Annotated in this window: 112 protein-coding genes, 1 pseudogene and 1 riboswitch (2 of these 114 only partly in view); of the genes and pseudogenes, 70 read left to right on the top strand and 43 right to left on the bottom strand. The window is 61.2% G+C overall.

The genetic code is table 11. The annotated features are described in order from the left end of the window. The 5 genes in view from V2B23_RS15320 to V2B23_RS15300 are tightly spaced (at most 43 nt apart) and all read left to right on the top strand, a layout consistent with a single transcriptional unit that may run on beyond the window. A protein-coding gene (locus tag V2B23_RS15320) for a cysteine protease StiP family protein (RefSeq protein ID WP_430951115.1) crosses the window boundary here: on the top strand, positions 1 to 756 show its 3' portion. 354 nt of this gene lie to the left of the window's left edge; 756 of the gene's 1,110 nt are visible here — the last part of the coding sequence; its start codon lies beyond the left edge, outside the window; its stop codon occupies positions 754 to 756. After that, complete coding sequence (locus V2B23_RS15315; protein ID WP_430951114.1) at positions 753 to 1,640, top strand: HAD family hydrolase; 888 nt, start codon at positions 753 to 755, stop codon at positions 1,638 to 1,640. The genes V2B23_RS15320 and V2B23_RS15315 overlap by 4 nt, the downstream gene beginning before the upstream one ends. 28 nt (positions 1,641 to 1,668) lie before the next feature. Next, positions 1,669 to 3,018 carry a TerD family protein gene (locus V2B23_RS15310; protein WP_430951113.1) on the top strand — a complete coding sequence of 450 codons (1,350 nt, stop codon included), beginning with the start codon at positions 1,669 to 1,671 and terminating at the stop codon, positions 3,016 to 3,018. A 43-nt stretch (positions 3,019 to 3,061) separates the two neighbouring features. Continuing rightward, a complete protein-coding gene (locus tag V2B23_RS15305) occupies positions 3,062 to 3,964 on the top strand; it encodes an SGNH/GDSL hydrolase family protein (RefSeq protein WP_430951112.1) in 903 nt (300 codons plus the stop codon). Between the two features lie 9 nt (positions 3,965 to 3,973). Then, on the top strand, positions 3,974 to 5,554 hold the full coding sequence (locus tag V2B23_RS15300) for a TerD family protein (protein WP_430951111.1): 1,581 nt from the start codon (positions 3,974 to 3,976) through the stop codon (positions 5,552 to 5,554). A gap of 5 nt (positions 5,555 to 5,559) precedes the next feature. Here V2B23_RS15300 and V2B23_RS15295 read toward each other — a convergent pair whose 3' ends face one another. Beyond that, positions 5,560 to 5,823 carry a helix-turn-helix transcriptional regulator gene (locus V2B23_RS15295; protein WP_430951110.1) on the bottom strand — a complete coding sequence of 88 codons (264 nt, stop codon included), beginning with the start codon at positions 5,821 to 5,823 and terminating at the stop codon, positions 5,560 to 5,562. Between the two features lie 158 nt (positions 5,824 to 5,981). On the opposite strand from V2B23_RS15295, the gene V2B23_RS15290 reads away from it, so the two are divergent. Further along, entirely contained in the window at positions 5,982 to 6,437 is a 456-nt protein-coding gene (locus V2B23_RS15290) for a tellurite resistance TerB family protein (RefSeq protein WP_033236309.1), read from the top strand. Between the two features lie 87 nt (positions 6,438 to 6,524). Here V2B23_RS15290 and V2B23_RS15285 read toward each other — a convergent pair whose 3' ends face one another. Both V2B23_RS15285 and V2B23_RS15280 read right to left on the bottom strand, forming a co-directional pair. Further along, positions 6,525 to 7,046, bottom strand: a complete 522-nt coding sequence (locus tag V2B23_RS15285; RefSeq protein ID WP_430951109.1) for a 2-oxo-4-hydroxy-4-carboxy-5-ureidoimidazoline decarboxylase — start codon at positions 7,044 to 7,046, stop codon at positions 6,525 to 6,527. A gap of 150 nt (positions 7,047 to 7,196) precedes the next feature. Further along, a complete protein-coding gene (locus V2B23_RS15280; RefSeq protein WP_430951108.1) occupies positions 7,197 to 9,152 on the bottom strand; it encodes an amino acid transporter in 1,956 nt (651 codons plus the stop codon). Positions 9,153 to 9,350: 198 nt separating this feature from the next. Between V2B23_RS15280 and V2B23_RS15275 the strand changes: the two genes are divergently transcribed. Together V2B23_RS15275 and V2B23_RS15270 are read left to right on the top strand one after the other, a co-directional pair. After that, positions 9,351 to 9,557, top strand: a complete 207-nt coding sequence (locus V2B23_RS15275) for a hypothetical protein (RefSeq protein WP_430951107.1) — start codon at positions 9,351 to 9,353, stop codon at positions 9,555 to 9,557. A gap of 26 nt (positions 9,558 to 9,583) precedes the next feature. Further along, complete coding sequence (locus V2B23_RS15270; RefSeq protein WP_430951106.1) at positions 9,584 to 10,414, top strand: crotonase/enoyl-CoA hydratase family protein; 831 nt, start codon at positions 9,584 to 9,586, stop codon at positions 10,412 to 10,414. 58 nt (positions 10,415 to 10,472) lie between these two features. On the opposite strand, the gene V2B23_RS15265 is transcribed toward V2B23_RS15270, so the two are convergent. Then, complete coding sequence (locus V2B23_RS15265; protein WP_033236312.1) at positions 10,473 to 10,964, bottom strand: inorganic diphosphatase; 492 nt, start codon at positions 10,962 to 10,964, stop codon at positions 10,473 to 10,475. Positions 10,965 to 11,068: 104 nt separating this feature from the next. On the opposite strand from V2B23_RS15265, the gene dacB reads away from it, so the two are divergent. The 25 genes from dacB to V2B23_RS15140 all read left to right on the top strand — a co-directional run bounded on the left by dacB (position 11,069) and on the right by V2B23_RS15140 (position 39,010). After that, positions 11,069 to 12,478, top strand: a complete 1,410-nt coding sequence (gene dacB / locus V2B23_RS15260) for a D-alanyl-D-alanine carboxypeptidase/D-alanyl-D-alanine endopeptidase (protein WP_430951105.1) — start codon at positions 11,069 to 11,071, stop codon at positions 12,476 to 12,478. Continuing rightward, the gene (locus tag V2B23_RS15255; RefSeq protein ID WP_430951104.1) at positions 12,469 to 13,536 is read left to right on the top strand and encodes a zinc-dependent metalloprotease; all 1,068 of its coding nucleotides are present in this window, start codon (positions 12,469 to 12,471) and stop codon (positions 13,534 to 13,536) included. Before dacB ends, V2B23_RS15255 begins: the two co-directional genes overlap by 10 nt. A gap of 3 nt (positions 13,537 to 13,539) precedes the next feature. After that, complete coding sequence (gene tilS / locus V2B23_RS15250) at positions 13,540 to 14,514, top strand: tRNA lysidine(34) synthetase TilS (RefSeq protein WP_430951103.1); 975 nt, start codon at positions 13,540 to 13,542, stop codon at positions 14,512 to 14,514. Positions 14,515 to 14,517: 3 nt separating this feature from the next. After that, positions 14,518 to 15,072: a hypoxanthine phosphoribosyltransferase gene (gene hpt / locus V2B23_RS15245; protein ID WP_430951102.1), complete on the top strand. Its 555-nt coding sequence runs from the start codon at positions 14,518 to 14,520 to the stop codon at positions 15,070 to 15,072. A gap of 270 nt (positions 15,073 to 15,342) precedes the next feature. Beyond that, positions 15,343 to 17,910, top strand: a complete 2,568-nt coding sequence (locus tag V2B23_RS15240) for a Z1 domain-containing protein (RefSeq protein ID WP_430951101.1) — start codon at positions 15,343 to 15,345, stop codon at positions 17,908 to 17,910. After that, the gene (locus tag V2B23_RS15235) at positions 17,907 to 19,733 is read left to right on the top strand and encodes a hypothetical protein (protein WP_430951100.1); all 1,827 of its coding nucleotides are present in this window, start codon (positions 17,907 to 17,909) and stop codon (positions 19,731 to 19,733) included. The genes V2B23_RS15240 and V2B23_RS15235 overlap by 4 nt, the downstream gene beginning before the upstream one ends. Next, positions 19,733 to 20,626 (top strand): hypothetical protein, encoded by an 894-nt coding sequence (locus tag V2B23_RS15230; RefSeq protein ID WP_430951099.1) that lies wholly within the window; start codon positions 19,733 to 19,735, stop codon positions 20,624 to 20,626. Before V2B23_RS15235 ends, V2B23_RS15230 begins: the two co-directional genes overlap by 1 nt. After that, positions 20,623 to 21,369, top strand: coding sequence for a DUF6339 family protein (locus V2B23_RS15225; protein ID WP_430951098.1), 747 nt, complete (start codon positions 20,623 to 20,625; stop codon positions 21,367 to 21,369). The genes V2B23_RS15230 and V2B23_RS15225 overlap by 4 nt, the downstream gene beginning before the upstream one ends. A 667-nt stretch (positions 21,370 to 22,036) precedes the next feature. After that, positions 22,037 to 23,239: a DNA cytosine methyltransferase gene (locus V2B23_RS15220; RefSeq protein WP_430951097.1), complete on the top strand. Its 1,203-nt coding sequence runs from the start codon at positions 22,037 to 22,039 to the stop codon at positions 23,237 to 23,239. Between the two features lie 136 nt (positions 23,240 to 23,375). Then, positions 23,376 to 23,906 (top strand): hypothetical protein, encoded by a 531-nt coding sequence (locus V2B23_RS15215; protein WP_430951096.1) that lies wholly within the window; start codon positions 23,376 to 23,378, stop codon positions 23,904 to 23,906. Between the two features lie 123 nt (positions 23,907 to 24,029). Next, complete coding sequence (locus V2B23_RS15210; protein ID WP_430951095.1) at positions 24,030 to 25,907, top strand: ATP-dependent nuclease; 1,878 nt, start codon at positions 24,030 to 24,032, stop codon at positions 25,905 to 25,907. Positions 25,908 to 26,201: 294 nt separating this feature from the next. Next, positions 26,202 to 27,500 carry a hypothetical protein gene (locus V2B23_RS15205; protein WP_430951094.1) on the top strand — a complete coding sequence of 433 codons (1,299 nt, stop codon included), beginning with the start codon at positions 26,202 to 26,204 and terminating at the stop codon, positions 27,498 to 27,500. A gap of 287 nt (positions 27,501 to 27,787) precedes the next feature. Further along, positions 27,788 to 30,433, top strand: a complete 2,646-nt coding sequence (gene ftsH / locus V2B23_RS15200) for an ATP-dependent zinc metalloprotease FtsH (protein WP_430951093.1) — start codon at positions 27,788 to 27,790, stop codon at positions 30,431 to 30,433. Positions 30,434 to 30,491: 58 nt separating this feature from the next. Further along, positions 30,492 to 31,109: a GTP cyclohydrolase I FolE gene (gene folE / locus V2B23_RS15195; protein ID WP_033236318.1), complete on the top strand. Its 618-nt coding sequence runs from the start codon at positions 30,492 to 30,494 to the stop codon at positions 31,107 to 31,109. 53 nt (positions 31,110 to 31,162) lie between these two features. Continuing rightward, a complete protein-coding gene (gene folP, locus V2B23_RS15190; protein WP_430951164.1) occupies positions 31,163 to 31,975 on the top strand; it encodes a dihydropteroate synthase in 813 nt (270 codons plus the stop codon). 1 nt (position 31,976) lies between these two features. After that, positions 31,977 to 32,342, top strand: coding sequence for a dihydroneopterin aldolase (gene folB, locus V2B23_RS15185; protein WP_430951092.1), 366 nt, complete (start codon positions 31,977 to 31,979; stop codon positions 32,340 to 32,342). Beyond that, positions 32,339 to 32,842, top strand: coding sequence for a 2-amino-4-hydroxy-6-hydroxymethyldihydropteridine diphosphokinase (folK, locus tag V2B23_RS15180; RefSeq protein ID WP_033236320.1), 504 nt, complete (start codon positions 32,339 to 32,341; stop codon positions 32,840 to 32,842). The genes folB and folK overlap by 4 nt, the downstream gene beginning before the upstream one ends. Before the next feature lie 17 nt (positions 32,843 to 32,859). After that, positions 32,860 to 33,327: a DUF3180 domain-containing protein gene (locus V2B23_RS15175; RefSeq protein WP_033236378.1), complete on the top strand. Its 468-nt coding sequence runs from the start codon at positions 32,860 to 32,862 to the stop codon at positions 33,325 to 33,327. Between the two features lie 70 nt (positions 33,328 to 33,397). Further along, a complete protein-coding gene (locus V2B23_RS15170; RefSeq protein WP_430951091.1) occupies positions 33,398 to 34,516 on the top strand; it encodes a DUF6779 domain-containing protein in 1,119 nt (372 codons plus the stop codon). Between the two features lie 119 nt (positions 34,517 to 34,635). Continuing rightward, positions 34,636 to 35,577 (top strand): Rossmann-like and DUF2520 domain-containing protein, encoded by a 942-nt coding sequence (locus V2B23_RS15165; RefSeq protein WP_430951090.1) that lies wholly within the window; start codon positions 34,636 to 34,638, stop codon positions 35,575 to 35,577. Further along, the gene (gene panC, locus V2B23_RS15160) at positions 35,570 to 36,502 is read left to right on the top strand and encodes a pantoate--beta-alanine ligase (RefSeq protein ID WP_430951089.1); all 933 of its coding nucleotides are present in this window, start codon (positions 35,570 to 35,572) and stop codon (positions 36,500 to 36,502) included. The genes V2B23_RS15165 and panC overlap by 8 nt, the downstream gene beginning before the upstream one ends. Positions 36,503 to 36,530: 28 nt before the next feature. After that, positions 36,531 to 36,977: an aspartate 1-decarboxylase gene (panD, locus tag V2B23_RS15155; protein ID WP_430951088.1), complete on the top strand. Its 447-nt coding sequence runs from the start codon at positions 36,531 to 36,533 to the stop codon at positions 36,975 to 36,977. 2 nt (positions 36,978 to 36,979) lie between these two features. After that, positions 36,980 to 37,795 carry a type III pantothenate kinase gene (locus tag V2B23_RS15150; protein WP_430951087.1) on the top strand — a complete coding sequence of 272 codons (816 nt, stop codon included), beginning with the start codon at positions 36,980 to 36,982 and terminating at the stop codon, positions 37,793 to 37,795. 277 nt (positions 37,796 to 38,072) lie between these two features. Next, positions 38,073 to 38,585: a cysteine dioxygenase gene (locus V2B23_RS15145; protein ID WP_430951163.1), complete on the top strand. Its 513-nt coding sequence runs from the start codon at positions 38,073 to 38,075 to the stop codon at positions 38,583 to 38,585. A gap of 2 nt (positions 38,586 to 38,587) precedes the next feature. Next, positions 38,588 to 39,010, top strand: coding sequence for a rhodanese-like domain-containing protein (locus V2B23_RS15140; protein WP_138871678.1), 423 nt, complete (start codon positions 38,588 to 38,590; stop codon positions 39,008 to 39,010). On the opposite strand, the gene V2B23_RS15135 is transcribed toward V2B23_RS15140, so the two are convergent. Beyond that, on the bottom strand, positions 38,971 to 39,948 hold the full coding sequence (locus tag V2B23_RS15135) for an AraC family transcriptional regulator (protein WP_430951086.1): 978 nt from the start codon (positions 39,946 to 39,948) through the stop codon (positions 38,971 to 38,973). The two genes, V2B23_RS15140 and V2B23_RS15135, sit on opposite strands and share 40 nt — an antisense overlap. A gap of 80 nt (positions 39,949 to 40,028) precedes the next feature. On the opposite strand from V2B23_RS15135, the gene V2B23_RS15130 reads away from it, so the two are divergent. Genes V2B23_RS15130 through lysS form a run of 3 tightly spaced genes read left to right on the top strand, consistent with a single transcriptional unit; the run spans position 40,029 to position 42,885 of the window. After that, positions 40,029 to 40,862: an NAD(P)H-binding protein gene (locus tag V2B23_RS15130; protein ID WP_430951085.1), complete on the top strand. Its 834-nt coding sequence runs from the start codon at positions 40,029 to 40,031 to the stop codon at positions 40,860 to 40,862. Further along, complete coding sequence (locus V2B23_RS15125) at positions 40,859 to 41,362, top strand: DUF1772 domain-containing protein (RefSeq protein ID WP_430951084.1); 504 nt, start codon at positions 40,859 to 40,861, stop codon at positions 41,360 to 41,362. Before V2B23_RS15130 ends, V2B23_RS15125 begins: the two co-directional genes overlap by 4 nt. Positions 41,363 to 41,373: 11 nt before the next feature. Beyond that, complete coding sequence (gene lysS / locus V2B23_RS15120; protein ID WP_430951083.1) at positions 41,374 to 42,885, top strand: lysine--tRNA ligase; 1,512 nt, start codon at positions 41,374 to 41,376, stop codon at positions 42,883 to 42,885. A gap of 147 nt (positions 42,886 to 43,032) precedes the next feature. Here lysS and V2B23_RS15115 read toward each other — a convergent pair whose 3' ends face one another. Continuing rightward, on the bottom strand, positions 43,033 to 43,260 hold the full coding sequence (locus V2B23_RS15115; protein WP_430951082.1) for a hypothetical protein: 228 nt from the start codon (positions 43,258 to 43,260) through the stop codon (positions 43,033 to 43,035). A gap of 193 nt (positions 43,261 to 43,453) precedes the next feature. On the opposite strand from V2B23_RS15115, the gene V2B23_RS15110 reads away from it, so the two are divergent. The 4 genes from V2B23_RS15110 (at position 43,454) to V2B23_RS15095 (ending at position 48,740) form a co-directional block, all read left to right on the top strand. Continuing rightward, entirely contained in the window at positions 43,454 to 44,395 is a 942-nt protein-coding gene (locus V2B23_RS15110; protein WP_430951081.1) for an esterase/lipase family protein, read from the top strand. Between the two features lie 20 nt (positions 44,396 to 44,415). Continuing rightward, on the top strand, positions 44,416 to 45,324 hold the full coding sequence (locus tag V2B23_RS15105; RefSeq protein WP_430951080.1) for an esterase/lipase family protein: 909 nt from the start codon (positions 44,416 to 44,418) through the stop codon (positions 45,322 to 45,324). Positions 45,325 to 45,633: 309 nt separating this feature from the next. Next, positions 45,634 to 48,177 (top strand): ATP-dependent Clp protease ATP-binding subunit, encoded by a 2,544-nt coding sequence (locus V2B23_RS15100; RefSeq protein ID WP_430951079.1) that lies wholly within the window; start codon positions 45,634 to 45,636, stop codon positions 48,175 to 48,177. Between the two features lie 83 nt (positions 48,178 to 48,260). After that, complete coding sequence (locus tag V2B23_RS15095; RefSeq protein WP_430951078.1) at positions 48,261 to 48,740, top strand: nucleoside deaminase; 480 nt, start codon at positions 48,261 to 48,263, stop codon at positions 48,738 to 48,740. A gap of 54 nt (positions 48,741 to 48,794) precedes the next feature. Here V2B23_RS15095 and fadD5 read toward each other — a convergent pair whose 3' ends face one another. Continuing rightward, entirely contained in the window at positions 48,795 to 50,384 is a 1,590-nt protein-coding gene (gene fadD5 / locus V2B23_RS15090; RefSeq protein WP_430951077.1) for a fatty-acid--CoA ligase FadD5, read from the bottom strand. Positions 50,385 to 50,404: 20 nt separating this feature from the next. After that, a complete protein-coding gene (locus V2B23_RS15085; protein ID WP_430951162.1) occupies positions 50,405 to 51,181 on the bottom strand; it encodes an enoyl-CoA hydratase in 777 nt (258 codons plus the stop codon). 241 nt (positions 51,182 to 51,422) lie between these two features. Here V2B23_RS15085 and V2B23_RS15080 point away from each other — a divergent pair, with 241 nt between their 5' ends. After that, positions 51,423 to 52,634: a TetR/AcrR family transcriptional regulator gene (locus V2B23_RS15080; RefSeq protein ID WP_430951076.1), complete on the top strand. Its 1,212-nt coding sequence runs from the start codon at positions 51,423 to 51,425 to the stop codon at positions 52,632 to 52,634. 63 nt (positions 52,635 to 52,697) lie between these two features. Continuing rightward, positions 52,698 to 53,132: an OsmC family protein gene (locus V2B23_RS15075; RefSeq protein ID WP_430951075.1), complete on the top strand. Its 435-nt coding sequence runs from the start codon at positions 52,698 to 52,700 to the stop codon at positions 53,130 to 53,132. Here the strand turns inward: V2B23_RS15075 and V2B23_RS15070 are convergent. Together V2B23_RS15070 and V2B23_RS15065 are read right to left on the bottom strand one after the other, a co-directional pair. Further along, the gene (locus V2B23_RS15070; RefSeq protein ID WP_430951074.1) at positions 53,107 to 53,583 is read right to left on the bottom strand and encodes a hypothetical protein; all 477 of its coding nucleotides are present in this window, start codon (positions 53,581 to 53,583) and stop codon (positions 53,107 to 53,109) included. The two genes, V2B23_RS15075 and V2B23_RS15070, sit on opposite strands and share 26 nt — an antisense overlap. Beyond that, positions 53,580 to 54,095, bottom strand: a complete 516-nt coding sequence (locus tag V2B23_RS15065) for a DUF4352 domain-containing protein (protein ID WP_430951073.1) — start codon at positions 54,093 to 54,095, stop codon at positions 53,580 to 53,582. Before V2B23_RS15065 ends, V2B23_RS15070 begins: the two co-directional genes overlap by 4 nt. A 24-nt stretch (positions 54,096 to 54,119) precedes the next feature. On the opposite strand from V2B23_RS15065, the gene V2B23_RS15060 reads away from it, so the two are divergent. From V2B23_RS15060 to V2B23_RS15050, 3 genes are all read left to right on the top strand, one after another. Beyond that, positions 54,120 to 55,475 carry a sensor histidine kinase gene (locus V2B23_RS15060; RefSeq protein WP_430951072.1) on the top strand — a complete coding sequence of 452 codons (1,356 nt, stop codon included), beginning with the start codon at positions 54,120 to 54,122 and terminating at the stop codon, positions 55,473 to 55,475. A gap of 35 nt (positions 55,476 to 55,510) precedes the next feature. Then, entirely contained in the window at positions 55,511 to 56,164 is a 654-nt protein-coding gene (locus tag V2B23_RS15055) for a response regulator (RefSeq protein WP_430951071.1), read from the top strand. Positions 56,165 to 56,244: 80 nt separating this feature from the next. Further along, complete coding sequence (locus V2B23_RS15050; protein ID WP_230590351.1) at positions 56,245 to 56,889, top strand: DsbA family oxidoreductase; 645 nt, start codon at positions 56,245 to 56,247, stop codon at positions 56,887 to 56,889. A 65-nt stretch (positions 56,890 to 56,954) separates the two neighbouring features. On the opposite strand, the gene V2B23_RS15045 is transcribed toward V2B23_RS15050, so the two are convergent. Genes V2B23_RS15045 through V2B23_RS15030 form a run of 4 tightly spaced genes read right to left on the bottom strand, consistent with a single transcriptional unit; the run spans position 56,955 to position 61,499 of the window. Next, positions 56,955 to 58,121 (bottom strand): NADH:flavin oxidoreductase, encoded by a 1,167-nt coding sequence (locus tag V2B23_RS15045; RefSeq protein WP_430951070.1) that lies wholly within the window; start codon positions 58,119 to 58,121, stop codon positions 56,955 to 56,957. Beyond that, on the bottom strand, positions 58,118 to 59,416 hold the full coding sequence (locus V2B23_RS15040; RefSeq protein ID WP_430951069.1) for an alkyl sulfatase dimerization domain-containing protein: 1,299 nt from the start codon (positions 59,414 to 59,416) through the stop codon (positions 58,118 to 58,120). Before V2B23_RS15040 ends, V2B23_RS15045 begins: the two co-directional genes overlap by 4 nt. Then, positions 59,413 to 60,711 (bottom strand): sulfotransferase family protein, encoded by a 1,299-nt coding sequence (locus tag V2B23_RS15035; RefSeq protein ID WP_430951068.1) that lies wholly within the window; start codon positions 60,709 to 60,711, stop codon positions 59,413 to 59,415. The genes V2B23_RS15040 and V2B23_RS15035 overlap by 4 nt, the downstream gene beginning before the upstream one ends. Then, entirely contained in the window at positions 60,708 to 61,499 is a 792-nt protein-coding gene (locus V2B23_RS15030; RefSeq protein WP_430951067.1) for an SDR family NAD(P)-dependent oxidoreductase, read from the bottom strand. The genes V2B23_RS15035 and V2B23_RS15030 overlap by 4 nt, the downstream gene beginning before the upstream one ends. 78 nt (positions 61,500 to 61,577) lie before the next feature. On the opposite strand from V2B23_RS15030, the gene V2B23_RS15025 reads away from it, so the two are divergent. Both V2B23_RS15025 and V2B23_RS15020 read left to right on the top strand, forming a co-directional pair. After that, a complete protein-coding gene (locus tag V2B23_RS15025; RefSeq protein ID WP_430951066.1) occupies positions 61,578 to 62,189 on the top strand; it encodes a TetR/AcrR family transcriptional regulator in 612 nt (203 codons plus the stop codon). Positions 62,190 to 62,250: 61 nt separating this feature from the next. Continuing rightward, positions 62,251 to 62,613 carry a nuclear transport factor 2 family protein gene (locus tag V2B23_RS15020; protein ID WP_430951065.1) on the top strand — a complete coding sequence of 121 codons (363 nt, stop codon included), beginning with the start codon at positions 62,251 to 62,253 and terminating at the stop codon, positions 62,611 to 62,613. Here V2B23_RS15020 and V2B23_RS15015 read toward each other — a convergent pair. Then, positions 62,603 to 63,856 (bottom strand): GAF domain-containing protein, encoded by a 1,254-nt coding sequence (locus tag V2B23_RS15015; protein ID WP_430951161.1) that lies wholly within the window; start codon positions 63,854 to 63,856, stop codon positions 62,603 to 62,605. The two genes, V2B23_RS15020 and V2B23_RS15015, sit on opposite strands and share 11 nt — an antisense overlap. 37 nt (positions 63,857 to 63,893) lie before the next feature. Next, positions 63,894 to 64,673 carry an acetoin reductase gene (locus V2B23_RS15010; RefSeq protein ID WP_430951064.1) on the bottom strand — a complete coding sequence of 260 codons (780 nt, stop codon included), beginning with the start codon at positions 64,671 to 64,673 and terminating at the stop codon, positions 63,894 to 63,896. Between the two features lie 209 nt (positions 64,674 to 64,882). On the opposite strand from V2B23_RS15010, the gene V2B23_RS15005 reads away from it, so the two are divergent. Further along, on the top strand, positions 64,883 to 66,028 hold the full coding sequence (locus tag V2B23_RS15005; RefSeq protein ID WP_430951063.1) for a hypothetical protein: 1,146 nt from the start codon (positions 64,883 to 64,885) through the stop codon (positions 66,026 to 66,028). A 42-nt stretch (positions 66,029 to 66,070) separates the two neighbouring features. Here the strand turns inward: V2B23_RS15005 and V2B23_RS15000 are convergent. After that, positions 66,071 to 66,268 (bottom strand): annotated as a pseudogene (locus V2B23_RS15000) (MFS transporter); the annotation flags it as partial. 63 nt (positions 66,269 to 66,331) lie between these two features. Here V2B23_RS15000 and V2B23_RS14995 point away from each other — a divergent pair. Both V2B23_RS14995 and V2B23_RS14990 read left to right on the top strand, forming a co-directional pair. Beyond that, a complete protein-coding gene (locus V2B23_RS14995; protein ID WP_430951062.1) occupies positions 66,332 to 66,496 on the top strand; it encodes a hypothetical protein in 165 nt (54 codons plus the stop codon). 102 nt (positions 66,497 to 66,598) lie between these two features. Next, on the top strand, positions 66,599 to 68,446 hold the full coding sequence (locus V2B23_RS14990) for an NAD(P)-binding domain-containing protein (RefSeq protein ID WP_430951061.1): 1,848 nt from the start codon (positions 66,599 to 66,601) through the stop codon (positions 68,444 to 68,446). Positions 68,447 to 68,505: 59 nt separating this feature from the next. On the opposite strand, the gene V2B23_RS14985 is transcribed toward V2B23_RS14990, so the two are convergent. The 3 genes from V2B23_RS14985 to mhuD form a co-directional block, all read right to left on the bottom strand. Next, entirely contained in the window at positions 68,506 to 69,270 is a 765-nt protein-coding gene (locus tag V2B23_RS14985; protein ID WP_430951060.1) for a CbtA family protein, read from the bottom strand. After that, positions 69,261 to 69,455, bottom strand: a complete 195-nt coding sequence (locus V2B23_RS14980; RefSeq protein WP_430951059.1) for a CbtB domain-containing protein — start codon at positions 69,453 to 69,455, stop codon at positions 69,261 to 69,263. Before V2B23_RS14980 ends, V2B23_RS14985 begins: the two co-directional genes overlap by 10 nt. 26 nt (positions 69,456 to 69,481) lie before the next feature. Beyond that, positions 69,482 to 69,602, bottom strand: a riboswitch (cobalamin riboswitch). A 74-nt stretch (positions 69,603 to 69,676) separates the two neighbouring features. Next, entirely contained in the window at positions 69,677 to 69,985 is a 309-nt protein-coding gene (gene mhuD / locus V2B23_RS14975) for a mycobilin-forming heme oxygenase MhuD (RefSeq protein WP_138871712.1), read from the bottom strand. Between the two features lie 44 nt (positions 69,986 to 70,029). On the opposite strand from mhuD, the gene V2B23_RS14970 reads away from it, so the two are divergent. Next, the gene (locus V2B23_RS14970) at positions 70,030 to 70,767 is read left to right on the top strand and encodes an alpha/beta fold hydrolase (protein WP_430951058.1); all 738 of its coding nucleotides are present in this window, start codon (positions 70,030 to 70,032) and stop codon (positions 70,765 to 70,767) included. Here the strand turns inward: V2B23_RS14970 and V2B23_RS14965 are convergent. From V2B23_RS14965 to V2B23_RS14935, 7 genes are all read right to left on the bottom strand, one after another. Then, entirely contained in the window at positions 70,758 to 71,174 is a 417-nt protein-coding gene (locus V2B23_RS14965; RefSeq protein ID WP_430951057.1) for an HIT family protein, read from the bottom strand. The two genes, V2B23_RS14970 and V2B23_RS14965, sit on opposite strands and share 10 nt — an antisense overlap. 27 nt (positions 71,175 to 71,201) lie before the next feature. Continuing rightward, complete coding sequence (locus V2B23_RS14960; RefSeq protein ID WP_430951056.1) at positions 71,202 to 73,802, bottom strand: LuxR C-terminal-related transcriptional regulator; 2,601 nt, start codon at positions 73,800 to 73,802, stop codon at positions 71,202 to 71,204. A 284-nt stretch (positions 73,803 to 74,086) separates the two neighbouring features. Further along, complete coding sequence (locus V2B23_RS14955) at positions 74,087 to 74,968, bottom strand: A/G-specific adenine glycosylase (RefSeq protein ID WP_430951160.1); 882 nt, start codon at positions 74,966 to 74,968, stop codon at positions 74,087 to 74,089. A 151-nt stretch (positions 74,969 to 75,119) separates the two neighbouring features. Continuing rightward, a complete protein-coding gene (locus V2B23_RS14950; protein WP_430951055.1) occupies positions 75,120 to 76,478 on the bottom strand; it encodes an MFS transporter in 1,359 nt (452 codons plus the stop codon). A 25-nt stretch (positions 76,479 to 76,503) separates the two neighbouring features. Beyond that, positions 76,504 to 77,730, bottom strand: coding sequence for an acyl-CoA dehydrogenase family protein (locus V2B23_RS14945; protein WP_430951054.1), 1,227 nt, complete (start codon positions 77,728 to 77,730; stop codon positions 76,504 to 76,506). 38 nt (positions 77,731 to 77,768) lie between these two features. Then, positions 77,769 to 78,848, bottom strand: a complete 1,080-nt coding sequence (locus tag V2B23_RS14940) for a phosphotransferase family protein (RefSeq protein WP_430951053.1) — start codon at positions 78,846 to 78,848, stop codon at positions 77,769 to 77,771. A gap of 260 nt (positions 78,849 to 79,108) precedes the next feature. After that, positions 79,109 to 79,696 carry a TetR/AcrR family transcriptional regulator gene (locus V2B23_RS14935; protein ID WP_430951052.1) on the bottom strand — a complete coding sequence of 196 codons (588 nt, stop codon included), beginning with the start codon at positions 79,694 to 79,696 and terminating at the stop codon, positions 79,109 to 79,111. Between the two features lie 157 nt (positions 79,697 to 79,853). Here V2B23_RS14935 and V2B23_RS14930 point away from each other — a divergent pair, with 157 nt between their 5' ends. Beyond that, entirely contained in the window at positions 79,854 to 80,720 is an 867-nt protein-coding gene (locus V2B23_RS14930) for a crotonase/enoyl-CoA hydratase family protein (RefSeq protein ID WP_430951051.1), read from the top strand. A gap of 62 nt (positions 80,721 to 80,782) precedes the next feature. Here the strand turns inward: V2B23_RS14930 and V2B23_RS14925 are convergent, their stop codons facing one another. Then, positions 80,783 to 81,589, bottom strand: coding sequence for a crotonase/enoyl-CoA hydratase family protein (locus V2B23_RS14925; RefSeq protein ID WP_430951050.1), 807 nt, complete (start codon positions 81,587 to 81,589; stop codon positions 80,783 to 80,785). Between the two features lie 100 nt (positions 81,590 to 81,689). Between V2B23_RS14925 and V2B23_RS14920 the strand changes: the two genes are divergently transcribed. From V2B23_RS14920 to V2B23_RS14910, 3 genes are read left to right on the top strand one after another with little or no spacing between them, the layout of a single operon-like run. Then, positions 81,690 to 82,658, top strand: a complete 969-nt coding sequence (locus V2B23_RS14920) for an NADPH:quinone oxidoreductase family protein (RefSeq protein ID WP_430951049.1) — start codon at positions 81,690 to 81,692, stop codon at positions 82,656 to 82,658. 45 nt (positions 82,659 to 82,703) lie between these two features. Then, a complete protein-coding gene (locus V2B23_RS14915) occupies positions 82,704 to 84,251 on the top strand; it encodes an acyl-CoA synthetase (RefSeq protein ID WP_430951048.1) in 1,548 nt (515 codons plus the stop codon). Next, positions 84,248 to 85,342, top strand: coding sequence for a CaiB/BaiF CoA transferase family protein (locus V2B23_RS14910; protein ID WP_430951047.1), 1,095 nt, complete (start codon positions 84,248 to 84,250; stop codon positions 85,340 to 85,342). Before V2B23_RS14915 ends, V2B23_RS14910 begins: the two co-directional genes overlap by 4 nt. Positions 85,343 to 85,367: 25 nt before the next feature. Here V2B23_RS14910 and V2B23_RS14905 read toward each other — a convergent pair whose 3' ends face one another. Further along, a complete protein-coding gene (locus V2B23_RS14905) occupies positions 85,368 to 86,174 on the bottom strand; it encodes an enoyl-CoA hydratase/isomerase family protein (RefSeq protein WP_430951046.1) in 807 nt (268 codons plus the stop codon). Between the two features lie 128 nt (positions 86,175 to 86,302). Here V2B23_RS14905 and V2B23_RS14900 point away from each other — a divergent pair, with 128 nt between their 5' ends. The 3 genes from V2B23_RS14900 to V2B23_RS14890 all read left to right on the top strand — a co-directional run bounded on the left by V2B23_RS14900 (position 86,303) and on the right by V2B23_RS14890 (position 88,265). Next, positions 86,303 to 87,079 carry an enoyl-CoA hydratase gene (locus tag V2B23_RS14900; RefSeq protein ID WP_430951045.1) on the top strand — a complete coding sequence of 259 codons (777 nt, stop codon included), beginning with the start codon at positions 86,303 to 86,305 and terminating at the stop codon, positions 87,077 to 87,079. Between the two features lie 369 nt (positions 87,080 to 87,448). After that, complete coding sequence (locus V2B23_RS14895; RefSeq protein ID WP_430951044.1) at positions 87,449 to 87,988, top strand: HNH endonuclease; 540 nt, start codon at positions 87,449 to 87,451, stop codon at positions 87,986 to 87,988. A 25-nt stretch (positions 87,989 to 88,013) separates the two neighbouring features. Further along, complete coding sequence (locus V2B23_RS14890; RefSeq protein WP_430951043.1) at positions 88,014 to 88,265, top strand: WhiB family transcriptional regulator; 252 nt, start codon at positions 88,014 to 88,016, stop codon at positions 88,263 to 88,265. A gap of 63 nt (positions 88,266 to 88,328) precedes the next feature. Here the strand turns inward: V2B23_RS14890 and V2B23_RS14885 are convergent, their stop codons facing one another. The 4 genes from V2B23_RS14885 to V2B23_RS14870 all read right to left on the bottom strand — a co-directional run bounded on the left by V2B23_RS14885 (position 88,329) and on the right by V2B23_RS14870 (position 92,924). Continuing rightward, positions 88,329 to 89,480, bottom strand: a complete 1,152-nt coding sequence (locus V2B23_RS14885) for an acyl-CoA dehydrogenase family protein (RefSeq protein WP_430951042.1) — start codon at positions 89,478 to 89,480, stop codon at positions 88,329 to 88,331. A 15-nt stretch (positions 89,481 to 89,495) separates the two neighbouring features. Then, a complete protein-coding gene (locus V2B23_RS14880; RefSeq protein WP_033236365.1) occupies positions 89,496 to 90,479 on the bottom strand; it encodes an NAD(P)H-dependent flavin oxidoreductase in 984 nt (327 codons plus the stop codon). 36 nt (positions 90,480 to 90,515) lie between these two features. Further along, a complete protein-coding gene (locus V2B23_RS14875; RefSeq protein WP_430951041.1) occupies positions 90,516 to 91,922 on the bottom strand; it encodes a 4-hydroxyphenylacetate 3-hydroxylase N-terminal domain-containing protein in 1,407 nt (468 codons plus the stop codon). A 66-nt stretch (positions 91,923 to 91,988) separates the two neighbouring features. Then, positions 91,989 to 92,924, bottom strand: a complete 936-nt coding sequence (locus tag V2B23_RS14870) for an IclR family transcriptional regulator (protein ID WP_430951040.1) — start codon at positions 92,922 to 92,924, stop codon at positions 91,989 to 91,991. A gap of 101 nt (positions 92,925 to 93,025) precedes the next feature. Here V2B23_RS14870 and V2B23_RS14865 point away from each other — a divergent pair, with 101 nt between their 5' ends. The 3 genes from V2B23_RS14865 to V2B23_RS14855 all read left to right on the top strand — a co-directional run bounded on the left by V2B23_RS14865 (position 93,026) and on the right by V2B23_RS14855 (position 97,176). Continuing rightward, complete coding sequence (locus tag V2B23_RS14865) at positions 93,026 to 94,738, top strand: thiamine pyrophosphate-binding protein (protein ID WP_430951039.1); 1,713 nt, start codon at positions 93,026 to 93,028, stop codon at positions 94,736 to 94,738. Continuing rightward, positions 94,738 to 95,517: an SDR family NAD(P)-dependent oxidoreductase gene (locus V2B23_RS14860; protein WP_430951038.1), complete on the top strand. Its 780-nt coding sequence runs from the start codon at positions 94,738 to 94,740 to the stop codon at positions 95,515 to 95,517. Before V2B23_RS14865 ends, V2B23_RS14860 begins: the two co-directional genes overlap by 1 nt. Positions 95,518 to 95,637: 120 nt before the next feature. Beyond that, complete coding sequence (locus V2B23_RS14855; protein WP_430951037.1) at positions 95,638 to 97,176, top strand: long-chain-fatty-acid--CoA ligase; 1,539 nt, start codon at positions 95,638 to 95,640, stop codon at positions 97,174 to 97,176. Positions 97,177 to 97,196: 20 nt separating this feature from the next. On the opposite strand, the gene V2B23_RS14850 is transcribed toward V2B23_RS14855, so the two are convergent. Next, the gene (locus V2B23_RS14850) at positions 97,197 to 97,844 is read right to left on the bottom strand and encodes a TetR/AcrR family transcriptional regulator (RefSeq protein WP_430951036.1); all 648 of its coding nucleotides are present in this window, start codon (positions 97,842 to 97,844) and stop codon (positions 97,197 to 97,199) included. Between the two features lie 158 nt (positions 97,845 to 98,002). Here V2B23_RS14850 and V2B23_RS14845 point away from each other — a divergent pair, with 158 nt between their 5' ends. Together V2B23_RS14845 and V2B23_RS14840 are read left to right on the top strand one after the other, a co-directional pair. Next, the gene (locus V2B23_RS14845; protein ID WP_033232570.1) at positions 98,003 to 98,620 is read left to right on the top strand and encodes a carbonic anhydrase; all 618 of its coding nucleotides are present in this window, start codon (positions 98,003 to 98,005) and stop codon (positions 98,618 to 98,620) included. 93 nt (positions 98,621 to 98,713) lie between these two features. Further along, positions 98,714 to 99,445, top strand: coding sequence for a DUF4232 domain-containing protein (locus V2B23_RS14840; RefSeq protein ID WP_430951035.1), 732 nt, complete (start codon positions 98,714 to 98,716; stop codon positions 99,443 to 99,445). Here V2B23_RS14840 and disA read toward each other — a convergent pair. Further along, complete coding sequence (gene disA / locus V2B23_RS14835; RefSeq protein ID WP_033232701.1) at positions 99,442 to 100,527, bottom strand: DNA integrity scanning diadenylate cyclase DisA; 1,086 nt, start codon at positions 100,525 to 100,527, stop codon at positions 99,442 to 99,444. The genes V2B23_RS14840 and disA overlap by 4 nt on opposite strands. A gap of 97 nt (positions 100,528 to 100,624) precedes the next feature. On the opposite strand from disA, the gene V2B23_RS14830 reads away from it, so the two are divergent. Beyond that, positions 100,625 to 101,185, top strand: coding sequence for a PaaI family thioesterase (locus V2B23_RS14830; RefSeq protein WP_430951034.1), 561 nt, complete (start codon positions 100,625 to 100,627; stop codon positions 101,183 to 101,185). Between the two features lie 23 nt (positions 101,186 to 101,208). On the opposite strand, the gene radA is transcribed toward V2B23_RS14830, so the two are convergent. Then, a complete protein-coding gene (gene radA, locus V2B23_RS14825; RefSeq protein WP_430951033.1) occupies positions 101,209 to 102,642 on the bottom strand; it encodes a DNA repair protein RadA in 1,434 nt (477 codons plus the stop codon). A 97-nt stretch (positions 102,643 to 102,739) separates the two neighbouring features. Then, complete coding sequence (locus tag V2B23_RS14820) at positions 102,740 to 103,372, bottom strand: hypothetical protein (RefSeq protein ID WP_430951032.1); 633 nt, start codon at positions 103,370 to 103,372, stop codon at positions 102,740 to 102,742. 264 nt (positions 103,373 to 103,636) lie between these two features. Between V2B23_RS14820 and V2B23_RS14815 the strand changes: the two genes are divergently transcribed. From V2B23_RS14815 to rlmB, 5 genes are read left to right on the top strand one after another with little or no spacing between them, the layout of a single operon-like run. After that, entirely contained in the window at positions 103,637 to 104,125 is a 489-nt protein-coding gene (locus V2B23_RS14815; protein ID WP_033232561.1) for a CarD family transcriptional regulator, read from the top strand. Positions 104,126 to 104,149: 24 nt separating this feature from the next. Further along, entirely contained in the window at positions 104,150 to 104,818 is a 669-nt protein-coding gene (gene ispD, locus V2B23_RS14810; protein ID WP_430951031.1) for a 2-C-methyl-D-erythritol 4-phosphate cytidylyltransferase, read from the top strand. A 13-nt stretch (positions 104,819 to 104,831) separates the two neighbouring features. Beyond that, entirely contained in the window at positions 104,832 to 105,308 is a 477-nt protein-coding gene (ispF, locus tag V2B23_RS14805) for a 2-C-methyl-D-erythritol 2,4-cyclodiphosphate synthase (RefSeq protein WP_430951159.1), read from the top strand. 11 nt (positions 105,309 to 105,319) lie between these two features. Next, a complete protein-coding gene (gene cysS, locus V2B23_RS14800) occupies positions 105,320 to 106,714 on the top strand; it encodes a cysteine--tRNA ligase (RefSeq protein ID WP_430951030.1) in 1,395 nt (464 codons plus the stop codon). A 2-nt stretch (positions 106,715 to 106,716) separates the two neighbouring features. Continuing rightward, complete coding sequence (rlmB, locus tag V2B23_RS14795; protein WP_033232555.1) at positions 106,717 to 107,688, top strand: 23S rRNA (guanosine(2251)-2'-O)-methyltransferase RlmB; 972 nt, start codon at positions 106,717 to 106,719, stop codon at positions 107,686 to 107,688. Between the two features lie 59 nt (positions 107,689 to 107,747). Here the strand turns inward: rlmB and V2B23_RS14790 are convergent, their stop codons facing one another. The 6 genes from V2B23_RS14790 to V2B23_RS14765 all read right to left on the bottom strand — a co-directional run bounded on the left by V2B23_RS14790 (position 107,748) and on the right by V2B23_RS14765 (position 112,900). Then, the gene (locus tag V2B23_RS14790) at positions 107,748 to 108,419 is read right to left on the bottom strand and encodes an LpqN/LpqT family lipoprotein (protein ID WP_430951029.1); all 672 of its coding nucleotides are present in this window, start codon (positions 108,417 to 108,419) and stop codon (positions 107,748 to 107,750) included. A gap of 73 nt (positions 108,420 to 108,492) precedes the next feature. Then, the gene (locus V2B23_RS14785; RefSeq protein ID WP_430951028.1) at positions 108,493 to 109,353 is read right to left on the bottom strand and encodes a biotin-dependent carboxyltransferase family protein; all 861 of its coding nucleotides are present in this window, start codon (positions 109,351 to 109,353) and stop codon (positions 108,493 to 108,495) included. Between the two features lie 38 nt (positions 109,354 to 109,391). After that, positions 109,392 to 110,153: a LamB/YcsF family protein gene (locus V2B23_RS14780; RefSeq protein WP_430951027.1), complete on the bottom strand. Its 762-nt coding sequence runs from the start codon at positions 110,151 to 110,153 to the stop codon at positions 109,392 to 109,394. Beyond that, positions 110,150 to 111,031 carry a metal ABC transporter permease gene (locus V2B23_RS14775; protein ID WP_033232545.1) on the bottom strand — a complete coding sequence of 294 codons (882 nt, stop codon included), beginning with the start codon at positions 111,029 to 111,031 and terminating at the stop codon, positions 110,150 to 110,152. Before V2B23_RS14775 ends, V2B23_RS14780 begins: the two co-directional genes overlap by 4 nt. After that, the gene (locus V2B23_RS14770; protein ID WP_045068409.1) at positions 111,028 to 111,912 is read right to left on the bottom strand and encodes a metal ABC transporter ATP-binding protein; all 885 of its coding nucleotides are present in this window, start codon (positions 111,910 to 111,912) and stop codon (positions 111,028 to 111,030) included. Before V2B23_RS14770 ends, V2B23_RS14775 begins: the two co-directional genes overlap by 4 nt. 40 nt (positions 111,913 to 111,952) lie before the next feature. Beyond that, positions 111,953 to 112,900: a metal ABC transporter solute-binding protein, Zn/Mn family gene (locus V2B23_RS14765; protein ID WP_430951026.1), complete on the bottom strand. Its 948-nt coding sequence runs from the start codon at positions 112,898 to 112,900 to the stop codon at positions 111,953 to 111,955. Between the two features lie 138 nt (positions 112,901 to 113,038). On the opposite strand from V2B23_RS14765, the gene V2B23_RS14760 reads away from it, so the two are divergent. Beyond that, positions 113,039 to 113,181: the 5' portion of a LacI family DNA-binding transcriptional regulator gene (locus tag V2B23_RS14760; RefSeq protein WP_430951025.1), read on the top strand. The gene runs 946 nt beyond the window's last position; 143 of the gene's 1,089 nt are visible here — the first part of the coding sequence; the start codon lies at positions 113,039 to 113,041; the stop codon falls past the right edge of the window.

Raw genomic sequence — 113,181 nt, 5'->3', positions numbered from 1 at the left:
GTCCACGGACTGACGTTGCCGCACTATGCCGTGTCGATCGTGCGGGGTAAGGGCATCGATTCCGTTGCACTCGATTATCTTGCGCGCCATCATGATGCGTCGAAGATCGTCTTTGTCGACGGCTGGACGGGCAAGGGTGCTATCGCCCGGGAACTCGAGGCCGCTCTCGCCGAATATCATGCTGCGGGTGGCGCCGAATTCAATCCGGACCTGGCTGTTCTTGCGGATCCCGGCTACTGCGTTCGGACCTATGGCACCCGAGACGACTTCCTGATCGCGTCGGCATGCCTGAATTCGACTGTGTCCGGACTGGTCTCGCGGACGGTTCTCAACGACACCCTCATCGGCCCCGGAGACTTTCACGGCGCGAAGTTCTACGCCGATCTTGCCGATGTCGATGTCTCCAACCGTCTACTCGACGTTGTTTCGGCAGAATTCGGCAATGTGCGAGGCGATGTCGCGGATTCACTTGCCGCTGTGCGTGATTCGGATCGAACACCGACGTGGGCCGGGTGGGACTCGGTGGAGAAGGTGCAGGCGGCGTACGGGATTTCGACCGTGAACTTCGTGAAACCGGGCGTCGGTGAGACCACCCGCGTGCTGCTTCGTCGACTGCCCTGGAAGGTGCTTGTTCGCGAGAGCGGAGCACCCGAACATGCGCACATCCGCCTGCTGGCCGAAGCTCGCGGCGTCCCGGTCGAGGAAGTGCCCGATCTTGCGTACTCCTGCGTCGGATTGATCAAGGACATCACATGAGTGCGTCGCCGGTACTGATTGCGACCGATCTGGATCGCACGATGATCTATTCGAAGAACGCGATCGGTGGGGATCCCAGCGGCACCGATCTGACCTCGGCACAGCAATACGTGTGCGTCGAGTACTACAACGGCGGTCCACTATCCCACATGAGCACCGAGACCATCGATCAGCTTCGGACGCTCAGCGCGGCAACACCGGTGATTCCCACGACCACCCGGACAATCGCGCAGTTCCAGCGCATCGACCTGCCGGGCGCTCCGTGGAAATACGCGATCACCAGCAACGGCGGCAACATCCTGGTGGACGGAAAGCCCGACCTCGGCTGGCGCAGTGAGATCGAGCGATCGACCCGCAGCGCCGGTGTGGAATTGGCGCACGTTCACAGCGAACTGGAAACCCGCATCGACGTCAGCTGGGTCAGTTCCATGCGGGTGGCAGACGAACTGTTCCCGTACTTGGTAGTGGACTTGTCGACCATCCCGGCCGAGTTCGAAGCGGACTGGAGTGCCTGGTGCACCTCACGCGGATGGAACGTTTCGCGCCAGGGCCGGAAGATCTACACGATGCCGGACGCGGTCTCGAAATCTCGAGCCCTCGCCGAGGTGCGAGCCCGACTCGTCGACGCGGGCGAGCTCACGCCGGACGGCACGGTCCTGGCGGCCGGAGACGGTGCGCTCGATGCCGACATGCTCGAATATGCGGACTTCGCGATCCGGCCCCGGCACGGTGAGCTGGAAGAACTCAACTGGCAACGGCGGACCGTTACTGTGACAGAAGGATCCGGTATCGCGGCGAGTGCGGAGATAGTGCGTTGGTTCTCCGCCCACGTTGGAGCGATGACGGTCGGAACACCGCAAGAGTCCGAGCAGCTCTCTAAGTAATGCACGCTCTGAAATGAAGGAGATGTAGTTGTCTGTATCGCTTGCCAAAGGTCAGAACGGTCCGTTGGATGTGCCGGAGGTGATTGTCTCGGTGCAGTTGGCCGCCGCCGCTGACCTCTCCGCACTGCTCGTGGCCGGCAACGGCAAAGTGCGCTCCGACGCGGACTTCGTCTTCTTCAACCAGCCCACCGGGCCAGGCGTGCAGTTGGTTCCCAACCCGGGTGGCATCGCGTCGCTGAAGGTCTCGTTGGCCGGTGTGCCTGCCGACATCGAGCAGGTTCGTGCCGTGATCACTCTCGACGACACCTCCTCGAATTTCGGACGCACCGCGGCGCCCACGGCTCGGGTATCGGATGCCGCCGGAAACGTGCTGTACGAGTACGTGATCGACGGGCTGTCCAGCGAGTCCATCGTCATCGCACTCGAGGTGTACCGCCGTCAGGGCGCGTGGAAGGTCCGCGCCGTCGGGCAGGGCTACGCCGGTGGATTTGCAGCACTGGTGACGGATCACGGTGTCTCCGTCGACGACGCACCAGCACCCGCGGCCCAGGCCGCACCCCCGCAGCCGGCGTACAACCAGCCGCCGCAGCAGCCGGCCTACAACCAGCCGCCGCAGCAGCCGGCCTACAACCAGCCTCCCCAACAGCAGCCGGCCTACAACCAGCCTCCCCAACAGCAGCCGGCCTACAACCAGCCTCCCCAACAGCAGCCGTCGTACAACGCTCCGCCGGTCCCGCCCGCTCCGCCGGTGTACAACCAGCCGCCCGCGCAGCCGGCTGAGGTGAGCCTCGTGAAGGGTCGCCCCGTCAGCCTCACCAAGGGACAGAAGGTCACGCTCCGCAAGGAGGGCGGCGTTGCGCTCACTCTGATCCAGATGGGGCTCGGCTGGGACCCGATCAAGAAGAGCGGCATGTTCGGCAGTCGTACGGCCAACGTCGACCTCGACGCGTCGGCACTCCTGTACGCCGACGGCAATCTGGTCGACGTCTGCTACTACGGACAGCTCACGTCGAAGGACGGCTCGGTGCGTCACATGGGTGACAACCTGACCGGCGACGGTGATGGTGACGACGAAGTGATGACGGTGGATCTCCAGCGCGTGCCGGCACACGTCAATGCGGTGATCTTCACCGTCACGTCCTACCGCGGACACACTTTCGAGCAGGTACAGAATGCGTTCTGCCGTTTGGTCGACAGCACCACCAACTCCGAACTGGCTCGGTACACGATGCAAGGCGGTATGCCCTTCACCGGAATGGTGATGGCGAAGGTGTACCGGCAGAACGGTGAATGGAAGCTGCAGGCGATCGGCGAGGGAATCCAGGCAAAGCACGCTGGTGAAGCCGCACCACAACTGGGCCGTTTCCTGATGGCGTAGTGAGTGAAATTCAGTTGGGGTGTGAAAGGGCTTGGCACGGTAGATGATTAATCGTGGGATGCGGTTCGGCTCGGTTGCGGCCACTGTTGTGGGACTGGTTCTGACGTTGGCGGGTGCCGGCGCCGCACACGCGTCGGTTCCGGTGGACGCCGGGGACAACGCAGGCATCAAGTACACCGCTCTCGGTGACTCCCGGGCGTCGGGACCGCGCTTGGAACCGATGTACCCCGACGGGTGCTCACGGTCCTACGAGAACTTCGCGGGCAAGATATCGCGCGAACTCGCAACCTCGGAGTTCGCGGATGTGTCATGCAGTGCTGCTCGTAGCGAGAACATCATCTCCACACCCCAACTGATTCCGACGCAGTGGCCGGTCCAACTGGATGCAGTACACCCGGACACGAATCTGATCACGCTCTCGGTCGGTGGAAACGACTCGAACACCCTGATCGTGGGGGCGCTGTGCGCTGCTCCCGCACCGGGCGTCGATCGCGGATGCCGCAACGATCCGCTCACCGAGTCCCTCGCGCAGTCCGGCATCGATCAGGCTGCCGATTCGCTCGACAAGACTCTGGCTGCGCTGACGGAACGGGCCCCGCAGGCCCGGATCTACATGGTCGGAGCAGGCGGGATGATCGGTGCCAGGGCGTGCTGGCCCAACGTTCCGTTCTCGGACGGTGACGCGGCGTGGTTCATGAACTACTACGCGCGTTTCAACACACAATTTGCCGCGATCGCCGGCCGGTACGGTGTTCACGTCATCGACATCGCCACGGACGCCGTCGCGGGTGGACACGATGCCTGCGCTGCGCCGGAGCAGCGGTGGTTCGAGGGCATGTTCTCGGAGTCGACAGCGCAGCGACTGCACTTCACCGCCGGCGGAATGACCGAAGTTGCAAACCGAATAGTGGCAGATCTGCGAGCGAACCCCGTCGGCGTGGCATAGTTCTCGGCTGTGACTGTGGAGTTCGTTCCTGGACAGAATGCGCCGCTGCAAACATCCGTCGTGACGTTTCGTGCGTCCAGCCAGACACCGTTCGACGTGTCTGCGATGGTGACGGATACGCGCCTGCAAGCCCTTTCGTCCGATGCTTTTGTCTTCTACAACCAGCCGTCGACGGCAGGCGTGCAGCTGACGGGCGACGTCGTCCGGGTCGATCTCGATCGTCTTCACCCCGATGCGGCGGCAGTGCTGTGCATCGTGAGTGTCGATCCGAGTGCCGCCGCAGCCGGGGCCTTTCGGGTTGCCGGGTTGTCTGCGCGGCTGAGCGATGAATCCGGTTCGGTACTCGGCGAATTCGACATTCCCACCGCAGGTTCGGAGACCGCAGTCATCTGCTGGGAGCTGTACCGGCGAAACGGCGCGTGGAAGGTTCGAGCAGTCGGACAAGGCTATGCGGGTGGTCTGGCCGAACTCATCGGTGTTCACGGAGTCGAGGTCGACGATGCACCGGCAAAACAAGGAAGCCCGACTGCGCCCAAGGACGAAGATCACGTCGTGGAGCCCGTCGAAGAGGGCCGCGCACTCGAACGTATGTGGATGATCTTCGAAGACGCATCGAGGTCGGCGGCGTCGCTGATATCGAGTAGCGAATACGCGATGACGAGGTTGGACGAGGAACTGTCCGTAGCGGTAGCTGACGCGAGCACCCGCAACTCGCCGGCCGGTATTGCCGCCCGCGAAGCTGCGCAGAAGCGTCACGACGAACTGGTGGCGACAGCCCGCGAGAGCCATGCGCGAGATTCCGCGCAATTGGCCCATGAGCTGACCGTCGTGGATTCGGTGATACCGCGGGCGATGGCGTCCTGGGAATCACCGGTATGGGCGGCGGGTTCGGCCACGGAATCTCTGACAGCGAGTGATGGTGTGCGACTTGGCATGTTGTCCGCACCTGACCGAAGTTCGCTGAGCGTGCCCTACTGCATGCCCCTCCCGCTGCCACGGCCGATCTGGGTGGACAGCACATCCGGGGCAGCTGCGGTCGCTGTGGTCAGTGCGTTGACGCTCCGAATCATGGCTGCCGGACCCATGCCGTTGCTTGACGTCGTAGATCTGACCGGGTCGTACACGTTGCTGACGGACCGTTTGTCGGCGCAGTTGGCCGGCCCGGTGATTCGCACGCATCAGGAGATTTCAGCGCGGTTGACCGAATTGGCTCAGGCCGTGGATTTGGCGGGGCTGGCAAGAAACAGTGGCCAGGAATTCGCGATGTCTCACGACGCCGGTCCGAGCACTCCACGACTATTGATACTCGGCGACTTCCCGCACGGGTATTCGGCGCAGGACGCCGAGGCGATCATGTTTCTCGCCGAGCACGGACCGATGATCGGATTGTCGATTCTGCTTGTCGGAGATGACGAGTCGAGTTCGACCGAGGAGAGCATCGTGGCCTTGGCACACGGGTGCCGCCACGTTCCGGCGGCCGGTGAGATCGACGTGCACGATCCGTGGACGGGCTCGCATTGGGTCTTGGTTCCGGACACTCTCAACCCGGCCACGCAACCGCAACTCTTTGCCGCGTTCGACAAACACTGACTCGATCAGAGTTCGTCGAGCGTAATAATCCCGTCCTGCAATGCACGTGCCAGCAGGCTCATCTTGGTGGGGGCTCGCCGACCGACGGCCGCGTATTTCCCTCGAATTCGCATCAGATGTGTGTTGATTGTGCCGATCGAGATGAGCAGCTGCGTGGACACGACGGTTTTACTGTCGGATTTGAGCCAGTGCCGGAGCACTTCGATTTCGCGGCTGGAAAGACCGGGATCGCGTGGCGGCGCAGCGGGTTGTTCGGGCGACCCGGTCACGGATGTGCTCCTCGATCTTGACTACATGCAGGTCCGCAAGCATATAAGAACCTACCGGCAGGTTTTAATCGAGGGGTGGATGGCAAAATTCTGGGCTCCCAGGCAAAGTGGTTGGTACGACTACGCGCGGTGCGTGGCGGCTCTACCCGAGGAGACTCATGGCATTCTGGGATCAGCTGAAGGCTAAGGCTCAGGAAATGAACAGCCAGCTCAAGACCAAGACGAGCCAGTTCCAGAACAAGGAGTTCAAGAACGCAAGTATGGCGATGTGCGCGTTGATCGCGGCCGCAGACGGCTCGATCGACCCGGCGGAGCGTCAGAAGACGTCGGCATTGATCATGAGCAACGAGTCGCTGGCGGTCTTCCCGCCTGCCGAGTTGAGTCAGCAGTTCGATTGGTACTGCAGCAAGCTGACGTCGGACTTCGAGTTCGGAAAGCTCGAGGCAACCGCGGCGATTTCCAAGCTCAAGTCCAAGCAGGATCAGGCTCGCGCGGTCATTCAGATCGGCATCATCATCGGCGGCGCCGACGGCAACTTCGATCAGCATGAGCGCGCAGTAGTGCGGGACATGTGTTTTGCGGTGGGAATCGCTCCCTCGGAATTCGACCTCTGAGTATTTGATCGCCGAAGTTCTTTCGCAGAAAAGCGGGTGCGGTGCCAGTGGCACCGCACCCGCTTTTGTCTTTGTCGGAACTCCCGGTTAGAACTCCGGGTAACCGTCCTCGGGGCCGAGCATGCGCTCGATCCGGGTACATGTGATTTTTGCCAACTCGTCGACGCAGATCTTGCGTTCCACGGATGCCGGATTGGTCAGACGGACACGGATGTTCTCGAGGAGATCCTGGGCATCGTGCCCGTGCGAGCACCAGATGTAACGGAACCCGAAGGTCAACTCGTATTCCTCACCGGCTCGGCGAACGGTTGCCATCAGTGACTCGTCGGAATCCCAGATCGCGCATTGTTCGAGGTGGGACGGCACACTTTGAGCGCGGACGCCGACGGGCAGATGGCAGTGCAGGGCGTTTTCGACATCTGCGTCGGACAAGTTGAGCAGTGCTTCCTCTGCTCGCGCCAGGATCTCCGCGTAGCCGGCATACGGGCGGCCGTCGCTGACCCATCCCGCCCACGTCATCGAGCAACAGCATTCGTACAGCGCATGGATTGCCTTCGGGCGGGGCAGTTCGTTGAAGCGTTCCAACCCGATCGACTGATGTAGCAGCATGTGCCCTCCCGGTCGGTTCCTGAGGCAGTGTTGGGCGTCCTGCCACGGGTTAACTAGATGTGCTATCACCATCGATGATCCGACGTTTACCTGCGAATGGGAAGGTTTGCCAGCTCGAATTTTCAGGTTCTTAACACGTGGGAAATCCGTTCAACCGACGTGAACACGAGGCCGGCGGGAGCGTCGAGGTTCGGCGCGGCGCAGCACCTCGCGGGTCACCTGAGCGGTTTCGCCTTCGCCGATGAACAGGAACCGAAGCAGGTTGGTCAGCGGACTTCCCTCGGACCATTCGAAGTAGACATCGGGAATGACGCCCGTGAGATCGCGAGCCTTCAGGAGAACGGCTGCGATGGTGTTGGGCACGGCGGCACTGTCCACCCGCAGGACGCGGTGTCTGCCGCGACGTCGACCGTGGACAACAAGATCCGTGCTGAAATCGGAGGAATCGGTGACGCTGACTTCCATGAAGATGATCGATTCACCTCGGGGGATGTTGCTGTGCACCCGTTGCTGGAGTTCCTTGACCCGGTACTCCTTTTCGCTGAGGTGGGCGGCGTCGTGCGCGACAATTGCGAGGTAACCCCGGTGCGTGGCCTCGGTGATGAATTGCATAGCGGTGTCGTCGAATTCGACGGATGTGGCGCGCAGTTCGAACGCGCGCGAGACCCTCGACAGGAGGGATACGACCAAGATCGCAGCGATGAAGAACGATGCAACTTTCACCCCGTCCGGGCGTTCGACGATGTTCGCGATTGTCGTGTAGACAAAGAGCGCTGCAACAAAACTGAAGCCTACGAACAGTTTTCGAATTCCACGCCTACGGGCGGACAGGGCCACTGCCACCGCCGCGGAGGAGATGAGAACCAGCACGCCGGTTGCGTACGCGGAACTCTGGGCGTCGACGCTTGCATCGAAGTAGAACGTCACGGTGATCGCGATTACACCGAACACGAGCACGAGTGGGCGGACCGCGCGAGCCCACGACGGGGCCATTCCGTACCGGGGGAGGTAGCGGGGAACAAGATTGAGGAGGCCGGCCATCGCGGATGCACCGGCAAACCACAGGATGAGGATCGTGCTGAGGTCGTAGGCGGTGCCGAATATCTGTCCGAGATAGTCGTGAGCAAGGAACGCCAAGGCGCGCCCATTCGCAGCGCCACCCGGCTGAAACTCGTTCTCCGGGATGAGGATTGTCGTCACCAGGCTCGACGTCAGCAAGAACCCGCTCATGATCAAGGCCGCTGCGGTGAGTAGACGTTTGGTGCCGCGGATACGGCCCTCCGGCTGCGCTTCGGTGTCGCGGCGCCCGCCCTCGATCTGCGGCATCACCGCAACGCCGGTCTCGAAACCCGAAAGGCCCAGAGCAAGTTTCGGGAACACGATCAAAGCGATCAGGATCATCATCGCGGGATTGCCGTGTTCCGTCGACATGGCTCGGGTCCAATCGGTGACCACTGCGGGCGCGGTCACGATGTGGCACAAACTCACGCCGATCACCACGAGATTCAGCGTCAGGTAAACCGCGACGAGTCCTACCGCGATGCCGATGGCCTCGGTGAAACCGCGAAGGAACACCGCTGACAGCAGTGCCAGAAGGATCAGTGTGACGGCGATGCTCTGTCCGGAGAGAAATGCTGGTGCAAAAGGGTTTTCGACGAGATGAGCGGTTGCGTCCGCAGCCGAGAGCGTCATCGTGATCAGGAAGTCCGTTGCGGCAAATCCCAGTAACACCAAGACGAATATCTTGCCGCGCCACTTCGGAAGCAATCGTTCGAGCATGGCAATCGAACCTTCGCCGTGCGGACTCTCCCGTGCCACGCGTCGGTAGACGGGTAGCGCACCGAACAGGGTGAGGAGGATGAGCACAACCGTTGCCAGCGGGGCCAAGGTGCCGGCTGCGAGGGCGGCGATCCCGGGTTGGTACCCGAGCGTCGAGAAGTAATCGACCCCGGTCAGACACATGACTTTCCACCACGGGTGGCGATGTTCTTGCTTTGACGTGATGCGATGTGGGCCCTGGTGTCCGCCGGGTTCTTCGGTGATGTCCGCGAGCAGCCACGACCTCAGCCGTCGTTCAGGAGTGTTCGGTTCGGCGGTCGTCGCCATAGTGATCGCTCCTCGTGCGCAGGCCCGATCAACCGGGTACCCGTTTTCCGGTTCTCAGCGTTTTCGGTTCTCAGAGGATTCGAAGGAATCTCGAGCTGAATTCTTCGGGAAGCGGGTCTACATTGAAGTTGTCGAACTTCGCCGCAGGCTTGAGTTTTGGAACCTGCGACGACAATGCGGAGTCGAGAGGATCGTGTAATGGCTACCACTGTGGAGACCAGGCATCCGAGAAGTTCGAGCGTGCGGACCGTCCCGCTGGCTCAGTACATCGAAGAGCACCCGACGGTGCGGGTTTTTCCTCCGACCAGCGAGCGCGCCGCGCGGATCGCGATGCAGACGATGTGGGCGCTGATTGCGGTGTCGCTTGTGATCTTGGTGCTGGATGAGGCCGGGCTCTTCGGCTGATCGCAACTCGAGGTTACTCTTGAGTAATGAGCGAACAGAAGAGCTGGAATGCGTTCACCGTCGAGCGCGAAGATCACATTGCCCAGGTCACGTTGATCGGCCCGGGCAAGGGCAACGCGATGGGCCCGGATTTCTGGAGTGAACTTCCCGAGATCTTCGCGGACCTCGACGCCGATCCCGATGTGCGTGCCGTCGTCATCGCCGGTTCGGGCAATCACTTCTCGTTCGGTCTTGACCTGCCGGCGATGAGCGGCGAATTCGGCGCCGTGCTCGCAGACAAGGCTCAGGCCGGTCCGCGAACCAAGTTCCACGACATGATCAAGCGCATGCAGTCCGGCATCAACGCTGTCGCAGATTGCCGCAAGCCGGTGATTGCCGCAGTTCAGGGTTGGTGCATCGGCGGCGGCGTCGACCTCATCACGGCAGCAGACATTCGCTACGCAAGTGCCGACGCCAAGTTCAGCATCCGCGAGGTCAAGGTCGCCATCGTTGCGGACATGGGCAGCCTCGCCCGTCTGCCTGCGATCATCGGCGACGGACACCTGCGCGAACTCGCGTTGACCGGTAAGGACATCGACGCTGCGCGCGCCGAGAAGATCGGCCTCGTCAACGACGTGTTCGACGACGCGGACGCCGTGCTTGCCGCAGCCCGCGCAACTGCTCAGGAAATTGCGCTCAATCCGCCGCTCGTCGTCCATGGCATCAAGGACGTGCTCGATCATTCGCGCAGCGCGAGCGTCGACGACAGCCTGCGGTACGTCGCAGCCTGGAACGCGGCGTTCCTGCCGTCGCAGGATCTGACGGAAGCCATCACCTCGGTCTTCCAGAAGCGCCCGCCGGTCTTCACCGGGGAGTAGACAAACAAAAATCCCCGCGCACCGGAAGGTGAGCGGGGATTTTTTGTGCGCAGATCTTTCAGTGACCGCCGTTGGCAGCGAGACGCTTGATCGAAGCCTCGACCTCGGCCTCTGCCTCGGCGCGGCCGACCCAGTTTGCAGCCTCGACGTGCTTGTTCGGCTCCAAGTCCTTGTAGTGGACGAAGAAGTGCTTGATCGCGTCAAGCTCGAACTGCGAAATGTCGCTGAGGTCCTGGATGTGATCCCAACGCGGATCACCTGCAGGAACGCACAGAACCTTGTCGTCTCCGCCGGCTTCGTCGACCATTTTGAACATGGCAACGGGACGAGCCTCGACGATTACACCGGGGTACACCGACTCGGGCAGCAGAACCATGGCGTCCAGAGGATCGCCGTCCTCGCCGAGGGTGTTCTCGATGTATCCGTAGTCAGCCGGGTAGCCGAAGGCGGTGTAGAGGTAACGGTCCAGCTTGACGCGGCCGGTCACGTGGTCGACCTCGTACTTGTTGCGCTGACCCTTGGGGATCTCGATGGTGACGTCGAACTCCACGCCGATTCCTCGCTGTCGTGTCGGTAATGATTCGTCCGGAAGGATATCGGGTCAAGGATAAGGTTGGCTGACCACCCAGCAGGGCGAGCACAGACGGAGGGGCGTTGGCGGGCCAGGGAAAGAAAAAGATCGGCTCGTTGGAAGAGCGCAAACGACGCACAGTGCGCATTCTGCTGGCGGTGTGTGTGGTCGCGGTAGTCGCGATCGCGGCAGTGCTGGTTGTCGCACTGGGAACTTCCGAAGAACCCACGCAGAACGCGATTGTCACGACATCACCACAACCGAGCCCGGTGACGCCGTCGCCGCAGGTAGTTCCGGTTCCGGCAGACGCGCCGATACCGTCGGAGGCTGGAATTGCCGCGGCTATCGGGCCGGCTGTTGCCAACCCCGATCTGGGGAAGTTCACCGGCGTCGTCGCTGATGCGCTCACCGGACAGGTTCTGTGGAGCGCCGACCCGTCGACGCCCATGACGCCGGCATCCACCACCAAAGTGCTGACCGCAGCTGCTGCGCTGCTGGCATTGCCGCTCGATCATCGACTGTCGACGACAGTGGTCCAGGGTTCAGCGCCAGGGCAGTTGGTGCTGGTCGGTGGCGGTGACCCGACATTGACCGCAACGCCGAAGGGCCAGAGCGGGTACTACGCAAACGCTGCGCATATTGCCGATCTCGTCGATCAGATCAAAGCTTCGGGAACGCCGGTGGACAGCATCGTCGTCGACGGCGGTCTGTTCAAAGGCGACACCATGGCGCAGGGATGGTTCCCGGCCGATATCGCTGCGGGATACATCACACCTATCGAATCGGTGATGATCGAGGGCGGTCGATTCGACGGCTCCATGGACGAATCACCCCGTTCGGCAACGCCCGCATTGGACGCGGGCAAGGTTCTGGCTCAGGCACTGGGCGTCGACGCGGCCAAGGTCTCGGCAGGAACCGCGCCCGCCGGTGCCAAGCCGATCGCGAGCGTGCAGTCTGCACCGCTCAGTGACCGTCTGATCCAGATGATGGAACATTCCGACAACGTGCTTGCCGAGACCATCGGTCGTGAGGTGGCGATTGCGTCAGGCACCGAAGCGTCGTTCACCGGGGCAGTGGAGGGAACCGGGAAGACTCTGCGCGCTGCCGGCTTCGACTACACCGGTGTGACGCTGTTCGACTCCAGTGGACTCTCCGTCGACGATCTCATCCCCGCGGAGGTTCTCGATCGAGTGATGACCGCCGCAGCAGGAGACGGCGACCCGAAGCTGCGGCCGCTGCTCGACTACCTGCCCGTTGCCGGAGGAACCGGCAGCTTGTCCGACCGATATGCGTCGGGCAACCGAACCGGCGCAGGCTGGGTGCGTGCCAAGACGGGAACTCTGTCGACGGCTAGTGCGTTGTCAGGTTTTGTGGTGGATCAAAACGGACGAGTGCTCACCTTTGCGCTCATGTCGAACGATCGGCCACCGGAAGTCAGTCGTCCGGCTCTGGACGCCATCGCCGGAGCATTGAGGAATTGCGGGTGCCAATAGTGGCAGCAGAGAACGAATCGACAACTCTGGGTGGAGCGGTCGACTGGAGTCTCGCGACCAAGGCCGGCATCAAGTTAGCTCGCGGTGGTCCGGCCATGTCGCGCTACACCGCCGAAACCGCCACCGCAGAGCTGGCTGACGCGTCGAAGCGCGCCGAATTGCCGGTGCGCGATGTCACCGGTCTGGCCGACGGCCTGCCTGTCCCGGCAGCGGACGTTCTCGACCGCGCCGGCTGGATCACTGCGGCGTCGCGGTCGATGGCCCATCTCACCGGCGCCGATCCGGACGGCAACGGAAATCTGCTGGTCGGCAAACCCGCGGGTTTGCAGGCTGGGGCGATGCTCGCCTACCTGTCGTCGGCAATTCTCGGGCAGTACGACCCCTTTACCGGCGAAAACGGCACACTGCTTCTGGTCACGCCCAACATCGTGTCCGTCGAGCGTTCGCTTCGACTCAACCCGAGTGATTTCCGGCTCTGGGTCTGCCTGCACGAGGTGACGCATCGCGTGCAGTTCTCGTCGTCACCGTGGCTGGCGGATTACATGAAGGAATCCGTCGAAACGTTGAGCGCGAGCGTCGACGAGTCGATGACAGATGTGGTCGGGCGTCTCACTGCCGAACTGCGGTCCAGGAAAGACCCTGCAGCAGACGGTGACGCCACCCCCGGCGGAATCATCGGGCTGCTGCGTGCGTCGCAGGCGGAACCGCAACGCGACGCACTTGATCGCATGCTGGTTCTCGGCACTCTGCTCGAAGGTCACGCCGATCATGTGATGGACGCAGTCGGGCCCGCTGTGGTGCCGTCCGTCGCCACGATTCGCGCCGCCTTCGACAAGCGTCGGCAACGCAAGTCCAATCCGGTCCAGCGCATCATCAAGATGCTGCTCGGGATGGACGCCAAGATGGCGCAGTACGTCCGCGGCAAAGCGTTTGTCGACGCTGTGGTTCTCAAAGTCGGGATGGAGCAGTTCAACACCATCTGGACCGGCCCGGAAACATTGCCGTTGCTCGACGAGATCGACCATCCCGACGCGTGGGTGACACGCGTGCTCGGTTAGACGGTGCTGCCTGAAACTGCGTCACTGCTGGAATTGCGGTTGGCGTTGCGGGGGTGGCTGCGTCGCTACCACTCGCACGGCCGGGTGTGTGTGGCGCTGTCCGGTGGTGCTGATTCCTTGGCGCTCACTGCCGCTGCAGTGGCCGAAGCGGAGTCGGTGGATGCGCTGATCGTCGACCATCGTCTGCAGGATGGCTCGGACGTCGTCGCGCGCGCCGCCGCTGATCAGGCACTGGCTCTGGGAGTTCGATCGGCGCGGGTACTCACTGTCGACGTCCACGGCAACGGCAGCCTGGAGGCCGCTGCCCGCGATGCGCGCTACGAGGCACTGGACGGCAGCCGGGGAAATGCACCGGTTCTACTCGGACACACCCTCGACGACCAGGCCGAAACGGTGCTTCTCGGACTGGCCCGCGGATCCGGTGGTCGATCCATTCAAGGAATGCAGGCCTTCGACGATCCATGGGGCCGGCCGCTGCTCGGCGTGCGACGCGGCGTGACCCGAGCCGCGTGCGAGGACCTGTCGATCGCGCCGTGGGAGGACCCACACAACACTAACAACGAGTTCACGAGGGTTCGATTGCGGCACGAGGCCTTGCCGCTACTCGAAGAGATTCTCGGCGGCGGAGTTGCCGAGGCACTGGCCCGCACCGCCACACAATTGCGTGAGGACGGGCAGGTCCTCGACGCGCTTGCAGGTGCCGTACTGCTTCGCGCTGTGGTCGACGGAGAAGTGGAAGTGGACACACTTGCCGAATCGGCCGGCGCGATCCGACGACGCGTTCTCCGGACCTGGCTTCTCGGTACTGGTGCAAAAGCATTGACGGACAAGCAATTACGAGCCGTCGACGCATTGATTGCGGATTGGCGGGGGCAAGGTGGTGTCGCGATCGGTGGTGGAACCCCGGAGTCGAGGTTGGTGGTGGTTCGTCGACGTGGCAGGCTGATCCTCGGATTCGAAGACCGACGAAGGGTTTGAAGCGTGTACGAGGGTGACATCGCATCGGTATTGATCTCCGAGGAACAGATCCGAGCGCGAACGGCGGAACTGGCTGAGGAAATCGCCAAGCGTTACCCGGTGGGCGCCCCCGAAGGGGACCTTCTGCTGATCGGCGTCCTCAAGGGAGCGGTCTTCTTCATGACCGACTTCGCCCGCGCCCTGCCGATCCCGTCCCAGATGGAGTTCATGGCCGTCAGCTCCTACGGATCCTCGACCTCGTCTTCGGGCGTCGTCCGCATTCTCAAGGACCTCGACAAGGACATCGCCGGCCGCCACGTGCTGATCGTCGAGGACATCATCGACTCCGGTCTCACGCTTTCCTGGCTGATGCGCAACCTCAAGACCCGGAATCCCGCGTCGCTCGAGGTCGTCACGCTGCTCCGCAAGCCCGACGCAGTGAAGATCGACGTCGACGTTCGTGACGTGGGCTTCGACATTCCCAACGAATTTGTCGTCGGTTACGGACTCGACTACGCCGAGCGTTACCGCGATCTCCCATACATCGGCACCTTGGACCCTGAGGTCTACGGCGGCTGAGCCTGCTCGCTTGCGAAAGCGCCTTTGCATATCTCGATCGACAGGCTTTCGGCTAGCACAACGAGTACTGGTGATTTTCACCCTGATTGTGTCCCGATTTGTCATCGAAATCCGGCCGGTAGTTCGGGTGTGGCCCTGAGTTGTTTGCAACAGCTCAGTTCGCTGCGTTGACGTGCGTCGGATTCAGACCTTACGGATCGTTTCTAGCGCAACCTTTTCGATTTCTACGCTACCGTTCAGTCGCGAGGCGACACGGGAGGTATGGGGTTGATGGACGATTTTTACGATGTATTTGCGGGTTGGGCGAGAAAGACGTCGTTGGAATCAGCTCTCAAGCGTTTCAAAGGCAGGCTCAGCGAGGAAGAGCTCGAAGAGTTCGAAGCGGAGTATCGCAAAAACATCTCCGGAGTGATCGGAACTGGTCCGCCGATCATCCATGGTCCACGCGAGCCTTGGTATGCGGGTCCGAACGCGGGCGCTGATACTTACTGGCCTGCACTCGAGCGTTATATTCGAGGGGATTTGTCGTGGCCGGCCGATCGGGTCGAATCGTTGGATAGCTCGTCCAACAAAGTCATTGCCTATACGCCGCGTCCTAACGAATCATCGTGGGATGCGAAAGGGCTCGTTGTTGGGTATGTGCAATCGGGTAAAACCACCAACTTCACCGCTGTTATCGCGAAGGCAGCGGACGTCGGCTATAAATTCATCATCGTGCTATCGGGCATTCACAATGGGCTTCGGAAACAGACCCAAGAGCGCCTCGATGAGCAGCTGCACAAGCTCACGCCAACCAAGTGGAAGCAGCTGACGAATGCGGACGATGACTTCCGGGCGCCCGTCATGCAGTCGACGGCCCTGCTCCATGTTGATGACAGTGGCGTAATCCTTGCCGTCGTGAAGAAGAATGCTGCAGTGCTGCGCCGTTTGGACAAGTGGTTGCAACCGGCAGTCAAGCAACGAGCGCTCACGGATGTGCCGACACTCATCATCGATGATGAGGCCGATCAGGCAAGTGTGGAGACTCGCACCATCAATCCTTTGATTCGGGGCATCATCGAGAAGCTGCCGAAGAGTACGTACATCGGCTATACGGCAACACCGTTTGCGAACATACTGATCGATCCTGCTGGCGGTGACCTTTACCCCAAGGACTTCATCCTCAATCTTCCCGAACCCAAGGGTTACTTCGGCACTGAAAAGATATTCGGTCGGGATGCGGTTGAGGGGGACGAAGCGAACGGGAAGGATCTCGATGGCTCCAACATGGTGCGCATCATCCCCGATGAAGATGTCGACGACGTACGTCCGCTGGGGAAGACGGCCGCTGCATCCTTCATTCCCTCGATTCCGCCTACCTTGGAGAGTGCGCTCGATTGGTTTGTACTTTCTACGGCTGCGCGACGCGCGCGCGGTGACGCCGGGCATTCAACGATGTTGATCCACACCTCGGTGAAGACGGACATCCATCGCCAGTTCAAGGGGCCATTGAATGCATACGTGGAGAGGCTTTCAAAAAAATGGGCTGCCGGTGATGCATCGACCAAGGATCGCTTGCGAGCGCAATGGGAATCCGAGACGGGAAAGGTACGCTCTTCCGAATTCGATTTGAAATCAATCGATTTCGAGGCGGTGTCGGCGAAGGTCGAAGATGTCTTGTCGGTCTGTCGCATCGTCATTGACAATTTCCGAAGCGATGACCGCCTCGACTACTCCACTGACGGTCAAATCGCTATCGCGGTCGGAGGGAACACGCTCAGTCGCGGTCTGACGTTGGAGGGGCTGACTGTCAGTTACTTCGTCCGCGCGGCCGGTGCCTACGACACGTTGCTGCAGATGGCAAGGTGGTTCGGATTCAGGCCAGGCTACGAAGACTTGCCCAGGATCTGGATGACCGAGGAACTGCGGCAGTGGTTCCGCCACTTGGCGACAGTGGAGCGTGAAATTCGGCTGGACATCGAGAGATACGAGTCCGAAGATTTGACACCCACGGAGTTCGGCGTTCGAATCAGAACTCATCCCACGCTCAGAATCACAGCAAAGATGGGCGCCGCGATACCCGCATACGCGTCGTACGGCGGCAGGAGGGTTCAGACGCGTTACTTCCGCACGCAGGACTCGGAATGGCTGTTACACAACAAGGATGCTGCAGACGGTCTCGTGTCGCGAGTTCGTACCAAGGGAATTCAAGGCGACGTCCTGGACTCCGGCTCCGTGCTTTTTCGCGATGTCGATGCGGACGATGTGCTGACATTCTTAGGCGATTACCACGTGCATAAGGATTCGCCCGATCTCGACGCTGAGTTGATCACCAAGTATGTCGTGAAGCAAAGACGGAAGAATAGGCTCGACAAATGGAACCTGGCAATTTTGGCTGCAGAGCCAGGGAAGGAGAAGGGGTTTGTCAGGCTGGGTGGGTTCGACTTCGGTCGGATCATTCGATCTCAGCTCAAAGATGACGGTCTCGAGCGGGCTGATATCAAGACTCTGATGTCGAAGGATCATCGTGCGGTTGACTTCATACCCAAGACTGTCGCGAGGAAGCTCAGTGAAGGCGCATTGATGGATGCGCGTGACAAAGATGCAACCGTGCACCGGAAGGGCCTACTTCTCTTGTATCCGATCGATCCGGTGTCAGAACCGCTGGAGCAGAACATGGATTCAAGGAAGCCGCTTAATGCGGTTGAAGACGTCATCGGCGTGGCTCTCGTCTTCCCCGGTGCTGCTGACGACACAAGCCCGGTTGCCCAGACGTACGTAAGTGTCGATTTGACCGATGCCGAGATCGAATCTGATCAGGAAGAACTCGATGAGCTGGTAGGTGCGGAGTCCAATTGAGAAAATCAAAGGCTGCGGAGCGATCACAGTGGTGGTCACAACGGGTCGCCGCCGAGGGATCTACCGCTTCGGAAGGTATCCGTCGACAACTCGGGAAGCCCAAGCTGGATCCGCTCACCGTGCTCATTCGCGAAGCGGCCCAAAATAGCTGCGATGCAGCGCTTCCCGGCCAGGACGTTGACTTCAATGTGCAGATTCGTCAACTGACAGGCAATAGGCTCGAACGGTGGCGGGAGTTCCTTCTCCCCGGACCGGTAGGGGCGTCGCTTGGTCTGGCTGAAGCGTTGGACCGACAGCCGACCATCTTGACGATTTCCGATCGTGGCACGACTGGCCTTGGTGGTCCTCTACGAGCAGATGAACCTCCGCTTGAAGGTGAGCGAGCGGACTTCGTCAAGTTCATCAGAAATGTAGGTGAGAGAAAGGGAGTCGACCTGGGTGGGGGCTCCTACGGATTCGGCAAAGGAATTCTGTACAACGTCAGTCGGTGTCATGTGATCGTGGCTGACAGTCGTTGCATCTTTCGAGGCAAGCCGCAGCGTCGATTGATCGGTGCCGCCATGGGAGATGGTTTCCAAGACAAGGGCGTTCGCTACACCGGACGTCACTGGCTTGGTGCACTAGAGACTGGAATCGCGCAGGCGCTGGTCGATGACGATGCCGAAGAGATGGCAATGTCTCTTGGCCTGCCGACGTTCGCCGAAGGTCAAACAGGTACGACCGTAGCGATCATCGATGTTGACCTGGGAGCAGTTCGAAACGGCGAGGCAGAGCAGGAACGGACACCTGAGTCTGCTGCCGAGTTTATCGCTTCGACCATGCTTTGGAACCTGTGGCCGAAGATGATCGAAGGCGTGGAAAACCGCCTGAGGTGTTCAGTGAAGTTCGAGGGGTTCTCTATCCAGATACCCGATCCAGCTGCAACGATCGAATTGAAGCCGTTCGTCGATGCGTATCGAAAGCTATCGCTTGACGGTGAATACGATGTGCCTCCTCGGAGAACCAAACCTCAGGAGATCGGCCGTTTCGCGAAGGTTGAGTCGATGGCTCCTATCAAGCAGAATTATCTGATGGTTCTGGCAGCCCCATTCAGCGGTGCCGCACATCACTGCGCGCGAATGCGTCAAGCCGATCTGGTCGTAAATTACGTATCTGGAGATCCTCATCCGGATGAAGCGATTCAGTATGGCGCAGTCTTCAAAGCTGGCATCGATGCCGATCGGTACTTCTCGGATGCGGAGCCCCCCACTCACGATGATTGGGTGACGAGTGGGCTACATGGCACAGCATTGGGTGTAGTTCGTCTCGGAGCTACTTACGTGAAGAGCAAGCTCAAGCCTTCGGTTCGAGATGTCGATGCTGATTTGCATCACGAAGCTGCGTTGGCACCGCTCGCGGGTCGCTTGTCAGGACTTGTGGCAGGCGCATCCGGAGATGGCGCAGGGCAGCCGAATCGAAACGGGAGCCGCCGGTCAGGGCGATCCGGTAGCCGTTCGGCTGTCAAGCCAAGGATCGTGGAGGGACCGCAACTGATCGTGCACGACGGCGATGCGCTCGTGGTTGCCACGGTCGAGTTACCCGCCTGGCCCACAACGAAGTTGGTGATTGCGGAACCCATCGTTGTGATCGATGGTGGTATTGAGTTGCGGGGACTTCTGGAACCGGCAGAGGTCGTGGGCTGGGCATGTCTCGAAACGGGTGAACATCGGGTAGGAAGTCAGATTTCTGTTGCACGTGCCGACTCTCGAAAATGGGTCGTTTCAGTCCGTCCACCTCGGGATGCGGTTGTGCGGCTAACTTTTGTTGTCGAGGATGAAAGCTGATGGCCGTCAAAGACGTTCGTCCATACTTGGTGCCGAATTCCGAGACCATTGAGCCCTCGATTTGGTCACGGATGGTTGAAGGTGAGTGGGAGCCACTGGGAGAGGCTATCGAGAATTGGGACTATCGGTCAGGACTCCGCTTGCGCTGCACCATAAATGCGGATCCGTTGATGATCCGTGCGCATACGAGGCTTGATGATGGTTCGCCATTGGCGTTCTACTTCGGGTGGCGAGCATTGGACACCTACCTAGTCGGACCGGCGAAGCGTGTGCCCCTCGCGGAAGGGCGTTTCGATGTCGAGATTGAAGTCGATCCGCAATATGCCGGTGCAACTATCGCTTTGACCAGGAAACTGGTTCTCGAAAGGGATCGGTTGAGTCCGCTTGTGGGAGAAGCACGCCACGCGGGCTCAATCCTCTGGAACGACGAGCAAGCACTTCGTCTCACCGGCTCCGAAGCGATGTTTCCTACGGAGGTTGTCGATTTCGACGCATTCGGCATCGACGAGGGAGCCAGCTGGCATCTTCGAATGCCACTGAGTCCGGACGAGCCTGCGATGGGGGCATTGCTGCTCCTGATAAATCCGCTGGACAAGAAGCTGGTCAAGGCAGTCCAGAGGGAGAGGAACCATACGGACGAGCAATTGGTTCTCATTCAAGAGATGGAAGAAGGCCTGGTGGACGAAATCGTCCGATGGTCGCTGGCGCGTTGGGATGAGCTCGAAGGTTGTGATAGCGAATCATTCGGTGCCACTGCTCGTGCTCTTGCTCTTAGGGTGCTTGTTGACCCCACTGCGTGGACCGCCGAATCAATCCTGGGCTCCTCAATGGATTTGCACAGTTCGATTGTGGCTGGTGCACGTTCGATTGGATTTGGAAGGTTGCTCTCATGACCGAGCTGTGGCCCCGATTGAGTCTCGCGTCGGGAGTAGTTGAATTGCAAAAGCTCGATGGAGATCCTTTACACATGGCACGGGCGGCGCGCCCCACGCACTCGCAGATGACGTATGCGGCGAGTGGCGGGAAGCGTATCGGCGAGTCTGGTGTACAACAGTTGGCAGACTCGATTCGAGCAATTGCCCATGATTGTGGATATCCGAGCGAGGTAGGGAATGCGGACCTGATTCGCTTTGATCGCGTTGCTGCAGAAGAGATTCATCGGACTATGCAGATCACGTCAGTGGAGGCAGCTCACCGAGGAGTGTGGAACTTCCTCGCAATCGTGGCGATGCCTGACATCACCCGATGGCGATTCCCTGGAGAGAACATTGAACGTTGGATCGCAACTGACCTGACACGTCATATGTTTGCTCGCTTGTGGTGGCAGGCAATGACATTCGCGACAGTGGTCGACGGCGTCGCGGACTACTCGCTCCTGCGCAAACTCTCGGAGAGTGATCTCAACCAGATTACCGAACGCAGGTCGATAGCAGGAGTAACTCCTCTTGCTCGTTCGATCGCTCGCATACTGATCGAAGGCGGAGGAGGGGGAGGACGGAGAAAGGTTCTCCGAGACGCTGTGCCCAGACTGCGTCGGTTGATGGCGTTCATGGACTTCTCGATATTGAGCGATGATCAGTTGGACGATCGCGTGCGCGCGATTTTTCGTGAAGTCTCGCTCGAGGCCGTTCAGTAGGGAGTTCGTCTGCCGAGTGGACTGTGTGGGTACCAGCGCACGCATAAACCGGACGGATAGTCTCTTGTGGTGTTGTTCGGTCGGCAGCGCAGAGGAGTGCCGGGTGAGTTCTCGGGCGCAAGAAGGCGCTGTAGCGTCGCTCAGCGCGAATTCTCGTCCAAGTAGCTGCTGTCGAGTGACGATGCCACGAGGTCGATAACGGCCAATTTCGAGTAATGCGTCGTAGTCGAGGAGCGCGTTCTGCAAGCGCTGGATGGTGTTTCGGTGCCAGTTGGTGTTCGCGCGGTACTTCTGCAGCATGCCAGCGGTGACACGTTTCGCTGAATTGCATCGTCGAAGTCGAACTTTGACGCTTGCGAATCGAGGGCCTGTTCGAACTGTGCTTTGAGTGTGCGACCGGCGTTATTGAGCTCGTGCCAGTGTTCGGTCCCGATCATCATCGTTGTGAGATTGGTCTGTGGATCCAGGTCAATCAGGAGGACGCGCTTCCGAACACGCCGGCCACGAACTCGGCGAGCGCAGCCGTCATCGTGGACTTTCCGGCGCCGCACTTGAGGTTTTTGGTCGCAATTACTTTGGCCACGAGGTGCGTCGGTCCTTACATCTCGGATGCGGTGGTGTTCGTCGCGGGCGAATCCTCATTCGACACAGACTCTACGATGACCAGGTGACAAAGCTGCTGTGTGGTGGCTGGGGTTCGACCATCGGTGTCGTAAACTTCGCCGTTATGGAAGACAATCGCAGCGCACCGTGTGATCTGTCCACGCACTCGGTTGTCGACCTGTTTGCCGGGCCCGGAGGTATCGACGTGGCTGCAACCTGGCTTGGAATGAGTGCCGTCGGCGTCGAATGGGACGATGAAGCCGTCGCGACGCGCAAGAAGGCCGGCTTGAAAACCAGGAATCGTGACGTTCGTACTCTAGGTCCGGGTCACTTTCCGAAAGAGACAGTCCTCGCCGGGGGGCCTCCATGTCAAACCTTCACAGTGGCGGGATCTGGTAGCGGCCGAGATGCGCTCGATGACGTTCTGCAACTCGTGCAGCGAATGGCTCGGTCTGAAGACGTGTCATCGTCACTGAAGGGGCTCGATGACGAGCGAACTGGGCTGGTGCTCGAACCGCTCCGGTGGGTCCTACAGGCGCACGCTGCTGGTCGACCGTACGAAGCGGTAGTCCTCGAACAGGTCCAGACGGTCCTCCCTGTGTGGGAGGCGATGAAGCCGGTTCTGGAGTCGCTCGGTTACAAAGTTGTGTGCACCGTCCTGCGAACCGAAGAGTTTGGCGTACCGCAGACCCGACGCCGAGCGGTGCTGCTCGCCAACCGGAAGGTGACACCGATCCACCCGGTGCCCACGCACCAGGCATACCGAGCGGGAATGGCGCGTGGAACCGGAGAATCGCATTTACTGCCATGGGAAAGCATGGGTTCGGCTCTGGAGCGGGGCAAGTGGTTCGAGGTTGTGTCCAACTACGGCTCGGGCGGCATTTCCTCTGCGCGTGGGCGGCGTACATCGGAGCAACCGTCGGCCACGGTGACCGGCAAGATATCGCGTAACCGCATTGTCGACCACATGGGAGTCGAACAGAAACGGTTCTCTCCCGCCGAAGCTGGTCGGTTGCAAACGTTCCCCCTCGACTACAAATGGGTGGAGCAAGGCTGGGCTCAGCAAGTGGGCAATGCTATGCCGCCCAGGCTGGCTGTCCATGCGTTGGCTGCAGCATTCGGCCAGCTGCCGGTGACCGCGCAGCTGGACAAGAAGGTTAACGGGACTTGGAAACGGCCAGGCACGAAGGACACAGCCGTTGCGACCTCAGTCCCGGGCTTCATGGTGGAAGGCGGCCTGGATCTCGATGCTGCAGTGGCAATTTGACGGCCCTGTGGGCAGCCGCGGCGACCAACGTGATTGTTTCCACTCCATAACCTTTGGAAGATATCGCGTGCCATTGTCCGACCGCTAGGGTTTGGACAGTTGGCCGGTACGGCCTGATGTGAGAGGACCATCACGCGTGACAGTCATTGCTACCTCAGTTGCCTGCGCCGAATCTGAGGTCGACCGTCCGTTCAATATTGCCCCCGGTTCGATAGTGAAGGTCAGCGACGAGGGATGGTTGGTGCCCTCCGTTGAACAGACGTCTGATAGGCACATAGTCCACGTGTTGGACCTTTTCGATGTGGTTCGCGGCACTCTGGCTTCATTCTCGATCGCTCTGGATAATGTGGTGCTGGTTGATCCCGCGGAAGTGGCGGGTGATGGCCGACATATCGGACAAGATCCGGAGATCGCAGTTGTATGCGAGTCGTTGGCAAGATCTGGCGAATACGATTCCCCGATCCTATATGGTGGATTCATTTCCGGAGGGGAGCGCCAGGGCGCGCTTCAGTGGGAAAGGTCGTTGCTTTATGTCGCCGCCACCCGAGCAAGGGACAAGTTGGTCGTGTTGTTAATTGGAAAGCCTGGTGCATTGCTTCCGAAAACTGACGGATCGAGTTCTGGTGATCTCGAGGAGTTGGATTCTACGAGAGCAAGCTGCATCTGATATATGTTATCTTTCGCCTCGGTTGACTCATCGATCTATTTGACTTAGATGGCCCTTCGGCGATGGCCATCGTGCTCTACACACTTTGAATTATTTCGTAGACATCATAAATTAAGGGGTACGTTGAACGAGAGTTTTGAAATTGAAGATACTTCTGCGGATGTTCTTTTCAGGAAGTTTCTCCATAAATCCGTAGAGCCAGTGATTACGGAGATTAGATTTCCTCGGTATAAATCGCTCGATCCGGATCTGACAATTAGCTTTTCATATCCTATTACTGCACTGGTTGGAGCGAACGGTACGAACAAGTCTTCTATCCTCCATGCGATTCAAGCTGCGCCAGAGGGTCGTAGCGTTGGCGATTTTTGGTTTTCTACTGCTGTTGATGAAATAAAGGGTCCGCGCCTCTCTGCTACTGATAGACATCGCTTCATCTACAAGTATCGTACGCACGTGGGTAGGAAGGAAGTTTTTCCGGAGTGTCGGAAGTCGAGGGTGACCCGCGATCATCGAACTAAGGTTCCAAGATCGCTCGAGGGGAGTAGGGATCCAGACGCCTGGGAGCCGACTAAGATCTCTACAAGAGATGATGGAATGCAAGAGGCGCCACCGCAAGGAGGGCCAGCTGATCAGCTCCTATATGATTCGCGGAAACGTTGGAAGTTGATCGAGAAGAACGTTATTTATCTTGATTTCCGATCTGAGCTGTCCGCATTCGACAAGTTTTTCTATCACTCCCCGTTTACTCAGTGGGCGCCAAATCGTGCGCGAAAAAAACTAAACTTGATTGTTCGATCGCAGGGTTTGTCGCGTGCATTTAGTGGAGAAAAACCGAAGAAAGTTGATGAGAATAAGTTAATTGATTCTCGTCAACTATCACCCCAGTCTTTGGTGGTGATAAGTGCAATTCTGGGTAAGGATTTTACCAAAATTCAGCTTCTTCATCATCGCTACTACGCATCTCCCGGCTACTCGGCTCGTATGGAATTGAGTGGCCGTAGCTACTCTGAGGCACATGCGGGGAGCGGGGAATTTGCAATTGTCCGATTGGTCGATGAGGTCGTGTCCGCACCGCCGAACTCCTTGATAGTCCTGGATGAGCCGGAAGTTTCTTTGCATCCAGGAGCTCAGCGACACCTTATTCGTTTTTTGAAGCAGCAGTGCTTAACCCGCGGGCACCAGGTGGTGATGTCAACTCACTCGCCAACTATTATTAGCGAGCTTCCGCCCCAAGCTGTGAAGCTTCTGGGGACTCGGACTGGGGAAGGTGTTGTCGAGCTTCTGTCTGACAGTACCGCGCCAGGTGAAGCCTTCTTCCATCTGGGGCACTTCGCTGGAGGGACGGGACAGAAAATTGTAGTCGAAGACGATCTGGCTGCCGAGATTGTCACGAGATCCATTCGTGTATTTCATCCGGAGTATCTCGACGTCATCAAGCCCTCCGTTTTTCCAGGAGGAGGAGATCGAATACTAAAGAGTTTGCTTCCGACTCAAGCGCTCGTCGGATCTGCTGATGTAACGCTTTTGCTTGATGGGGACAAGGCTCAGTGGGATGCCGATTGGAGTGATCCATTGGGCGTTTCGGGTGATTTCGTCGGCTGGATTGAACGCTTGAAGAAGAATCTTGGAGTCGATCCGGAACTATTTCCGAATGGAAGTAACGGGACGGCTGATAGTACGAGCAAGACTGAGAATGCCAGGACTGTTGCTCTGTGGGCTCGCGACGAGCTTTTTCATTTGCGCGGTTTGTCACCTGAGTCGGCGCTTCTATTTGAGCAGGGCGGCGTTGATGATGGCGATGGACCGTTCATCGATGCAGTTACTGCCAAGGACGAATTTGTTGCGCAAACGAAGGTATTTCATGGAAAGCTCGAGCGGGAAAAGGTGACTGCCGAAGAAATTTTCGGGTACCAGAAACACTTGATTGCGAGACTTGGTAGCGGCAGTGGAGTGCTTCGCTCGGCTAACCTTGCAGTCGAACGCGCCATTTCGAAGCTGTAGCCGAACCGCTTGAACTGGCAGTCAGGATTTTTCACACTTGACGTCTAATAGAAGTCCTGCGCTTATCGGTTTGCTCGACCCGTAGGTCTACGGCGGGTTGGTCGCTCGATCGCTCCATTGTCTCCCGAGGTAACTGTCTTTATGTTGCTAGGGAAAGGCGGCGGATAAATTGTGGGTCCGACGGGGAAGTCGCGACGCCCTCCTATCCTTCGCACGATGCTCGTCGTCGAGGGTTCGACAGAATGTCTGTGTTCTCGGATAGCGTGAGCGCGACGTAACCCAGGAAGGCTCGATGTGGTCGACAACGACAATGTGATTTCGGTATGGACCCTCGCAACAAAACCGGCCAATGCGCCTGTAATTGCCGACGAGGGAGCTATGACGCCGGCGCGTCTGGCCGAGTTGCGGACAGTTCTCGCGACCTTGGCTGAGACTCCCATCGCTACGCTCGAAGCACACCCTCTTCCCAAGTCGATCGATCTCAGCCGCGGGATCCACCTTGACAGTGCCAGTCCGTTGGCCAGTCACTTGTCGCAGCTGATCAGCCAAACGACCAAGGCGACAGGCGCAGTGGCATCAGATGGCGAAGGTCTGTACCGCATGGTGGTGCCGGCAAAGGTTGCCGCACAAGTCGGAAGTGGCCTCGTCAAACCGATGACCTCAAAAGCAGCGGCCGGTGGAGTGCATAGTGCTCTGGTCGGACCTTCGGGGATTGCTGCGCAGGCAACCTTTGTACCTGTTGCGGGAAAGGCTGCAGTAGCAAGAGCTGCGGGTGGATCGGCCGCGACTGCGGGTATTGCAGTAGGTGGAGCCGGTGCGTTAACAGTCGCGGCGCCGCTGGTTCTCATGGCGGTGGCGGTCGGTATGAGCGCGCACGCTGAACGTAAACGCGAATTGGCGATCGAAAACATCACCAAATTACTCGAAAAGCTCCACGACGACGCTCTGCAGAAGGAACGCAATTCCCTGAACGGGTGCCTAGGCGCGATCGACACAGCGACGGCGATATTGCTCGACCAAGGCCGTGTCGGCGCGTCGGTTGGATTGGATTCTGCAGTGCATGCGATCAGTGTCGGCATGGCATACGCCGAAGAACGTCTGAAGAAATGGCAGCAGGGTCTCGTTGGATTGAAGGCCGGTCGTGTCGAGCTTGCGACGCTTCGATCGGCGTTCGCCGGAATCGATGAGGAGGGTGGCGAATTTCGCGTTCATCTCGAACTTGCAGCGCTGGCTATCGCGCTCAAGAAACGCGTCATCGTTCTTCAGGCCGTAGAGCATACGCAGATGGACCAGACGAACCCATTCGAGAGTTTTACTCGTGCGCTGAAGAGCGATCGGCAGCGTGTCACGAAGTTGGAATCGGAGATCGCCGAATTACTGTCGGGATTGTCAGAACTGAAGCTCGACCGGTCGCATGGTGTTCGTGACTTCGTCTTCAAGTCGAGCGAGGTGGACAAACTGCTAAGCACGTCATATTTGCTCCGGGAATTGTGTGACGGAGTCGCGACGTCGGACCGCGATTGTGACGTGGCCATCGAGATCGCACGAACAAGCGACGGATCGGTCGTTGTGCTCCCTGCTTTGGCTGCATAGGCTGACCGGAAGAAGGGCTGCCGGTCGAAAAAATGACGTGCTTTCGAGAATGCATGCAGAACTTTGGAGTGCGTGTTCGCTTACAGGGAACTATGCGCTGTGGTTGCTCGGGAACCTCGTGGTCCTGGTCGTCGTTGAAATTGCAGACGATCGTTTCGATCAACCTCGACGGCTGCTGACGGGCACAGACAGGACCGACCACGGTAACCTGCAGGTGTCCGGTTGACAGCCGGCGGCGACCGGCAGACCCGCACTCCCGAAAGGACCGGCCACATCGGCCGACCTGTATGAACCGTAAGACTGTGTTCCGTAACGTGCTACTCGTAGCCGTCGTGCTGATGGTGATCTACGCCTTCAGCTACTTCGGTAACGACACCCGTGGCTTCAAGACCGTCGATACGTCGGTCGCGATCTCCCAGATAGACGCCAAAAACGTCACGTCTGCGCAGATCGACGACCGTGAGCAGCAGGTTCGCCTGTGGCTCAAGGAAGGTAACGACGCGACTGGTGGCCAGACGCAGATCTTGGCGAAGTACCCCGAGAGTGCGTCCCAGCAGATCTTCCAGGACATCGAGGGTGCCGGACTCGAGAAGTTCAACACCACCGTCACCACTCAAAGTTGGCTGACGTCGATTCTGCTGTTCGTCCTGCCGATGATCATTCTGTTCGGCATCTTCTTCTTCGTCATGAACCGCATGCAGGGCGGCGGGGGACGTGGCGGCGTGATGGGCTTCGGTAAGTCGAAGGCCAAGCAGCTGTCCAAAGACATGCCCAAGACCACGTTCGCCGATGTCGCCGGTGCGGACGAAGCTGTCGAAGAGCTGTACGAAATCAAGGACTTCCTCCAGAACCCGACGCGCTACCAGGCCCTCGGTGCCAAGATCCCGCGCGGCGTTCTTCTGTACGGGCCTCCCGGTACCGGTAAGACGCTGCTCGCTCGCGCTGTTGCAGGCGAAGCCGGTGTCCCGTTCTTCACCATCTCCGGTTCCGATTTTGTCGAGATGTTTGTCGGTGTCGGCGCGTCGCGTGTTCGTGACATGTTCGAGCAGGCCAAGCAGAACAGCCCTTGCATCATCTTTGTCGACGAGATCGACGCCGTCGGTCGTCAGCGTGGCGCGGGCCTGGGCGGCGGGCACGACGAACGTGAACAGACTCTTAACCAGTTGCTCGTCGAGATGGACGGTTTCGGTGACCGCACCGGCATCATCCTGATCGCCGCGACCAACCGCCCCGACATTCTCGACCCGGCTCTGCTCCGTCCGGGCCGCTTCGACCGTCAGATTCCCGTGGGTGCCCCCGACCTTGCCGGTCGACGTGCCATCCTGCGTGTTCATTCGCAGGGCAAGCCGATCGATCCCAACGCAGACCTCGAGGGTCTCGCCAAGCGGACCGTCGGTATGTCGGGTGCAGATCTGGCCAACGTAATCAACGAGGCCGCATTGCTCACGGCGCGCGAGAACGGCACCGTCATCACGGAAGCCGCACTGGAGGAATCCGTCGACCGTGTTGTCGGTGGACCGCGCCGCAAGAGCCGCATCATCAGCGAGCACGAGAAGAAGATCACCGCGTACCACGAAGGTGGACACACACTCGCGGCGTGGGCGATGCCAGACATCGAGCCCGTCTACAAGGTCACCATTCTCGCTCGCGGTCGCACCGGCGGCCACGCTATGACGGTGCCCGAGGACGACAAGGGTTTGATGACGCGCTCCGAGATGATCGCTCGTCTCGTGATGGCGATGGGTGGACGCGCCGCGGAGGAATTGGTCTTCCACGAGCCCACCACCGGAGCGTCGTCCGATATCGACATGGCCACCAAGATCGCTCGCGCGATGGTGACCGAATACGGCATGAGCGCCAAGCTCGGTGCAGTCCGCTACGGGCAGGAGGGCGGCGATCCGTTCCTCGGCCGTTCGATGGGCGTGCAATCCGACTACTCGCATGAGATCGCCCGCGAGATCGACGAGGAGGTGCGTAACCTCATCGAGGCCGCGCACACCGAAGCATGGGCAATTCTCAGCGAGTACCGTGACGCCCTCGACCTCATTGCCAGTGAACTGCTCGAGCGTGAGACATTGACCCGCAAGGACCTCGAGAAGATTCTTGCCGGCGTCGAAAAGCGTCCGCGCATCACGGCTTTCAATGATTTCGGTGGCCGTACGCCGTCGGATCGCCCGCCGGTCAAGACGCCTCGCGAATTGGCGATCGAGCGTGGCGAGACGTGGCCGGAGCCGGCTCCGGCGCCCGTACTCGTGAAGTCGGGTGCGCCCGCTGCGGCAAGCATCGGTGGTTCCAACGGTTACGCGCAGCCCAGTGCTCCGCAGCAGCAGCCTGCGGCCCCCCAGCAACCCGCACCCGCGCCGGGTACTCCCGACTACGGAGCACCGGCCGGTTGGTCGGCTCCGGGTTGGCCGCCGCGCGAGAACCAGACGCAGGCCTACCCCGGCCAGCAGTCCGGTGGATACCAGGGCACTCCCAACCAGGGGACTCCCAATCAGGCACCGCCCGCGTCGGGCCAGTATGGCGAGCCTGCGCCGGGCCAGTATGGCGAGCCTGCGCCGGGTCAGTACGGTCAGCCGGCACCGGGTCAGTACAGCCAGCCCGCACCCGGTCAGTACGGTCAGCCGCAGAGCCATCCGGGTGAGCAGGCCTATGGTCAGAATCCGGGCCAGCAGCAGAATCCGGGCCAGCAGTACCAGGGCCAACCTCAGTACCCGACCCAGCATTACACGGGTCAGCAGGGTCAGCCGAGTTACCCGGTGCAGTACCCGGACGGTGGTCCGTTTGCTGATCCGAACCGTGGAAATGCCGGTGGCAACACGGGCGTCGAGGGTCAGGATCAGTGGCTGGCGCCGGAGTCGGATCCCAACGCCTCGTCGAGCGACGACGGACCGAGCACCATGCGCTGGGACGGACCGGACGGATCTCGCTGAACAACCGCCGTTAGGCTCAAGCTGCGGGGTATGAAACAAACTCTCGAGGAGCGTTCGGTTGTCGGTGAATGAAGTGGTCAGTGAACTGGTATCAGTTGAAACAGGGCGGCCGTTCGATCAGGCCCGTGCAGAAGCAGCAGTTCGTGAACTGTTGATCGCGGTGGGCGAGGATCCGGACCGTCCCGGTTTGCTCGACACACCCGCACGGGTGGCACGGTCGTACAAGGAGATCTTTGCCGGGCTGTACTCCGAACCGGACCAGGCACTGAACACCACGTTCGACGAAGGACACCAGGAACTGGTGCTCGTGCGAGACATTCCGATGTACTCCACCTGCGAGCACCACTTGGTCTCGTTCCACGGAGTGGCACATGTCGGCTACATCCCGGGTAAATCCGGCAAGGTCACCGGCCTGTCCAAGTTGGCTCGAGTTGTCGATCTGTACGCAAAGCGGCCGCAGGTCCAAGAACGGCTGACAAGCCAGATCGCCGATGCATTGATGCGCAAGCTCGATCCGCGCGGTGCCATCGTCGTCATCGAGGCCGAGCATCTGTGCATGGCGATGCGTGGTATCCGCAAGCCTGGCGCGAACACGACGACGTCGGCTGTTCGTGGGCTCCTGCAGTCCAGCGCGGCCTCGCGTTCCGAGGCTCTGGACCTCATTCTTCGTAAGTGAGCGCAGTGAACTCCGCGGGCGGCGTGTCGACTGATCCGGGTCGGACGCTGGTGATGGGGGTCCTCAACGTCACCGCTGATTCATTCTCGGACGGTGGACAGTTCCTCGATCGAGATGCGGCGCTTGCCCGCGGACTGGAACTGAAGGCTCTAGGCGTAGACATCGTCGATGTCGGTGGCGAATCGACCCGGCCGGGAGCGTCGAGGGTTGATCCGAAAGTGGAAGCGGGACGAGTAGCACCGGTCATCGAGGAGTTGGTGGCTGCGGGTATTCGCGTCAGCGTCGACACCATGCGCGCCTCGGTTGCCGCTGCCGCGATCGAAGCCGGTGCGGCGATCGTCAACGACGTATCCGGCGGTCGTGCAGATGCGGACATGGCGTCTGTGGTTGCCGATGCCGGGATTCCGTGGGTTTTGATGCACTGGCGTTCGGCGAGTGACTACGTTCACCGCGGAAGCGCCGATCACTACGACGACGTTGTCACCGACGTTCGTGACGAACTCCTGACTCAGGTCGACCTCGCGCTGAAAGCGGGCGTCGATTCCTCTGCCATCATCCTCGATCCAGGCCTGGGGTTCGCGAAGAACGCCGACCACAACTGGGCTTTGCTGCGGGCGTTGCCGGAGTTCAGGGCGTTGGGTTTTCCTGTTCTGGTGGGGGCGTCGCGTAAGCGTTTCCTCGGATCGCTGCTCAGCGATTCCGACGGGACGCCGCGGCCGCCGGCCGGGCGGGAAACTGCGACGGCGGTGGTCTCCGCGCTTGCCGCACGTGAGGGCGCGTGGGGTGTTCGTGTTCACGACGCTCAGGCGTCTCTCGACGCTATCGCTGTTGTGGAAGCGTGGTCTCGTGGACGGGAAAGGGACTGACATGGGCGATCGGATCGAGTTGCGAGGACTGAAAGTCCGTGGCAATCATGGTGTTTTCGACCATGAGAAGCGTGACGGTCAGGACTTCTTCATCGACATCACGGTGTGGATGGACTTGGCTCCCGCAGCCGCGTCGGACAATCTCGAGCACACACTGCACTACGGAGAGTTAGCGGAGGCTGCCGCAGCGATTGTCGGTGGACCGTCACGCGATCTCATCGAAACCGTTGCTGCCGAGATCGCCGACAACGTCATGACGGATACGCGGGTGCAGAGCGTCGAAGTTGTTGTCCACAAGCCGTCGGCACCGATCCCACTCGTGTTCGCAGACGTTGCCGTCGTTGCTCATCGGACGAGGCAGCAATGACTCGGGCCGTTCTGTCGATCGGCTCCAACATCGGCGATAGCCTGGCCCATTTGCAGTCTGCGGTAGACGGTCTCGGAGACGCCGTAGTGGCTGTGTCACCGGTGTATTCGACCGCGCCGTGGGGTGGCGTCGAACAGCAGGATTTTCTCAATGCCGTCCTACTCGTGGACGATCCGACGGCCGGAAGCTACGACTGGCTTCTGCGGTCGCGCAAACTCGAGGAAGACGCCGATCGGGTGCGTGATCAGCGATGGGGTCCGCGGAGCTTGGACGTCGACGTGGTGGATTGTGAAGGAATTGTCAGTGCTGATCCGGAGCTGACCCTGCCGCACCCGCGGGCACATCTTCGGGCATTTGTACTCATTCCCTGGCTTGACGTCGAACCCGGTGCAACCCTGATGGTCGATCAGGAGGTTCGCGCTGTGGCGCAAGTGCTCGCGAACCTCGATCGCTCGGAGCGCGACGGAGTTCGCGTCACGGATTCGGTTCTGATTCGGTGACCGAACAGGATCGGGGCATGAAACCGACAAAAATCAGCGAACTACTGGTTTTGACCGGGGTGGCCGCGGTAGCCACCTGGATTCTGATTCGTGTGTTCTACGGTTCGATGCCGCCCATCCCGGTGTATGCCGGAGCGTCGCTGTATCTGGCCGCCATCGCCGAGGTGATCCTCGCGTTTGTCATTCGATCCCGCATCAAGGGAAGTCAGATCGGCGACGGCTATCGACAACTGCACCCGATCGCCGCGGCACGGGCCCTCGCGCTCGCAAAAGCGTCAGTACTGGTCGGTTCAGCTACCACCGGAGTGTGGATCGGGGCGCTGGTGTATCTCATCCCACAACGATCCGTTTTGAAAGCCGCCGCGGAGGACACCCCGGGGGCGTGGGTCGGACTTGGTGCAGCAATTGCGCTGGTAGCAGCCGCGCTGTGGCTCGAACATTGTTGTAAGACGCCAGAAGATACACCCGACGAGCCGGCGCACTGAGCACTGCGGTAGGCGAATCGCATGGGTAAGGTCCATGGCACCTGCGCTCTCGGCAAGTACCCTGGCAACCATGACGAATTCTGGTCGATCGAAGTCTGCGCGCCGTAGCAAGCGCAGCGCGAGCCAGATGATCGTTGCCGGTCTTCTTGCTCTCGCTGTCATCGCATCACTGTTTCTGATCTTCAGCAACAGTGTTCAACTCCTTCGTGTCGGACTGGTGGTGGCGCTCTGGGCGGCCACGCTGGGTGCGATCGCGATGACGAAGTACCGCCGCGAATCAGCGCTCGACAAAGCCAAGGTCGCGGATTTGCAGACCGTGTACGAACTGCAACTCGAGCGTGAGATTTCCGCCCGACGCGAATACGAGTTGAGCGTCGAAGGTCGTATCCGCCGCGAAGTCGGCGCCGACTCGGCAGAACTGTCGGCACTCCGCGAAGAATTGGTGGCCCTTCGACGCAATCTCGAAGCGCTCTTCGACGGCGGATTACTCCCCGAACGCCCGGCGCTGAAGGCCGACTCGACGCGCGTCGGAGAACTCGGTGGCGGGTCCTACAGTGCCTATCAACCGGCAGCATCGGGCCTGTACGTACCCGGTGCCGGTCAGAACGCCACCAATTCCCCGAGCCCCCAGGTAGGTGGGTTGGCGTCACCGAACGACGGTCCGGTCACCGCCGAAACCACCGTCGTGTTCGAGGAAGTCGCGTGGCGCGAGGCCGCCGCGAAGAATGCGGTTGCGAAAGATGCTCAGCTCAAACGCAATTCGCAGCAGACGCAAGGCGTGCAGCGCGGCGAAAACCGTGAGCCTGCTGTTGCCGCAGTGAAGCCAGTGGTTGTCCCACCGCCGATCGCGAAGCCTGCGGTTGCGAAGCCTGCGGTTGTGAAGCCTGCGGTTGTGAAGCCTGAGACCGTCAAGCCTGTTGCCGAGCCGGTCGTTGACGAGCCAGTAGTCGAAGAAGTGGTCGAGGTAGTCGCCGAAGTGGTCGAAGAGCCAGCGGTCACACCTGCAAGCAGTGCTCCTGAGCCCGCATCCGAACCCATCGAAGAACCGCGTCGTCGGCGTCGCGCAGTCCCGGACAATGCCGACAGCGGTGCGCACTCCAACGGTTTGACGGTGGCCGAGATCATGGCAAACCTCAGTTCTGCGAATCCGGCGGAAGGCTCGGGGCGCCGTCGGCGCCGTGAGGACTGAGAGCGGTTGAGTCCTAGATCACTCGTTCGTCCATAGCGTCGCGTCTTGCGCGGGGGATATCCTCTTCGAAGAACGTCTGGTACCCGCAGAGCGGGACTGGAACGAACGAGAGGAATCCGGTGAGTTCCTTCGGGATCACTAACGGACCTGTGCCTGCGCGATTGACGGTTGGAATTGTCTCGGCAGGGCGGGTCGGAACTGCTGTAGGTGCCGCACTCGAGCGTGCTGGACACATTGTCGGGGCATGCTCCGCTGTCTCTGCTGCATCGGTTGCGCGTGCAAACAAACGACTGCCCGATTCCGAGATCCTGCCTGCAGCCGATGTCGCAGCTCGCTCGGAATTGTTGATCCTTGCTGTTCCGGACGATCAACTGGCGGATTTGGTCAAGGGCCTGGCCGCAACGCACGCAGTCAAGCCCGGGACACTCGTAGCTCACACGTCCGGTGCCAACGGGATTTCGATCCTGGCTCCGTTGACGGAGCTGGGCGCGCTGCCTTTGGCTATCCATCCGGCGATGACGTTCACCGGGCATGACGAGGACACCGCTCGGTTGTCGTCGGCGTGCTTCGGGATTACCGCTGCAGATGACATCGGGTACGCGATCGCTCAATCCCTGGTCCTCGAGATCGGCGGCGAACCGGTTCGGGTCCGCGAGGAGAACCGTGCGCTGTACCACGCTGCATTGGCGCACGGCAGTAATCACCTTGTCACGCTGGTGGTGGATGCCGTCGAGGCGCTGCGCGCGTCGTTGCAAGGTGACGAGCTGCTCGGTCAGCAGCTGATCGACGGCGATCCGGGTGGAGTTGCAGAACGTGTCCTGCAGCCACTTCTCTCCGCTGCCTTGGACAACGCGTTACGACGCGGCCCGTCGGCATTGACGGGTCCGGTGGCTCGCGGTGATGCCGCGGCTGTCGAGACACATTTACGAGTACTGACGGATCTCGACCCGGAGCTTGCAGCCGGATATCGAGCGATGTCCTTGCGATCGGCCCAGCGGGTGGGCGCCCCCACCACATTGTTCGACATTTTGACTGAAACGGGAGGTGACCGTCGTGAGTGATTTGCAGGGCGGATACAAGCGCGGCGAACTGACAGTGCACCACGAGCCGGACATGATTCGGCGTGTGTCGAAGGCCTTGCGCGGAGTGGGCCGCCAGGTGGCCTTGGTTCCGACGATGGGCGCTCTCCACGCGGGGCACATCGAGTTGGTTCGTCAGGCCAAGATCACCGGCGCGGTCGTGGTCGTCTCCATCTTCGTGAATCCGCTGCAGTTCAGCGCGGACGAGGACTTGGACGCGTACCCGCGCACTCTCGACGCCGACCTCGATCTGCTTCGGGCCGAGGGTGTCGAGTTGGTATTCGCGCCGAGTGCGAAGACGATGTACCCGCGCGGTCAGCGCACGACAGTCATGCCGGGTCCGTTGGGCAGCGAACTCGAAGGCGGCGCCCGCCCGACGCACTTCGCAGGCATGCTGACTGTGGTGGCCAAGCTGCTGCAGATCGTGGCTCCCAACCACGCGTATTTCGGAGAGAAGGACTATCAGCAGCTGACGCTGATCCGTCAGATGGTGTGGGATCTCAACTTCGACGTGCAGATCATCGGCGTTCCGACGGTCCGCGAGTTCGACGGACTCGCATTGTCCTCCCGCAACCGTTACCTCGACGAGAGCCAGCGGACCGTGGCCGTGGCATTGTCGGCGGCGTTGATCGCCGGCGCTCATGCTGCTGCCGGTGGTGCAGAAGCGATCCTCGGGACTGCTCGCGCCGTTCTGGCCGCAGTTCCCGAGATCGAGGTCGACTACCTCGAAGTTCGTGGTGTTGATCTCGGACCGGCCCCGGAGCGGGGCGACGGCCGACTGTTGGTGGCCGCCAAGCTTGGCACCACTCGGTTGATCGACAACGTGGGAGTCGCGGTGGGAACCGGATTCCTCGAACGTGACACCGACCCTTCCGCCGACGCTGTTGACGACCTGCTGTCTCACTGAGCACCCTCACGAGTAAAGGACCTTGGATATGTTTCGCACCATGATGAAGTCGAAGATCCACCGCGCGACGGTGACTCACGCCGATCTGCATTACGTCGGTTCGGTCACGGTCGACGAAGATCTGATGGATGCCGCCGATCTGCTCGAAGGTGAGCAGGTGTGCATCGTGGACATCGACAACGGTGCCCGCCTCGAGACCTACGTCATTGCGGGTGAGCGCGGCAGTGGAGTCATCGGAATCAACGGTGCGGCAGCGCATCTGGTCAAGCCGGGCGATCTCGTGATCCTCATCGCGTACGGCGTGATGAACGAGCAGGAAGTCAAGGAGTACGACCCGCGTGTCGTGTTCGTCGACGCCGACAACAACCAGGTAGAACTTGGTTCCGACCCGGCGCACGCACCGGAAGGTTCCGGCCTGATCACTCCTCGTATGCTGTCGACCTTGGACGCCGAGCGCGAATCCAGTCTGGTCTAACCGTGCTGCTCACGGTCGACGTGCGGAACACCAACATCGTGCTGGGATTGTTCTCCGGGGTTGGTGAGTATTCGGAGTTGTTGCAGGACTGGCGGATGCGTACCGATCCGCGGATGACGGCTGATGAATTGGCGTTGACGTTCCGCGGGCTGCTCGGGCAGCACGTCGATCAGATCACCGGTGTTGCGGCGTTGTCGACGGTACCGTCAGTGCTGCGTGAGATTCGTGTGATGCTCGAGCGGTACTGGGGACATGTCCCGCACGTTGTGGTGGAGCCAGGTGTGCGAACCGGAGTACCGCTTTTAGTGGACAATCCCAAAGAGGTGGGCGCCGACAGGATCGTGAACAGCCTTGCTGCGCACTATCTTTACGAGAGTCCCTGCATCGTGGTCGATTTCGGAACGTCGACGTGTATCGACGTCGTATCGGCCAAGGGTGAGTTTCTCGGCGGCTGTATTGCGCCGGGCCTCGAGATCTCGACCGACGCGTTGGCGTCGCAATCTGCCGCACTGCGGAAAGTGGAATTGGTCCGTCCGCGCTCGGTGGTCGGAAAGAACACCGTGGAGTGCATGCAGTCCGGAGCGGTGTTCGGCTTTGCCGGTCTTGTAGACGGATTGGTACGACGCGTTCGTGAGGAGTTGCCGGAGTTCGGTGGCTCGGACGTCGCGGTTATCGCCACGGGAGACAGTGCGCCGCTGATCATTCCGGAGTCCGCCACCATCGAGCACCTCGAACGGGATCTCACGCTCGAGGGGTTGCGATTGGTGTTCGAGCGTAATCAGGCGCGCAGGGGATCGGGTCGACGACCGATAGCGTGACCTTGCGTGTGTGACGTAGGGAATTCTCTCCACAGGTTTCGCGATCGCAGAAGTTGTGCCACAATAGTCATCGTGAATCGCTGCATGAGTGCTCAGGAGTGTTGTCGAGGCTGACCGCTGCCTTGACCAATTCACATCTCCTTGGAGCTAGCTCGTGCTACCCACATATTCTGCAGATCTCTCTGTTCTGACCCCTACTCTCGCATCTGGTCACGGTGTTTCCGCAGGTAACGGCGCTAATCGCGGTTCGTCCGGACGGCGCCAGAACCGGGCTTCGCTGCCCACCCGCTTGCGTCCTGCCGACCTTCTGCGCCTCACCGACGAGGGTGCAAACGGTGTTCTCGACGGACGTTTCGATCACCTCATTCCCGAGGCGTTCCCGACCGTCGAGCGGTGGTCCACTCGCTTGTATGCCGACGACGACGTCGACGTCTGGCTTATCAGCTGGGTTCCGGAACGTAACACCGAATTGCACGACCACGCAGGTTCTTTCGGAGCCCTCACTGTTCTCAGTGGTTCGCTCACCGAATACCGCTGGGCAGGTGAAGAATTGGTGGAGCGTCAGCTCGACGCCGGCGATCAGGCGGCATTCCAGCTCGGTTGGGTCCACGATGTCGTATGGACACCGCCGCAGCCCGAATCGCCGATCGAAATCAGCTCTGATTCACCGACTTTGAGCGTCCACGCCTACTCGCCGCCCTTGACGGCAATGTCCTACTACGAAGTCACGGACAACAACACACTTCGTCGCACACGTACCGAGCTGACCGACCAGCCCGAGGGAGCTTGAAAATGACCATCGACCAAATGCTTGACGACGCCCGCTCGCAGATCGATCGTATGTACGTCTTCTCGCTTACCGAGGCTTTCCATCGCGGAGCTATTTTCGTCGATATCCGCCCACAGGCGCAGCGCGCGATCGAGGGAACCCTTCCCGGCGCCCTGGCAATCGAACGGAACGTCCTCGAATGGCGTCTCGATCCCACCAGTAGCGCGCACCTCGCCCTGGCTACAGACCACGATGTCGAGTGGGTCATCATCTGCTCCGAGGGCTACACCTCGAGTTTGGCCGCTGCGTCGTTGCAGCAACTCGGCCTGCGTAACGCCACCGACCTGGTTGGCGGATACAAGGCGATCAAGGCTGCGGGGTTGCTCGGTGCGCTCAGTGGAGTGCGTCATTGCACCCGTGAGTTGGCGGCGGTTTCCGCCCACTGAGGCGGACGGCGGGTTTGCCGGAACGCTTTCGGGCTTACCCCGTGGTGTCGGGTGAAGGCGGTTGTGAGGGCAAAGGGGCTCGAGTACCCCACTTCTCGCGCGATTGACGACACCGTTCGTGCCGGGTCTGTGAGCAGATCCGCCGCTACGGACAGTCGCCATTCGGTCAGGTATCCAACCGGGCCGATTCCCATGAGGTTGGTGAACCGGCGCGCGAAGGCCGCTCGTGAACTTCCGGCCTCATGCGCCAAGCTCGCGACCGTCCAGGAGTATTCGGGCCGATTGTGTATGAGCCGCAAGGCATGTCCGACAATGGGATCGTCGTATGCCTTGATCCACCGCGGTGATCGATCCTCGTTCTCGGCGAACCAGGCACGGACTGCCGAGATCAGGACCAGGTCGAGGAGTCTGTCCAACAACACTTCCTGCCCTGGCCCGTCCGCGGCGATCTGTTGTTCCAGAAGTGTTGTCATCGGTGCGGTTTCGATGCTGCGTCGCACTACCGCGACGGGTGTCAGGCTGTCGAGGATCTGCCCGCTGACGTAGGAGTCCAAACGGTATGTGCCCGTGAGCATGACGGTCGCGCCGCTCGTCGAGTTGCCCCACGTGCGAACGCCGAGCACTGACATGTCCTCGAGTGGCGTGCCGTCGACTGCGGCACAATTCTGCGATTCGTCGATGAGTACGTGGACCGGGGTGTCTGGCTGATCGGCGACCGTATAGGGATCGGGGCCGCGCAGGAGTGCAATATCGCCGGCCTCGAGGTTCTCGGTTTGCCCGGTGTCCGAGACGACGACTGCGCTGCCGCGAACCAGAACCAGCACTGTGACGGGTGCGTGGTCCTCGATACGTAATGACCACGGCGGATCGAGCAACGAGCGCAGCAGAAATGCACCCTCCGCGCGCGATCCGGCCAGCATCATCGACAATGCATCCACGTTTTAACCGTAGACGCTGACGTATGTTTTTGCGACCTTCAGCTATGGATCGTATTGCTTTCGCGCGATCGAATGGGTTCATGACTACAACAAGCGAAATTCAATCGGCAGTGGTGATCGGTGGTACCGGCAAGACCGGTGCGCGCGTTGCGCAGAGGCTGACGGCGGCGGGAATCCCTACCCGCATCGCGTCGAGAACATCCGGGACGGTTTTCGACTGGAACGATCAGACGACATGGCAGCCTGCGGTCACCGGTGTCGAAGTGGCTTACGTGACATACGCGCCGGATCTCGCTGTTCCGGAATCGAGCACGCATATCGAGGAATTCGTGGATCTCGCCCACCTCGAAGGGATCAGGCGGATGGTGCTCCTGTCCGGACGGGGTGAACCGGCAGCGCAGAAAGCCGAACAGGTTCTTGCCGACAGCGGCCTGGAATGGGCTGTGGTGCAGGCTAGTTGGTTTGCACAGAACTTCAGTGAGGGGTATCTACTCGATCCGATTCGGGAAGGTCACCTGGCACTTCCGGTCGGTGAGGTGGGGGAGCCGTTCATCGACGTCGACGATCTCGCTGACGTAGCGGTGGCGGCGCTGACTCGAACCGACCTCCTCGGCCGAGTCCTCGAGGTGACGGGTCCGGAGTTGCTTACGTTCGCCGAGACAGTGGACGCGATTTCGACGGCGTCGGGCCGTCCTGTGATTTTCGAAAGAATTGGACTGCAACAGTTTTCCGACGGCATGGCAGATGTCGGCGTCCCGGGCGACGTCGTCGACTTGCTGGCCTACCTGTTTGCCGAGGTTCTCGACGGACGAAATCAAAGTATGACGGGCGTCGTCGAAGAGGTCCTGGAACGACCCGCACGAGATTTCACCACTTTTGCCGCCGAGGCCGCTCGAACGGGGGTCTGGTCGTGAAGAAATCCGAGATCTTTTTGGAGCTGCTCATCGGCGTGACTGCGCTCGGCGCGCTCGTTGCCGGTGGTGCGTTGTTCGCGTTCTCTGCCTTCGTGATGCCCGCCCTGCGTTCGGTGGACGCGCATACAGCGATCACGTCGATGCAGGCGTTCAACGTGGAAGCGCCGCGCAGTGCGTTGATGCTGCCGCTCGTCGGATCGGCGCTCAGCGGAATTGCCGCCGGAATCTGGGCATCGATCTCGAGACCGGACGGTTGGGTCCTTGCTGTTGTCGGGTGCGTCGGGGTGCTCGTGTCCTTCGCGGTGACGGCGATCTACCACGTCCCCCACAACGACGCTTTTGCCTCGGTCAGCGCTACCGATGCAGCCGCATGGTCGTCGTACGAGGCGGCTTGGACGATGTGGAATCACGTCAGGGTTGCGCTGTACCTGTTGTCGGGAATCGTGCTCGCGGTCGCTGCGGTGCTACCAGCAACGAACGCGGTGGACACGGCCCAGTAGTCTTGTACCCCGTGAGTGATGTAGAAGCCCAGCCAGTCGACGACACCCCCGAGCAGCTCCGTATCCGGCGCGAGAAGCGTGAGCGGATCCTGGCGCAGGGCCAGGAGGCGTACCCGGTCTCGGTTGATCGCACGCACACTCTGGCGCAGATCCGTGCCGAGTTCCCGGAACTCGAAGCTGACACCGCTACCAGCGTGATTGTCGGCGTTGTCGGCCGCGTCATCTTCATGCGCAACACCGGCAAGCTGTGCTTCGCGACTTTGCAGGAGGGCGACGGCACCCAGCTGCAGGCCATGATCAGCCTCGCCGGCGTCGGCGAAGAGGCACTGGCCGCCTGGAAGTCCGACGTCGACCTCGGCGACTTCGTCTTCATTCACGGTGAGGTCATCAGCTCCCGTCGTGGTGAGCTCAGCGTGATGGCCGACGCGTGGCAGATCGCGTCGAAGGCGCTGCGTCCGCTGCCGGTCGCTCACAAGGAGATGAGCGAGGAGTCCCGGGTGCGGCAGCGCTACGCGGACCTGATCGTTCGCCCCGAGGCTCGGGACAACGCCCGCAAGCGCGTCGCCGTCGTCCGTGCGCTGCGCAATGCGCTCGAGAGCCGCGGCTTCCTCGAGGTCGAGACGCCGATGCTGCAGACGCTGCACGGCGGCGCGGCAGCTCGCCCGTTCGTCACGCACTCCAACGCCCTCGACATCGACCTGTACCTGCGTATCGCGCCGGAACTGTTCCTCAAGCGTTGCGTCGTCGGCGGTATCGAGAAGGTCTTCGAGATCAACCGCAACTTCCGCAACGAGGGCGTCGACTCCACTCACTCGCCCGAGTTCGCGATGCTCGAGACGTACGAGGCCTATGGCACGTACGACGATTCCGCGAAGATGATTCGTGAGCTCGTCCAGGAAGTTGCGCAGGAAGCGTTCGGCACGCAGGTCCTCACCCTCGTCGACGGTTCCGAGTACGACGTCAGCGGTGAGTGGCAGGTCCTCGAGATGTACCCGTCGTTGTCGGCTGCCATCGGCACCGAGGTCACGCCGGATACGACGGTCGACGAGCTTCTCGCCTTGGCGGAGAAGGTCGGCCTCGAGGTTCCCAAGGACAAGGGTTACGGCCACGGCAAGCTCGTCGAGGAGCTGTGGGAGCACCAGTGCGGCGATCAGCTGTACGTGCCGACGTTCGTGCGGGACTTCCCGGTCGAGACGTCGCCGCTGACGCGTGATCACCGCAGCAAGAAGGGTGTCACCGAGAAGTGGGACCTGTACATCCGCGGATTCGAGTTGGCGACCGGTTACTCCGAGCTGGTCGACCCGGTCATCCAGCGTGAGCGTTTTGTCGATCAGGCGCGCCTCGCGTCGGCAGGCGACGACGAAGCGATGGTGCTGGACGAGGAATTCCTTGCCGCCATGGAGCAGGGCATGCCACCTACAACGGGAACGGGTATGGGTATCGACCGACTACTGATGGCCTTGACCGGCCTCGGTATTCGCGAGACGATCCTCTTCCCGATCGTTCGTCCGTCTGCTCGCTAGATTTTCCTGAAAAGGGTTCGGCCGCACACTGTTGCGGTCGAACCCTTTTCCGTTCTCCCGACGGATTCGGGCCCGCTGGTTCAACGAACTGAAATGTCCGTGGTCTCGGACTTTCGGATCGTCGAGATGATCTGGTTGATCGTTGGTTTAGGTGATGGTGGCGTGCGTGCCGTGTTTGTCGGCAAAAATGAGATCGGCTTTGTGGACCCATTCTTGTGCGACGGTGTCGATGTCGACGCCGTTGCGACCGGTTGCGTCGGTCATCGCGAGGGAGCTGCCGTCTGATTCGCTGCAGTAGTTGTACTTGTATCGAATGGGCACGCCAAAGTGCGTCAGCGCTTTGTAGAGGAGCTTCGTCGAGCTTTGTTCCGCCATCGTTTCCCTGATCCGCGTCACCCCCTGATGCGTTGTGGCAGGGCATTACCTGTCGGAAACGTCGACGGGTGATTTTGCCGAGTGGGCGGGTTGAATCAGCACATTGTGGCCACGTTTTCCGAAAAGCGATTGATAACGCGTTCTAGTTTGTTAGCGTCTGCACGGTTTGTATCTGCCGTCAGAGGAGTCGATCGTGCGCAGAACTGGGATTTTCGGGGGAGTTGTACTTGCGGCGGCGATCCTCGTCGGGATGGGGTCGACGGCGTCGGCGCAGGCGCCGCTGCCCGTTCCCAGTGCATTTCTTGCCGGCGTCCCTCAGGAGTTGAGCAATCCTGGCGGTTCGGCTCCCGGATCCAACGACTTCTCTTGCAGGCCAACGGAACAGCATCCGAATCCCGTTGTGCTCGTGCATGGTACGGCCGGAAGCAGGGCGACCAACTGGGCTACCTATTCGCCATTGCTCGCCAATGAGGGTTACTGCGTTTTCGCGCTCACCTACGGCAATTTTCCGGAACAACCGTGGCCGCTGTCGGCGATTGGTGGGATGCAGGAAATGCCTTCCAGCGCAGCGCAATTGTCGAGTTTTGTCGATCAGGTACTTGATGCTACGGGAGCGTCGTCGGTAGATCTGATCGGGCATTCGCAGGGCACGATCATCAGCGGGTATTACGCGAAGTTCCTCGGTGGGGCCGACAAGGTGGACAACATCGTCTCGGTGGCGCCGCTGTGGAAGGGAACACTCGGAAACGAGCAGGTCAGCATCGGGCGCACCATGCGTGATCTCGGGGTGTCCGAGGCGGCGCAGGCCGGATTCCCGATCTGCAAGGCTTGCCTGAACATGGGCGCGGGATCGGAGTTCATCGAGAATCTTCGCGCCGGTGGCGTTTACGCGCCGGGCGTTCACTACACGAACATTACGACGCGCTACGACGAACTGGTGCTGCCGTACACAAATGGTCTCGAGCCTGGGCCGAACGCCACCAACATCGTTGTCCAGGATGGTTGCGAGCAAGACATCTCCGATCACCTTGCCATCGCAGCATCGCTGCGCGCTGCGACATTTGCTCTCAATACGCTCGATCCGTCGCACCCGCGACCGGTACCGTGTGATCCGGTGTGGCCCATCGTGGGTTGAGCAGAGCATGGAGGCTTGCGATGGGCATACGGGCAGTAGCCTGCGCGGCGGTTGCGGCAGCAGTACTGGGGGCTGCTGCCGCGCCGGAACCTGCGTTGGCGAATACACCGTCGGCGACTACACCGCCTGCGACTACAGCACTGCCCGTCCCGTTCGGGTTCGCCAGTGGGATTGTGCTGGAAGCGCTCGACCCCGGGGGATCAGTGCCGGGAACCAACAACTACTCGTGCACGCCTTCGGTGGCGCATCCTGATCCAGTAGTCCTCGTCCACGGAACCGCGGCAAACCGTCAGACCAACTGGGCGGTACTTGCTCCGGTTCTCGTGAACGAAGGTTATTGCGTTTTTGCACTCACGTTCGGGAACCGACCCGACCTGCCATGGCCGTTGTCGGCTGCAGGTGGCCTCGCGCCGCTGCCGGAGAGTGCACAGCAGTTGTCGGACTTCGTCGACGGAGTGCTGGAGGCGACCGGTGCGTCGAAAGTCGATCTCATCGGACATTCGCAAGGGACGACAGTGAGTGGGTACTACGCCAAGTTCCTCGGCGGTGCCGACAAAGTCTCGAAGATCGTGTCGATCGCCCCGCTGTGGAACGGCTCCGAAGCCGGTCCACCGGAGGGCGTCGGCGGTCCGGATTTCGACAACGCGAGCTTTGTGTCCGAGCTGCGTGACGCCGGCGTGTATGCGGACTCCGTCGAGTACTCCAACATCGTGACTCGCTACGACCAAGTAGTGGTTCCGTACACCAGCGGAATACTCGCGGCGTCGAATGCGTCCAACGTCGTGGTGCAGGACGGTTGCCAGCAAGACCGGTCGGACCACATTGCCGTGGTGGCGTCGCGGAGAACGGCGGCGTTGACGCTTGCGGCACTCGATCCGTCGACGGCCCGCGAAATCCCGTGTGATCGAGTGCTCCCGATTATCGGCTGATCTCGGCGCTGAACTCGATATACGTACCTGTTCGCTTCAGGCGTACAGGAAGCGGGAAACGATTGCCGGAGCTGCGACGTTGTGAGATGTAGGTAAGCCGGTATCCCCTGCCAATCGGGTGGAGGAGCAGCAGGTGGACTTCGCGCCCTCTAGAGTAATAAGTGGGGTCGTGCAACCTCAGTCGATTCGTAGACGTAAATGTCTGCTGACCGGCGAGGCGATCAGTCTGTAGTGCCGGAGCGAAACGCGGCGACCAGGGACGAGACATCCGGTCTCGAACCTGCCCGCCGGAGAGTGTGAGGGAGAGCGATGTTCGAGAGGTTCACCGATCGCGCGCGGCGCGTTGTTGTCCTGGCTCAAGAAGAAGCCAGGATGCTCAACCACAACTACATCGGTACGGAGCACATCCTCCTCGGCCTCATTCACGAGGGCGAAGGTGTTGCCGCCAAGTCGTTGGAGTCGTTGGGTATCTCCCTCGAGGGAGTCCGCAGCCAGGTCGAGGAGATCATCGGCCAGGGCCAGCAGGCTCCGTCCGGTCACATCCCCTTCACACCGCGCGCCAAGAAAGTCCTCGAGCTGAGTCTGCGCGAAGCGCTGCAGCTCGGACACAACTACATCGGTACGGAGCACATCCTGCTCGGTCTCATCCGCGAGGGTGAGGGCGTCGCAGCCCAGGTTCTGGTCAAGCTCGGTGCCGATCTCAACCGCGTCCGCCAGCAGGTCATCCAGCTGCTGTCGGGCTACCAGGGCAAAGAGCCCACCGAAACCGGTGGCACTCGCGGAGAGGCCGGCACGCCGTCCACATCGCTGGTGCTCGACCAGTTCGGTCGCAACCTGACGCAAGCTGCCCTCGAAGGCAAGCTGGACCCGGTCATCGGCCGCTCGAAGGAAATCGAGCGTGTCATGCAGGTTCTCTCGCGTCGTACCAAGAACAACCCGGTCCTCATCGGTGAACCCGGTGTCGGTAAGACCGCTGTTGTCGAGGGCCTGGCTCAGGCAATCGTCAACGGTGAGGTCCCCGAGACACTCAAGGACAAGCAGCTGTACACGCTCGACCTCGGGTCGCTCGTGGCCGGCAGCCGTTACCGCGGTGACTTCGAAGAGCGCCTGAAGAAGGTTCTCAAGGAGATCAACACCCGCGGCGACATCATCCTGTTCATCGACGAGCTGCACACCCTCGTGGGTGCGGGCGCGGCCGAGGGCGCAATCGACGCGGCCTCCATCCTCAAGCCCAAGCTTGCCCGAGGTGAGCTGCAGACCATCGGTGCCACCACTCTCGACGAGTACCGCAAGTACATCGAGAAGGATGCCGCTCTCGAGCGTCGTTTCCAGCCCGTTCAGGTGGGCGAGCCCACCGTCGAGCACACCATCGAGATCCTCAAGGGTCTTCGTGATCGCTACGAGGCTCACCACCGTGTGTCCATCACGGACGGTGCACTCGTGGCAGCTGCGACGCTGGCCGACCGCTACATCAACGACCGCTTCTTGCCGGACAAGGCGATCGACCTCATCGACGAGGCGGGCGCGCGAATGCGCATCCGTCGGATGACTGCACCGCCGGACCTGCGCGAATTCGACGATCGCATCGCCGACGCGCGTCGCGAGAAGGAGTCCGCGATCGACGCGCAGGACTTCGAGAAGGCCGCGAACCTGCGCGACAAGGAAAAGACCCTCGTTGCTCAGCGCGCTGAGCGTGAGAAGCAGTGGCGTGCGGGCGACCTGGACGTCATCGCCGAGGTCGACGACGAGCAGATCGCCGAGGTTCTGGGCAACTGGACCGGCATCCCCGTCTTCAAGCTCACCGAGGAGGAGACCACTCGTCTGCTCCGCATGGAAGAAGAACTGCACAAGCGGATCATCGGCCAGGAAGAGGCAGTCAAGTCCGTCTCGAAGGCGATCCGTCGTACGCGTGCAGGTCTGAAGGATCCCAAGCGTCCCTCGGGCTCGTTCATCTTCGCCGGCCCGTCCGGTGTCGGTAAGACGGAGCTCGCGAAGTCGCTCGCCAACTTCCTGTTCGGCGACGACGACGCTCTGATCCAGATCGACATGGGCGAGTTCCACGACCGCTTCACCGCTTCGCGTCTGTTCGGTGCCCCTCCCGGGTACGTCGGATACGAAGAGGGCGGCCAGCTCACCGAGAAGGTGCGTCGCAAGCCGTTCAGCGTGGTGCTGTTCGACGAGATCGAGAAGGCACACCAGGAGATCTACAACACCCTCCTGCAGGTGCTCGAGGACGGCCGTCTCACCGACGGTCAGGGTCGTACCGTCGACTTCAAGAACACGGTGCTGATCTTCACGTCCAACCTCGGTACGTCGGATATCTCCAAGGCTGTCGGCCTGGGCTTCAGCTCGGGAACGGGCACCGGCTCGAACTACGAGCGGATGAAGCTCAAGGTGCACGATGAGCTGAAGAAGCACTTCCGCCCCGAGTTCTTGAACCGTATCGACGACATCGTCGTGTTCCATCAGCTCACGAACGAGCAGATCGTTCAGATGGTGGACCTGATGCTTGCTCGCGTCGAGAAGGCACTCAAGAACAAGGACATGGCCATGGAGGTCACCGACAAGGCCAAGTCGCTTCTGGCCAAGCGCGGATTCGATCCGGTACTGGGTGCGCGGCCGCTGCGCCGCACCATCCAGCGCGAGATCGAGGACCAGATGTCGGAGAAGATCCTCTTCGGAGAGATCGGACCGGGACACATCGTGCTCGTCGACGTCGAAGGCTGGGACGGCGAAGGCTCGGGCGAGGACGCGAAGTTCACGTTCACGCCTACGAAGAAGCCGATCGACGTGCCGGACGCACCGCCGATCGAGCTGACCAAAGCAGGCGAAAGCGAAAGCGCCGCAGAGTAAGTAGTACAGAGCAGTAAACGAAAACGGGCGGCACCCTTACCGGTGCCGCCCGTTTCGTGTATCAAAGGGGAGAGGGCATATTCATGAACGAGATCGAGATGGGCCACCTGCGTCGTTGTGTCGAATTGGCGCGGGAGGCATTGGATGGCGGTGACGAACCGTTTGGATCGGTACTCGCTGCCGCTGACGGGACATTTCTCGCGGAGGATCGAAACCGAATTGCGGGAGGCGACAGCACTCGACATCCGGAATTCGAGTTGGCGCGGTGGGCTGCACAATATCTGACTCCGGAAGAGCGCTCTACGGCAACGGTATTCACTTCCGGCGAGCATTGTCCGATGTGTTCGGCTGCTCATGCGTGGGTGGGATTGGGCCGGATCGTGTACGTGTGTTCGTCCGCGCAGTTGAGTGAATGGCTTGCGGAATGGGACGTGGCATCGGGGCCGGTACGATCGCTCCCGATCAACGAGGTTGCGCCGAATATTGCCGTGGAAGGGCCGGTTCCGGAGTTGGTCGACGAGGTCCGCGAACTGCATCGCATGCTGCACTCGCGCGGCGCTTGACGACATGCAAACGGGCGGCACCTCTCAATTGAGATGCCGCCCGATCTATGACGTTCAGGACACTACGTCTACTGCCCGAGCTTTTTCACGCAGTTCTCCCTTGACTACCTTGCCACTTGCATTGCGCGGCAAGGCTTCCACGACGATGATGTCCTTGGGATGCTTGTACCGCGCGAGGCGGTCATTGAGGAAGGTGCTCAGCTCCTCGATGGTCAAGTCGACGGTGGATCCCGGCGTCATCGCGATGATCGCTACCGGAACCTCGCCCCACTTGGCGTCGGGACGCCCGACGACTGCGGCTTCGACTATCAATTCGTGTTCGTACAGAACATTCTCGACCTCGGCGCAGTAGATGTTCTCGCCGCCGGAGATGATCATGTCCTTCTTGCGGTCGACTACGTACACAAATCCTTCGTCGTCGACGCGGACAAGATCGCCGGAGTGAAACCACCCGCCGTAGAAGGCATCTGCGGTGGCCTGGGGGTTGTTCCAGTACTCGCTCATCATCGTGGGCCCGCGGTAGACGATTTCCCCGATCTCTCCGGGCGCGACGTCATCCATGTTCTCGTCCACGACGCGGGCGGAGATGGTCGGGATGACTCGGCCGACGGATCCGAGCTTGCGGATGGCGTCATCGCCGTCGAGTACGCACGTGATGGGGGACATTTCGGTTTGGCCGAAGACCGCGACGTTGAACGCATCGGGGAAGGTTTCGGCCATTGCCCTCAAGATTGTGTCCGATGACGGCGCCGCGCCCCACGATATGTTCTTGAGGGAAAGGGAGCGAGGTTGGGCCTTCTGAACAGCGCAGACTGCCTGCCACTGGACCGGGACGAGGAAAAGGCTCGTGACCTTCTCGGCTTCGAGGATGTCGAGAAGCTGACCTGGGTCGAATGCGCCAACCGGGTGAATCACCGTGGTAGTGCCCAGTTGCAGGCTTGGGGCGATGGAACCGAGGGCAGCGATGTGGAACATCGGCGACGCGCAGAAGCCGATGGAATCCTCATTGAACAGGTGGAAAGCGCGAATACAGGTCAGCGCTTGGGACGAGAGATTGGAATGCGAGAGCACGGAACCCTTGGGGCGTCCTGTGGTTCCCGAGGTGTACATGATGAGAGCCGGTGTGTCGTCCGGGATGTCGATCAACGCATGAGGTTCACCCGGTTCGCTGATCAAGTCCTCGTAGTTCAAGCTATCGCCCTCAGCGGGTGCGCCCACCGTGATGGAGATGTCGATGCCCTCGGACGCAGCGCGGGCTGCGCCGGCCAACGGAGCCAGCGGGCCTTCCGCGACAATGACTTTGGAGCCTGAGTCGTTGACCAGGTAGGCGACCTCGGGTGGAGTCAGTCGGAAGTTCACCGGGACGGCGATCGCGCCCAACGCATTGGTCGCGAGAACTACCTCGAGGTACTCGGGGCGATTGAGCATCAGGATCAGAACGCGGTCACCAAAACCGACGCCGCGCCGCGAGAGTGCGGCTGCCAGCTTGTCGACGCGCTCGTTCAGTGTGCTCCAGGTGATGGAGTCGCCCTGGAATCGCAGTGCGATGCGGTCCGGGGTCATCTGTGCGTGGCGGGCAACCTGATTGTTCCAGTTGGTGCGTCGCAGGCGCTGTACCTCGGACGCTGTATCGGTGGAGGGCATCTACTGTTTCCTCTCGTGAATCACTTGAAGTGGGGTGCGCGTTTCTGAAGCATTGCGCTCGCGCCTTCGGCGAAGTCGGCTCCGACAAGAAGTTCTGCTTGACCGGTCTTTTCGAGTTCCAGAGCGGAGTCGATGCGATCCAGTGTCGCGGCGTTGAGTGCGGCTTTGGTGAGTTGGAGAGCGCGGCGGGGCGCTGCGCTGGTGCGCTTCGCGACGGACTCGATGTGTGCCGTGAACTGATCGTCGGGAAGAGTTTTGGCGACGAGCCCGAAATGCGCTGCGTCCGTGGCAGACAGACGCTCACCCAGCAGAAGCATCTCAGCAGCTCGCGCCCGGCCGATCGCTGCCGGAATCAATGCACTGGCGCCGCCATCGGACATCAGTCCGATGTTGACGAAAGACATGAGGAAATAGGCACTTTCGGCAGCATAGGTGAGGTCGGCGGCGAGGGCGATGGAGACGCCGACACCTGCGGCAGGCCCGTTGACTGCGGCAATCACCGGCACGGAGGTGCTGGTGATGGCGCGAATCAGGGTGTTTGCGGTGTCCATGACGATCTGGGGATCTGTCGGATGGGTCGTGATAGCTGCGAGGTCTGCTCCCGTACAGAAGGCGCGGCCTGCTCCGGTGATGACGATGGTGCGCACATCAGGGTTGTCGTCGGCGTCGGTAACCGCGTCGATGAGACTTTTCATGGTCTCGAAGTCGGCTGCGTTCATGCGTTCGGGACGGTTGAAGGTCAAACGCAGGATGCCGTTGTCGAGTTCCGTCAGGAGACCGGCCGCGGACGACGTCATGATGCGCTCGAGAAAACGGTACAACACATGCGAATCATCAGCACCCAGCTTCCTTCTCACGGTTGATCAAGAAAAATGTGTTCCCTTGGCACAGGCCATAACTCGTGCCGCGGGAGGGTCTATCCGGCGGTGAATTTCTCTGCGAAATTGTGCGAATATCGGTTAACATAACACCTCGAGTGGCAGTGTCAAGGGTGTTCGGAGAATCCGATACGGTATCTGTGAAACGAAGGGAGGGTTCATGCCCGGACGGACACGCGTCGTCGCACGTGGCGATGAACCCGCTGCGCGTACGCGGCCGAAGAATCGCAAAGCGCAGATTGCGGCGGTCGCAGCCGAGGCGTTCAGCGAGCGCGGGTACCACGCGGTGGGTATCGACGACATAGCGTCCGCCGTCGGGGTGTCCGGACCTGCGCTGTACCGCCATTTCCCCACCAAATACGCATTGTTCGTTCACGCGGTCGAAAACCTGTCTCGGGCACTGCTCGATGCGGTCGATTCCGCGAACTCCGAGAGTGACGACCCGCGGCATCAGTTGCAATCCGTCATGGTCGCTGTCATCGGTGTCACCCTCGAGAATCGGCGTCGGGGGCGGCTTTACCGTTGGGAGGGCCGCTACCTCGAGGATGAGGATCGCGAGAACCTGCGCCTGGAGGTGGTGGCGTTGCGTCGGGGGATATCCGAACCGTTGTCGGCCGTCCGTCCGGAACTCGAGCGCGCCGATCTCGACCTCGTCACCGCGGCGATCCTGAGTGTGATCGGTAGTGTCACGGCGCATCGTTCGTCGTTGCCGCCCAAGCAGATCGAATCGTTGCTGCTCTCGGTCTGCTGGTCGGTGATCGATATGGAACTCCCGCAGAGAACTTCGTCGGTAGTGCCGCCGTCAGGTGCCAAGTCGATTCAAGGACTGGTCCGTACGTCGAAACGCGAAGTGCTGCTTCAGGAAGCGGTGCTGCTCTTCCATGAACGTGGATATCACGAGGTCAGTATCGAGGAAATTGGGGCCGCCGCCGGAATCACCGCGTCGAGTGTATACCGGCATTTTCCGAGCAAGGCAGACTTACTGGCCGCGGCCTTTCATCGGGCGTCCGAACAATTGACCATGACGTTGGGCTCGGCCTTGGCGGAATCCGAAACTTCGCGCCAGGCTGTGCACACACTTGCAGAGCTGTATGTTGCCGTTTTCTTCGCTCAGAGTGAGTTGCTTGCCGTCTACTTCGCGGAAGTCGGAAACCTCCCCGCCGATGCCGGTAGGGAGCTACGAAAGATCCAGCGGCGCAATATCGAGGAGTGGGCGCACCTGTGCGTCGACGCCCGGCCCGAACTCACTGTCGCGGCGGCTCGATTTCTTGTTCACGCGGCACTGGGATTGGTTCTCGACGTCGGCCGGGTCGTCCGATTCTCGGAAGCCGAACGCGTCGCGGCACTTATGTCGGTGACACTTCTCGGATAGTCGCGGGTAGGTTCGTGTGGCAAGGCGTTTCACGCAATCCGTCGACGGAAGTAGGGACACCCAATGCCAACTCGCACCGCACGCACCGCCTGGAACGGCACCCTGGAAGCCGGATCGGGGCAGGTAGAACTCTCCAGTTCCGGAGTCGCGACATTCGACGTGTCATTCCCCAAACGCGCAGCTGACGAAGCGGGCGGGACCACCAGCCCTGAGGAACTGATCGCGGCAGCGCATTCTTCGTGCTATGCGATGCAGTTGTCCGCGCTCATCGCTGAGGCCGGCGGAACTCCGCAGAGCCTCGATATCACCGCAGATGTGTCCTTGGGCCCGGACACGGTCGGTTTCAAACTGACCGGGATCACGCTGACCGTTCGCGCCGAGGTCGATGGTCTCGATGCAGCGGAATTTGCGAAGGTCGCACAGGCAGCAAAGGAAACGTGCCCGGTCAGTAAGGCTTTGACGGGCGTCGACATCACATTGGATGCGGCGCTGGACTGATTTTCTCGTGCTCGGGCGCCCCCTCCAGCGCTCGAGCACGGTTGATCACGAGATAGCTTCCGATCAGAATCGGGAGCACCCACAAATCCGAGGGATCGCGGACGACGAGGATCGGCGTGAGGTCTCCCTGCAGCCCCTTGGCCGCCCAACGGAGAAATCCGATCACCCACTCGTACGCGTCGCCAACCGGCGCAACCATTTTCACGGCGGCAAAGCCGATTCCCGAGACTGCGATGGACCAGGCGATCGCTGCTCGCCCCACCAGGCCGCGTCTGAGCACCTCGAGAACCGAGAGAAGCAGTAGTGGAAACAGGAACACGCCGGCGATGTCGGACAGCTTGCCCGTCATCGTGTTCCCGAATATGTCCTTGAGCACGTGGTCGTTGATCAGAATGATCGCCACCGAAACCAGCGCCCACGGACTCAGCAGCAGATCGCCCGGACGGTTCACGACAGGTTGATGGTTGCCGAGCCGGACGAGAACAAATCGCACTTGAACTGAAGACGCAGACCGGTAGCGGCTTCGGGGACCTCGTACGACAATTCGCCTCGCTTGGCCGCACCCGGCGCGAGCTCTCCGTCGACGCTCGACGTGCTGCTGTCGGTGAACGTGATGTTGTACGACTTGTTTGCCGAGTCCTGCAATTCGAAGCACATCATCGACGACACCGCGGCGGGCTTGTCGCTGTTGTTGGTGACCTCGGTGTCAACCACGACGTAGCGGTTTCCGGGATCAGCGGTGATGAACTGGTTGGTCGAGACGTACGGATCGACAGCGCCGTGTACCTGGACGCGCCAGTCGCCGAGTTCGACGACGTCACCGATACCGAAAGCGGCAGCGGGTGCGGCGGAAGAACCGTTGTCGTCGACCTTCTTCGCTTCGTCGGTTTCGCCTGACGCGATGGTTGCGAACAGGGCTGCGCCGACGGCGAGGACGGCGAGGGGAGTGCGGAGTGATCGCATGATGTGTGCCTTTCGAGAGCGGGTATGGCACTAGTCAACGATGTCCGGGATGCCTTTCGCGTCAGCCGAAAGATCGGGTGGTCTCCTCCTTTCGGTCGGTGTTTGCACGCGTGGTGGTCCAATCGGCTGATTCGTATAGTCGGTGGTGGTCTATACGCTTGCTCGGTGATCACCACCAGAGGAACTGCTGTGCGACGACGCGTATGGACAATCGCTGCCGTCGCGTTCAGCATTTTCTGCTCGATCATGACGGTGACTATCGCCGGCTCGTCGGGAAATGTGCCACCGGTGCTGGTCGGAATCGGGTTTGTTCTAGGCGTAGCTGGTGGGATATCGCTGGTGTGGCGGCGTCAACGTCCCTGGGCGGTTCTGGCGATCACCCTGGTCGGTCCGCTGTTCTTTCCGACAGATGCGACGGCGGCGCTCATCGCGTTGTTTGCAGTTGCTCGAATCGCCCGCGGAAATCAGTTGGCGGTCGCGGGCGCTGCGGTGTACGTGGCATGCGGAATCTCGTTGACCTACGACGCCTTTCGGGATCGCGAGTTTTCGGTGCTGACGATCGGAACGGCTGCGCCGAAGGACGGCACAGAGGTCGCGCAGTATGACCTGGCGCTGTGGATTCCATGGGTGGTCGCGGCCGTGATGGTCGCCGTCGTGGTGGCGCTCTCGCTTCTCGCTCGTACCAAAACCGAACTCGTCGAGGCCGAGCACGTGCGGGATCTGGCGACGGAACAGACCGACGCCATGCGCGACGAGATGATTCGCACCGAAGAACGCACCCGGATCGCCCGCGACATGCACGACACAATCGCGGCCAGTTTGAGTCGAATCTCGCTATTTGCCGGCGGGTTGCAAGTCAGTGCTGCAGACAATCCGGAGAAGGTCGTCAATACCGCTGCCATGATCCGAACCACGGCGCACGAGGCTTTGGACGAATTGAAGGGCATCGTCGGAGTGCTCAGGGGAAGTGGTGATCGTCGCGAGCACGGTGGGCACCAGGGAATCGATGCGATCGGCGATCTGGTCAACGGTGCTCGTGCGGCCGGCATTCACTGCCGTCTGGAATCGGAACTCCTCCCGGGTGACGTGGGAATGTTGTCTGGTCACGTGTGCTATCGCGTGGTGCAGGAAGCACTCACCAATGTTCAGAAATACGCGAGCGATCAAATGCTCGTCATTTCCGTCACCGGATCACCGCACGACGGAATTCGCATTCTGGCCCGCAACAAGCTCAGCGATCTGCCTCCGATGACGTCGATAGGTTCGCGTTCGGGGCTCCGCGGATTGGCCGAGCAGGCACGCGAGATCGGCGGCAAGGTCGAGGCCGGCGCGCTGGGGGATGACTTCCTCGTCAGTTGCTGGGTGCCCTGGTTCGCATAATTCTGTCGGTGGCGCTCGGTAGTCTTGCGCCCACCATGAAAACAGACTCGCGGGTTACGACGCTGATCGTGGACAACGACGCCTGGGTGAGGCGCGGGATGAAGGACATCCTCGAAGCCACACCGGACATCGTGGTGGTTGCAGAGGCTGAGGACGGCGACCAAGTGCCCGCAAAGGTCACTCGATTTCGCCCCCACGTAGTGCTGATGGACCTCAAAATGGCCCGTGTCGGGGGCTTGGAAGCAACTCGCCAGTTGATGTTGATGCCCAACCCGCCCAAAGTCATCGCGATGACGGCGTTCGACGTCGACGGCCTGGTGATCGAGACGGTCGAGGCCGGCGCCCACAGCTTCATGCGGAAAGATGCTGCACCCGAAGCCTTTCAGCAGGCCGTACGCGTCGTTGCATCCGACCATGCGCTGTTCAGCCGGGATTCTCTGCGGGCCATCGCCGAGTCGACGCCCCGTGAGCCCGTTCGGGACCAGACTGCGTTGGCGGTGCTCACCGACCGTGAACGCGAAGTTTTGGCGCAGTTGGCGACAGGACTGGGAAACGGCGAAATCGCGGAGCGTATGTACCTCGGTGAAACAACGATCAAATCGCACGTCTCCTCGTTGTTCTCGAAACTCGGAGTGAACAATCGGGTGCGTGCGTCGTTGGTTGCGTACCGGTGCGGCCTCGTCGTGTGATGCGGCCTCTTTCTCAGTAAGGTGCTGTGAGGACTAATCCCGCAGGTGTTGTTGTTGCACCTTCGGTGACTGATCAAATCGTGATTGACCAAGACGTGACCATCGAAGTGTGGTCGGACGTCGCTTGTCCGTGGTGCTACATCGGAAAGACCAGGTTCCTCTCGGCCCTGGATCGTTTCGAGAACAAGGACCGCGTCAACGTCATCTGGCGTTCGTACCAGCTTGCACCGGAGACTCCGGTGGGAGAGGGCCGTACCGAACTCGACGCCTTGGTCGAGATGAAGGGAATGGCGCCTGATCAGGTCCGCCAGATGTTCTCGCATGTGAGCGCGACGGCCGCCGAGGTCGGATTGACCCTGGACTTCGACACCGTGATCGCCGCCAACACTTTTGATGCGCACAGACTGTTGCATCTCGCCGGTGAGCGACAGAACGAACTCCTCGAAGCGCTGTTCAAGGCTCACTTCAGCGACGGAAAGGTGATCGACGATCGTGAGGTGCTGGTAGATCTGGCTGTGAGCGTCGGCCTCGATGCCGACACCGTGCGTGAGCAGCTCAACTCCGATGCCGCTGCCGAGTCAGTGCGCGAGGATCTGTCCATGGCCCGCCAGCTCCAGGTCAGCGGTGTTCCCTTCTTCGTGGCCAACCGTGCGGTCGCTGTGTCCGGCGCTCAGCCCGAAGAGGTGTTCCTGCAGCTGCTCACGCAGGCTTCCGAGCCGGCGTGACGCCTAGCCTCCCTTAACGCCTAGCCTCCCTGACAGTGCTGTCTCCACGCACTGTCAGGGATGGATTACGGGCGCAAAACGCAGCGAGTTCCCCCGTAGATAGTTGTCATACATTTGTTGCAGTGAATGCAGAGCGTCTGCCCGTAGCCATCTTCGTCGATCGCTTTGATCAAGTTCGGGTCGCTGAGCAGTGCGCGGCCCATTTGGACGAACTCGAACCCCTCACGCATGGCGAGATCGATCGATTCCTTGCCAGTGATGCCGCCGAGCAGCACCAGCGGGAGATCTACTGCGTCGCGGATTTGGCGCGCATGGTCGAGGAGGTAGGCGTCGGTGTACGGGTAGGTGCGCAGGAAGTGCTTGCCCATCAGCTTGATTCCCAGCTTTTGCGGCTGCGGCATGAGTGCCCCGAATTCCCGCAGCGGTGCGTCGCCTCGGAACGTGTAGAGGGGGTTCTCGAGCGAACTTCCGGCCGTGAGGACCACCCCGTCCAAGGTTCCGTCGTCTTCGAGCCAGCGCACCACTGTGATTGCCTCTTCGAGCCAGAATCCGCCTGGTACTCCGTCGTCCATGCTCACCTTGGCGATAACGGCGATCTTCGTGCCGACCGCATCTCGGACGGCGCGTGCGGTTCGACGCGCGAAGCGTGCCCGATTCTCCAGACTGCCACCGTAGGAATCGGTGCGGTGGTTCAGTTTCGGGCTCAGGAACGAGCTGATGAGGTAGCCGTGTCCGAAATGCAGTTCGATGGCGTCGAACCCTGCCTCGACGGCCGCTCTGGCAGCGTGGGCGTGAGCCTCGACGATCCGATCGATGTCCGCCTCGGTGGCGGCTTCGGCAAAGCTGAGGGTTGTCAGGTGAAAGTGCCTGCTCGCTGAAAGTGCCTTCTGGCCGGTCGCTTTCGGTGGTGCGACGGCGCCCGCATGGCCGATCTGTGCTGAGACTGCCGCACCTTCGGTGTGAATCGCGTCGGTCAGCCGGCGTAACCCGGGTGCGGTTTCCTCGGTCCACTGGAGCTGTCCACCGGCGGCACGCCCTTCCGGGGCGACAGCGCAGTAGGCAACTGTTGTCATACCGACACCGCCGGCAGCGAACTTACGGTGGAAGTCGATCAGTTCGTCGGTGACTACGCCGTTGGGCGTCATCCCTTCGAAGGTGGCAGACTTGATGATTCGGTTCCGGAGCGTCGCCGGTCCCAACCTCGCGGGCGCGAATGCCTCGAGTGTGCTCATCGGCTCATATCCGCTTCTGCGACAGCTGCTTCGAGTTTCTTGATCTGGTGTGCCAGCCATCCGGATTCCCAGAAGTTCGACTCGGTGGACGGCTGCGTCAACAGTTCCCGGTGGCAGGCAAGGAGGACGCGGGTAGCAGGAATATTGTCGGGGTCGAATGCGAGAACAGCCTCGGACAGTGCGGTGGCCTCGACCACTGCGCCGCCGGTGAGTCTCGTTTCGGCGAGTTCGATTGCGCGCTCCACTCCGGCCAGTTCGACGAGATCAGCGAAAGTAGTTGTTCGGGGCAGATCGTAGAGTGCGGCGGTGGAGTCGTGGTGGAACCATCCCAGGTAGGTTTCCCAGATCGTCTTGACTCCCCATTTGACCTGGCCGTAGCCCTGTCCGACGTAAAGGTTTGGCGGTAAGGTGATTTCGCGCATCAGCGATTCGACGGACTTGCCCGCGTTGATTCCGTCGAGCGTGGTTCGGTGAACGTAATCGACGGCGTCGTACATCCGTTTCAATACTGCGTCGATCAGTTCTGCTCCCTCGATGGGTTCGCCGCGGCCGGTGATCAGTGTCTGCGGACGCAGATCACGCAGCTTCCGAATCGTCTGGAGGTACGGCTCGACAAAGCGGTATCGCTGCCCCCGAACGGTATTGAGATTGGGGAAGTGGCCGAAGAGAGGGCCGAGCAGATTGCTGATCATCGCGATGCGATGCTGCGGAAGCCACACCATCGCGCCGTCGACCGTTTCGCCTACACCGGAATGCAATTCGATATCCAGTCCGCCGACCGTGAAGTCGAGTCGATCTGTGAAAGTGAGATCCGGAACCGGTTCGTCCTGGGCGTTCGACACGGACGGGAATTCTGCGGCAAAGCGGGTGACGGTTTCGGCGTCCCGGCCGAACCACACGGGTGCCCACTGGCGCATCCGCTTGATGACGCGCGCATCGTCGAGCTGAACAGCCTGGTTCTGTTCGTTGGCTACGTAGACGGAGCCCGGCTCACGGAAGGCGTGCACGCCTCCCACATGATCGGTATGGCCTTGGGTGGTGATGATGTACCTGGTCGGACCGGAATAGATGTCGTCGAACAGCTTTCGATGATGCGGTCCCTCGAATCCGCAGCCGGTGTTGACGATGATCCGGCCGGCCGGCGTGACGATCATGTACGCCGAGCTCGTGCCGCCGCTGCCGTAGATGAAATCGTTGATCGTGATCGCTTCATCGGTGTACTCGGGTTCAAGCAGGGTCTTTCCCGGCCGCTGCGCGATCAGAGCGTCGACTTGATCGGAGATGTGCTGGTTCACTGAACCTCTACTTTCACAGGGAAGGCGTCAAAATAGTTGGCAAATCGAGTGCGCAATTCGGCCGGGTCACGCCCGAAGTCTGCGCGCAGGTCGTAGACAACCTGACCGCCCGAACCGCGTGTGTGGCCCGACATGTACGCGCTGATCTCTCCTCGCGCCTGCTCGGTCATCTCCAGGCCTGCCCGGTTGTAGATGTGCTCGACCGTCCCTAAGTCGTCTGCCATGAATTTGTCGAAATACACGTCCACTCGCCGATCCGCCGGAATCCGCGCGAGATCACGGGTTCCCGCATCGAGTAATCGGCTGACGCGGTCGATCCAGTAGTCGCACACCGCATCCAGATCGACGTTCAGGAAGTTCATCCGTGCGCCGTAGCCGACCATCGTTGCCGCAGACTGAACTACCGACACAGGATCGCGGTGTGTCATGACGACCGTGGCATCGGGAAAGGTGTCCATGAGCGGGCCGAGTTGCTCGAGGTGCTGCGGGCACTTGAGTATCCAACGGTTCGGACCGCGTTGCCACTGAAGGAGTTTGAGCATCGTCTTGATGAACTCGTAATGTGGGCGCTGGTCGTGGGCGAGATAGTAATCGCGCCAGCGAGGTGCCATCGACGACATCCACTCGAAGTTGTAACTCGAGAAATCAAGGCTCTCGAGTTCGAGTTCCTCGTGAATATGTTCCGGGGTCATCGGATGCATTGCTGCCACCAGAGGGCTCTTGGCCTGCATCTGATTCCAACGTTCTTGGCTCCGAAGCAATCTCGGGTCGATGCCGTCTGCACCGAGTTCGTCACCCGCAAACGGGACGGGTTCCTGACTCTCCCAGAGTGGCAGCGACCGAAACCGTGAATCTGCCGACATCAGGTTCAGGAGATGCGTGGTACCCGAGCGTGGCAGTCCCACCACGACGACGGGAGCCACCACCTGCTCGTCGTGAATCTCGGGGTGGCGACGCAAGACGTCCAGCACTCGCAGGCGATTGGCCGCGTAGCGGGTGCACGCTGCGTGAGTAGTCATCCGAGAGACCGGTGAACGGTTGGGATCGGCGTCGATCTCGTCGAGCCACAACGCAAGTCGCTCGCGGAAGTCGTCCGGGCCGAAGTCGCCGAGGCCTGTTTGTTCGCGGGCTGCGGAGAGAACGCTGTCCACGGACAGGGTTATCGGGTTCGCTTCGGCGTAGGCCCACGTCTGTTGCTGGGATTCGGTGAGTACGGGGTTACGGAGGTCGGTGATGCGCAGTCGCTTCGGCGAGGTAGCTTCAGGTTGCGCGGTGGACGACGGTATCGAAGTCATCCTCTGATCGAGAATCCGCCGTCGACGGGCAAGGTCTGTCCGGTAACGAATTGTGCGGCCGGGCTGGCAAGAAACAGTACGACCGGAGCGACGTCCACGGACGGGTCTGCCCATCGGGCCATCGGTGTGCGATCGAGTGACGGTTTGCTGTGTTCAGGGCGCTGCTGGAGTCCTGCCGTCATCTTGGTTGCCGTCAAACCCGGGGCTATGGCGTTGACCCGAATGCCGTCCTTGGCCCAATTCGATCCCATCGTCTTGGTCATCTGGACGACGGCGCCCTTCGATGCGCCGTATCCGGGCACGACGTCAACGGCGAAGTACGACGCCATCGATGCGACGTTGATGATGGAAGCGCCTCCGCTCTGAGTGCTTTCCTTGAGCAGTGGCAGGACAGCGGAAGACATCCGGAACCCGCTCACGACGTTCACTGCGAGCGATTCCTCGAATACCTCCGGGTTCCACTCGCCTTTCTGCGTAAGCGTTTGACCTGCGTTGTTGACCAAGATGTCCAGCGCGGACAGTCCTGCGGCGACGTCGGCGATCTGTTCGCGATCAGTCATGACGCACTGCCGGTAGACGAATGCCGAGAGGTCGTGCTCGTAGTCGTCGGCCGACGCCTTGGTTCCGGTAATCGTCACGTGTGCGCCGGCGTCGACGAAGCGGTGTGCAATCGCAAGCCCGAGGCCGTTGGACCCTCCGGTCACGAGGACGCTGGAGGAAGAAAAGTCGAACGCCACAACACTTTTCGCAGTGGCTTTTGCTGCGCGCACTTCTGTGTTCGATGTCATAGGGTGCGACAGTAGACATGTTTTAAACAATGTTCAATAGCCGTTGAACATTGTTCAGAATACGGTTACTGTGTGCCGATGAACGCAACGAACAGCTCGTCGGTCCGTGGAGACACGGAGGCGAGGCGTCGAGGGATCCTTGATGCCGCCGCAGCCATCCTGGACGTGGGTGGCTACGCCGCACTGACGATCCGAACCGTCGCGAAACAGGCTGGAATGAGCCCCGGGTTGATCTATCAGTATTTTGTCGACAAACGAGATATCTTTGCGGCGCTTCTCCTCGAGAGCCAACAAGAATTGACTGCGTTCATCGCCGAGCAACCACGCGATCAAGGAGTGTCGGCCCTGATCGCAGCGATCGTGCCCGAAACCACCAAGCAATGGGCCCGAGTCGGGCACGTGGCATCTGTGTGGAGAACGACCGAAGATGCTTCGAACTCCGACGGCCAAGTGGTCCAGGACTTACGACATTCCACCGAAACGCAATTCGCAGAGCTACGGAAGGCTCTCGAAGACGCTGCGGGGGCGCAGGGACTTTCACTGCGTGAGGGTCCGTCCCTGATCCCCTTCGTCTGGGCCGGCCTCATGGGGCTGGCCGACACCATCGTCAACAACTGGGCCCAAGACCTCGATATGTCGGACTACATCGTGTACTCCGCAGACGGGTTGGCGAGAGCGATTACACACTGACCGGAGCTTTGCTGATTTTCTCGAATTACGGAACATTCAACCCTCAATCAAGGAGTCCAACATGCCTTCTCGTGACGAGATCTGCGCGGTCGTCGACAGCTACGTCAAGCTGCTCGGATCGCACCAGATCGATGAGTTGATGGAATTGTTCCATCAGGGCGCTGTGCAGCACGAACCCGTCGGCGTTCGCACCAATCGAGGGTTCGACGAGATCCGCGCATTCTTCGCCGAGAGCGAGGACACGCCGTTCACGGTGAGTCTGCTGACCCCCGTCACTGTGGTGGGCAAGGTTGCTGCGATGCAAATGCGTGTCGAGCGTGAAGGTTTGGCGGACTTCGCATCTACAGATCTGTTCGAGTTCGACGACAACTGCAAGATTCTCTCGATCACCGCAGTTCCCGACATCAAGGCACTCATCCCCTGATTCGGGCGGCCCGAACTGCTGGAGCACTCGAGAACGGAAGCAGATGTGCCCCGATATCGGGGCAGGAGAGAGTGACCTGCGCTGCATCGACAAACCGATATGGCTGTGCTGCAACAACTCCAGCAAGATTCTTGCGTAGGCGGGACATCTCGGCCCGCACCGTCACCGTGCGGGCTGGGTCGTCGAACAGATCCTGAGCTAATTGCGACGCGGTGCGCCCTCGTCGCTCCGATCCCAGGAGAAACAAAATTTCCGCATGGCGCTGGGTGGGGGAGTACGTCCATTCGCCCAACTCCGAAGACACTGTTACCGACATGTTCTCGGAATCACGCAGATCGACGTGCACTGCGGGAGCGGCGACATTGCTGCCGGTAGAGGTTGGCCGGATCAGCCAACCGCCTGGTAGCGGATCCAATTCGCACAACCCGAGGGCCGGGAACCATGTCCGGCCGGGAGTCAGTGACGAGGGCAGTAGGATTCGAGTGCGATGCGGCAGAGAATCGACCGCCGCGACCCAGCCGTGAGCGTCGGTAACCAGTGCGGGTGATCCGCCGCGTGCGAGCATCGGCGCTGCAACGGAACGTAATTGGTCGAGATTGTCTCGGTGCTTGTCACGTAGGTGTGATTGGGCAAGACGTGCGACGGCGTCGACCAGAGCGAGTGTGGTGGGGTGAATGGTCTTGGCCGGCCCGCTGATATCGACCACGCCGATCACCCGATCGTCGCGTGGATCGCGGATAGGCGCACCCGCGCAGGTCCACGGATGATGGCTGCGCGCATAGTGTTCCGCCGAAAAGATCTGAACGGCTTGATGTGACACCAATGCGGTCCCGATGGCGTTGGTGCCGACAGAGTCCTCGGCCCAGTTTGCGCCCTCGATAAATCCGAGCCGCCCCGCCTGATCCAGTACCCGATTGGATCCGCTGCGCCACAGCACTGTTCCACGTATGTCCGCGACAACCATGATGTTCTCGCCGCTCGCAGTCACGGATTCGAGTCCGCGGGTCACGTCGTCGAGTACGTCGTACAGGCCGGATTCACGGCGACGCAGATCGAGTTCTGCCATATCCATCGACGGTTCGATTCGGCTCTGTTCGGGATCGACTCCCAGCTCTCTCAGTCGCTGCCAGGACTTGCGGATCACGTCGCGGGGACGAGCGGGGGATCGATCACCGGCCATCGTGGCGTCGTACACCGCGGCGAGGGTCCTCGCGTAGTTGCGAGGATCCTCACCGGGTGGCATCGCGGGCTCGGGCAACCGCGTTGTGGGTGTAGCCATGTCAGCGGTATACCAACCCTCCGTCGATGAGTCCGGCTTGGCCGGTCATGTAATCCGAATCCGGTCCGGCCAGATAGGAGACGAACCCCGCCACGTCGTCGGGAGTCTCGGCTCGGCCCAGCGCGATGCCGCCGACAAACTTCTCGTAGGTCGCCCCTTCCGGTGCTCCGGTGAGTTCGGAGAATCGCTTGTCGATGGTGACCCACATGTCGGTTCCCACAACTCCGGGGCAATACGCGTTGACTGTGATGCCGTCTGATGCGTATTCCTTGGCCGCAGCTTGAGTGAGTGCCCTGACCGCGAATTTTGTTGCGCTGTACACGCCTAACATGGCAAAACCGTCGTGGCCGGCAATGGACGATGCATTGATGATTTTCCCGCGCTGACCGAGTTCCTTGAACTTCGCGGCGCCGGCCTGAATACCCCACAGCACACCGTCGACGTTGACGCTCCAGATCTTGGTGACGTCCTCGGGGGTGACGTCGGCTAAGGGGCCTACCAGTGCAATTCCGGCATTGTTGACGATGATGTCGAAGCCGCCCAGCGTTGAATGTGTGTGTTCGATGCTTGCCTGCACCTGGTTGCGGTCGCTGACATCGGCGATGAACGTGGTTGTCCGACGGCCGATTTCGCGAATTTCTTTGGCAACGGCATCCAGCTTGGCCTGGTCGAGATCGACTAGCGCGATGTCTGCGCCGTCATGGGCGAGCCTGAGAGCGATTCCACGTCCGATCCCTTGGCCTGCTCCGGTGACCAGTGCAACTTTGCCGGTGATGCTCATATTCAGTGTCTCCTCGTTGGCGGGTTTGCCGATGAGTGAGTTATATGTGATGACGACCACACTATAGAAGGGTTGCATCGCGTTGCAAACCCGAACTATCGGACATCGATTGCAACCGTCGGCAACTCTCCCCGCGTCCGGTTCGGCGCCTTCATAGTTGCGCGACCACTTCGCGAATTGCTTTGTGGCACAAACTGGGAGAAGAAGATATGACCGCAACAGTCGATGTTCCGACGGGTTCGGGGACACCAAGCCGTCGACCCTCGCGCCGCTGGATTCCGTTCGGTGCTGCAAATCTTGTGATCGTTCTGGTTCTGGCTCTGGCGAGTTGGTATCTTCTGGCCGATCCGGTGACCAGTCCCTGGAATTTCTATCCGTTGCCGTTCAATGCAGCGCTGTTCTGGGCCATACTTTTTGTGGTGTTCATCGGCTTCAACTGCGAGTTTGCCGGATTCGACCGATTCCCGCAGCCGGCACGCGGCATGGCAATCATGGCGGCGACAGCAGTGTTCGCGGTTGTGGTGACATGGTTGCTCGCCAACGGAATCGGGAGTCTTTATCCGGACTTCGCGGCAGATCGTGATGGCGGTCTCGGCTACTTCGCCGGTGCGTTGTTTGTGCTGTTCGGGTTCGGGACCTGGGTGATGGTGGTGCTGAACTGGCAGCATTGGCCGTGGGTCTCCATCGGGATGAAGCAGCCGTTGGTGGGTTTGTGCGAGATCGCGTTTGTCGCGGTACCGACGCTTGCCCTGTACTTCGTTTTCGGTCTGCCGTCTGTGTCCTTGTCCGCAACCGATCCATTGATGACCGTCGACACCGTACTCGGGTGGTTCTATTGCGTTGTCGTGGTGGTGATCTTGACCGGTCAGACCCTGGACAATTGGCCGTGGCGAATGTTCGGCGGTGGAGGGAAAACCGCACTCGCGGCCACGGTCGGCAATTTTGCACTGGGAACCGGGCTGTACGTCGTGGCACTGCCCGTCGTGAAGGTTCTGCTGGGAAGTGCTGCGGTTGCCGAGTTGGGTGGCGCCGTGAATCAGTTTCCGGCCCAGCTCGGTGTGTGCTGGGCCTTCTGGATGATCTTCTGGGCCAATGCTTTCGGGAATAAGCCGACCGGCTTCGCTGACGGAGTGAACCTGCTGATCCGCGGACTGCTCACGTTCGGGCTGGCAGTGGTGACGTTCCTCTTCTACTACCGTTTTGCTGCCGAGAACATTCTTCACGAACCCGCGGTAGCCGACGGATTGCACGGCAATGCACTGGGTTTCGTGGACTGGGCGGTGCTGTGGACGTTGTTCTACGTTGTCGGTTTTCAGTCGCTGGGGCTTGGCCGATTGAAGCCTGAATCCGAGTGAAACTGGTTGCCGCACATGCAAGCGGGCAACCAGTCGCGTAGGTCAGACTTTCGTGAGGGGTGCTGACTCTGCGCCAGTTTCCTTCTGCACCGCGTTCTTTCGTGCGGGAATCAGCAGCGTGATAGCGCCGGCGATCAGCGCGGCGGAGATCGAGGTGCCGACGGAACGCATCAGGGTGTTGAAGCTGTTCGCCGACGCCGTTGCGGACGGCGGAACCGCGCCCATGATGAGGGCGGGCATCAGGTCCACCAGCGGATCGTCGGATGCAGCTTCTCCGGCGGGAGCAGGTCACGTAGGGCGCTGATGCCCAGCGGGATCATGCCGACGCCGATGCCCAGCAATGTGGACGGACTGGATCGGGTCGTGGCCGATTGGGAACCTGAGGATGTGGCGACGTTTGCGATGTGGCTTCAGAGATTCAACTCCGACGTCGAGAAGCTTGCCGGACGTCCCTTGCCGCGAACGTAGCGCGCCTTCGTCGCGCGCTTCGATTGCAACTGGTTGCAACGCTTGTGACGCGGGCCACTGATGCGATGTGCTGTGTATCACATTCCTAAAGAAGGAGAAGTGATGACGCAAACCATCGATTCCGCAGTCGTAGCCTCGGAAAGCTCGACGGCTGTGACACCTCAGGAGCGCGTCGACGCCTGGCTGGCGGATTTCGAGTCGGCACTCGCCGCTCGTGACATCGAACGGGTCGCAGCAAAATTCGCCCTCGACAGTTTCTGGCGAGACTTGGTTTCGTTCACCTGGAACATCAAGACCGTCGAAGGTCGCGAGCAGATTGCCGACATGCTCTCCGAGCGTCTCGACGACACCGATCCTTCAGGATTCCGGACCACCGAGACCCCCGACGAAGCCGACGGCGTCACCTCGGCCTGGATCGAATTCGAGACTGCAACCGGTCGCGCGCACGGGCATCTTCGTCTCAAGGACGAACTCGGCCAGCCTGTCGCCTGGACCCTGCTCACGTCGTTGCAGGAGTTGAAAGGACACGAAGAGGGTAAGGGGACTCGTCGCCCGCGCGGCGCCAAGCACGGGGCAGACCCGAACCGCATCACCTGGGCCGAGCAGAAGGAGATCGAGGACCGCGAACTCGGCTACACCACACAGCCTTACGTCGTGATCGTCGGCGGCGGTCAGGGCGGAATCGCGCTCGGCGCGCGTATGCGTCAGCTCGGAGTCCCGGCCATCGTGATCGACAGCCACGAGCGACCGGGAGATCAGTGGCGCGGACGCTACAAGTCCCTGTGCCTGCACGATCCGGTTTGGTACGACCACCTGCCCTACATGCCGTTCCCCGACAACTGGCCGGTGTTCGCGCCGAAGGACAAGATCGGTGACTGGCTCGAGATGTACACCAAGGTCATGGAGGTTCCGTACTGGAGTTCCACGACCTGCACGTCCGCGTCGTTCGACGAGAAGACCCAGGAATGGACCGTCGAGGTCAACCGCAACGGCGAGAAGCTGACCTTGCGTCCCAAGCAGTTGGTGATGGCAACCGGGATGTCCGGCAAGGCAAACGTTCCGACGTTCCCCGGTCAGGACAAGTTCCTCGGCGATCAGCACCACTCGAGCAAGCACCCCGGCCCGGATCAGTACGTCGGTAAGAAGGTTGTGGTCATCGGGGCCAACAACTCCTCGCACGACATCTGCGGCGCCTTGTGGGAGAACGGCATCGACGTCACGATGGTGCAGCGCAGTTCGACGCACATCGTGAAGTCGGATTCACTGATGGATCTGGGCTTGGGTGATCTGTACTCGGAGCGCGCACTCGCCGCCGGTATGACGACGCACAAGGCGGACCTCACGTTCGGTTCGTTGCCGTACCGGATCATGCACGAGTTCCAGATCCCGGTGTACGACGCAATCCGTGAGCGCGACAAGGACTTCTACGATCGCCTCGAGAAGGCCGGCTTCGAGCACGACTGGGGCGACGACGGTTCGGGCCTGTTCATGAAGTACCTACGACGCGGCTCGGGCTATTACATCGACGTCGGCGCTGCCGAACTGGTTGCCAACGGAGACATCAAGCTCGCCCACGGGAACATTCGAGAGCTGACCGAGAACAGCGTGATTCTCGAAGACGGTACGGAACTGCCGGCCGACGTGGTGGTCTACGCAACGGGCTACGGCTCGATGAACGGTTGGGTGGCCGATCTGATCGGTCAGGACACCGCCGACAAGGTCGGCAAGGTCTGGGGACTGGGGTCGAACACCACCAAGGATCCGGGACCGTGGGAAGGCGAGCAGCGCAATATGTGGAAGCCGACGCAGCAGGAAGCGCTCTGGTTCCACGGCGGCAATCTGCATCAGTCCCGCCACTACTCGCTGTACCTGGCTCTGCAGTTGAAGGCGCGCTACGAGGGCATTCCGACGCCGGTGTACGGGCTGCAGGAAGTGCATCATCTGAGCTGAAAAAGAACTGCTGTGCGCCTTTATCAACCGCGCGCGGTTAATAAAGGCGCACGGCAGTTTCAGCGAAGGGCGTACTTTTTTGCTACTTCGGCGTTCTTGGTCGCGCGCTCGGTGAGGAAGGCAAATGCCAATCCGAGTACGAGCCACAAGGTTGCCTGTGTAGCGAGGGACGAGAGGCGGAACTCCCACAGCAGAGTTGCCGGGAAGTCGTCGCCCACCTCGTTGATCGTGGGTAGCGAAACGTAGCCGATTGCCACGATGACCAGGAACGCAGCAACCGGAGCGGCGACGCGCACGCTGAGGAACTCGTGGGCGGATACAGCTTTTGCTGCCGCGGCGGCCGCGGTGACGGCCAGCAGTCCGAGGATCACGGTCGCGAGCCACAGCCAGGTTCGCTGGTTGATCGTGTCGGGATCGCCGACGGCTGGCGGATTGGCCGGGTACTTGAAGAACGGCACCGCCTCGATGGCGAGCCAGCCTCCCAATGCGATGGCCATCGCCAAGAACGGTCCCGACATGGTGGTGATCCGTCGCGCGTAGTTGGCGACTACGGCGAAGATGGCACCGAGGGCCAAGCCCGCGAGCGACGTTGCGAGGAAGAGTCCAGCGCGTTGACCATCACGACTGACGAGTGGGGCTTCTTCGTCGCCGTGCGTGTGTCCGGCGGTTTCGCCGGCGGCACTGTTGGCTTCTTCGATCGCGATGGCAGCGTTGACGTGCGGCTCACCCAGCACAAATGCAACTCCGCCGGCAAGGATGCCTGCGATCAAACCAGCCAACAAGCCACGAATCAGAAGTTTCGTGAAATTGTCGACTAGTGGCACGGGAGGCCCATCAAGTGGCGTCCGTCGTGCATCAGCTCATGCATGTACATGCCTGTGCGTGAGATTGCGCCCTGGTCGAATCCGACCAGGTAGAGAGCCAGCATCGCGAACAGCACAATAGCTGCGGCGAGGAAGGCAAGACGAGTCGAATCGATCGACGAGTCGGGAGAGTAGGCGAGTGCCATCGAAGCCTCCTGGGATTTTCGCGTCCCCTAGGTCAAATGCGATGGCCGGAGTGTCTGGCTGTCGAGGTGGGTTCACCTCGAATTACAGTGGCGCGACCGCTCCGGGCTTTCACCGGATTCCTGTCGACCATCGCGTGTACAGAGCGCACTTTAGCAGTGAATACACGAAAATCGTGAAGGGTTTTGCTCGCTAGGCGAGCAAAACCCTGCACGATCACGGATCAACTCTTGGCGGGGACGTCCAGAACTACCTCGAACTCGAGCAGCGACGCACCCGACGCGACGGGCTTGGCGCGCTCACCCGAATGCGCTGCGCGGGCCGGGCCGTCACGCCAGTCGGCGAACGCCTCCTCGGTTTCCCACTGCGTGACCACGAAGTAGCGGTTCTCGCCAGCTGTGGGGCGCAGGAGCTGGAAACCGAGGAATCCGGGAGAGTTCTCCACGGCATGTGCGCGTGCTGCGAAGCGCTTTTCCAGTTCGGGGCCGGCGCCCTCGGGGATTTCAATTGCATTGATCTTCACGACTGCCATGTAAGCGACATTACCGCGCGGCTTCACCGCGTACGGTGACATTCGTGTTGCATGACGAAGGTGGTACCGGCCAGCCGATTCTGTTGTTGCACGGCCTCATGGGTAGTGCCCGAACGTGGCGTCGGCATGTGCCCTGGATTCGCGAGTTCGGCCACGTCTACACGTTCGACGCGGCCGGTCACGGACGGCCGGCGCCCGCAGAATTGACGACCGAGGCATTTGTCGAAGACCTTGCGTCGGCGGTGGCAGTGATCGACACGCCGATGATCGTGATCGGGCACTCGATGGGTGCCCTGCACGCGTGGTGTTTTGCCGCCGCACACCCGGACCGAGTGCGTGCGTTGGTTCTCGAGGACATGGCACCGGATTTCCGCGGGCGCACTGCGGAGAACTGGGCTCAGATGGTGTCGTCGTGGCCGCAACCGTTTGCTACGGATAATGCGGTGAAGGAGTTCTTCGGTCCGGTTGCGGGACAATACTTTCTGGATTCGTTCGACCGCCGCGACGACGGGTGGTACCTGCACGGTGACGTGTCGACCTTTCGCGATATCTCGGAAGAATGGGGCACGCGGCATTTCTGGGATCAGTGGAGTGCAATCGAGGTACCCACCCTTCTCGTCGAGGGTGAGTTCACGATTACCCCGCACGGCCAGATGCGCGAGATGGCAGAGCGTCCGGGGACTCGGTATGTGCGCATTGCCGACGCGGGTCACCTTGTCCACGACGATCAACCAGAGCGGTACCGCGACGAAGTGACAGCGTTCCTGGTTGATCAGAGCTGACTTCGGATCGACGCTCCCGCTTCTTCGAGTTCGACGGCCCGCCTCGCCAGGAGCCCGGCTGCGAACTTGGCTTTGTCTCCGCTGTGTCGCGGTACGACGTGCAGATGTGAGTGAAAGACGGTCTGACCGGCGGCACGTCCGTCGTTGACCAGGATGTTGACGCCGTCCGCGGCGATGTCGCACCGCCGCAGCGCGCCGGCGATGATTGTGCCTACCCGGAACATCTCTGCGCCCTCGTGGTTTTCGAGTCCGTCGAGGTTGGTGGCGTGGCGTTTCGGCACAACAAGGGTGTGTCCGCGGCTGACCGGGCGGGCGTCGAGAAATGCGAGCACGGTTTCGGTTTCGAAAACACGAATTGCGGGCTCGTCTGCCGAGATGATGTTGCAGAAGACGCAGGTGTGGCTCATGACTACAGAATGTATCCCGTCGGTGGATCAGAGCAGACGTAGCTCCCGTGCGCGTGTGAGTGCTTCGCGTCGATTGTGGACTTCAAGTTTTCTGTAGAGCGTGCGCACCTGAGTCTTGACCGTGTTGACGGAGATGAAGAGTGCGTTTGCCATCTCCGTCAAACTGGCGTGGGACGCGATCAGATCAAGAACTTGTCTTTCTCTGTCCGTCAAAGTGACCAGGTTCAGCTCGTGTGGAAATGTTTCTCCTGGAGCAAGTTTCAGGAATCGGGCAAGAGCGCTCGATCCGGTACGTGCCAAGGATTCGAGGTGATCGACGTCGCGTCGAGATATGGTCGAGAACGATCGGAGATTGCCGGTTTGGTCGGCGATGCTGCAGGCATTCGACCAGGCTTCGGCGGCGCGGCGCGGCTCGTCACCTCGCAAATGCGCGACGGCTTGAATGAGGAGGGCCTCCATCTGTGGGCGTGGGTACGACTCTCGCGCCCAATCGAATTGGTGGCACAGCGCGATTGCCGATTCATTCTGACCGGCCCGCTGATATAGGCGCGCGACGGAAACCAGTGTCCAGGGATTGGCGGCCGGCTCGGCGATGTCCGACGACAGCGCCATTGCCAAGTTGCCGTCGCCGAGCGCGAGAGCCAGATCGATTTTGGTGGAGCGCAACAACGGTAGCGCAAAAGAATCAGGTTTCAGCTTTGCGGGGTTGTCGAAAATTCCCTTGCGCAGCAACGTGATAGCCGTCGATTCTTCCCCGCAGGTGAGTGCGTACTGGCAGTGCGTGTAGAGGACAAACGCCCACAGTTCCTCGTTGTTGTCGGGCTCTCCCAGGGCTGCGACGGCCTCATGTGCATCGTCGAGGTCGAGGGTGCACAGTGCAGTCAACGCACGGGCGACCAGTCCTGGCGTTCGTACCATCGAGTGGAGCCACCCATAGGTGTTCGGATGCTTGCGCTCGAGCCGTGACCATCCCTGCGACAGAGAGGGTTCCCCGACGATCGCCCAATTCATGGCTACGCCTCCCGCTGCATTGCGGGCGATGAAGTCGATGCCCTGTGATTCACCGCCCCAGTACGCCATACGCATCTCGGTGGTGGATTCCGTGAACCGTCCGCTCAGTTGAAACGTGATTCCCCACTGCACGCGCATCACCGGGAGTTGCGGGCTGATGTCGTCGGGGTTCGTGTCGAGAGCGCTTCTGCTGATCTCGGTCAGGCGGCGCGTCGTTTCGGCTGCTGGCCCGTATTTTCCGGCGACACGCAGCATGATCGAGTGAACACAGCCGACATTGAGTACGTCTCGGGCGTCCTTGCTTGCGCCGATCGCTCGGAGTTCTGCGGCAGAGCGGGGCAGCGCGGTGATCGGCTTGGGGACGTCGCCAGGGTGCATTGTGAACAGGTCGCGACCCGCCAGAGCAATCGAACTCTTCCTTGCCGTTGCGGGCGGTATCTGTTGCAAGGCGCGGCGGACGGTATCAAAGCTTTTGGAAAGCATTGTTACCCAATTATTTTCGATGATATCGATGGCAAGATCCCAGTCGCCACCTTCGGTCGCGTACTTCAACGCCGACGCGTGTTGGCCGGAGTCGAGTCGGAAGTGTGCCAGCGAGGACAATTGCTGTGTCGGATCAAGCCCGAGCTGTGGCTGAGTTGCCATCAGTGACGTGCGAACTGCCGCTGGAAGTTCCCAGGTTTCGTCGGTTCCGATTTCGATTCGGGAGAGTGTGCCGGCCGATTCCAGCTCCAATAGGCGTTCACGAATCCGATCGCGGGATTCAGGAGAGGTGAAAAGGTGCGCTGCAGTGCTCACATCCAGGGTTCGCGCTGTTGAGCACGATACGAGGAAGTCCCGATGGTCAGTGATGTCGGTGTTGTCGAGGATCGTGCGCCGGGTGTACTCGTCGATCGTGTGTTGAAGGTTCAGCTCGAGGAGTTGATCTCGATCCTGTTGTGTGGGTAGCGCTTCGACGACCGCGGCACCGGCATGTACGAGAGCGGGTAGGCCGCCGGTCATAGTCGTGATCTTCTCGGCTTCGCCGGGAAAGGGAGTCAACCCGCCTAATGTCAGTAGGTTGGCTGTGTCGGCAGCGGTGAAGAGTAGTTCCTCGGCGCGGATCAGTTCGTGATCTATCTCGAGGAAGTACGGTTCGGCGAACAATGTGAGTCCCGACAATGTCACAGCTATGTCCAACTGATGGCAGTGGGTGACCAGTTCGAGAATTTGTTCTTCGAGTGTGGGGTTCGGGATGAGGTCTGGCCGAATCAATACCAGGAGAACTGGATTGGTGACGTCAGAGAATGTGGCGGCGAGGTCGGTGAACGGATCGCCGGATGCATCTGGGGTAACAATGCCGGACTGCCGGCAGTGGCGCAGGATGGTCGTGAGGTATTCCGATGCGCTCGAATTGACTTGTGGCGCGGGAACCCACACGAGATCGTGGTCCGAGGTGTCGGAAGACTCGAGCCAGGATTTCAGGAGATCGGATTTATCGTATCCGTTCGGGGCGCGCACAATTGTCAGGGGAGTCCGGCGATCCAACTTTGCAAAGAGCGCCTGACGGAGGAGCGGTCTGGCGATGGCAGAGTGATTGATGCCCTCGACAGTTGCGTTCCCCTCCCGCCCCAACATCCCTGTGTGCCTAATCCCCGCTGTGCTTGTGCTTGCAATCTTCGGACCAACAGGCACGAGAGATTGGGTGGAATGTCCAATTCTTCGTGCGCTTCCGAAATAGTAACTGGTGCGGAGCATCGATGCCTGAATTAGCGCAATTCGGGCACAATTCTTCTCGGGGGATGCCAGCGCCTGGCCGATAATCCATCCTTACCACGGGCTTTTGGTCCCGAGAGTGAGGACGTAGGACCATAGCTCGAGATTCGCCGGAGAACTGCGGTGAGTGAGCGCCCAACCCGCTCTCAGCGGTTACCCTCGCCGGCCAGCGCAAACAGGCCGTCTTCGGTTTGTTCCACCAATCCGTCGACAAGCAGTGAATGCAGTGCGCGGTCGCGTTGACCGGGGTCGGTGAGCCAGACGATGTCGAGGCGCGCACGTTCGACGGGATGGTGGGTCTCTCGAAGAACTGCCATCAACTTGCCGCGGACCTGGCGATCGGTTCCGGCGAATTTCTGCACTTTCTTCGGTGGACCGGTGTGTGCCGGTTTTCCGGAGGCAACCCAAGCGCAGTTGGGTAGCGGGCAGGTGTCGCAGTTGGGTGTACGCGCCGTGCAGATCACGGCGCCGAGTTCCATGAGAGCAGCGCTGTAGGTTGCAGCTCGTGCGCGGGTGCGGGGCAACAGTGCGGCGACGTCCGCGAGATCGCGCGTGTTCGACGGATTGCCCGGCTCTGCGTTGCCGTGCACGGCCCGGGCAACAACGCGGCGAACGTTGGTGTCGACGACGGGAACTCGTTGTCCGTAAGCAAAGCACGCCACGGCACGCGCCGTGTAGGAGCCGATGCCCGGCAGTGACAGCAAAGTGTCGACAGCGCTGGGGACCACGTCGCCGTGTTCGGCAGCCAGGACGCCGGCACACTCGTGCAGACGCAATGCGCGTCGTGGGTAGCCGAGTTTGCCCCACGCCCGCAGTACCTCAGCCTGGCTCGACGCCGCCATCGCCGACGGAACCGGCCATCGCTGGACCCATTCTTCCCAGATCGGCGCGACCCGTACCACCGGCGTCTGCTGGAGCATGATCTCGCTCATCAGAATCTGCCAGGCACTGACTCCGTCGCGTCGCCACGGAAGATCACGGGCGCTATCGGCGTACCACTTCAGCAGCACCGAAGATTCCACTGCCACCTTGACTGACACACTCCTAGGGCCTGGTTACACGATCGGCGACGTTCATCAAGACCCTATCGTTACGCTCCGACATCCAACATGCGCACCTGGTGCAGAGAAAAGGTGGGTGAGCGGAATCAAGAACCGCTCACCCACCTAGTCGTTTCGATCAGGACGCGTACTGTGCATCCGTTCGTGATGCGGTCGAAGCGGGCGTCGACGTTCCCGAGTACCGGCGAACGATGACGTAGAGGCAGATCAGTCCGATCGCTCCGGCAGCGGCAAGGAATGAACCGACCTTCCACGCGTTGTCCGGATTGCCGTTGATCAGCATCACCATGATCATCGGCGCAAAACCGCCGATGATGGCCGAAATCTGATAGCCGAGCGACGCTCCCGAGAATCGGATCTCCGGCGGGAACAATTCTGCGAAGAGCGTTCCCTGAGTGCCGGTTTGGAGCGACATTGCGACGACGCCGACAATCACGGCTACCGCGAACGGCCAGATCGTGTCCGGACTGGAACCGCCGATCATCAGCCACATCGGAATGCCCCACAGCATCATCGCGCCGGTGCCGAGACCGAAGACGAGCTTGCGGCCGTACAGATCGGAGAGGTAACCGGCCAGCGGGACCAGGGGAATCTGAATGGCGCAGGCGATCAGGATGTACGTCAGGACCGTCGAACGGGGAATATCCAGATACGTCGTCGCGAACTGCACGGATCCGGTGATCATCGTGTAGAAGAAGATCACACCGATGGCATTGGCGCCCGCCGCGGCGAGAACCGTGCCCGGGTTCTTCTTGAGGACCTCGAGAATGGGGGACTTGCGGACAACCGGCGATTCTGCGAGCTTCTCGGCAATGGCCTTGAATTCAGGCGTCTCCTCGAGATAGCGGTGAATGAGGAAGGCGACGGGGAGCATCACCAAACTGATCCAGAACGGGATGCGCCAGCCCCAAGCGAGGAACGAATCAGCTGCGAGAGTGGCTGTGAGAATGAGGAATACGATATTTCCGAGCACGACGCCAATCGGAACACCCAGTTGCGCAAAGCTTCCGAACAATCCACGACGGTCGGCCGGGGCGTTCTCGGTTGCCAGCAGCACTGCGCCACCCCACTGGGCGCCGACGGCCAGGCCCTGGCAGATTCGCAGAGTGACAAGTATAGCCGGGGCCAGCCAGATCACATTGGTGTTCGGGACGAAGCCGACCAGCGACGTGGCAATGGCCATCAGGACAACCGCGGCCACCAATACCGGCTTGCGGCCGTAGCGGTCACCGAAATGTCCGGCGAGGACGCCGCCGATGGGACGCGCGATGAAACCGACTGCAACGGTGGCAAACGAACTCATTGCCGCAACCACTTCGCTGTCGGTTGCGAAGAACGTCGAGTTGAACACGAGTGCCGCAGCAGTCGCGTAGATGAAGAAGTCGTACCACTCCAGGGAGGTGGAGATGGCCGCTGCGAAGGACGCGCGCCGAGACCTACCTTGGCGCTGCGCCGCTGATTCGGTGTTGTTGGTCATCACGATTCACTCTCTGTGGGATCGTTCATTTGGGTTCGTTGAGGACTGGAGTCGCGGCGAATTCGGCGCGAGCGAGCGAGCGACGGTGGACTTCGTCCGGGCCGTCCGCGATCTGCAGGAACCGTGCCTGTGCATACAGGACCGGAAGAATGGTGTCCTGCGACAGACCGGCGCCGCCGAACACCTGAATGGCGTTGTCGATAATGTCCTTGACTGTCAGTGGAACCAGAACTTTGGCCGCTGCAATGTCATGGCGCGCAGCCTTGTTCCCTTCGACGTCCATGCGCCAGGCGGCACGCAGAACGAGCAACCGGGCGGCGTCGAGCTTGATCCTGGAATCCGCAAGGTTGGCCTGCACAACACCGAGATCGGCGAGGGGAGACCCGAAAGCGACTCTGGTCCTGGCCCGTTCGGTGAGTAGTGCGATTGCGCGCTCCGCCATGCCGATCAACCGCATACAGTGATGAATGCGTCCTGGACCCAAGCGCGCCTGAGCAACTGCAAATCCTCGACCGCGGGGACCGAGCAGGTTTTCCTTGGGCACCCGAACACCGTCGAATACGATCTCGCCGTGTCCACCCTCATGGCGATCGTCGAAGCCGAGAACCGTTGTGGAACGGACTATCTGCAGGCCGGGGGTGCCCATGGGAACCAGCACGATGCTGTGGCGGCTACCGATCGGAGCATCTGAGTCGGTCACACCCATGACCATGGCAACCTTGCAGTCTTCGCGAAGTGCGGCGGTGGACCACCATTTGCGTCCGGTCAGGACCCACTCGTCACCGTCCTCCGCGATATCGAGACACACGTTGTTTGCATCGGAACTCGCGACCTCGGGTTCGGTCATCGAGAAGCACGATCGGAAATCGCCGTCGAGAAGCGGTGTCAGCCACTCGGCCTTCTGCTGCTCGGTGCCGTAGAGATGGAGCAGCTCCATGTTGCCGGTGTCCGGTGGATTGCAGTTGACGGCTTCGGGGCCGATCAACGGACTCCAACCCGTCAGTTCCGCCAACGGTGCGTATTCGAGATTGCTCAAGCCGGCGCCCTCGCGGGCTGGGAGGAAGAGGTTCCACAGGTCCGACTCCTTGGCAGTTGCCTTGAGTTCGGCCATGATCGGTGGTGCGCCCCAGTGGCTGGGGTCTGCCGCCAGTTGCTGCGCTGCAACAGCTTCGGCGGGAAGGACGTGCTCTTGCATGAAGACTGTCAGCTTCTGTTGCAGCTCTTTGACTTTCGGACTGTATTCGAAATCCACGTCGGTGGTTCCAATCTCGGGGCGCGTCGCACTGGAAGTCAGCGACGCAGTTCGTGAACAGAGGAGGTGCAGGTCAGATCGAGCGCACGCTGTAGAAGCGGGCCGACCATGTCGGCGACGTCGTCGAATCCCTCGCCGACAGTGTCGCCCTTGGCGTGCCTGGCATTGATGCCCTCGAGGATGACGGCAATCTTGAAGTCGGCGAACACCGTGTACCAGTCGATATCCGGGAGATCGACATTACGACGGTCGGCATATCGTTCGAGTAACGCAGCGCGACTGGGAAACCCGTCCAATCGAGCAAGACCGCGAGTGATCGGGTTGTCGACGGCTCCGGGTTGGTCCCAGAAGCTGAGCATGATGCCGACGTCGGCGAGTGTGTCTCCGAGTGTTGCCATCTCCCAGTCGAGGAGGGCAACAATCTTTCCGGGGTCGGATCGGGAGTAGAGGACATTGTCGAGTTTGACGTCGCCGTGCACGATCCCGGGCAGGGATGTGGTGGGAACGGCACGGCGAAGCTTGTCGAGGAGTGCCGCGACTTCGGGACGGTCGGTGGTTCGAGAGGCGTCCCATTGCCTCGACCATCTGGTCAGTTGTCGCTCGAGGTATCCGTTGGTTCGCCCGAAAGTGTTGAGTCCCACGGAATCAGGATCGACAGAGTGGAGGTCTGCGAGAACATCGGCAAAGGCGAGGCCGGCGCGTTCTCGATCGGCAGGAGACAGGGCTGCGGCGGATTCCGGGGTGCCGATGGAAACGCCGTCGATCAGTTCCATGAGATAGAACGTCGCGCCGAGGACATCTGCGTCCTCGCAGAGAAGAACCGCGGCGGGTACCGGCACCGACGTGGACGCGAGCGCGTCGATGACGGTGAATTCGCGAACCATGTCGTGTGCGCTCGGAAGTACGTGACCGAACGGGGGACGCCGTAATACCCAGGTGTTCGAGCCGTCTGCGACGCGGTAGGTGGGGTTGGATCGCCCGCCGCTGATGAGTGACGCCGTGATCTCTCCGTCGATCCCGCCCGCGAGATTCGTCGACAGGTACGTGGAGAGTGCGTCGAGGTCGAGTCCGGAGACGACGCGGCCTGCGTCGGACGTCGTCGATGATGCTGTGGACATTCGATGCACGCTCCTTTCGATGGAAATACAGCCGAACGATCGTTCGGCTGCAGATCATCATCAATGGAACGATCGACAAATGTCAACCATGAATAAATGTCGAATTTCCTGGGAACATGAGTGCGGGATCCACGATGATCGAACCGCTTGCCAAACGATCGTTCGCCTGACATTATGGGCATTTCGTGACGCAGGTCTCACAGATGGCGGAGGTGTGGATTCCGGTGAAACGCGTGCAACGGAAGGATTGTTCAGGCCGGTCAGGCCGGTTCGACCATCGCGGTGGCCAAAGCGCAGTAGCGATCCGCGATGTCCTGCGCGCTCAGGGGCCCGTCGGCACGCCACCACACGCAGACCTGCTGCCCCATATTGATGATGGCGCGAACGGCATCTCGTGGGTATTCGGTGCGGAACGCGCCTTCTTCCACTCCGCGTTCGATGACATCCCGGAAGATGTTTTCCTGCTCGTCGCGCAGTGCTACTACCAAGCGGTGCCCCGGCTCGTCGAGACTGCGCAGCTCGGTTGCTCCGACAAGTGCGTCTTCGCGTCGCGTCGTGTGGAACATGACCCATGCGCGAACCAGCGCTTGCAGTTGGTCTTTCGGCTCTCCACCCGAGCGGAGCAGCGCGCTACGCGTCATACCGTGAGCGTCTCGCAGTGCTTGGAGCATTATCTCCTGCAGAATTTCCTGCTTGGATTTGAAGTGGTGATAGATGGATGCGACTGTCAGATCGGCACCAGCGGCGATGTCGCGCATGGATGTGCCGTGGTAGCCGCGTTCGTTCATGTTTCGGACAGCAGAATCGAGAATGAGCTGCCGGACTGCGGCAGTTTTTGCCACGCTCATTTTTCGATCTCCTCGCGTTCTGCACGTCTTCCGGTATCCGGACACAGCGTAGTAGCCGAACGATCACAAGGTTCGACGGGCCGCAAATATCCGCCGTGAACTGCGAATATCCACATCCTGTGAGCTTATCGTTCGTTAACAAGAGGAGAATTTGCCTGTGCAGCACATATCGCTGACCGTGGACGACGGCATCGCCGTCATTACTCTCGATCGACCGGACAAGCTGAACGCCTTCACCACGATCATGGAAAACGAACTGATCGAGGCGTTCGACATCACCGACGCTGACGATTCCGTACGCGCCGTGATTCTGACCGGAGCAGGTCGAGCGTTCTGTGCCGGCGCCGATCTGTCCTCCGGGCCGGATACTTTCACCGAATGGAGCGTCGAGCAGAACGGCGCAGAAGAGAGTAGCGCCGGCGAACGGCGTGATGGCGGCGGTCGTGTGGTGCTACGGATGTTCGACTCACTGAAGCCGATCATTGCGGCGATCAATGGTCCCGCGGTCGGCGTCGGCATCACCATGACTCTCGCTGCGGACTTCCGATTGGCGGCTGACGACGCCCGGATGGGGTTCGTCTTCAATCGCCGAGGCCTTGTGCCGGAATCGTGTTCCTCCTGGCTGCTGCCGAAGTTGGTTCCGCTGCAACGAGCACTCGACTGGATTTACTCCGGGCGGATCTTTCCGGCTACCGAAGCCCACGCCGCAGGATTGGTCTACCAACTCTATTCGGCCGACGATCTGTTGGGTGAGGCTATTGCCCTCGCGCGCAACCTTACTCGCCACAGCGCTCCGGTTTCCGTTGCGCTCTCGCGTCAGATGGTTTGGCGCCTGCTCGGCGCCTCACATCCCATGGCGGCGCATCGGATCGAGAGCATCGGGATCAACGCCAGAGGCGCGCAAGAGGACGTCCGGGAGGGCATCAGTGCCTTCCTCGGCAAGCGTGACGCGAACTTCCCGGATCGGTGCAGCGACGCGATGCCTGACCTGTTCTCGGAACATCTCCCGCGACCGCAGTGGTGACGGTGACGGAAATCCGTACCCGCCACCGGAATCGAGGATTCCGGTGGCGCATGGAAAACGGCTCAGCGACCGGTCCAGACGGCCGGGCGCTTCTGCGCAAAGGCCAGCGGGCCTTCCTGTGCGTCGGCGCTGGTGAAGACCACCTTTATTGCAGCGGCGTTGGCTGCCCACACATCAGGTTCCCAGTCCGATGCCGTTGCGGTTCGATGAATCATCGACTTCGACTCTCTCACCGACAGTGGCGCGTTTGCCGCGATCTGCTCCGCCAATTCGAGCGCAATGTCCAGTGCGGTTCCCGCCGGTGCGACGCGGTTGACCAGGCCCAGTTCCTTGCCCTGCGCGGCCGTGATCGGTTCGCCGGTCAGTGCAATTTCGAGCGCCACTTTCCGAGGGACTTGTTGCTGCAGTCGGATCACGCCGCCGGCAGCGGCGAACAATCCGCGCTTGACCTCGGGCAGGCCCAGCTGCGCGTTCTCGTCGACCACCGCAAGGTCGCTCGCGAGCACCAGTTCGGTGCCACCGCCGAGCGCAAATCCGTTGACCGCGGCTATGGTCGGTTTGCTGATCCAGTGCTGTACGTAACCCGCGAAACCCCGTTCGGGATGACCGTCGGCGTCGGTGCTCTCTCCCGCCGACAGGGCTTTGAGGTCCGCACCGGCGCAGAACGCACGGCCGGAGCCGGTGATCACGACGACGCGCACGTCGGCGTCCGCTTCGGCCTGTTCCAGCAAGGTGCCGACTGCGGTCGACAGAGCCGCGTTCACCGCGTTCAGGGCCCGTGGTCGATTCAGGGTGATGATCGCAACCTGCCCACGAACCTCGTACAGTGCTGCTGCTTCGGATGTCTTGTGCTCGGGCGTGATTGCCATGGACTACCTCTCGTCGTAAAGTCTTACCTATCGCTCGTTAAACTGGTACCACGGGCGCGCCTGAACAGTCAAAGATGTCGGATCACCACGAGGAGCGCGAATGCATGCAGTCCAGCTAGCAGAATTGATCGGACCGGAAGGTTTGCGTTCGGTCGATATCGCCGAGCCGACAGACCCGACGCGGGTTGTGGTCGACCTGCATGCCGCCGGAGTGTGTTTTCCGGACCTTCTCCAGACCACTGGCAGTTATCAAATGGCGCGTGAATTGCCATGTGTTCTCGGGCTGGAAGGCGCGGGTGTTGTTCGTAGTGTGCCGGCAGGGTCAGATCTGTCCCCGGGTGACCGCGTAGCTGTGTTGTCCACGGAGGACGGATCCTGGCAGCGCACTGTGCTCGTGAAGCCGTCCTCGGTCTTCCCTCTCCCGGATTCCGTATCTCTCACAGCAGGATCCGGATTTCTGGTCAACTATCTGACGGTGCATTTCGCGCTCGACGAACGAGCTCGGTATCGAGCCGGTGAGACGGTGCTGGTTCACGGCGCTGCAGGTGGAGTAGGTATTGCCGCACTGCATGTCGCTGCCGCGCTCGGGCTCGAAACCATTGCGGTGGTGAGCACGCCGGAGAAAGCTGCACTGGCTGCCGAGTCGGGTGCATCGCACGTCGTCTTGGTCGACGGCTGGAAGGATCGAGTTCGTGAGATCACGAACGGTCGCGGCGTCGATATCATCCTCGACCCCGTCGGTGGTGATCGTTTCACGGACAGCTTGCGCAGTCTCGCTCCCAACGGTCGCCTGATCGTCCTAGGCTTCACAGGCGGTGAGATACCGACCGTCAAGGTCAATCGACTTCTGCTGAACAATATTTCGGTGATGGGCGCCGGATGGGGTGAGTATCTGCGAACCGATCCCGGATACCTTGCCCGTCAATGGAATGTGCTTTACCCTTTGCTCGAGTCCGGGGTCCTGCGAGTGCCCGAACCGACTCTCTATCCGTCAGATCGTGCCGTGGATGCGTTGACATCCCTGAAAGACCGGTCTGCTGTCGGAAAAGTGGCTCTGTCCTTCGAATGAGCTGAAACCATTCATCTTTTGTGAACGAAACCTTGGAGTGAAACCATGTACCCCGGAGCCTATGTCGCAACAACCCCGGACAAAGCTGCTGTCATTGTCGCGGAGACCGGTGCGGTGGTGACGTTTGCGGAGTTGGAAGCAAATTCGATTAGAATCGCGCGTGTTCTGCATGAACTGGGTATGCGACGCGGCGACAATTTGGCGGTGCTCGCCACCAACAACATTCAGGTTTTCGACATCTACTGGGCTGCAATGCGGTCGGGTGTCTATCTCACGATGGTGAACTGGCATTTGACTGCTCCCGAGGGTGCCTACATTGTCGAAGATTGTGACGCCAAGGTGGTTATTGTCGATTCGGCGTTACCTGAATTGGCGGGGACTTTGGCCGATCTCATTCCGGCAGATGTGATTCGGTTGTCCTTCGGTGGCGAACTGGATGGGTACGCCTCGCTTGACGCGGCAGCGGCGCTGGAGTCCGATGAGCCGTTGCCGGATCAGCCTCGAGGTGCCGACATGTTGTACTCATCGGGAACAACCGGTCGGCCCAAGGGGATCAAGCCGGCGTTGCCGGATCGGCAGATTCAGGATGCCGGTGATCAGATGACGGTGATGAACCAGACTGCTTGGGGCGTTACCGATTCCGACGTTTACCTTTCGCCGGCTCCGCTGTATCACGCTGCGCCACTTCGCACTTGTGCATCGGTACAGGCGCTGGGTGGAACCGTCGTCGTGATGAATCGGTTCAATGAAGAGAAGGCGCTCGAGTACATCGAGAAGTATCGAGTTACCTACAGCCAGTGGGTTCCGACGATGTTTGTTCGGATGCTCAAACTTCCGCAGGAGGTGCGAGAGCGTTACGATATCTCGTCGTTGCGTCTGGCGGTGCATGCTGCGGCGCCGTGCCCGGTTGACGTGAAGCGTCGGATGATCGAGTGGTGGGGCCCGATTCTCGACGAGTACTACTCGTCCACCGAGTTGAACGGTATGACCCTCGTCCACTCCGATGAATGGCTGCGTAAACCGGGGACGGTGGGCCGGGCGGCCTTGGGTGTTCTGCATATCTGCGGCGAGAACGGTGAGGATCTGCCTGCGGGAGAGGTGGGTACCCTGTACTTCGAACGTGATGCACTTCCCTTCAATTACCACAATTCCCCTGAAAAGACCCGTGAGGCACAGCATCCCGCGCATCCGACGTGGACAACGACGGGTGATGTCGGATATGTCGACGAGGATGGCTATCTGTTCCTGACTGATCGAAAGTCGTTCATGATTATCTCCGGTGGTGTGAACATCTATCCGCAGGAAATCGAGAACGCGCTGATCGACCATCCGTCGGTGTTGGATGCGGCGGTGATCGGTGTTCCGGACGACGAGATGGGCGAGATCGTGATGGCAGTTGTCGAGCCTGTTCCCGGTCTGGTAGCCGGTGATGCGCTTCGCGACGAATTGCTCGATCATCTGCGGGGGCAGATTGCGAAGTACAAGCTGCCGAAGCGGCTCGTGTTCAGCGCCGATCTTCCGCGCACCCCTACCGGAAAACTTGTCAAAGGCATACTGCGTGATCGTTATTCGGACAAGGCCGGTGCCCGATGAGCGGCCCGTTGCACGGAGTGCGCGTACTGGAGTTTGCCGGCCTCGGACCGGGACCGCACGCTGCGATGATGCTGGCCGATCTCGGAGCCGACGTCGTCCGCATCGAACGTCCGTCGGGCGGGCTGGAAATCTCGCCCAAGGATCAGGACCAATTGTTGCGCGGTCGCCTCTCGATCGAGGCTGATCTCAAGACCGACGCGGGGCGCGAACTCGTCAGGGCTCTCATTGCGAAAACCGATGTGTTGGTAGAAGGTTTCCGCCCCGGCGTCACCGAACGACTGGGGTTCGGTCCGGACGACTGTAGGCAGGTCAACGACCGACTGATCTACGCTCGCATGACGGGTTGGGGTCAGGAAGGCCCATTGGCTCAGCGCGCGGGGCATGACATCACTTACCTTGCGCTGACCGGTGTCCTCCATACAATCGGCCCAGCCGAGAAGCCCGTGGTCCCGTTGAATCTGGTGGGCGACTTCGGCGGCGGCTCGATGTTCTTGATCCTGGGAATCGTCTCTGCGCTGTACGAACGTGAGAAATCCGGCAAAGGCCAGGTGATCGACGCAGCCATTGTCGACGGAACATCGGTACTGGCACAGATGATCTGGTCGCTTCGTGGTAGTGGGCAGTGGAGTGATTCTCGCGCAACCAATCTGCTGGACGGTTCGACTCCGTTCTACGACACGTATCAATGCTCGGACGGCAAGTTCGTTGCTGTCGGTGCACTCGAGCCGCAGTTTTACCGGGCGCTGCTCGACGGTCTGGGATTCGATCCCGCGTCCCTACCCGCACAGATGGATCAGGATGGCTGGCCGGAACTGCGCGAGCGATTCACGGAAGCGTTTGCAGCACGCACACGTGACGAGTGGGCGGCGCTCTTCGAATCGACGGATGCGTGCGTTGCACCGGTTCTGAGCCCTGCAGAGGCTGCAACGCACCCGCACCTTGCGCACCGTGGAACTTTGGTCGAAGCCGACGGGATAGTGCAGTCGGCACCGGCGCCGCGATTTTCGCGGACGACAACGACTCAGCCCGCTGGGGCGCCCAAACCTGGCGCGGATACCGCAGCCGTGGTGAGTGACTGGCTGAGCACCTGAAGTGCAGTCAGGTTCCCCCAGATCGTCAACGCCGCCGGTAGGTCGGAGCCCGCTTCTCGAGAAATGCCGCTGTAGCTTCGGCAGCATCCTCCGTGAGAGCGGTAATGACCTGCTGGCGGTTCTCGAACTCGATCGCCGCATGCAGCGTCGGGGTTTCCAGAGCCAACCACATGCCCTTCTTGGTCATCTCGACCGAGACCGGCGGATTGTTCAGGATCTCACCGGCGATTCGAAGTGCCTCGGTGAGAAGGTCTTCCGAGTCGACGATTCGGGAGATGAGTCCGATGGATTGCGCATGCGAGGCGTCGAATCGACGCCCGGTCAGCATCAGTTCGTGTGCATTGCCGGCCCCGACGATGCGTGGCAACAACCACGAGACGCCGATATCGCACGCCGAGTATCCGGCGGTGATGAACGAGACCGCAAAAACTGCCTCGGGTGCGGATATTCGGATGTCACTGGCGCAGACGAGTGCTAGTCCGCCGCCCGCCGCCGGCCCGTTCACCGCGGCGATCACAGGCTGGGGTAGTGAATTGATTCGCTCGGTCAGATGTGCGATGTCCTGCTGTCGTCCGAACGCCGCGAGAGTTCTGCCTTCGGTCTCGTCTCGTTCGGAGTCGCCGTAGCCCTCGAGATCCAGCCCGGCACAGAACGCTCGTCCTGCGCCGGTGATGACCACGACGCGACACGTTCTATCCGACGCGATGTCGTCCAGCGCTGCGGTCAATGCGGCGACCAGGTGGACGTCGAGCGCGTTGAGTCGTTCGGGTCGATTGAGAGTGAGCAGGGCAACGCCCGGCGTCGGTGTACTGATGTCGAGTAGGTCGGACATGGTCTACTTCTCCTTGTTACTTATCGTTCGCTAAGGTATGAATATCAGTGAATCGCATACTTAGGCAAGACCCTTCCGTCGCCGCTTCCTGCCGCGACCGGACGACTGCCTGAACGACAAGGACTGACATGACTGCAACTCGATCAGACGTCTACTCGACCCATGACAACGGCGTGCTTCGTGTTGTGATCAACAGGCCACACCGAATGAATGCGGTGAACACCGAATCGTTGCAGAATCTCGCTACGGTATTCGACGATCACGCGCGTCGCGGCGACGTACGGGTGGCGGTACTCGAGGGAGAGGGCAGAGCATTCTGCACCGGGGCGGACCTGGCGGATGCGGTGTTGTCGGGTCCGCCCTCCGCGGACACCATCGATGCCGCCAACGACCTGGCGCGTGCCATCAGATCGTTTCCCGCCCCCGTGATCGCAGCGGTACGAGGTCCCGCTGCAGGAGTGGGTGTTTCACTGGCATTGGCGTGTGATCTCACCCTTGCCGGCGAGTCGAGTTACTTCCTGCTCGCGTTCACGAAGGTGGGCTTGATGCCTGACGGCGGTGCAACAGCTCTCGTTGCGGCGTCGATCGGCCGTGCCCGGGCCATGCGAATGGCACTCCTTGCGGAAAAACTTTCGGCACGAGACGCTTTCGACAGTGGGCTGATCTCTCAGGTCTGCCCGGACGACGCATTCGACGACGAGCTTGCGGAGCTGATTCAGCGCCTGGGTAGCGGGCCGGGTAAGGCATTCCAGCAGACCAAGGACGCGATCAACGACGCCACCTTGACTGAACTGGACTCAGCCTTCGAGCGTGAGCGCGCCGGACAGATCGGGCTTCTTGGTGGCGCCGATTTCGCGGAAGGCGTTGCTGCGTTTCAGGGTAAGCGGGCAGCGGTGTTCGGCTGACAGTGGTAGGCCAGTTGAACTGAGCGACGACGCGCGGGCTGCCGCCCGTGAATATCCGCAATACATCTGGGCCATGACATGGCACACTGGGCAACCTGTAGCCGACGCACACGATCAGGAAGGACACGCGAATGCACTCCAGCTTGTACTCATACCGCAAGCCGCAGTCGATGATCCATTTCCTGGACCGGCTGGCGGGAAACTCCGGCATGACCGCCGGATTCCGCATCTGCTGAAGCCCCACAGTTCGGGGCGTGCGCGTCCCGACTCCATCCAACGGGTGACCCCACGGCCGACCTCGGCCACACCGGACGATCACACCTCGAGAACCACCACTCCCTCTGTGAGAGAACAAGGTTGTCGATTGTCATGCCCAGCACACTCACCGCCATCACGACCCGCACCTGGATGAACAAACAGGTGCGGGTTCTCAACGTCACCTACGAGGACTTCGACCTCGTACCAGCCGCTCGCGCGGTTGTGCTGCTCGTCGAGGATCTCGCACTCACACTGGTCGAGCACTCTCCGCGGTTCGTCGTGCGCTCCCAGCATGTGGCGATTCCGCTGCCGCGGACCATTCAGCTACTCGAGTACGTGCACACCCCGCCACGTCCGACGATCGACGACGACACCCGCGCGAGCTTCGCCGGTGTTCTGGCACGCGACCACTATCGGTGCGCCTATTGCGGTGCGGCGGGGGCGACGACAGTCGACCACGTCTACCCACGTAGCCGAGGCGGAAACAACAACTGGGCGAACCTCGTGGCGTGCTGCCTGAACTGCAATAACGTCAAGTCCGATCAGACCCCGGAAGAGTCAGGCATGCCGCTCCTCTGGGTACCTCGAGCGCCCCGCACCGACCGCAAACGCCAGCACACGATCTGGCGCGAACTGACTCCTCATCTCTGAATCGCTTCGGAAGGAGGCATATCCCATGACGACGATGATGACATTGGCTGACCTGCTACCTATCTCGGAGGAGACCGCAAACTGGGCCGTCGCCGCCTGCCGCGGCGATCGGCACCCGGACCGGTGGTTCCCCGACCCGAGTGAGGCGTTCGATTACGCGGCCGAGATCTGCGCCCGGTGCCCCATCGCCATCGCGTGCGCTGCCTATGCGGCCGATACTGCGCAGACCGGGGTCTGGGGCGGCTGTGAGTACCGGCAAGGCAAGATTGTCCGCTGAGTGCACGTCGGGCCCACACCGGTAGTGGTGTGGGCCCGACGGTTTGGATTGACTCGATGCCTGTCAGTTCTTGGCGATGTCCCGACCGATGATCTCTTTCATGATTTCGGTGGTGCCGCCGTAGATCGTCTGAATTCGGCTGTCGACGTAGGCTCGACCGATCGGATATTCCATCATGTAGCCGTACCCGCCGTGCAGTTGGACGCATCGGTCCACTACACGCTTTTGTAGCTCGCTTGCCCACCATTTTGCCTGCGCCGCTTCGACGGCGGAGAGCTCCCCGTCGTTGATCGCCAGGACTGCATTGTCGACGTACGCCTGTGTCACGTCGATTTCGGTGAGCATCTCGGCGAGTGCAAATCGTGTGTTCTGGAAGTCGCCGATGGGCTTTCCGAATGCACTGCGATCGAAGGCGTAGGCCTTGGTCCATTCGTAGGCCGCCCGTGCCACGCAGATTGCGCTGACGGCAATCGAGAGCCGCTCGCGGGGAAGTCGTTCCATCAAATGGATGAGTCCACCGCCCTCGGTACCGAGTAGGTTGCTCGCCGGCACACGGACGTTCTCGAACGACAACTCGGCTGTGTCCTGGCCTGCAAGACCTACTTTGTGGAGCTTGCGACCGCGGGTGAACCCTTCCATTCCACGTTCGACGACCAAGAGGCTGAAGCCGCGCGATCCAGCGCTGGGATCAGTACGGGCAGCGACGATCACGATGTCGGCATGGATACCGCTGGTGATGAATGTCTTCTGGCCGTTCAAGATCCAGTCGTCCCCGTCACGAACTGCAGTGGTCTTGATACCCTGCAGATCGCTACCGGTTCCCGGCTCGGTCATCGCAATGGCGCAGATGATCTCTCCGGCAGCCATTCCCGGAAGCCAGCGCTGTTTCTGCTCGTCGGTTCCGAGATCGGCGATGTACGGGATGACGATGTCGTCCTGGAGTCCGAGTCCGGCGCCGAACGAAGTGGTGGCGCTACGGGCGATCTCTTCGGCGACGATGTAACGGTAGCGGTAGTCGAGTTCTCCTGACCCGCCGTACTGTTCGGGTACGGCCAAGCCGATGATGCCCATCTTGCCGGCGGCAAGCCACGCTGATCGGTCCACGAGACGGTTTTCTTCCCAGTCGTCGTAGTGTGGGCTCACCTCACGGGCAATAAACTCGCGGACGGAATCTCGATAGGCTTCGTGATCTTCGGTGAAGAGTGTGCGACGCATACTTTCTCTCCTGTCCTAGACGGAAACGCGTTCGGTCATCGAGCGCAGACGCGCTCCGATGATGTCCTCGGCTTCGGAGACCATGCGCTGCACCATGTCGTCGACGGTGGGGATGTCGTGAATCAGCCCCTGCGAGGTTCCGACAGTCCAGATTCCGGCGTCAGGGTCGCCCTTTTCGTAGACGGTGCGTCCGCGAGCGCCTGCGACCAGTTCGCGTACGTCTTCGAATTGTCCTCCTCGTGAGAGGATGTCGACGACCTCACGGCTGACGGTGTTGCTTGCGACCCGCGCGGTATTGCGCAGTGGCCGGAAGATGAGTTCGGTCTGGGTTTCGTCGGCGGCGACGATGGCTTCTTTGATGTTCTGGTGAATCGGCGATTCGACGGTGCACATGAAGCGTGTGCCCATGTTGATGCCGTCGGCGCCGAGAGCCAGGGCGGCGACGAGTCCGCGGGCGTCGGCAAATCCGCCGGAGGCGATCATGGGAATCGAAATCTTCTCTGCCGCTGCGGGAATCAGGACAAGTCCAGCAACATCGTCTTCGCCGGGGTGGCCGGCGCATTCGAAGCCGTCGATGCTGATGCCGTCGACACCGAGGTCCTGAGCCTTCACTGCATGGCGCACGGTGGTGCACTTGTGGAGCACCTTGATTCCGGCGTCGTGGAACATCGGCAGGTGCGGTCCGGGATTGGAGCCGGCGGTCTCTACGATCTTCACTCCCGAATCGACGATCACCTGGCGGTACTCGTCATACGGAGGTGGCGTGATGGACGGCAGGATCGTGAGGTTGACGCCGAACGGCTGATCGGTGAGGTCGCGGCAGCGGGCGATTTCGTTGGCCAGGTCCGCGGGCGTCGGTTGCGTCAATGCGGTGATGAATCCGAGTGCGCCGGCATTGGCAACGGCAGCAACGAGTTCCGCTCGCCCTACCCACTGCATGCCGCCCTGCACGATGGGATGGCGAACACCGAACGTTTCCGTGAATGCTGTTGAGATCATGAGGGTCCTTGCTGTTGCGTCGGAGTGGAAGTCGGGTCAGAGGTGGGAAATTCCGGCCAGGTCGCTGACGTAGTCTCGTGCCTTCGTGGGATCGAAGGAGCGTGAGATCTGCAGCTTCTCGGCTTCAAGTGAGCCTTCTGCGTGGGTTGCGAGCACGGATTGGTATCCGCCGTAGTCGCGTGCGGTGAGGTCGGCGATGAAGTTGAGTAGCCTCAAACGCTTTTCGGCAGGAACTGCGGCTGCATAGTACTTCTCGAGGACGGCGCGAATATCGGGGTTGTCCCAGTCTTCACCGCCTGGGCCGGTGGCGAGCAGGCCGCCGGAGAGGTCCGTCAGGATAGCGACGGCGTTGTGAAATCCGTGGGCGAAGTGGTATTTGGCCATGTTGACGGCGAGAGGATCGGGCTGCTGAACGCCGTGTGCGCCGGGACGGGATCGCACGGCGGCGAGTTGCGCCAAGCCCCGGACCGTTTCGCTCCAGGTGATCAGTTCGGTGATCTTGCCTTTGACGTGGCCGGCCTTGCTGATGCCGTTCGCTTCGGCGATCAGCGATGCCGCACCGACCATGATGTCGAGCAGGGGCAGTTTGTAATTGACGGCGGTGAAGCGGTGGTAGTCGACGAAAGCCAGTGCGAGCGGGCCGGCGAGTTCGGGTTGGCGGTTGAGGAAGACCCGATTCTTCGGTACGCGTACGTCGTTGAAGACGGTGAGCAATTCGAGCAGCTTGTGCTTCGTGGAGATCGGGAACTCGAACGAGTTGCGTTCCCCGGCAGCGTACGGGGAGACGTACAGTTCGAGACCCGGTGTGTCGATCGGAATGGCAAAGGATACGGCGTAGTCGGCGTCGTCGGGTCCCATGGCGCGGGTGGGTAGCACGATGAGCTCGTCGGCGTTCGCGGAGAACGAGGTGTGACATTTGGCGCCGCGCACAGTGATGGAGTCGGCGTCTTCGTCGACGATGTGAAGGTAGAGGTCGGGGTCGGCCTGTTGACGCGGCGTGAGTGAGCGGTCGCCTTTGACATCGGTTTGGGCGACGGCCAGGGACAGGTCGCCTTCGCACACTCGCTGGTAGAAGGCGCGGGCATTGTCGAGTCCATCGCCGGTGGTGGCGCGTAGTAGTGCAAACAATGCGTCGCTGCCGACCTCTTTGAGGACGATGGTTCCGCCGCCGCGTCGTGATACTTCCTCGATGAGTGCTCCGCGGCGCACGAGATCTTCGGCGGAGTTCGGCGCGACGTAGAACGCACTGACCGGTTCGCCGTCCACTTCGGTGATCGCGAGGTCGGGCCGGTCGTCGGCAATGTCGTAACACAGTGCCGAATGATCGACTGCGAGAGTCAGTTCCGGCTCCGCGTAGACGTCGGAGATCTTCTTCCCTCGGTAGAAGACCCGACGATCATCGTTGAGGCCTTTTCGATACTGGTCACTGGACCGTATGCCCACGGGATACTTCCTTGCTCTTCTGTCGCGGTTGTTGCTCTGAACATAGCTTAGCGATCGCTATATAAGCTATGTTGCACGGTCTTCAGATGTCAATGGGTTGGGCGAACGGCCATGCATCAGCGCGGTGACCCGTTCTGCGGCTTCGCACACAAGTGCGCCGAGTTCGGTAATGCGTTCCCCGGTTACGGATGACGGTGCATCAACCAGGCAGAGAATCAGTGCGGGTGACGTGTCCTGATCGAACGCGGTCGCGTTCACGGACAGCAGTTGGTAGTGCGCGTTCGGGTCGATCGCGCCTATGGCAACGTCTGCGGACAGAAGTCGCCGTGCTTCTCGTAGTGCGAGTGCTGCCCGCTGTCCGCCGACCCCCGGTGCGCGCAGCTCTGCGACCGCATCGGAGATCGAACGGTCTTGTTGCCAAAGGCATTCCACGGCAAATCCGCGCTCCCGGATAGTGGCGAGGATCGATTCGTACTCTGCCTGTAATAGCTCGGTCTCCGCATTCAGGGCTTCTGTGCCGAGCTGAAACCACTCGTCGAGTTGATCCTGCTCGTACCAAGCTGCCAGTGCGGCGCCTAGCGGCGGTGCCATCAATACCTTGTCGCCGACGCGTAGTCCGAGCGTTCCGCCACGTCTGGAGATCGGTTGAACAACTTCTGCGACAACCAGATCGGCGCCTGACCGGATGAATCCCAGGCATGCCAGTTCTGACGTGTCGGCCAATTCGTGCATGACAGTTCGGGCGAGGTCGACGACATCGGTTGCACGAGAGGCAGCCTGGCCGATCGGGATAAGGGCAGGGCCGAGTTGGTATGTCTTGCGAACAGGATGGCGGACGAGCCAACCCGACTCTGTCAGCGCGACGACCATGGGGTAGCAGGTTGCCTTTGCGACCCCAAGGTGCCGAGCAATGTCGGCAAGGCTGCGTCCCGTTTCGGGATCGGACGCCAAAAGTTCGGCGAGCATGACGATGCGATCGGTCTGTGGTGAGTTACGTGCCATGTGTTCGCATAATGCCACTCTGGCGTCGCACTGTGACCCACGCTACCGTGCAAAGTGCTTAGCGATCGTTAATCAAGCGTCAGATTCCTGGAAGGACAACCATGACTGTCAACGGTGGCGAACTGCTTGCCAGAGCCCTAGCAGAAGCCGGAACTACCGAGGTATTCACCCTGCATGGAGGACATTTGGATGCTTTCCTCGTTGCCTGTCGGCGAAACGGCATTCGCCTCACCGACACCCGTCACGAAGCCACTGCCGGGCATGCCGCCGACGCCTACGCGCGGGTGACTGGGACGTACGGCGTTTGTGTCGTCACATCCGGTCCGGGCTTTACCAACGTCTACACCGCGCTGACCAATGCGCTGCTCGATCGCACTCCGACCATCTTCGTTGTCGGGGCTCCGCCGATGCGCGAGACCGAGACGAATCCACTGCAAGGTGGGTTCGATCAGATAGCAGCGGCCACACCGGTGACCAAGTGGGCCTATCGAATAACCGACCCGGCACGCGTGCCCGAAATCGTTGCTCTGGCTATTCGCAAGGCCACGACCGGAATTCCGGGTCCAGTGCTACTCGAAGTTCCGATCGACGTGATGTTCGGTGAAGCCGACGAAAACGCCGTGAGATTCCCCGCGAACTACACAGTCGACGCACGGCCCGGTCCAACGGCCTCGGCTGTCGAAGCCGCACTCGATGTGCTTGGTAGCGCGAACAATCCCGCGATTGTGATCGGCGGTGGTGTTACGTTCTCTCGCGCCGGCGAGGCTCTGGTGGCATTTGCGGAAGCGGTGGATGTACCCGTGTTCTACCCGGGAAAGTCGGATGGAGCGATACCCGCAAGTCATCGTCTCGCCGGCGGCGGACTGTTGGCGATCGGGTCTTTGCCTGCCCTCGGGCAGCCGACTCCCGACGTGGTGCTGGTAGTCGGAGCTCGGGCCGGAATGTTCACGGGCGGGCGCACCAGCCTGTTCCCTGGCGCGCGGTTGATACAGATCGACGTCGACGCGTCGGAAATCGGACGTATGCAGGATGTCGAGGTTCCGATCCTCGCCGACTGCCGTGAGGCGCTCGTTGCGCTGAAAACTGCTGCTGATCAACGTCAATGGCCTGACTGGACTAACTGGGTCGAGGCCGCCACCAGTGCGAGGCACGCGCATCGTCATGGATTCACGGATCAGGAGACGCAGACCGGAAAGGCGCATCCGTACTTCGCGGCGCGCGCGATCGTCGAAGCTTGCCCTCCCGGCACGACCTTTGTCATGGACGGTGCCGAGGCGCCGTCATGGGGTGAATTCTTCACGACGACAGAACAAGTGGGTGGCGTTCTGCGCCTCGGGTATCTCGGTTGTCTGGGAATCGGGCCGGGATTTGCTATCGGCGCACATCGTGCGCGCCCGGAATCGCCCGTCGTGCTGATCACCGGCGACGGTGCCGCAGGATTTCACATCCAGGAATTCGACACTATGGCCCGTCACGGAATACCCGTTGTGACAGTGGTATTCAACAACGCCGTGTGGGGGATGTCGATCCACGGTCAGGAAGCTGTGTACGGAGATGAAGGTATCGTCGTGTCCGAGCTCGCGGACAGCGCATACGAGAAGGTTGCCGAGGCCTTCGGCGGGTACGGCGAGCGAGTCAAGGATGTTGCATCTATCGCCGACGCGATGAAGCGTGCATTCGACGCCGGGGTGCCCGCATGTATCAATGTCGAGGTGGACCCGCACGTCGTTCACCCCATTACGACAATGATGCTCGGCGACGTCACCAGCACGGACGAAATCGTGGTCCCCTACTACGAGAACATTCCTCGCTGATGTCGACACGTGTTGCGGGGAAAGTAGCGGTCGTGATCGGCGGGGCATCCGGCATCGGTTGGGCAACTGCGCAATTGCTGGCATCGGAAGGTGCAACGGTTGTAATCGGTGACATCGACGTCGAAGGTGGACGGTCCCGGGCCGTCGAACTCGGCAGGGGAACTGAAGCCGTGTGCGTCGATGTTGTCGACGAGGACTCGGTTCGGGCTGTCTTCGCAGAAACTCGGGCGAGGCTCGGTCGGGTGGACATTGCAGTTAACTGCGCCGGCGTGAATCTGCCCGGATTCATCACCGAGTTGGACGCCGAGACGTGGAGGCGCACGGTGGATATCTGCCTGACCGGTGGGTTCTTTGTGATCAAACACGCTGCCCGAGCGATGGAGGCCGGGGGCGGGATCGTCTCGATCACCTCTCTGAACGCACGCCAGGCTGCCGCGGGATTTGCGGGATACTGCTCCGCCAAAGCGGGTCTCGCCATGCTCACCGAGGTTGCAGCGCTCGAGCTCGGTGAGCGCGGGATCCGCGTCAACGCCGTCTCTCCCGGTCTGGTCGAGACACCACTTGTCGAGGGGCTGACGTCTGTCCCGGTAATTCAGGCAGATTTCACGGAGAACACGCCGCTCGGACGCAACGGATCGCCGCGCGATATTGCGGAAGCTGTGCTCTACCTGGCCTCCGACGAGTCGTCGTGGACAACGGGGGAGGTTCTCGACGTCAATGGCGGTGCGCATTTGCGTCGGTACCCCGATGTCATGAAACACCTCGGAGCTTTGTCGTAGCGGCAAGGCTTTGGTGTGGTTGGTTCGGGGGTATCAGGTTGATGCGCTGGGAACCTTCCCTCGGGGCTGCCCGTCGCACATGAATCCGCTCCTTCGAACTGAGAAAGATCGTCTACTCACATGCTTACGGAATACCGCCTCGCCGACGAGAGTCGTCGTCATGCTCTTGCTCGCCCCGATGCCCTTGCTCTGACTGGTCGTGATGGTTCGATCACTTTCGCGGAGTTGGACATTCGAACAAACCGGCTTGCGAATGTTCTGATCGCGCTCGGTTGTGGTGCAGGCTCTCGGGTGGCGGTTGTGGACAGAAGTTCCACGCAGGTGGTCGAGACAGTGCTGGCCGCGGCGAAGATCGGGGCAGTAACCATTCCGGTCAACTGGCGATTGTCCGGTGCAGAGGCGGCCGAGGTGCTCTCCGATTCGGAAGCGCAAGTGTTGTTCTTTCACAGTGAATTCGACGGTGCGGCATCCGCAGTCCGGGAATCCGGAGCGCCGCTGCCGCGGCTGGTTCAGATCGACGGTGCCGGCCCGTCGGACTACGAAGCTCGATTGGCGGGTGCGAGCACGGTGGACCCCGGGTGGCATGGAGGCTCGGATGACGTTGTTCTGCAGCTTTATACGTCCGGCACGACGGCAAAGCCCAAAGGTGTTCTCACGTCGAACCGGAATCTCGGGGCGTGTACACAGACCGGTGGCCCATGGGGATTCGACGAATCATCCGTCAGTTTGTGTGCGATGCCGCTGTTTCATATCGGTGGATTGGGTTGGGTCCTCGTCGGTCTCGCGAACGGCGCGCACAACGTCATTCTGTCGGAGTTCACGCCGCCTGACCTGCTGGACGTGATGGAGACTATGAGCATCACGAATACATTCCTGGTGCCCTCCGTGATCGGGATGATGGTCGAAGTACCGGGCGCGCGAGACCGAGGTTTTGCAGCACTCAGATCTATCGCCTACGGATCCTCGCCGATCACACCAGCAGTGTTGAGGCGAGCTCTCGACACATTCGACACCCCGCTGTTTCAAGTCTACGGTCTGACCGAAACACACGGAGCTGTAACGCAACTCGATGCCGCTGACCATTCGATTGACGGAGAGAAGGTCTCGCTGTTGCGGTCGGTAGGCAAACCGTACCCCTGGGTGGAGTTGAAGGTTGTGGGCACGGGCGCATCCGAGGTAGCAAGTGGTCAGTCAGGGGAGATCTGCATCAGATCCGAGCAGACTACGCAGGGCTACTACAAACGTCCGACGGAGACGGCGGCTGCGATCGATGCAGACGGTTGGTTTCACACCGGAGATGTCGGACGGATCGACGACGATGGGTACGTCTACATAACCGATCGGATCAAAGACATGATCATCACCGGTGGAGAGAATGTGTACCCCGTTGAGGTCGAATCGGTAATCGCCGAATACCCAGGCGTTTCACAGGTTGCCGTTGTCGGAGTGGAGGATCCGGTCTGGGGTGAGGCAGTCAAGGCGGTGGTGGTCGCCGCCGCAGAACACGAACTCGATGCCACCGCGATAATCGCATTCACTCGAGCACGCCTCGCCGGATACAAGTGCCCGAAATCGATCGACGTCGTCGCTGAACTCCCACTGGGCGCTACCGGAAAGATACTCAAGCGCGAGCTTCGAGCACAGTATGCGGCACTGTGAGAACTGCAGCGCCGTGAGAACTAGCGAGTCCGCTTGGGGCGAGGCTTGCATCCCACCGTGTTCAGGGCGATCTGTGCATATTTCTTGGCGACTTCCTCCGGGCTGAGTTCGCCTTCCGCGTGGTACCACCGCGGAATGGACTGGCACATAGCGAGTAGTGCCCGAGTGGTCTCGGCTGTGTCGGCGACAGAGAACAATCCTCGTTCGACGCCATCGACGACGATGTCGAATGCGAGTTCCTCGATGCCCTTGCGGACAATGCGGTATCGCTGCCGGTTCTCGGGGCTGAGGTACCGCACCTCACCTTCGAGGGCTGCCAGGCGGGATCGGGTTGTCATGCGCAACACGATCGCTTCGACGACATTCGTGAGCTGTTGGCATGGGTCGTCGCCGCCGTCGGCCGAGGCGGTGTGTGCACGCGCGAGCACGTCGCCGGTCGAGATCTCCAAGAGCGCGAGGAGAATTCCTTCCTTGCTCTGATGGTGGTAGTACAGCGCAGGGATCGTGACACCGACGCGGCGCGCGATATCTCGCACGGAGGTGCCGTGGAAGCCGTTGTCGTAGAATCCTTCGAGGGCAGCTTGGAGGATGGGGCTCAGTTCGAGTGGCTCGATCCGTCGCCAACTGGCCTCGGTGGTGGCAGTTTTCGCCGAATTCTTCGTGACCATGACTTCTCCATTAGCTATCGTTCGATAAGGCTTGGGGGGATCGTACGCTGCGGAGGTCGATGCTCCTCCGCGTGCCGGACTACGGACAAGGCGGTTGGTTTCCGCGACCAGGCCCTTCCCGATGTGTCGGAATATCGCGGCGGGTGCACAATATTGAAATGCCGAATTCAAGTCCTAAGTCCGCCTGGAAGTCCCTCCGTGAGGGAAACGAGCGATTTGTGGGCGGCGAGTCCATTCATCCCAGCCAGGGAATCGCGGATCGCGCGAAGCTGGTCAACGAACAGCACCCCACCGCCGTGCTGTTCGGTTGTGGTGATTCCCGTGTTGCCGCCGAGATCATCTTCGATCAGGGGTTGGGTGACATGTTCGTCGTCCGCACCGCAGGTCACGTGCTCGACGATTCCGTTCTCGGTTCCATCGAGTACGCCGTGCACGTTCTCAACGTGCCTCTCATCGTTGTGCTCGGGCACGACGGCTGTGGCGCCGTCAAAGCCACGCTCGACGCTCTCGACAAGGGTGCAGTGCCCGACGGCTTCATTCGCAGTGTGATCGAACGCGTTGCGCCGTCCATTCTCATGGGACGTAACGAAGGACTGAAGACTGTCGACGAACTCGAGGGCCGGCACGTTGTCGAGACGGGCTCGCTCATCATGCAGCGGTCACGAATCATTGCCGACAAGGTGGCCAAGGGAGAGTGCGCGATCGCGGGTGTCACCTACACGCTGTCCGACGGACACATGCGTCTGCAGGGCGTAGTAGGGGAAATCGGCGAGTAGGCCGGGATAATCCCCGCAGTCCTTCGTCACACGGTGCCGACACGCCGTCTCAGCTGACCGTTTGTGAGCCTTTCGCCAACTACCGTTGAGACCGTGTTGGAACCGAATGGACCACTGCCCCCTCAGATCTACTGGCGTCGCCGGGCTCTGGCCATCGGTGCTGCCGTTATCGCCCTGGTGTTGCTGATCTGGGCGATTTCCGCACTGGTAGGTGGGGGAGACGATCCTGCCGAAGCAGATGCCGCGGCCGCGACTTCCTCGCTCACATCGGAGGTGTCGTTCACACCGAACCCGTCGGGAAGCAACAACTCCGGCGGCAACGGTGGTGGAGGTAGTGGTGATTCCGGTTCGAACGGTTCCGCGACGTCTGCTGCTGCGAGTTCGACCACGTCGACGACCAGCGCGGCTCCGGTGCCCGCTGGGCAGTGCGCCGACTCGTCCCTCGCGGTCAAAGCAACGGCAGACAAGCCGACCTTCGCCGGTGGTGAGGAACCGACCTTCACGATTGTGATCACGAACATCGGTTCCGCCGCGTGTGACCGCGACCTGGCTGGTGGACTCCAGCAGGTGCTTGTCTACAGCATCGACGGCAAGAACCGACTGTGGTCCAACGTCGACTGCTACCCACAGCCGGCGCCGGATGTACGCAACCTCGAACCGGGTGAGCAGGCAGCCTTCAAGGTTGCCTGGTCCGCCACGACATCGAGTCCGGACTGCGCCACTTCGCAGAATCCGCAGCGCAATCCCGTGGGCCCCGGCGCGTACACCGTTGTCGGCCAGCTCGGTGCCCTACGTAGCAGCGCGGAGCCGTTCAATATCGCCTAGTTGAATGAACCGGTGATCGAAGATTCGGCGAGCCGGGACAGACCTTCGCGGATGTGACGGGCCCACAGCCCACCGATACCTTCGACGGACTGAAGGTCGGCCGCAGTAGCAGCCAGTAGAGCTTGCAACGTGCCGAATGATCCGACCAATCGGTGGATCTGATGGAACTGAAGCCGTGGTACCCGCATGAGAACCCGGTATCCGCGGGGCGTCATCGGGGTGTCGAGGGCTTCGATAGTGCCCGGGTAACCGAGCACTCGCGCGAGTGTTGTCAGGTCGAGGAGATCGGCATCGGTTACGCGGTCCAGGGCGGCGAGCACATTGTCCATCGCGGCCGTTCCGACCGGCTCGGGGCCGGCAAGGTAGTCGCGGACGATGAGCTGACGCGCAATGTCGTTGTCGCCGACCAGTTCTTCGAGCTGAAGGGCGAGCTGGCGACCGTCGGTGCCGAGTTCGAGGACGTCCTGTTCGATCTCGAGCGATACGCGTCGAACCATCTCGAGTCGCTGAACCACCGTCAAAGCGTCGCGCAGAGTCACGAAGTCCTCGATCTCGACGACGGACAGTGATCTGGTGACCTCGTCGAGACGTGCCTTGTACCGCTCGAGTGTCGCAACGGCTTGATTTGCCCGGGAAAGGATCGTGGCGGAACCTTCGATGACGTGTCTGATGCCGCCGACGTAGACGCTGACGATCGACATCGACTGACTGACCGACACGACCGGGTATCCGGTCTGGATTGCCGTGCGTTCCGCCGCGCGGTGCCGAGTGCCGGATTCGACGGTCGGGATCTTGTGGTCCGGAACGAGTTGAACGTTTGCGCGGACGATGTGCGAGCCGTCCGTGGACAGCACCACCGCCCCGTCCATCTTCGAGAGTTCCCGAAGGCGGGTGGGCGCGAACTCCACGTCGAGGTTGAAACCACCGTCGCAGAGCGCTTCGATCTCGTCGTCGTAGCCGAGGACAATCAGGGCCCCGGTGCGACCTCGAAGAATGCGTTCGAGGCCGTCGCGGAGCGCGGTTCCGGGGGCCAGTCTGGCGATGGTTTCTCTCAACGCCGGCGACGACTGGGGATCCGCCATCGCACTGATCATTGAGAAACTCCCTGCTGAGGTCGATGTCACTAAGTTCGGGTCCGATAGCTGGTACTGGCAGATCCTTCGATTAGATTACCTATCCGTGAGTAGCACCTGGACTTTGCCTGACGACCTGACCGTGCCCGTGCCCGTCGAATTCTTCCCGGCGGCGGGTGAGAAGTTGCCTCAGCACTGGTCGAAGTGCTTCGGTTGCGGCGACGATCAGCCGGCCGGGATGGCGATGAGTTTCAGGGCGGGTGAGGGCCTCGAGGTGACCGGACGCCTCGACGTCGCGAAGAAGTACCAGGGTGGACCCGGAGTCATTCACGGCGGAATACTTTCCACCGCTTTCGACGAGGTGCAGGGCGTGGCATGCATGGTCCTCGGCACGCCGGTGGTGACCGGTCACCTCGAGATCGACTTTGCGCGGCCGATCCCGCTGGGTTCGGTTCTCGAGTTTCGGGCTCGTGTCGACGGCACCGTCCGGCGCAAGGTCTACACCAGCGCCGAAGCTGTCATCGTCGAAGGTCCAGCGGCTGATCCGGACGTGATAGTCGGAACGTCGCGTGGACTGTTCCTGACCATCACTCCCGAGCATTTTGCCAAGACCCAGGAATTTGTGGACGGCGTTCCGACCTCACCGTTCGGGACCTCGTCTGTCTGATTGCCCAGCACTGATCACCGCCGTCATTTGACGGGGGTGAGCTTGGGTCGAGGCGCGCCCTGTTTGCCGCCGAGTAAACCGGCGTAGGTCAAAGCTTCGGCTATGTTCGTCACTTCGTTGACTCGCATGCCGGGAATGTTCGGCCCGGAGTCGACGGGCACTATTGCACTCGTGAATCCCAATCGGGCGGCTTCGATCAGTCGTCGGTTGACGCCGGCAACTCGGCGAACCTCTCCGGCGAGTCCGACTTCGCCGAGGATCACCATTCCCTTGGGAACCGGCTTTCCCTTCACCGCGGACGTGACGGCGATGGCGAGAGCCAAATCGGCACCTGGTTCCGTCATTCGCATGCCGCCCACGGTTGCCGCGTAGACATCGGCCTTGGCGATCGACACTCCGGCGCGTCGTTCGAGTACCGCCAGAACCATGGCGACACGCGCGGTGTCCAGGCCGCTCACAGCGCGGCGGGGAGTTGGGAGTGGGGTAGGTGCCACTAATGCCTGTACTTCGCCGAGCAGTGGGCGTTTGCCGTCCATCATCACGGTGACAGCAGTGCCTTCCACCATCTCTTCCCGATGATGGAGGAACAATCCGGACGGATCGCTGATCTCCTTGATGCCTTGTTCGGTGAGTTCGAAACAACCCACCTCGTCGGCTGCTCCGAATCGGTTCTTCACTCCGCGGACCATGCGAAGCGTGGAGTGCTTGTCTCCTTCGAAGTGCAGGACCACGTCGACGAGATGCTCGAGCGATCGTGGGCCGGCCACGGCTCCGTCCTTGGTGACGTGGCCGATAAGGAGTACCGGGATTCCGCTGGACTTCGCCAACGACGTGAGCGCGCTGGTGACCGCTTTGACCTGTGTGACACCACCGACAACGCCGTCGACGTCGGCCGCGAGCATGGTTTGCACGGAGTCGACGATCACCAGTGTGGGTTTGACCTGCTCGACATGGCCGAGGATCGTCGCGAGGTCATTTTCCGCGGCCAGGTACATCCGTTCGTGGACGGAATTGGTGCGGTCGGCCCGGAGCCTGACCTGTCCGGCCGACTCCTCGCCGGTGACGTACAGCGCGCGATCCTGCGGACTCCGCATCGCCCACCGGTAGACGACCTCGAGTAGCAGCGTGGATTTGCCTACGCCAGGTTCCCCGGCGAGCAGGACGACCGACCCGGGAACAACACCACCGCCGAGAACACGATCGAGTTCACCGATCCCGGTGGGCTTGGCCTTGGTGCTCTGGCTGTCGATCTGGGTGAGCGGAGTCGCGGGTGTGGTGGGCAGGACAGCGGCCGATCCCGCCTTGGCGAGCGATGCTCCCGCGCGACTGGCGACCGGAGCGACGACGGACACTTCGGCCATGGAGCCCCACGTGTCGCACTCGGGGCAGCGGCCGACCCATTTGGGCACGACGGATTTGCATTCGGAGCACCGGTAGTTCGATTTCGCTTTGGCCACCGGAACAGACTAGAGGCGAGGTCCGACATGGACCCCGCCTCTAGTGTGGCAATTCGTGACCTCGGCGAAACGCAGTGTCCGCCTGAGGTTTACAAGCTCAGTGCCCTGAGCCCTCGACCGGTGACTTCTCGGACACGTCACGCTCGAGTTGCGGGCCGGCATCGACAGGGACCTGAACCGTGACCGGGCCGGCCTTCTCGAAGGTGAAGGTGATCGGGATGGTCAGGCCCGGGCGAACGCCGGCCTTGATGTCTTCGAGGACCACGAGCATGAGCGCTGCGGGAGCGTCTGTGTTCTGGTCCTTGTTCTCGATCTGCTTCTCGGCTTCGGCCTCAGCGGACGCGCCTGCGGGAAGCTCTCCGGCCTGCAGGGACGTCTGCGGCTTGATCACCAATCCGGCAACCTCTTCACCGGCGACAACGCTTGCCGCGTAGTCAGTGGTGATGCTGACCAGCTTGTCGGTCGTCTCCGTGCTCTCGTTCACGATCGTGAAGGCCAGCACGGCCTTTCCACCGGGTTCGATGCTGTATTCCTCGGACGAGGGGTAGGCGATATGCACGTTGCGCAGGGCGATGTCACCAACGGTGGCACTGTTGCCGTTCACGGCGGCCTGCTGGATGGCAGTCTGGCTCACCTGTCCCGAGCCGCATGCGGACAGCGCGATGGCTGCGCCTGCAGCCAGTGCAATGGCGGTAGCGACTCGGCGAGTCGGCTTGCGGATAGCAGTCACGGTTTGTCCTCCAGGGCGTCAGGTTCGCACTCCACTAGGCAGAGTAGTAGTCAGCTCTCGCGGGCCGGTCGCTGGGTAGCCACAACGGTTGTCCGCGTGGGCTTTCACGCCGCCGTGAACAGGCCGTCGACGCTGGTTGAATGCACGTCCAACAGGCACTGTCAACCCCTACGCTCGAGCAAGGATGCCCCTGACCTGCGCCGTTGATGCATGGCTGGTTCTTCGACGTGTTAAACTAGTGGAATCGAAAGGGGCACGGGACACATGATTTTCAAGGTCGGAGACACCGTCGTATACCCCCATCACGGTGCGGCGCTGATCGAAGCTATCGAAACCCGCACCATCAAGGGTGAGCAGAGGGAATATCTCGTTCTGAAGGTTGCTCAAGGCGATCTGACAGTTCGAGTTCCCGCAGACAACGCAGAATACGTCGGAGTTCGCGACGTCGTCGGCCAGGAAGGCCTCGACAAGGTTTTCCAGGTTCTGCGTGCACCGCACACCGAAGAGCCCACCAACTGGTCTCGTCGATACAAGGCAAACCTCGAGAAGCTTGCTTCAGGTGACGTGAACAAGGTCGCCGAGGTTGTTCGTGACTTGTGGCGTCGTGAGCAGGATCGTGGACTTTCTGCTGGTGAAAAGCGCATGCTTGCCAAGGCTCGTCAGATTCTCGTCGGGGAGCTCGCGCTCGCCGAGGGCACTGACAACGAAAAGGCTGAGATCATTCTCGACGAGGTCCTCGCGACCGCGTCCTGAATCAACACCACAACAAAGCTGACAGTGTCGGTAGTCGCACTGGTTCCTGCCGCAGGTCGGGGAGTGCGCTTGGGTGAGCAGATACCCAAGGCATTCGTCGAACTCGGTGGGCGCACCATGCTTGCACGCGCGGTTGACGGGCTCCGGAAATCCGGAGCGGTCGACCGCGTTGTTGTGATTGTGCCGCCTGAACTTCTTGGATCGGTCAAGGCTGATCTGGGACGTGGCGACGACGTCGACGTGGTGGCAGGGGGGTCGGAACGCACGGATTCCGTGCGGGCCGGGCTCGCGGCGGCCGGAGACGCGGAGTTCGTCCTCGTGCACGATGCTGCGCGAGCGTTGACTCCACCGGCGATGATTGCGCGGGTTGTCGCTGAACTGAAGGCGGGCAGCGCTGCGGTCATTCCCGTGCTGCCGGTCACGGACACCATCAAGTCCGTCGATGTTCACGGCATGGTCACCGGTACCCCGCTTCGCAGCGAACTTCGTGCGGTACAAACTCCCCAGGGCTTTTCCGCGCAGGTACTGCGCCAGGCCTACGATGCCGGGGATCTGGCGGCAACGGACGACGCGTCGTTGGTCGAGCGACTCGGCGTTTCCGTACAGACAATCGCCGGTGAAGCTCATGCCTTCAAGATCACGACGCCACTCGACCTGGTACTTGCCCGAGCACTTCTGGATGCGGATTCGTAAGGACGGAAACTGGATGCGAGTCGGTCTGGGGACGGATGTTCACCCCATCGAGGTAGGACGGCCGTGTTGGATGGCCGGTTTGTTGTTCGAGGAAGCAGACGGTTGCTCTGGGCATTCCGACGGCGATGTTGCCGTTCACGCGTTGTGTGACGCTCTTCTCTCTGCGGCGGGATTGGGCGACCTCGGATCCGTCTTCGGTACCGGCAGGCCGGAATGGGACGGAGTGAGTGGCATCCGGATGCTCGCCGAGGTTCGGCGGTTGCTCGAGGAAAACCAGTTCACGGTGGGCAATGCCGCAGTTCAGGTCATCGGGAATCGCCCCAAGATCGGTCCGCGTCGAGATGAGGCGCAGCGGGTCCTTTCCGATGTTCTGGGTGCCCCGGTTTCGGTCTCCGCCACCACCACCGACGGACTCGGTTTGACCGGGCGCGGCGAGGGGATCGCCGCCATGGCCACCGCGTTGGTCATGACAACCGGCAACGACAGGTAAGATCGCTGGTCGTGACCCTGCGCCTATACGACACCGGTACGCGGGCCCTGCGGGATTTTGTTCCGTTGGTCCCCGGACATGCATCGGTGTACCTGTGTGGGGCGACAGTCCAGGGTGATCCTCACATCGGCCACGTGCGTAGCGGCGTCGCATTCGACGTGCTGCGCCGCTGGTTGCTGGCGCACGACAACGACGTTGCATTCGTGCGCAACGTGACGGATATCGACGACAAGATCTTGAACAAGGCTGCCGACGCCGGCCGTCCCTGGTGGGAGTGGGCCACGACGTTCGAGCGTTCCTTCACATGGGCGTACGACCAGTTGGGTGTACTGCCGCCGTCGATCGAACCGCGGGCCACCGGTCACGTCACGCAGATGGTCACGATGATGGAGCGTCTCATCGCGAACGGCCATGCGTACGCCGCGGGCGGTGACGTCTACTTCGACGTGCAGAGCTACCCCGAATACGGCGCTCTCTCCGGGCACAAGCTCGACGACGTCCATCAGGGTGAGAGTGCTGCCGAGGGCAAGCGTGACCCGCGTGACTTCACGCTGTGGAAGACGGCCAAGCCTGGCGAACCCTCGTGGCCGACTCCGTGGGGGCCCGGGCGTCCCGGTTGGCATCTCGAATGCTCGGCCATGGCCGAGTTTTACCTCGGCGCTGCATTCGATATTCATTGCGGTGGAAGGGATTTGGTCTTCCCGCATCACGAGAACGAGATTGCCCAGGCAAAGTGCGTCGGCGACGATTTTGCTCAGTACTGGTTGCACAACGGCTGGGTCACGATGAGCGGCGAGAAGATGTCCAAGTCGCTCGGCAATGTGCTGTCGGTGCCGAATGTCTTGAAAAAGGTTCGTCCGCAAGAACTTAGGTACTACCTCGGTAGTGCGCACTACCGTTCCAACCTCGAGTACTCGGACGAAGCCCTCGAAGAGAGCGCCAAGTCCTACCAAGGGCTGGAGACGTTTGTCCTGCGCACGCACAAACGCGCAGGCGGCGTCGAACTCGGGACGTGGACAGAGGGTTTCGCGGAAGCGCTCGACAACGACTTGTCGGTCCCGATCGCGTTGGCCGAGATTCACGGCAAGGCGAGTGCGGGCAATACCGCGCTCGCAGCGGGAGACTTGGGTGCGGCACGGGTGGCGGCAGGTCAGGTGCGGGCGATGCTCGCGATCCTGGGCGTCGACCCCCTCGACGCGCATTGGTCGCAGTCCGGTGGCGACACCGAGGCGGCAATGGAAGCTTTGGACGTGTTGGTGCGCGCTGATCTCGATCGGCGGCAGCAGGCACGGACGGAAAAGAACTGGGCGGTGGCGGACGAAGTCCGTGATCGCCTCATCAAGGCGGGTATCGAAGTAACCGATACTCCCGACGGACCCGAATGGTCCCTGAAGGCAGGGCAGTAACAATGGCTGGAAACTCGAGCAGGCGCGGCGCAGTCCGTAAGGGCGGCACCAAGAAGGGCCAGGTTGCCGGTTCCGGCGGTAAGCACCGTCGCGGTCTCGAAGGGCGTGGCGCTACGCCGCCCGCCGAGGCACGCACCAAGCATCCCGCGGCGAAGCGTGCAGCGCGCGCCGCACGGGCCGACGAGAAGCAGGGGCGCGGTGGCCGCCCGGGTCCGGGCCGCAAGGTTCTCGACGGTCCCGAGACAGTGCTCGGGCGCAACCCGGTGGTCGAGTGCCTGCGCGCCGGCGTTCCGGCGACGGCGCTGTGGGTTGCCGTCGGCACCGAGAGCGACGATCGTCTGAAGGAATCCGTTCAGCTCGCTGCGGACGCCGGCATCTCCATCCTCGAGGTGCCCCGCACCGATCTGGATCGCCTGAGCGCCAACGGTCTTCACCAGGGCATCGCGCTGCAGGTTCCGCCGTACCGTTACGCGCACCCGGACGATCTCCTGTCCGAGGCGCGTAAGCACGCCGAGCCGCCACTGCTCGTCGCGCTGGACAACATCACCGACCCCCGCAACCTTGGTGCAGTCGTGCGCTCGGTCGCAGCTTTCGGTGGACACGGCGTCGTGATTCCGGAGCGTCGCAGCGCCAGCGTCAGTGCCGTCGCGTGGCGTACCAGCGCCGGTGCCGCCGCTCGTCTGCCGATTGCTCGCGCCACCAACCTCACTCGCACGCTCAAGGACTGGGCCTCCAAGGGTGTTCAGGTTGTGGGCCTCGACGCCGGTGGCGACACCACTCTCGACGATTTCGACGGCAGCGGTCCCGTGGTGATCGTGGTCGGTTCCGAAGGCAAGGGACTCTCACGTCTCGTCCGCGAGAACTGCGACGCGATTCTGTCCATCCCCATGGCCGGACCGGTCGAGTCGCTCAACGCTTCGGTTGCTGCCGGAGTTGTGTTGGCGGACATCGCTCGTCGTCGCCGTAGCAGCTAGGGCCTTCGGCCCTGTGCGCGTTTTTGGTAGTGGGAACTACCAGAAACGCGCACGGGGTCTTAGCTGAATTCGATCGATGTGTTGATTTCCTCGACCTGGTCGGAGAGCGCCATGTCTTCCTTATCGGTGAACTGATTCGCGAAGCTCACCAGGTACACGGGAGACGATTCGTCAGCCTGGTAGGCGATGACGGTCATGACCGCCAACAGGGGAACGTTAACGTTCGGCGGCGACCAGGTTCCGGCGACTCGAATGGCCTTCTGTCCGTCGATGTCGAGGTCGACCTTGTTCACCTCGGTCCATCCGTTGAGTATGCCGAGCGACGCCTGGGCGCCGGCAAGTACCTCGTCGGGGCTTGCGGTGCCCTGGCTTTCCACCGTCAATGTCGTGTTCGGCATGAAGCCGTTTGCATCGGCCTGGTTGCTGGACAGGATGTCCGTGACGCTTCCGGTGGTGCTTTTCTGGGTCTGCGACCATCCGTCCGGAAGGCTGACGCTGATGACCGGTGCGTCGGCGTCGGTGCCGGAGTTGAGGGTGACGCGTTCGCCGGTGAAGCTGATGCTGTCATCCGACGTCGTCGCCGCGGCGGATGAGGTGGTTGCGGAGCTGGTTTGCGAGCTGGTTTCCGAGACAGCCTCGCCGTCGTCGGAGTTGCTGCATCCCGAGAGAACAAGTGCTGCGGTGATCAAACTGGCTGCGCTCAGAGCGATTGTGCTGCTCTTCATACTCATATGTCAGTTTCCTTCGGCTTATTCACGACGGCCGTGCGCCGACGCCAGCAGTGGCTGAGACTATCAGCGCCGCCTACGCCACCCGGAAGGTAACCGAACTTCCCGGTCTCATTTGCGCCAGCGTGGCGATTCCGGGGTCGGTGACCACTGCGATCACCGGATACCCGCCGGTTACGGGATGATCAGCCAGGAATATCACGGGGTGACCGTTCGGGGGCACTTGAACCGAGCCGGAGACGACGCCTTCGCTGGGCAATTCGCACGTACGTGAGCGATGCAGCGGTCCGGGGCCGCGTAGCCGAACGCCGACTCGATCGGTGTCTTCGGTGACGGTCCAGGCGTGGTGCAGCAATGCGTGGACGGAGGCGGGTGTGAACCAGTCGTCGCGCGGTCCGAGGGTGATGCCGAGCGGAACGGGGCATGGGGTGGGCGCCGGCGGTGGGATGAAATCCTCGATCGGCCACTCGGCTTCGCCAACTCCGACGAGCAGGTGATCGCCCGCGCGGACGGGCGCTGGGCCGAGTTCGGCGAGTGTGTCGGTGGAGCGAGAGCCGAGAGTTTCCGGGACGTCGATGCCGCCGCGGACAGCGAGATAGGTGCGCAGTCCGGTTGTGCTGTAGCCGATTTCGAGAAGGTCGCCGCCATCGAGTTGGAGAGTGGAGTAGTCGGCAGCGGGATGTGCGTTGACAGTCACCGGTGCCCTCGCCCCGGTGACTGCGACGGTCAACGGCCCGACAGCCCGTACCGCGAATCCACCTGTCGTGATTTCGAGCGTGGCGGCGTGAAGTGCGTTTCCTACCAGCCTGTTTGCCGCGTCGTGGGAGCTCAGATCAACGGCGCCGGAGCGGCCGACGCCGATGCCCGCGCAACCTGCCCGTCCATGGTCCTGGACGGTGGTCAACGGGCCGGGGCGAACGACGTCGAGCCATGCCATGAAGTCATTGTCCCGCACCGAGGAGTCCGGCGCAGGAATCAGGTGAAGGGAGTGATCGCCACGTCGGACGCGGTGAGCAGTCTCCGGATTTCGGTGGCCATGTCGACGGCGGCCGGGGTATCACCGTGGACGCACACCGAGTCGGCGCGGACCGTCACGCGGCTGCCGTCAATGGCGTCGACGACGCCCTCGAGCACTATCCGTCGCACGCGTTCGGCAATGGCAACTGGATCGTGAAGCACGGCGCCCGGCAGGTTTCGGGGCACCAACGTCCCCTCCGGTGTGTACGCGCGGTCGGCAAAGGCCTCGGTCACAACGGTCAGACCGGCCGCTTCCGCTTCGGCCAGGAACACCGAATCCGGCAGACCGAGAATGGGGAGGGTCGCGTCGTAGCTGCGAACGGCGTCGACAACTGCACGCGCTTGTTCACGGTGATGCACTATCGCGTTGTAGAGCGCGCCATGAGGTTTGACGTACGTGACACGGGAGCCGGCAACACGGGCCAGTCCGTCGAGTGCCCCTATTTGATAAATGACGTCGGCCGCGAGATCGGTGGGGGAGACGTCGATGAAGCGTCGGCCGAATCCCGAAAGATCGTTGTATCCGACTTGCGCGCCGATCCGCACGTTCTGCGCAACAGCGGAGCGGCACGTCGCCAACAGCGTGGCCGGGTCACCGGCGTGAAAGCCGCACGCGATGTTGGCGCTGGTGACCACGGTCAGCATGGCGTTGTCGTCACCGAGCGTCCAGGCGCCGTATCCCTCGCCGAGGTCGCTGTTGAGGTCGACGCGGATCGTCATGCGTGCGCCGGAATCCGTCCCGCGTTCTTGCGTCGCGCAGAACCGGTGAGGCGGCACACCAGGTAGATGACAAACGACACCGTGGTGACAAAGCTGGACACCGGAACTCCGGGTGCGAGGGAGAGCAGGATGCCGCCGACAGCGGCGAGTTCCGCGAAGACCACCGACAGGATGGTGGCCTTGAGCGGGCTCGCGGTGACGTAGGCGGCCGCCGCGGCGGGCGTGATGAGTAGCGACATCACCAGCAGTGCGCCCACGATCTGCACACCCAGGGCGGCCGTGATGCCGACCAGAACCGCAAAGACGATGGACAGCGCGCGTACCGGAACACCGCGTGCCGCAGCCACTTCGGGATCGGTGCTGGCGAACAGCAAAGGGCGGTAGATGAATCCGAGTGTGCCGATCACGATGACTGCGCACAGAAGAAGCAGTTCGAGTCCGCTGTTGCCCGGTGCCACGATCTGACCGACCAACAGCGAGAAGCTGGTTCCGGTTCGGCCGTCGTACGCCCAGAGGAACAGCACCGACAGTCCGAGCCCGAAGGCCATGATTACGCCGATCACCGAATCGCGGTCTCGTGCTTTGGCTCCCAGCAGTCCGAAGAGAACTGCCGCGACCACCGAACCCACAATAGCTCCGGCGCCGACACTCACACCGACCAGTAGGGCAGCCGACGCGCCGGTCAGCGACAGTTCACTGGTTCCGTGAACGGAGAACGACATCTGCCGGCTCACGATCAGCGGGCCGATGATGCCGGCCAACAATCCCAGGATCGCGCCGGCAATCAATGCCTGCTGGACGAAGTCGTACTGCAGAAGGTCGACGGTGGCGGACACGTCGAACATCCGCGACATCGCGTCGGTGAATTTGTTGCTCACGCGTGATCCTCATCGCTGTGGTGGACGCCTTCGCCCGGACGCAGGCCGCCCGCGCTGCCGAGAGCGTCGATGGCGTCGCCGGTGCCGACGACAACCAGGCGGCCACGAACCTGCAGTACCTCGACGTCGGTGTTGTACAGATCCGAGAGAACCTCGGACGTCATCACCTCGGCCGGCGTTCCGATGCGGAACTTGCCGTCGACCAGATACAACACCCGATCGACCAGCGGAAGGATCGGATTGATCTCGTGGGTCACGAACAGCACGGCCGTGTTGTGGGTGCGTCGACGCTTGTCGATCAACGTGGACACCAGATGCTGGTTGGCGAGGTCGAGGCTGAGCAGCGGTTCGTCGCACAGCAGGATCTTCGGATCGCCGACCAGTGCCTGCGCAATACGCAATCGCTGTTGCTCACCGCCGGACATGGATCCGATGGGGGCGTCCGCGAACGCTTCGGCGCTGACCTGCGCGATGGCGTTGTCGACAATCGCGCGCCGACGCCCCCGCCGAAGCAGGCCGGTGCCCCACTGATGTCCGTCGACCCCGAGACCGACAAGGTCGCGCCCGCGCAGCGGAAGTCCGTCGTCGATGGATTTCTGCTGCGGGATGTACCCGACGTGCGAGTTTCCGGCGCGCGCCGGGGTTCCGGCGATTTCTGCGCTGCCGCCGCTGAGTTGTAGTTGCCCCAGCAGAATCTTCAGAAGCGAGGTCTTGCCGGAGCCGTTAGGGCCGAGAACGGCGATGAACTCGCCGGGCTGAACCTCGAGGTCGAGGCCGTCCCAGAGGGTGCGGGCGCCGAAGGACAATCGGGCGTCCTTCAGGGCGACTGCTGGCACGGCATTTGTTGCCGGCGCCGTTGTATTCGCGGAGGTTTCTGTCACAAGCCGATCGGTTCTTCTCGGAATTGAGTGGGCAAAAAAATTACTGGGCAGAGAGGGCGTTGGCTAGCGACTCCGCGGTCTGCGTCTGCCACTGAATGTAGTCCAGGCCTTCGGGGAGAGTCTCCGTAACCTCGACGACAGGCACGCCTGCTTTCTCGGCGGTGGAGCGCATGTCCTGCGTCACTTTGTCCTGCGTCTGAGTGTTGTAGACGAGGGCCCTTGCAGCCTTGTCCGACAGCAATTGGCGCGTTGCGGCGATCGCGGCCGGTGACGGATCGTTGCCGTCTTCGATCGCGCTGGTGAATTCCTCAGGGGTTGCGTCCTTCAGCTCGGCGGCAACCAACAGGTAGTGCGCGATGGGTTCGGTCTGCGCGACCGACTCGCCGCCGTGGGCAGCGGTAATCGAATCGGTGACGGCGGTGATGCCGGCCAGTTTCTGGCTGTATGCCTGTGCGTTTGCCTCGTACGTCGACGCATTGTCGGGGTCGAGTGCACTGAGTTGGTCGGCGACGGAGTGGGCCACTGCGTCGACGGTGGGGATGTCGAACCAGACGTGCTCGTTGACGGCGCCGTGCGTGTGACCGTCGTGCGATTCTCCGGCGGTCTCGCCTGCGTGGATTCCACCGTCGAGCAGGTTGTAGGCGTTGACGGTTTTCTGGTCGCCCTTGCCGGCGTCGAGGATGTCGGTGACAAATTGGTCGTAGCCGCCGCCGTTGTAGACGACGAGGGAGGCATCGGTGATCTTGGCAGCCTGAGCCGGGGTGGCTTCGAAGGAATGCGGATCTGCGGACGGCTCGTCGATGATGGAGGTGACGGTGAGGGCGTCGCCTGCCACGGCCTGGGCTACATTGCCCCACACGTTTGTGGAGGCTACGACGGAGATGCCTTCGTCCCCGGTTTTTTCGGAGCCGCAGGCCGTCAGTGCCATGGCCGCTGCGACCGAGATGGTGGCGAGGGCGGCGATGCGGATTTTGGACGACGAGCGCACGAATTTTCTCCTGAACGAAGGGTGGGCTAAATGCTATTGGAAACCGTTACCGTTACACATTAGCGCATAATCGCTGGTAGGTCATGTTCGGTTCAGCCCCGTCGTGCCGACTTTGACGGGTACCGATAACGTCCGTCTATGCCCCGGTCCCGTCAGCCACGCCGTCAAGCCACTTTGGCGTCGCTCGCCGCCGAGCTCAATGTGTCGAGAACAACAGTCTCGAACGCGTACAACCGACCCGATCAGCTCTCCGTCGAGCTCCGGGATCGAGTGCTCCAGGC

It is taken from the genome of Rhodococcus sp. 24CO (genome assembly GCF_050586165.1).
Classification (GTDB): domain Bacteria; phylum Actinomycetota; class Actinomycetes; order Mycobacteriales; family Mycobacteriaceae; genus Rhodococcus_F.
The sequence above is the reverse complement of the archived record's forward strand: the minus strand, read 5'-3'. Positions and strand labels throughout refer to the sequence as shown.

Excerpts from the sequence above, each read along its gene's own strand:
- V2B23_RS15015 (WP_430951161.1), bottom strand. The coding sequence starts at position 63,856 with ATGCCACCCGGTGAGGATCCTCGCAACTACGCGAGGACCCTCGCCGCG.
- V2B23_RS14925 (WP_430951050.1), bottom strand. The coding sequence starts at position 81,589 with ATGGCAATCACGCCCGAGCACAAGACATCCGAAGCAGCAGCACTGTAC.
- V2B23_RS14950 (WP_430951055.1), bottom strand. The coding sequence starts at position 76,478 with ATGACCAACAACACCGAATCAGCGGCGCAGCGCCAAGGTAGGTCTCGG.
- V2B23_RS15075 (WP_430951075.1), top strand. The coding sequence starts at position 52,698 with ATGCCAACTCGCACCGCACGCACCGCCTGGAACGGCACCCTGGAAGCC.
- V2B23_RS15010 (WP_430951064.1), bottom strand. The coding sequence starts at position 64,673 with ATGAGCATCACCGGCAAAGTTGCACTGGTCACCGGAGCAGGCCAAGGG.
- V2B23_RS15175 (WP_033236378.1), top strand. The coding sequence starts at position 32,860 with ATGAAACCGACAAAAATCAGCGAACTACTGGTTTTGACCGGGGTGGCC.
- V2B23_RS14935 (WP_430951052.1), bottom strand. The coding sequence starts at position 79,696 with ATGAGCGTGGCAAAAACTGCCGCAGTCCGGCAGCTCATTCTCGATTCT.
- V2B23_RS14940 (WP_430951053.1), bottom strand. The coding sequence starts at position 78,848 with ATGTCCACAGCATCATCGACGACGTCCGACGCAGGCCGCGTCGTCTCC.
- V2B23_RS15060 (WP_430951072.1), top strand. The coding sequence starts at position 54,120 with ATGGCACTAGTCAACGATGTCCGGGATGCCTTTCGCGTCAGCCGAAAG.
- V2B23_RS14990 (WP_430951061.1), top strand. The coding sequence starts at position 66,599 with ATGACGCAAACCATCGATTCCGCAGTCGTAGCCTCGGAAAGCTCGACG.
- V2B23_RS14850 (WP_430951036.1), bottom strand. The coding sequence starts at position 97,844 with ATGGTCACGAAGAATTCGGCGAAAACTGCCACCACCGAGGCCAGTTGG.
- V2B23_RS15035 (WP_430951068.1), bottom strand. The coding sequence starts at position 60,711 with ATGACTTCGATACCGTCGTCCACCGCGCAACCTGAAGCTACCTCGCCG.
- V2B23_RS14780 (WP_430951027.1), bottom strand. The coding sequence starts at position 110,153 with ATGACGATCCGCGTCGACCTCAACAGCGACCTCGGCGAGGGATACGGC.
- ftsH (WP_430951093.1), top strand. The coding sequence starts at position 27,788 with ATGAACCGTAAGACTGTGTTCCGTAACGTGCTACTCGTAGCCGTCGTG.
- V2B23_RS14905 (WP_430951046.1), bottom strand. The coding sequence starts at position 86,174 with ATGTCCGACCTACTCGACATCAGTACACCGACGCCGGGCGTTGCCCTG.
- V2B23_RS14915 (WP_430951048.1), top strand. The coding sequence starts at position 82,704 with ATGTACCCCGGAGCCTATGTCGCAACAACCCCGGACAAAGCTGCTGTC.
- V2B23_RS15275 (WP_430951107.1), top strand. The coding sequence starts at position 9,351 with ATGGCTACCACTGTGGAGACCAGGCATCCGAGAAGTTCGAGCGTGCGG.
- V2B23_RS14890 (WP_430951043.1), top strand. The coding sequence starts at position 88,014 with ATGACGACGATGATGACATTGGCTGACCTGCTACCTATCTCGGAGGAG.
- rlmB (WP_033232555.1), top strand. The coding sequence starts at position 106,717 with ATGGCTGGAAACTCGAGCAGGCGCGGCGCAGTCCGTAAGGGCGGCACC.
- V2B23_RS15305 (WP_430951112.1), top strand. The coding sequence starts at position 3,062 with ATGATTAATCGTGGGATGCGGTTCGGCTCGGTTGCGGCCACTGTTGTG.
- V2B23_RS15065 (WP_430951073.1), bottom strand. The coding sequence starts at position 54,095 with ATGCGATCACTCCGCACTCCCCTCGCCGTCCTCGCCGTCGGCGCAGCC.
- folP (WP_430951164.1), top strand. The coding sequence starts at position 31,163 with ATGGGGGTCCTCAACGTCACCGCTGATTCATTCTCGGACGGTGGACAG.
- V2B23_RS14855 (WP_430951037.1), top strand. The coding sequence starts at position 95,638 with ATGCTTACGGAATACCGCCTCGCCGACGAGAGTCGTCGTCATGCTCTT.
- mhuD (WP_138871712.1), bottom strand. The coding sequence starts at position 69,985 with ATGGCAGTCGTGAAGATCAATGCAATTGAAATCCCCGAGGGCGCCGGC.
- V2B23_RS14785 (WP_430951028.1), bottom strand. The coding sequence starts at position 109,353 with ATGGCATGGCTCGACGTCGTTCGCCCCGGCCCGTTGACCACCGTCCAG.
- V2B23_RS14860 (WP_430951038.1), top strand. The coding sequence starts at position 94,738 with ATGTCGACACGTGTTGCGGGGAAAGTAGCGGTCGTGATCGGCGGGGCA.
- disA (WP_033232701.1), bottom strand. The coding sequence starts at position 100,527 with ATGGCGGATCCCCAGTCGTCGCCGGCGTTGAGAGAAACCATCGCCAGA.
- V2B23_RS15270 (WP_430951106.1), top strand. The coding sequence starts at position 9,584 with ATGAGCGAACAGAAGAGCTGGAATGCGTTCACCGTCGAGCGCGAAGAT.
- V2B23_RS15130 (WP_430951085.1), top strand. The coding sequence starts at position 40,029 with ATGACTACAACAAGCGAAATTCAATCGGCAGTGGTGATCGGTGGTACC.
- V2B23_RS14870 (WP_430951040.1), bottom strand. The coding sequence starts at position 92,924 with ATGGCACGTAACTCACCACAGACCGATCGCATCGTCATGCTCGCCGAA.
- panD (WP_430951088.1), top strand. The coding sequence starts at position 36,531 with ATGTTTCGCACCATGATGAAGTCGAAGATCCACCGCGCGACGGTGACT.
- V2B23_RS14895 (WP_430951044.1), top strand. The coding sequence starts at position 87,449 with ATGCCCAGCACACTCACCGCCATCACGACCCGCACCTGGATGAACAAA.
- V2B23_RS14865 (WP_430951039.1), top strand. The coding sequence starts at position 93,026 with ATGACTGTCAACGGTGGCGAACTGCTTGCCAGAGCCCTAGCAGAAGCC.
- V2B23_RS15100 (WP_430951079.1), top strand. The coding sequence starts at position 45,634 with ATGTTCGAGAGGTTCACCGATCGCGCGCGGCGCGTTGTTGTCCTGGCT.
- V2B23_RS15115 (WP_430951082.1), bottom strand. The coding sequence starts at position 43,260 with ATGGCGGAACAAAGCTCGACGAAGCTCCTCTACAAAGCGCTGACGCAC.
- V2B23_RS15230 (WP_430951099.1), top strand. The coding sequence starts at position 19,733 with ATGGCCGTCAAAGACGTTCGTCCATACTTGGTGCCGAATTCCGAGACC.
- V2B23_RS15285 (WP_430951109.1), bottom strand. The coding sequence starts at position 7,046 with ATGCTGCTACATCAGTCGATCGGGTTGGAACGCTTCAACGAACTGCCC.
- V2B23_RS14965 (WP_430951057.1), bottom strand. The coding sequence starts at position 71,174 with ATGAGCCACACCTGCGTCTTCTGCAACATCATCTCGGCAGACGAGCCC.
- V2B23_RS14910 (WP_430951047.1), top strand. The coding sequence starts at position 84,248 with ATGAGCGGCCCGTTGCACGGAGTGCGCGTACTGGAGTTTGCCGGCCTC.
- V2B23_RS15045 (WP_430951070.1), bottom strand. The coding sequence starts at position 58,121 with ATGAGCACACTCGAGGCATTCGCGCCCGCGAGGTTGGGACCGGCGACG.
- V2B23_RS15005 (WP_430951063.1), top strand. The coding sequence starts at position 64,883 with ATGACCGCAACAGTCGATGTTCCGACGGGTTCGGGGACACCAAGCCGT.
- V2B23_RS14995 (WP_430951062.1), top strand. The coding sequence starts at position 66,332 with ATGCCCAGCGGGATCATGCCGACGCCGATGCCCAGCAATGTGGACGGA.
- V2B23_RS15170 (WP_430951091.1), top strand. The coding sequence starts at position 33,398 with ATGACGAATTCTGGTCGATCGAAGTCTGCGCGCCGTAGCAAGCGCAGC.
- V2B23_RS14790 (WP_430951029.1), bottom strand. The coding sequence starts at position 108,419 with ATGAGTATGAAGAGCAGCACAATCGCTCTGAGCGCAGCCAGTTTGATC.
- folK (WP_033236320.1), top strand. The coding sequence starts at position 32,339 with ATGACTCGGGCCGTTCTGTCGATCGGCTCCAACATCGGCGATAGCCTG.
- V2B23_RS15105 (WP_430951080.1), top strand. The coding sequence starts at position 44,416 with ATGGGCATACGGGCAGTAGCCTGCGCGGCGGTTGCGGCAGCAGTACTG.
- fadD5 (WP_430951077.1), bottom strand. The coding sequence starts at position 50,384 with ATGCCCTCCACCGATACAGCGTCCGAGGTACAGCGCCTGCGACGCACC.
- ispF (WP_430951159.1), top strand. The coding sequence starts at position 104,832 with ATGCGAGTCGGTCTGGGGACGGATGTTCACCCCATCGAGGTAGGACGG.
- V2B23_RS15225 (WP_430951098.1), top strand. The coding sequence starts at position 20,623 with ATGACCGAGCTGTGGCCCCGATTGAGTCTCGCGTCGGGAGTAGTTGAA.
- V2B23_RS15030 (WP_430951067.1), bottom strand. The coding sequence starts at position 61,499 with ATGACATCGAACACAGAAGTGCGCGCAGCAAAAGCCACTGCGAAAAGT.
- V2B23_RS15085 (WP_430951162.1), bottom strand. The coding sequence starts at position 51,181 with ATGACGTCGTCCGCGGCCGGTCTCCTGACGGAACTCGACAACGGCATC.
- V2B23_RS14845 (WP_033232570.1), top strand. The coding sequence starts at position 98,003 with ATGCCGAATTCAAGTCCTAAGTCCGCCTGGAAGTCCCTCCGTGAGGGA.
- V2B23_RS15290 (WP_033236309.1), top strand. The coding sequence starts at position 5,982 with ATGGCATTCTGGGATCAGCTGAAGGCTAAGGCTCAGGAAATGAACAGC.
- V2B23_RS15095 (WP_430951078.1), top strand. The coding sequence starts at position 48,261 with ATGAACGAGATCGAGATGGGCCACCTGCGTCGTTGTGTCGAATTGGCG.
- V2B23_RS14920 (WP_430951049.1), top strand. The coding sequence starts at position 81,690 with ATGCATGCAGTCCAGCTAGCAGAATTGATCGGACCGGAAGGTTTGCGT.
- V2B23_RS15140 (WP_138871678.1), top strand. The coding sequence starts at position 38,588 with ATGACCATCGACCAAATGCTTGACGACGCCCGCTCGCAGATCGATCGT.
- V2B23_RS14900 (WP_430951045.1), top strand. The coding sequence starts at position 86,303 with ATGACTGCAACTCGATCAGACGTCTACTCGACCCATGACAACGGCGTG.
- V2B23_RS14980 (WP_430951059.1), bottom strand. The coding sequence starts at position 69,455 with ATGGCACTCGCCTACTCTCCCGACTCGTCGATCGATTCGACTCGTCTT.
- V2B23_RS15080 (WP_430951076.1), top strand. The coding sequence starts at position 51,423 with ATGCCCGGACGGACACGCGTCGTCGCACGTGGCGATGAACCCGCTGCG.
- V2B23_RS15315 (WP_430951114.1), top strand. The coding sequence starts at position 753 with ATGAGTGCGTCGCCGGTACTGATTGCGACCGATCTGGATCGCACGATG.
- V2B23_RS14885 (WP_430951042.1), bottom strand. The coding sequence starts at position 89,480 with ATGCGTCGCACACTCTTCACCGAAGATCACGAAGCCTATCGAGATTCC.
- V2B23_RS15055 (WP_430951071.1), top strand. The coding sequence starts at position 55,511 with ATGAAAACAGACTCGCGGGTTACGACGCTGATCGTGGACAACGACGCC.
- V2B23_RS15280 (WP_430951108.1), bottom strand. The coding sequence starts at position 9,152 with ATGGCGACGACCGCCGAACCGAACACTCCTGAACGACGGCTGAGGTCG.
- V2B23_RS15020 (WP_430951065.1), top strand. The coding sequence starts at position 62,251 with ATGCCTTCTCGTGACGAGATCTGCGCGGTCGTCGACAGCTACGTCAAG.
- V2B23_RS15240 (WP_430951101.1), top strand. The coding sequence starts at position 15,343 with ATGGACGATTTTTACGATGTATTTGCGGGTTGGGCGAGAAAGACGTCG.
- V2B23_RS14880 (WP_033236365.1), bottom strand. The coding sequence starts at position 90,479 with ATGATCTCAACAGCATTCACGGAAACGTTCGGTGTTCGCCATCCCATC.
- V2B23_RS15025 (WP_430951066.1), top strand. The coding sequence starts at position 61,578 with ATGAACGCAACGAACAGCTCGTCGGTCCGTGGAGACACGGAGGCGAGG.
- V2B23_RS14960 (WP_430951056.1), bottom strand. The coding sequence starts at position 73,802 with ATGTTGGGGCGGGAGGGGAACGCAACTGTCGAGGGCATCAATCACTCT.
- folB (WP_430951092.1), top strand. The coding sequence starts at position 31,977 with ATGGGCGATCGGATCGAGTTGCGAGGACTGAAAGTCCGTGGCAATCAT.
- V2B23_RS14815 (WP_033232561.1), top strand. The coding sequence starts at position 103,637 with ATGATTTTCAAGGTCGGAGACACCGTCGTATACCCCCATCACGGTGCG.